Source organism: Delftia sp. WSY_12 (assembly GCF_043104645.1).
GTDB lineage: Bacteria > Pseudomonadota > Gammaproteobacteria > Burkholderiales > Burkholderiaceae_C > Comamonas > Comamonas tsuruhatensis.
The window spans coordinates 109,654-219,602 of the sequence record NZ_JBICKW010000009.1 but is presented as its reverse complement, the minus strand read 5'-3'; the positions used below and the strand labels follow the sequence as shown (position 1 = coordinate 219,602).

Below are 109,949 nucleotides of genomic sequence, written 5' to 3'. Positions count from 1 at the left end.
ACGCAGGCCAGGTGCGCGAAAGCGCTATCGAAACCCTGGCCGAGAACCTCAGCGACTCCGTGCTGGCGCCGCTGTTCTGGTTTGCCGTGGCCGGCCTGCCGGGCGCGGCCCTCTACCGTTTTGCCAACACGGCCGATGCCATGTGGGGCTATCCGGGCTGGCGCGGGCAGGGCGATGACCGGCGCCACTGGCAATGGGCCGGCAAATGGACGGCGCGTGCCGATGACCTGCTCAACTGGATACCGGCGCGCCTGACCGCCTTGCTGCTGGCCTTGTCCGGCCTGGCCGCTGGCCGACGTCCGGGCTGGGGTGCGCTGCGCCAGGACGCGCGCATCACCCCGTCGCCCAACGGCGGCTGGCCCATGGGCGCCATGGCAAGGCTGCTGGGTGTGCGCCTGGGCAAGCCCGGCGTCTACGTGCTCAACCCCGCAGGCTGCGTGCCGCAGGCGGCCGAGCTGCAGCAGGCCGTGGCGCATGCGGGCCGCGTGGTCGCCATGCTGGTGGCTGCAGGAATGGCCGCCGCCCTGGTCATTGCATGGGCGATGGCAGGAAAGACACCATGAAACCGATCCCAGTCACCCATGGCGGCACGGATGCGCTGGGCGTGCCCGCGCACGATTTCTCCACCAACCGCAATGCCTGCGGACCTTGCCCGCAGGCGCTGGATGCGCTGTCCCAGGCACATGCAGCCCAGTACCCGGACCCGCACTACACGGCGTTGCGCACACGGCTGGCGGATTTTCATGGTGTGCCGGCCGAGCGCATCGTCATCGCGGCCAGTGCCAGCGACTTCATCCACCGAATCACCATGCATGCGGTGCGAGAGGGCGCGGCCGTCGCCAGCCTGCCGGCACACCACTATGGCGACTACGCCCACGCGGCCCAGGTCTGGCGCCTGCCCCTGGCCGCGCGCGACGGCATCACCGAGGCCGGCCCCGGCCTGCACTGGGCCTGCGCGCCATCGAGCCCGCTGGGCCAGCCCGAAGATGTCTGGCCCCTGTGGAGCGAGCCCGCACCGCCCGGCACCTGGCGCGTGATCGACTGCGCCTATGCGCCCCTCAGACTGGAGCCGGGCATGGAACCCGCCGTGCCCTCCCTGGTGCGCGATGCCTGGCAGATGTGGACTCCCAACAAGGCCCTTGGCATGACCGGCGTGCGCGCGGCCTACGCCATTGCGCCCGAAGCCGTGCCGCACGACGAGATCGATGCCTTGCGTGCCCTGTCACCCTCCTGGCCCGTGGGCGCCCATGGCGAGGCCATGCTCACGGCCTGGACCGCACCGGCCACCCGGCAATGGCTGGCGCAAAGCCTGCAACGGCTGCGCGATTGGAAGGCGCAACAGATCGATCTGGTGCAGCGCCTGGGCTGGCAGGTGCTGCCCGGCTCGCAGGCCAATTACTTTGTGGCGCGCTGGCCGCAGGCACGGCAGGGCGACGCCATGCAGACGCGTCTGGCCCAACTGCGCGCGCAGGGCATCAAGCTGCGCGACTGCGACAGCTTCGGCTTGCCCGGCTGCGTGCGCATGGGCGTGCTGGCGCCTGCATCCCAGAACGCCTTGCTGGCTGCCTGGCAGCCAATGGAGAAACACCATGCAATCGAGTGAACCCGCCGCCGTGAACCTGCCCTTGCCCGAGCCCGGCCAGCGCCCCGCGCTGTGCGTGATGGTGCTGGGCACCAGCAGCGGTGCCGGCAAGAGCTGGGTGGCCACCGCGCTGTGCGCCTGGTACCGCGCCCAGGGCTACAAGGTGGCGCCCTTCAAGGCGCAGAACATGAGCAACAACGCGCGCGTGGTCTGCGCGCCGGGCGGTGCCTGGGGCGAGATCGGCACGGCACAGTACCTGCAGGCCCTGGCCGCAGGCTGCGCGCCCGATGTGCGCATGAACCCGCTGCTGCTCAAGCCCGAGGCCGACATGCGCAGCCAGGTCGTGCTGCTGGGCCGGGTCAGCGAGGAACTCTCGGCCTTGCCCTGGCGCGGCCGCAGCGCCCGCGTGTGGCCGCAGATCGCCGAGGCGCTGGACAGCCTGCGTGCCGACAACGACGTGGTCGTCATCGAAGGCGCAGGCTCGCCGGCCGAGATCAACCTGCATGCCAGCGACGTCGTCAACATGCGCGTGGCGCGCCACTGCGGCGCGCATTGCCTGCTGGTATCCGACATCGACCGCGGCGGCGCCTTCGCCCACCTCTACGGCACCTGGGCGCTGCTGCCGCCTGACGAACAGGCGCTGATCCGCGGCTTCGTGCTCAACAAATTCCGGGGCGACGCCAGCCTGCTGGCGCCCGCCCCGCAGATGCTGCAGGAGCGCACCGGCGTGCCCACCGTGGCCACCATCCCCATGCAGTTCCAGCATGGCCTGCCGGAGGAGGATGGCGTCTTTGACGACCGTGGCTCTGGAGGAGGCGTGGGGCGCGCCGTGCACACCACCATCGCCATCGTCGCCTACCCGCGCATCAGCAACCTCGACGAATTCCAGCCCCTGCTGCAGGTGCCGGGCCTGCGCGTGGTCTGGGCGCGCACGCCGGCCCAGCTGGCAGGCGCGGACTGGATCATCCTGCCGGGCTCCAAGGCCACGGCTGCCGATCTGGCCTGGATGCGGTCCCAGGGCCTGGATGCTGCCGTCGCCGCCCATGCGGCGGCAGGCCGGCAGGTGCTGGGCATCTGCGGCGGCCTGCAAATGCTGGGCGAGGCGCTGATCGACCTGCACGGCGTGGACGGCAACGCAGCCGGCCTGGGCCTTCTGCCGCTGACGACCCTGTTCGCGCCCGACAAGACTGTGCTGCCCGCCAGCGTGCAGCTGCCGCCGCTGCCAGGGGCTTTGGCGGCGCTGTCCGGCGTACAGGCCCGGGTCTATGAAATCCACCATGGCCAGACCAGCGTGCGCCCCGACATGGTGGCTGCCGGCAGCGCCGTGGCCGAGCCTGTGCCGGGCCTGCTGTGGCACAGCCCTGACGGCCGCATCGCCGGCTGCTATTGGCACGGCCTGTTCGAGAACGCGGACGTGCTGCGCGCCCTGTGGGGTGCCGAGGTTCCCACGCTGGACAGCGTCTTCGCGCGCATGGCCGACGGCGTTCAGCGCTGGTTTGCCACCCAGGCTTGACCCAGGTCGGCCACCGCTTGCGCGTTGCGCGGCAACATGTAGGCCATGGACTGCATGCGCAGCCGTGCTGTACCGATAAATGGGGAGCTGGAAAACACGCATGCTTGGGCCTTGACTTTTTCACGAGGAATGGAGTGAAGCTATGAAGAATCCATGGATCCGTCCCCTGCAGCTGTGTATTGGCGCTGCCGTCCTGGGCATGGCCGGCCTGGCCACCGCCCAGCCCGGCCCCGGGCCTGATGGCACGCCGCCTCCGCCCCCCGCCGCGGAAAAGGCCAAGCCCCATCACCACCACAAGAAGCACGCCGAGCACAAGGGGCCCGCCAAGCGCGGCTATGACCGCCGCGACCCTGCCCAGCACGAGGCCGCCGCCGTCCAGGAGCAATCGCGCCGAGGCGGCGTCCAGTCGGGCGACAACTTCCAGCGCAATGCCGTGGCCCGCTGCGATGTCTTCAAGAACGAAGGCGACCGCCGCTCCTGCGTGGAGCGCGTCAAGGACGGCCAGGTCAGCGGCTCCGTCGAAGGCGGCGGCGTGCTGCGCGAGTACACGGAACAGGTTCCTGTAAGGCAATAACAGCGTCTGCTGTTATTCACCTGAGAAAACCCGCCGGGCCACGAAGCCGGCGGGTTTTTTTTTGGGCGAATGCAGGCGGCAGCGGAAGCGGCATTCAGGTCAGAAGCACCACGTTCAGGCCATGCACGCTCTGGAATGCAGGCTCCCGCGTCAGCAGCCTGTAGTGTGATTCCTGCTGAGACCTGGCCCGCCACCACGCCCCTGTCCACCGGATTTGACCTGGGTCATACAAACCCATTCCACCCGCCCCGGACCGGCGCGCACCGGCAAGGCATTTCTATGATGGCGCCGTACTTCCCATATGGAAAAGGATTCAACCCATGCAAGCCTTCCGGATCGTGGTCATTGGTGCGGGGCAGACCGGCACTCCCTTGCTGCAGCAATTGCTGGACGCGCCCTTCGTGCAGTTGCTCGGGGTGGCCGACCTGGACCTGGACCAGCCCGGCATCGCACTGGCGCGCGCGCGTGGCGTGCCGGTCACCACACGGTTCATGGATCTGGTGGATGCAGCGGTCGACATCATCATCGACGTGACCGGCTCCCCCCAGGTGCGCGAGTCGTTGCGCAGCAAGATGGTGGAGACCGGCAACACGCACACGCTGATCATGCATGAGGCGATTGCGCTGCTGATGATGTCGCTGTCGGCCGGCCGGCTGGTGACCAGCAAGCACAGCGATCTGGAGTATTCCTGAATGCAGGCGGCGGATAGGCAGGACAGCTATCCGCCCCGTCCTCCCGTGCCTGGCGGATGACGGGCTGCCGCAGCAGGCGCTACAGCTACAGCCACTCCTTCATCCACCCCAGCCCCTCGCTGGTAGCGTGCGCGGCCGCGCCGCGCGCGGGGCGGTATTCGCAGCCTATCCAGCCGTCGTAGCCCAACTGGTCCAGCAGGCGGAACAGGTAGGGGTAGTTGACCTCTCCCACGTCGGGTTCGTGGCGTTCGGGCACGCCTGCGATCTGCAGGTGGCCCACGCGGCCCGTGGGCAGGTACTGGCGGATCTTCATGGCGAGGTCTCCCTCGACGATCTGGCAGTGGTAGAGGTCCATCTGGACCTGGACATTGGGCTCGGCAATGTCGGTCAGCAGGGCGTGGGCCTGGTCCTGGCGGCTCAGGAAGAAGCCGGGCATGTCGCGGCCATTGATGGGCTCCAGCAGGATGGCGATGCCGTGGGGTGCGGCCAGCCGTGCGGCGTGGCGCACGTTGGCGATGTAGGTGGCGCGCAGGGCATCGTCGCTGGCGCCTTCCGGCTTGAGGCCGGCCATGACGTGGATGCGCGGGCAGCCCAGCGCGCGGGCATAGGCAATGGCGCGTTCCATGCCCTGGGCGAATTCCGCCTCGCGCCCGGGGATGCAGGCCAGGCCGCGCTCGCCCGCGTTCCAGTCGCCGGGCGGGGCGTTGAACAGTACCTGCCGCAGGCCGTGGTCCTGCAGGCGGCGGGCCAGTTGCTCGGGCGCGAAGTCGTAGGGAAACAGGTATTCGACAGCCTGGAAGCCGTCGCGCGCGGCGGCCTCGAAGCGGTCAAGAAAATCCAGGTCGTTGTAGAGCATGGACAGGTTGGCGGCGAAACGGGGCATGAAAGCTTTCCTGAAAACGGATGCTGAGTGTGGCATCAGGCGCGCTGCAACGCGCCGAAGGCCTTGGTGAAGAAGTCCGTGGTGCCGAAGTTGCCGGACTTGAGCGTGAGGTGCAGCCCCTGCGGCGCCAGGGGCGAGGCGGCATGGCACCAGGGCACGCCAGGGTCGATCTGCGGCCCTATGCGCATTTGCTCGATGCCCAGCGCCTGCACGCAGGCGCCCGAGGTTTCGCCACCGGCCACGACGAGCTGGCGCACGCCCATCTCGACCAGTCCCCGGGCGATGGCGGCGATGGTCTGTTCGACCAGTGCGCCGGCCTGCTCCACGCCCAGGCGGCCCTGCACGGCCTTGACGGCGGCGGATTCTGCGGTGGAGTAGATCAGCACGGGGCCGCTGGCGATGTGCTGGCGGGCCCAGGCCAGGGCCTTGCCGGCTTCGTCCTCGCCGGCGGCGATGCGCAGCGGCTCCAGCGCCAGGGCAGGGCGCCCCGAGGCGATGAAGTGCGCCACCTGCGCATTGGTGGCCACCGAGCAACTGCCCGAGACGACCGCCTGCAGGCCGGTGGCGGTGGGCAGGGCAGCGGCCTGGGCCGAGGGCTGTATGCCGAAGTTCGCGGGCAGGCCGATGGCCACGCCCGAGCCGGCCGTGACCAGGGGCATGCCGGCCAGCGCCGGGCCCAGGCGCAGCAGGTCGTCGTTGGAGACGGCATCGACCACGGCCATGCCCACGCCCTCGGCCTGGAGTGCGGCGATGCGCGCGCGGATGGCGGCTTCGCCCTGCGCGACGGCCACATGGTCGATCAGCCCCACCTTGCGCCGTGTCTGCGCCTGCAGCACGCGCACCAAGTTGGCATCGGTCATGGGCGTGAGAGGGTGGTTGCGCATGCCGCTGTCGCTGAGCAGCACATCGCCCACGAACAGGTGGCCCTTGAAGACGGTGCGCTGGTTGTCGGGGAAGGCCGGCGTGGCAATGGTGAATTCGCAACCCAGCGCGTCCATCAGCGCATCGGCCACGGGGCCGATATTGCCCTGCGGCGTGCTGTCGAAGGTGGAGCAGTACTTGAAGTAGATCTGCGGCGCGCGGCCATTGGCGCCCTGAGCCTGCAGCCATTCGAGGGCCTGCAGCGATTGCGCAATGGCATCGGCCGGCGCGATGGTGCGCGACTTGAGCGCGACCACGACGGCGTCCACGCCCTCGTCCACCGGGCCGGCGGGTACGCCAATGCTTTGCACCACGCGCATGCCTGCGCGCACCAGGTTGTTCGCCAGGTCGGTGGCGCCCGTGAAGTCGTCGGCTATGCAGCCCAGAAGAAGGGTCATGGGGATTCCGATGGAGCCTGGGGCAGGGTGATGCCCGGGAATATCTTGATGACGGCGCTGTCGTCCTCGCGGCCATGGCCGGCGGTGGATGCCTGCATGAACATCTGGTGGGCCGTGGAGGCCAGGGGCAGCGGGAATTTGCTGTGGCGCGCGGTGTCCAGCACCAGGCCCAGGTCCTTGACGAAGATGTCCACGGCCGACAGCGGGGTGTAGTCGCCGGCCAGCACGTGGGCCATGCGGTTCTCGAACATCCAGCTGTTGCCGGCGCTGTGGGTGATGACCTCGTAGAGCGCGGCGGCATCGACGCCTTCGCGCAGGCCCAGGGCCATGGCCTCGGCCGCTGCGGCAATGTGCACGCCGGCCAGCAGCTGGTTGATGATCTTGACCTTGCTGCCCGCGCCCGCGCTGTGGCCCAGGCGGTAGACCTTGGCGGCCATGGCGTCGAGCACGTTTTCGCAGGCGGCATAGGCCTCGGGGCGGCCTGCCGTCATCATGGTCATCTGGCCCGACGCAGCCTTGGCCGCGCCGCCGGAGATGGGCGCGTCGATGTAGTGCACGCCCTGTGCCTGCAGCCTGGCCTCCAGCGCCACGGACCAGTTGGGGTCCACGGTGGAGCACATGACGAAGACGGAGCCGGGCTGCAGCGCAGGGGCGATGCCGCCTTCGCCGAACAGCACGGCCTCGGTCTGCTGGGCGTTGACCACCACGCTGACGACGATGCGGCAGGCGGCGGCCATGTCGGCCAGCGTGGCGCAGGCCGTGCCACCTTCGGCGGCGAAGGCGGCTGCGGCCTCGGGGCGGATGTCGTGGACGTGAACGTGGTGGCCGGCGCGGCGCAGGCTTTGCGCCATGCCGGCGCCCATGGCGCCCAGGCCGATCACGCCGACGGCGCGTGCTGCGGGCTGTGGTGTGGAGGTGTCGTTGCTCATGGCTTGGCCGGTGTCAGGTCATCGGCGATGTAGGCGCGCACGATGGCCGCAAAGTCCTCGTCGCCGCGCAGGCCCAGCTGGTTGGCGCGCGCGGTATCCCAGCGGCCGGGCCAACTGCCGACGATGCGCTCGACCTTGTCGTCGGGCTGCCAGCTCACGCGGTTGGCCACTTCGTCGCCCGCCACTTCGCGCAGCGCGCGCACCATGTCGCCTGCGCTGACGGACACGCCGGGCAGGTTGATGGGGCGGCGGTCGGCGACGGCGCTGGCATCGAGTTCGCAGCCTGCGACCAGGGCCTCGACGGCGCGGCGCGGCGACAGCAGCCACAGGCGCGTGGTGGCACCCACGGGGCAGTTGGCCGCTTCGCCGTTGAGGGGCTCGCGGATGATGCCGCTGGCAAACGACGAGGCGGCCGCATTGGGCCGGCCCGGGCGCACGCTGATCGTGGGCAGGCGCAGCACGCGGCCGTCGACAAAGCCGCGCCGCGTGTAGTCGGCCAGCAGCAGCTCGGCAATGGCTTTTTGCGTGCCGTAGGAGGACTGCGGGTTCAGGGCCGTGCCGTCCAGCACGGTGTCGGGCAGGTCGCCCCCGTAGACGGCCACCGAGCTGGTGAAGACCACGCGCGGCATGTGGCCCACGGCGCGGCAGGTCTCCAGCAGGGCGCGCGAGGCATCGAGGTTGATGCGCATGCCCAGGTCGAAGTCGGCCTCGGCCTGGCCGCTGACCACGGCGGCCAGATGGAAGATCACGGCCGTGTCCTGGTCTATGGCGCCGCGCAGCATCTGCGGGTCGGCAATGTCGCCCACCAGGGAGCGCACGCGCGTGTCGTCAATGGCCTGGGTGGCCACCACGTCGAGCAGGTCGATCTGGTGGATGGGCCAGCGAATGCCGGCCAGCGTCAGCGCACCCTGTTCGAGCAGCTTGCGGGCCAGGCGCTGGCCCAGGAATCCGGCGCCGCCGGTGATCAGTACTTTCATGTGTCTTGGGGCTTGGAGCTTGAAGGATGGGAAGAAGGGCCGGTCAGCGGTTGACCATCTTTGCGGGGGTGAGCCAGACCGCGATGGCGCCCACCACGAGCACCCCCGCCAGCACGAACATGCCGGCCTGCGTGGACTGGGTCAGGTCCTTGAGGTAGCCGATCATGTAAGGGCTGGCGAAGCCCGCGAGGTTGCCGACCGAGTTGACGATGGCAATGCCCGCCGCCGCCGCCGTACCCGACAGGAAGGCCGTGGGCAGCGACCAGAACAGCGGCGCGCAGGTCAGCACGCCGGCTGCGGCCAGCGACAGGAAGATCAGGGAAAGAACGGTGTTGTCGGCAAAGAAGGCCGTCATCGCAAAGCCCACGGCGCCCATCAGCGCGGGCACGATCAGGTGCCAGCGGCGCTCGCGGCGTCTGTCGGCGCTGTGGCCCATCAGGTTCATCACCACGATGGCGCACAGGAAGGGGATGGCACTGAGCAGGCCGATGTTCAGCGCGCCCGTGACGCCCGTGGACTTGATCAGCGTGGGCATCCAGAAGGTCAGCCCGTACTGGCCGGCGACGAAGGCGAAGTAGATCAGGCACATCCACCAGACGCGGCGGTCGGCGAAAACGGCCTTGAGCGAATGCTTCTGGGCACCTGAGTGCCGCTGGTCCAGCTCGATCTCGCGCGCCAGCAGCTGCTTTTCGGAGGCCGTCAGCCACTTGGCGCTGGAGATGCCGTTGTCCAGATAGAAGATGGTCACCACGCCGATCACCAGGGCGGGGATGGCCTCGATCAGGAACATCCACTGCCAGCCGTGCAGGCCATGGTCGCCGTGGAAGGCCTGCATGATCCAGCCCGACAGCGGGTTGCCGAAGATGCCGGCCACGGGGATGGCCGACATGAACAGCGCCACGATCTTGGCGCGCCGGTGGGCCGGGTACCAGTAGGTCAGGTACAGGATCACGCCGGGGTAGAAGCCCGCCTCGGCCAGGCCCAGCAGAAAGCGCAGGATGTAGAAGCCCGTGGGCGTTTCCACATACATGAACATGGCCGACAGAATGCCCCAGGTGATCATGATGCGGGCGATCCAGACGCGCGCGCCCAGGCGATGCATGAGCAGGTTGCTGGGCACCTCGAAGAGGAAGTAGCCGATGAAGAACACGCCTGCGCCCAGGCCGAACACGGTCTCGCTGAAGCCCAGGTCCTGGGACATCTGCAGCTTGGCAAAGCCCACGTTCACGCGGTCCAGGTAGGCGATCACATAGCACAGCATCAGGAACGGCACGAGGCGCCAGAACACCTTGGCGTAGGCGCGCGCCGTCTCTGCAGAGTCGGCCTGGGCAGGGTGGGCCCCGGCCTGGCCGGATGCGATATCCGTTGTCGTCATTTCAAGTCTCCCTTGGGTTCGCCGCTTGATTCGCCGCTTGGTGCGCCGCCTGGCGGCTGCGCGGCTGTGGATGGGCTGGGTGGTGGAATGCGGCCGTGGGCGCCGCTGTGCAAATCAGTAGCGCGCCCCGAAGGTGGTGCGCAGCTCGTCGATGGCGGCCGCGTCCAGGGGCTGCGGCCGGGGATGGGTCATGAGCCAGAGCCTTGCGGTCTCCTCCAGCTCTTCCAGCACATGGCTGGCCTGCTCCACCGAGCGTTCCCAGACCACGGGGCCCAGGCGCTCGAACAAGGCGCCGCGCACCTGGCCGGCCAGCGCGGCCACCTCGGCGGCGGCCTGCGGATCGCCGGGCCGGCGGTAGCGGATCAACGGGATGCGGCCCACCTTCATGACCTGGTAGGGGGTGATGGGCGGCAGCACCTCGTCCTCGCGCCAGACGCCGGACAGCGTCAGCGCCACGAGATGGGTGGAATGCGTGTGGATGACGGCGCGCGCCTCGCCGTCATTGGCGTAGATGCCCCGATGCAGGACCAGGGTCTTGGAAGGCTTGGCGCCGCTGACCCAATGCCCGCCGGCATCGACCTTGGACAGCTCTGCCGGGTCGAGCCGGCCCAGGCAGGCGTCGGTGGGGGTGATCAGCCAGCCGTCATGCAGGCGCGCGCTGATGTTGCCGGCAGCGCCGACGGTGTAGCCGCGCTGGTAGAGGCTGGCGCCGGTGGCGCAGATCTGCTCGCGGATGCGGGATTCGTCGCTCATGGGTGAACGCCCAGGCAAAGACCGGGTGTGCCTGGTGCAAAAAGAGATGTCACTGATATTGTCATCAGGTCATCATACAAATTTTGCGCAAAAACCCAAACAAGGTGAAAACCCTTGGCCATGCGCCAAGGGGTGGTTCCGGAGGTTCAGGGCTTGGCGGCCAGGATGTCGCGGGCCAGGCGTTCGCCGTCCTGCTGCCAGAAGCTGGCGTCGGCGCGGTGGATGCGGTCTATGGCGTTGCCCATGTGCGTGGCGGCGGCCTTGCGCGCGGCCTTGGGGTCGCCGGCCTCGATGGCCAGCACGATGCTGTGGTGCTCGCGTTCCACGGCCTTGCCGAAGTCCTCGCGCCGCGCCTCGTTGGCGCGCGTGATGCGCATGGCGCCGCGCAGGAACTGCGACAGGTAGTCCAGCGTGCTGATCAGGAAGGGATTGCCCGAAGCCTGGGCGATGGCGCGGTGAAACGCCATGTCTTCCTCCACGCCGTCACGGCCCAGCCGCACGGCCTCGGCCAGGGCGCTCTCCGCATCGTGGATGCGCTGCATATCCTCTTCGCTGCGCCGCCGCGCCGCGAGTTCGGCCACCTCGGTCTCCAGTGCGCGGCGCACCTCGGTGATCTGGATCAGCGCATTCCTGCCAGCCGCCGGCAGGCCTTCGAAGTCCAGTGGCTCTATGCCTGCCGCCTTCACGAACACGCCGCTGCCCTGGCGCGATTCCACCAGGTTGCGCGACTTGAGCTGGGACACCGCCTCGCGCACGACGGTGCGGCTGACCTCGAGCTGCTGCACGAGCTCGGCCTCGGTCGGCAGCTTCTGCCCCGGCTGCAGGTTGCCGGCGCGGATGCGCGCCTCCAGCTGCCGGGCAACCTGGTCCGCGAGCTTGAGACCGGGCTGGATGGCAGAGAAGGAAACCGTCATGGAGGTGGGGGCTGGGGAGACACGTGTGGCAGTGATTGTCTCAGAACGGTGCGGCCTGTACGGCCTGCTGCGGCAATCGACGCCCAGACCGTCCATGGCGGCAGGAAAGAGACCGATGGTTCTGCCGGAGTTGCGCGGCGCGCCATACTTGCGCCTTTGCAATCCGCCCGCCACGCCCGCCCCGGGCCAAGGCCGCTTCGCCATGTCAACGCCCACCCCGCATTCCGCTGCACCCACAGAACACTCGCACGATGGCGCCATTGCCGCTATGGCCGTTATTCCCGCCATCGCCTCGCTGGCCGATGCCGCCTTCACCCAGCGCGTGCAGCACGCCATAGACCACAAGACCAAGCCTTTGGGCGCGCTGGGGCGGCTGGAGCAGCTGGCGCTGCGCATTGCCTGCATCCTGGGTCAGGACAGGCCGGTGCTGCAGCAGCCGCAGATGCTGGTGTTTGCGGCCGACCACGGGCTGGCGGCGCGCGGCGTGTCGGCCTATCCGGTGGATGTGACCTGGCAGATGGTCGAGAACTTCATGGCCGGCGGCGCCGCCGTCAGCGTGCTGGCGCGCCAGCATGGGCTGGCGCTGAACGTGGTGGACTGCGGCGTGGCACGCGACTTTCCCGCGCGCGAGCAGGACCCTGACGACAAGCTTCCCCAGCCCGGCCAGCCGCGCCTGTGGCGCCGCAAGCTGGGCTACGGCACGCGCGACTGCAGCCAGGGCCCGGCCATGACGGCCACCGAATGCGCCATGGCCCTGCGCAACGGCGCGGCCCTGGTGCGCCAGTTGCCGGGCAATGCGCTGCTGCTGGGCGAGATGGGCATTGGCAATACCTCCAGCGCATCCTTGCTGCTGGCGCGGCTGTGCGGCGAACCGCTGGCCGAGGTCACGGGTGCGGGCACGGGCCTGGATGCGGCCGGGCTGGCGCGCAAGATCGGGGTGCTGCAGGAGGTGCTGCAGCTGCACGCGCAGGCCACCGAACCGCTGGACGCGCTGGCGGCCATGGGCGGCTTCGAGGTTGCCACCATGGTGGGCGCCGTGCTGCAGGCCGCCGCCGAGCGGCGCGTCATCGTGGTCGATGGCTTCATCACCACGGCCGCCGTGCTGGTGGCCAGCCGCCTGCAGCCGGCCGTGCTGGAGCGCTGCGTTTTCTCGCACCGCTCGGGCGAGCCCGGCCATGTGCGCATGCTGGCCCACCTGGGTGCCGAGCCGCTGCTGGACTGGCAGCTGCGCCTGGGCGAAGGCTCGGGCGCGGCCCTGGCCTGGCCGCTGCTGTTGTCGGCCTGCGCCATGCTGGGCGAGATGGCCAGCTTTGCGCAGGCCGGGGTGAGCACGCGCTCGGAACAGGCATAGCCGCTGGGGCTGCGCTGCGGCTAGCGCTGCAATGCAGCCGCTGCCAGCTTGCCCAGCCGCCTGACCAGCGCGCCGAAGCGCGCGGCATCGGTGTTGCCATAGCCGATCACCAGGCCGTTGTCCTGGGGCAGCGGTGCCAGGGCGAAGGACGACAGGGCGCCCGGGTTCATGCCGGCGCGGCGCGCCTGCTCCACGATGGCGCGGTCGGACAGGTCCGGCGGCAGCCGCACGGTCAGATGCAGGCCGCCGTGGCCACCCAGTACCTCATGCTCCACGCCCAGTTGCGTGGCCAGCGCCTCGCGCAGGGCTGCCTGGCGCTCGCGGTACAGGCGCCGCATGCGGCCCAGGTGGCGCGAGAACTGGCCGCTTTCCATGAAGTCCGCTATGGCCAGCTGCTCCAGTCGATGGCCGCCGCGCAGCATCTCCTGCACGGCGGATGCCGCGCTGGTGGCCAGGGCCTGCGGAAGCACCACAAAGCCCAGGCGCAGTGCCGGGAACATGGTCTTGCTGAAGGTGCCCACGTAGAGCACGGGCGCGTCCGGCACCTGGCCCTGCATGGCGGCGATGGGCGTGCCCTGGTGGCGGAATTCGCTATCGTAGTCGTCCTCGATGATCCAGGCCCCCGCGCGGCGCGCGCGCTCCAGCAGGTCCAGCCGGCGCGCCACCGACAGCACGGCGCCCGTGGGATATTGGTGCGAGGGCGTGATCTGGATCAGCCGTGGAGGATGGCTGTCCCACAGGCCGGGGGCGATGGCTGCGCCATCGGCATCCACGCGCAGTGTGCTGACGCACAGGTCTCCCCCCGCAAAGGCCGACTTGGCGCCCCGGTAGCCGGGCTCCTCCAGCCAGGCATGGTCGCCCGGGTTGGTGAGCAGTTGCACGCACAGGTCCAGCGCACCCTGGGCGCCTTCGGTGACGATGATGCGCGAGGCATCGCAGCGCACGCCGCGCGAGATGCGCAGGTGCTGCGCAATCGCCTGGCGCAGTGCGGGCTCGCCCGCAGGGTCGCCATAGTCCAGCGTGGCGCTGGCGGGAAGGCGCAATGCGCGGTCCTGCGAACGGCGCCAGGCGGGCAGGGGAAACCTGTCCAGGGCGGGCGTGCCCGGTGTCAGGGGCAGGCTGCGGTCGATGGCATGGCGCGTGGGCGCGATGCGGTCCAGGCGCCGGGCCGTGTGGGGTGCGCAGGGGGGCGGGGCGGCGGCCTCGGCGGCTGCCGTGGAATGGGTGGACACAGCCGCCACGCGCGTGCCCTGCCGGTCGGCGACCACATAGCCTTCGGCCGCCAGTTGCTCGTAGGCGATGAGCACGGTGTTGCGCGAGACTCCCAGATCCTCCGACAGGGCGCGCGAGGCCGGCAGGCGGTCACCGGCCGGCAGCCGGCCCGCCAGGATGGCCTGCTTCAGGCGCTGGATCAGCTGGCGCTGGCGGGGAGCCGCTCCAGGGCCGGATTGCAAGGGACTGGTCAGCAGGTCGGAAGCGTGCATGCAATGGACGGCGTGGCACCATGAAATAAGAGGGATATGGCACTTTCAATGATGCCACGCCAGCGCTATCGTGGCCCTGCCAAATGACCTGACCAGGAATCTCCGATGCCCCCCGCACTCAACGCCCACTCCCAACCCGTAGGCCACGACCTTCCCAACTGGACCCCGCGCCAGCGCCCGCCGCGCACGCCCATGCAAGGCCGCTACTGCCGGCTGGAGCCGCTGTCCGCCGCGCGCCATGCAGCCGATCTGTTCGATGCCTTCAGCCAGGCGCCGGACGCCAGCGACTGGACATACATGTCGGTAGGCCCCTTCGCGGATGCCCAGGCCTATCTGCGCTTTGCCGAGGCCGCCCAGGCCAGCGATGACCCGCTGCACCACGCCGTCATCGACCTGGCCACGGGCCGTGCCATCGGCTCGCTGGCGCTGATGCGCGTGGACACGGCCAGCGGCGTGGTGGAGGTGGGCTTTGTCTGCTACTCGCGCCAGCTCAAGCGCACGCGTGCGGCCACCGAGGCGCAGTTCCTGCTGATGCAGCGCGCCTTCGACGAGCTGGGCTACCGCCGCTACGAGTGGAAGTGCGACAGCCTGAATGCGCCGTCGCGTGCCGCGGCGGCGCGCCTGGGCTTCCGGTTCGAGGGGGTGTTCCGCCAGGCCGTGGTCTACAAGGGCCGCAGCCGCGACACGGCCTGGTTCTCCATCATCGACAGCGAATGGCCGGCGCTGCGCGCGGCCTACCAGCGCTGGCTGGAGCCGGGCAACTTCGATGCGGGCGGCGGGCAGGTTCTTTCGCTGTCCAGCCTGATGGAGCCGGGAGCGCAGCCGGCTCAGGAGCCTGCCGGCGTGGCGTAGTAGGCCTGCAGCACCTCGATCAGGGCCTGCGCATGGCGCGGCAGCCGGCCCTGGTCGCGCACGAGGATGCGGCGCTCGCGCACGCTCCATGCGTCGGTCAGATCGATCAGCGCCAGCCGCATGCTGTCGCTGTTGCGCCGCGCGGCGCTCTCGGGAACGATGCCGATTCCCACGCCGGCGCCGATCATGCGGCACATGGCGTCGAAGCTGGACAGCTGTATGCGCAGCTTCATGGGCTTGCCCAGGCGCTCGGTCACACCTGCCAGAAATGTCTGCAGCGTGCTGCCCTGCTGCATGCCGATGGCGTCCTCGTCCAGCGTCTCGGCAAACGCAATGCGCTTGCGCCGCGCAAAGCGGTGGCCGCGCGGCGTGGCCAGCACCAGCCGGTCGGTGCTGAAGTGGATGGTCTGCAGGCCCAGCGTGTCCACCTGGCCGGCCACGATGCCCAGGTCGGCCCGGCCGTCGAGCACGCCGCGCGCGATCTCGGCGTTGGGCCGCTCCTGCAGGTCCACGTTCACGCGCGGGTGGTCGGCAAGAAAGGCCGGCAGTATCTCGGGCAGGAAATCGGTCACGGCCGTGGTGTTGGCAAACACCCGCACATGGCCGCGCAGGCCGGCGCCGTACTCCTGCAGGTCGTGGCGCAGCTGCTCGGACTGCAGCAGCATGCCGCGCGCGTGGTGCAGGAAGGCTTCGCCGGCCGGCGTGGGCCGCACGCCTCGCGCCTCGCGGTACAGCAGGGGCATGCCCGCCTGCTCCTCCAGCGCCTTGATGCGCAGGCTGGCTGCGGCCAGGGACAGGTGCTGCCTTTGCGAGGCGCGCGTGAGGCTGCCCAGTTCGGCGGCATGCACGAACAGGCGCAGGTCCGTCAGGTCGAAGTGCATGAGGGGCATGAAGGGCGAAGAGGGCATGGGCGGGGTCAAGGCTTTGTCAATTCCGAAGGCCGGGTCAGGAAATGCGCGATTGTGCGCTGGCCCGGCACGGGCAACCATGCGGGCTTGCGACAAGAACAAATGGAGACATGACCATGCCGGATTCTTCCTTTCCCCTGCCGTCGAGCCTTTTGCACCGCCGAAGCCTGCTGGCCGCCGCACTCGCCTTGCCCCTGCTGGGCCATGCCCAGGCCTGGCCCGCGCGGCCCATCGTGATGATCGTCCCGCAGGCGCCGGGCGGCACCAACGACATCGTGGGCCGGCTGGTCAGCCAGAAGCTGGCCGAGGTGCTGGGCGCCAGCGTGGTGGTCGAGAACCGGCCCGGTGCGGGCGGCAACATCGGCACCCAGGCCGTGGCCAAGGCGCCGCGCGACGGACATACCCTGCTGATGACCATCAGCAGCAGCCAGGCCATCAACCCCGCGCTGTACCGCAAGCCGGGCTTCGATCCGGTGAAGGACTTCCGGCCCATCGGCCTGATCGGCTCCGTGCCCAATGTGTTGCTGGCCCATCCCGGCTTTGCGGCCAAATCCGTGCCCGAGCTGATCGCCATGGCCCGGGGCCGGCCCGACGAGTTCCGCTATGCCTCGGCCGGCAACGGCACGCTCAACCATCTGCTGGGCGAGATGCTCAACAGCATGGCGGGCATGCAGCTGCAGCACGTGCCCTACAAGGGCGTGGCGCCCGCGCTCAACGATGTGCTGGGCGGGCAGGTACCGCTGCTGTTCGGCAGCCTGCCGTCAACGCTGCCCCATATCCAGGCCGGCCGGCTGCGCGCGCTGGCCGTGAGCGGCGCGGCGCGATCGCCGCTGCTGCCTGATGTACCCACCATTGGCGAAACGGTGCCCGGCTACAACGGCACGCTGTGGGTGGGGCTGTTTGCGCCTGAAGGCGTGCCCGCGCCGGTGCTGGCGCAGTTGCAGAACGGCATGGCCCGCGCGCTGGCGGCCGGCGATCTGCGCGGCAAGCTCGAAGCCTCGGGCGTGGAGCTGGCCGGGCCGGCGGACAGGCCCGTGCCGCCCGCCCAGATGGCGGCCCTGCTGCGCGAGGACATCGCCAAGTGGGCGCGCATCGTCAAGGCGTCCGGCGCATCGCTGGATTGACGCAAGGCCTCAGCCCTGCGGCTCCATGGCCAGCGCGAACAGCTCGCTGCGAAAGTGGATGCCCAGCCGCGCAAAGGCGCGGTTGCGGTAGGTCTTGACGGTGGGCAGGCTCAGGCACAGGTCGCAGGCAATGCCCTCATGCGTCATGCCCTGCAGCAGCCGGGCGCAGACATCGAGTTCGCGCGGCGTCAGGTCGGGCTGTGCCTGCAGCAGGCGCATGCGCAGGGCCGGCAGTGTCTGCCGCTGCCGGGGCTGGCTGGGTGGGGTGGCCGGGGCCGAAGCCAAGGCCGTTACCACGGCGGGCTGCGCCTGCGCCTGCGTCAGCGCGATGTGCTTGTGCGCCAGGGCCAGCAGCACGGGCGCCATGTTCCCGAAGCAGTCGATCTGCGCATCGCCCAGTGCCCTCTGGTGCTGGTGGCGGTAGAAATTGACGGCAAACACACCGCCGTCGTCCTGGTGCTCGACGATGGACACGCGCTCGGCCATGCCGTGCGCGTCGTAGACCAGGGCGCGGTGCTCGCCTTCCTCCTCCTGGGCCGTGATGTGGCACAGCGCCGTGCTGCGTGCCGGGCCGGCGTCGCCGTGGTTCCAGGTGCTGTCGCGCAGATAAGGACCCGAGAGATAGGCCCACCAGCAGTCGCGCGTGGTGTCGCGCGCCTCGCTGCTGGCCGACAGGAACAGCTGCGGCCGGCTGCGCGGGCCCGTGCGGTAGACCGACCAGGAGGCGGCGGGCAGCAGCGGGTTCATGGCCTCCAGCACCTGCCGGGCGAAGCCGGGCTCGCCCAGGCTGGCGACCATGTGGCCGATGGCGTGGCTGGGCGCGTGGCCGGACGCATGGGCGCCCAGGGCGCTGGCGTCAGGGGTGTCGGAGGGGGCGGTCCAGTGTCTCAAGGGATGGCAGGGGCGGGCAGGGCGTTGTCATCTTCCGGGATGACGGCCGGCCCGGGCAATGGTGCTTATGCTAGGTCCCGATTCCATCCACCGGAGCCCCAGAACCATGCCAGATGACGTGCCGCAGCTTGCGGCCCTGCCCGATCCGCGCTTTCGCTTCTTCGCCGACCTGAGCGTGCAGGTGGGCCCGCCGCAGGAGGTCGGTGCCACCGCGCACGGCGGGCGCCGGCTGATCCCCATCCTGGGCGGCACGGCCCGGGGCGACGGCTGGAGCGCGCGCGTGCTGCCCGGAGGCGCGGACTTCCAGCGCATCGTGCACGGCGGGCTGGCCGAGCTCGATGCGCGCTATGTACTGGAGACCGATGCCGGCGACCTGATCTATGTCTGCAACCAGGCGCTGCGCAGCGGCGACCCGGCGCACATGGCAAAGCTGGCGCGCGGCGAGCCCGTGGACCCCGCGCACATCTATTTCCGCTGCGCGCCCCGCATGGAGACGGCCAGCCGTGCGCTGGCCTGGATCAACGAGCGTCTGTTCTTCGGCACCGGCGCGCGCCATCCCGACCGCGTGCAGATGCGCTTTCACGAGCTGCTCTGAGGGGGCCTTCCCCGCTTCGATACCTACAACACAGGAGACACAACACATGAACAACCCTGCATCCAAGGCGCGCCGCGCCGCCGTGGCCTGCACTCTTGCCGCCGTGCTGGCCACCGGCCTGGCTCCCTGGGCCGCGGCCAGCGCCCAGCCTGCTTTTCCGAGCAAGCCAGTGCGCCTGCTCGTCGGCTTTCCTGCGGGAACGGGGCCGGACATCGTGGCACGCCTGCTTGCGCAAAAGCTGTCCGAGCAATGGGGCAACCTGGGCGTGGTCGTGGACAACAAGCCGGGCGCTGGCGGCCTCATCGCCGCCAGCGAGGCGGCACGCGCCGTGCCTGACGGCTACACGCTGATGCTGGGCGAGACCGGCCAGCTCAGCATTGCGCCCAACACCTACCAGCGCCTGCCCTACGACCCGCAAAAGGACTTTGTGCCCGTCAGCCAGGTCGTCACCTCCGACTTCGTGCTGCTGGTCAATCCGCAGAAAGTGCCGGCCCGCAACGTGCCCGATTTCGTGGCCTGGGCGCGCCAGCGCAAGGAGCTGTTCATCGCCACCTTCGGCGCCGGCACGCCCGGCCACTTCGGCGCCTTCATGTTCGGCAGCGCCGTGCAGCTCAAGCCCGAGCCCGTGCACTACAAGAACACCAACGATGCCCTGGGCGGCCTGTTCAGCGGCGATGTGCAGGCCGTCTTTGCCACGGCAGCCCTGGCCGCGCCCCAGGTCAAGGCCGGCAAGCTCGCAGCCCTGGGCAGCACGGGCGCCACGCGCACCCCGTCCATGCCCGAGCTGCCCACCATCCGGGAGCAGGGCTATCCGTCGCTGGAGTTCAATTCCTGGTTCGGCGTGGTCGCGCCCGCCAAGACACCGCCCGAGATCGTGGCCAGGCTGCAGGCCGACATCGTGCGCGCCCTGCAGCAGCCCGACAGCCGCAGCCGGCTGGAAGAGGCCGGTTTCCGCGTGACGGGCACCACGGGCGACGAACTCGCCCGCATCATGCGCGCCGACACGGTCACCTGGGGCAAGGCCGTGGCGGCCACGGGCTTCAAGGCCGATTGAAGCTCAGCGCTTGCCCGCAGCCGGCGCAGGCGTCTTGGGCGAGTAGTCGCAGTACGGCGCCACCAGGCACTCCCAGCAGCGTGGCTTGCGGGCCTGGCAGACGTAGCGGCCCAGCAGGATGAGCCAGTGGTGCGAGTCCACGGCATAGGCCGGCGGCACGCGCTTCATGAGCTGCATTTCCACCGCCAGCGGCGTCTTGCCCGGCGCCAGGCCCGTGCGGTTGCCCACGCGGAAGATGTGCGTGTCCACGGCCATGGTGGGCTGGCCAAAGGCGACGTTCAGCACCACGTTGGCCGTCTTGCGGCCCACCCCGGGCAGGGCTTCCAGTTCCTCGCGCGTGCGCGGCACCTGGCCGCCGTGGCGCTCGACCAGGATCTGGCAGGTCTGCATCAGGTGTTTGGCCTTGCTGCGGTACAGGCCGATGGTCTTGATGTAGCCCTCCAGCCCTTCAAGTCCCAGGTCCAGGATGGCCTGGGGCGTATTGGCCACGGGAAACAGCTTGCGCGTGGCCTTGTTCACGCCCACGTCCGTGGCCTGGGCCGAGAGCAGCACGGCAGACAGCAGCTCGAACACGTTGGTGTATTCCAGCTCGGTCTGGGGCGAGGGGTTGGCGGCCTTGAGTGTGGCGAAGAAGGGTTCGATGCTGGTGGTTTTCATTGTGGGAAGCGCGTGTCCATCGATGTGGCGAGCATTGTCGTGCAAGTGTGATTTCTAGGACTGTTCTGGTTTTTGATGTCTGCGAGGGCCAGATAGTCTGGTTATGCCGTTGCGGCGTTGACGTGCTGGGGCCGCATGGCAATAGTGGGCCGGATCGATTCCGCCGACACCACACATACAGACAACACGCCACCAGGAGGGGGCGACCGCATGGCCACTCGCAAGATATCCGTTTCTCCCGCGATCGCGGCGGCGCAGACCCTGCTGGGTGATGTCCGCGACCTGATCGAGGCCGCGCGGCTTCGGGTGGCTTCCACCATCAACAGCGAAATGACCCTGCTGTACTGGCATATCGGCCAGCACATCCATGACTGCGAATCCGAGGTGCGGCAGGCCGGCTGCAGCGACAAGGTCCTGCCCTCCCTGGCCGGGCATCTGGTCCAGGGCTATGGCGGCAGTTTCTCGGAAAAGAACCTGTGGCGCATGGTGCAGTTCTCCACCACCTTTCCTGATGAGCCCCTGGTCATCTCGCCCACGCGGCAGTTGAGCTGGGCGCATTTCATCGCGCTGATTCCGCTCAAGGACGCCCTGCAGCGCGAGTACTACGCCAGCATGGCGAGCATTGAGCGCTGGAGCGCCCGCACGCTGCGCAGCCGCATCGATTCCCGGCTGTACGAGCGCACCGTGCTGTCCTTCGATGCGGACACGCTGGTCGCGCAGGAGCCCACGCAGCGAGCCACCGAGCGCATGTCGCCAGCGCTGTTCATGCGAGACCCCTACATCCTCGACTTCCTGGGGCTGCACGATGCCTGGCAGGAGGGCGACCTGCAGGCGGCCGTCATCCGCGAGATGGAAGCCTTTTTCCTGAAGTCGGGCATGGGCTTCAGCCTGGTGGCGCGGCAAAGGCACATGCAGATGGATGACCAGGATTTCCAGCTTGACCTGCTGTTCTACCACCGCAGGCTGCGGCGGCTGGTGGCGGTGGAGCTGAAGGTGGGCGAATTCGCGGCTGAGGACAAGGATCGGATGGAGCACTACCTGCGCTGGCTGGATCGGCATGAGCATGAGCCGGGCGAGGATGCGCCGCTGGGCATCATGCTGTGCTCGGGCAACAGCTCGGAGCAGATCGAACTGCTGGAGCTGGGCCGCGGCGGCGTCCAGATGGCCGAGTATCTGCCCGGCCTGCCTGCTCGCCATGTGCTGGCCCAGCGGCTGCGGGAGGCCACGCGCCGGGCGCAGTGGCACTGGGCACAGTGCCACCTGGAAGTCGGGCAGGGCTGAGCACGGGCGCCGGCCTGCAGTCCATCCCTTCCGTCTTTCTCTGCTTCTTCTACTTCGTCTTCTTACCCGGGAGGCAGCAGCTCCCGCAGATGCTCCACGAAGGCCCGCACTCCCTTGGACAGCGTGCGGCCTGCCAGCGTCTGCAGCTCGATGGCGCGTGCATTCATGCCGCGTTCGCGTATGGGCACCGCATGCAGTTCGCCACGGCGCACACGCTCGCGCATGGTGACCTCACCACCCAATGACAGGCCGCCGCCATGCAGCACGAAGTGCACCAGGGTCTCGAACTGGCCGCTGACCAGGGCAGGCTCGAACACCAGGCGCCGGTGGCTGCAGGCAATGTCGAACAGCTGGCGCGCGGTGTTGGCGTCCTCGGGCAGGGCAATGGCATGGGGATGCATCTGGGCCAGGGTGATGCTGGCATGCCGGGCCAGTGCGTGGTCGGGCCGCATGATGGCGACCACGGGCGAGACCTGGCGGTGCCAGACCTCGATATCGCGTGCCGCCGCACGGCTGTAGGTCAGGCCGACATCGGCCTCGCCGCCCAGCACGGCCTGGGTCACGGCGGCAGGTGCTTCCACGCGCAGGTGGAACTGCATGCCCGGGTACTGTTCACGAAACAGCGCCATGGCGCGCGGCAGGAATTCGATGGCAAAGCCGCCCGAGCTGCACACGCGCACCACGCCCCGGCGCAGGCCCTGCAGGGCCTCGATATCCGAGACCACGCGGTCAGCCTCCAGCGCACCGCGGCGCGCGTGGGCGGCCAGCAGCTCGCCTGCCGGGCTGGGCGCCATGCCGCGCGGGCGGCGCTCGAACAGCGGCACGCCCAGCATCTCTTCCAGACCGGCGACCTGGCGGCTCACGGCCGAGGGCGAGACGTTGAGCCGCGCGGCGGCATCGCTGACCGAGCCGCTGCGCACCACTTCGAGAAAGTAGCGCAGGGCCGTGTCCTGAAGGCGGTTGGAAAGCATATGGCTCCCATTTATGGTTTGCGGAAAACGCAACGATAAGCCGAGAAAATGGCGATTGTCGAAATATTTGCGCCTGCTTATGCTGACTTCGTTCTGTCACGAAAACGAGGAAATCCATGGAGTCAAGCACAAGCGCCGCTGCGCAGCAGCCGGATCTGGCCACCGGGGGTGGTGGCGTGGTGGAGATGTCGGCCGTCGCGCTGTCCAAGGCCATCCACGGCCGCGAGCTGTCCTGCCTGGAAGTGCTGGATGCCTACTGCGCCCAGATCGACCGGCTCAACCCCGTGGTCAATGCGCTGGTGGCTCCGCTGGACCGGGACTGGCTGCGCGGCCGCTCCCGCGAGCTGGATACGCTGCTGGCGCGCGGCCAGAGCCTGGGGCCGCTGCACGGCTTTCCGCAGGCGCCCAAGGACATCATGCCGGCCGCAGGCATGGTCACGACCAAGGGATCGCCGATCTTCGCGAACCAGCTGTCGCAGGCCGATTGCGTGGTGTTCGAGCGCATGCGCGCAGGCGGTGCGCTCTTCGTGGCACGCAGCAATTCGCCCGAGTTCGGCCTGGGCGGCCATACCTACAACCCGATCTACGGGACCACGCGCAATGCCTTCGATCCTTCGCGATCGGCAGGCGGCAGCAGCGGCGGGGCGGGCGTGGCCGTGGCGCTGCGCATGCTGCCCGTGGCCGATGGCTCGGACATGATGGGCTCGCTGCGCACGCCGGCCGCCTTCAACCATGTCTACGGACTGCGCACCTCGGTGGGCTGCGTGCCGCATGGCCCTTCGGAAGAGGTGTTCTTCCAGCAGTTCAGCGTGGCCGGTCCCATGGCGCGGGACATTCCAGACCTGGCCCTGCTGCTGTCCGTGCAGGCAGGCTTTGATGCGCGCCTGCCGCTGACCCGCCGCAGCGAGCCGCCCCAGGACTGGACCGCGCAGCTGCAGCGCGACTGCAAGGGCCTGCGCATCGGCTGGCTGGGGGACCTGGGCGGGCACCTGCCCACCGAGCCTGGCCTGCTGCAGACCTGCCGGGCGGCGCTGCAGCATTTCACGGCCGCAGGCTGCACGGTGGAGGAGGCCGTGCCGCAGTTCGATTTCGAGCGGCTGTGGCGCGCCTGGATCGACCTGCGCAGCTTCAGCGTGGCCGGCGCCAACGCCGCCTTGTACAACGATCCGGCCAAACGCGCCCTGCTCAAGCCCGAGGCCGTCTGGGAAATCGAGCGCGGTCTGGCGCTGCCGGCCATGGCCGTCTATGACGCGGCGCGCGTGCGCTCGGCCTGGTATGAAACATTGCGCCGCCTGTTCGACAGCTACGACTTTCTGGTGCTGCCCTCCGCCCAGGTCTTTCCCTTCGACGCAGCGCTGGACTGGCCTCACGCCGTGGACGGCCGCGAGATGGACACCTACCACCGCTGGATGCAGACCGTGGTGCCTGCCACCATGGCCGGCCTTCCGGCCCTGGCCGCGCCTGCGGGCTTCGGGCCGCAGGGCTTGCCTGCCGGGCTGCAGATCATCGGCCCGGCGCAGGCCGACCTAGCCGTGCTGCAGATCGGCCATGCCTATGACCAGGCCAGCGGCTTGTCGCGCGTGCGCAGCCCGCTGCTCGACTGAAGACTGACGACTGAATTGCCGCATTGAGCTGTTCCCAGGTTCCCGTTCCCTCGTTCCCCAGGAGATCCGTGCCATGGCCTTGTCCCGTTCCCGTTTTCTGTCGTGCCTGATGGCCGGCGCCGCTGTGCTTGCCTTGCCCTTGGCGCATGCCCAGGCCCAGTCCTACCCGGATCACCCGATCAAGCTGGTCGTGCCCTTTGCGCCCGGCGGCGCCACCGACATCCTGGGCCGCCTGCTGGCCACATCGCTGGGAGAGCGTCTGGGCCAGCCCGTGGTGGTGGAAAACCGTCCCGGCGCGGGCACCGTGGTGGCGGGCGCGCTGGTGGCCAAGGCGCCGCCCGATGGCTACACGCTGCTGCTGGGCGCCAGCACCACGCTGACGCTGAACCCCGTGATCCGCAACCCGCTGCCCTACGATCCGCTGCGCAGCTTCACGCCGCTGGGCCTGGTGGCCGACATGGGGCTGGTGCTGGTGGCGCACAACGAAACGCCTGCACGCACCCTGCCTGAACTCGTGGCCCTGGCCAAGGCCGATCCGGACAAGCTGTCCTACGGCTCCTTCGGCACGGGGTCGTCGGTGCACTTCGGTGGCGAAATGCTCAAGACCGCCACGGGCATGCGCATGGTGCATGTGCCCTTCAACGGCAGCTCGCCCAGCCTGACCGCGCTGATGGGCGGCCAGGTGCAGGTGGCCGTGGACACGGTGGTGGCTACCACGCCGCTGATCAAGGCCGGCAAGATCCGCCCCATCGCGGCCCTGGGCCCGCAGCGCCTGGCCCTGCTGCCCCAGGTGCCCACCGTGGCCGAAAGCGGCTACCCCGGCTTTGCCATGGACACCTGGTTTGCCTTCCTCGCACCGGCCGGCCTGCCCGCTCCCATCCAGAAGAAGCTGGAAAAGGCGCTGGCTGACACCATGGCCGAGCCGGCCATGAAGAAGAAGCTGGTGGACATCGGCCTGTCGCCCGCATGGGGTCCGGGCAGCGCGCTGCAGGAGCGCATCGAGCGCGAACTGCCGCAGATGCGCGCCGTGGCCGCCAGGGCCGACATCAAGGTGGATTGAACGCAGCTGCCTTCCGGGAGAGAGGGGGCAGAGATGGCGTCGTCCCCCTTGGGGGGCGCCGTGCAACGGGAAGGCGCGAAGCGACTCAGGGGACTTCTAATCGTGCAGGAAAGCTGCGGCAGGATTGGCGACAATGCAGGCTTCGCCTTTTCATCGCATCGACAACGAGAATCCTGCCCATGCAATTCGCCGACCGTCTGAACAACGTAGAAACCTCCGCCATCCGCGAGCTGTTCAAGCTGCTGGGCAAGCCCGGCATCATCAGCTTCGCGGGTGGTTTTCCGGACAGCGCCATGTTCGACGTGGCCGGCATCAGCGCCGCCTCCCAGGCAGCGCTGCAGCAGGAGCCGGGCGCCGCGCTGCAGTACGGCGCCACCGAGGGCTACCAGCCGCTGCGCGAGCAGATCGCCGCCTTCATGGCGGGCAAGGGCGTGCGTGAGCTGGCCCCCGAGCAACTGGTGGTCACCACGGGCAGCCAGCAGGCGCTGGACCTGCTGGGCAAGACCATGATCAACCCCGGCGACAAGGTCATCGTGGAAGGCCCGACCTTCCTGGCCACCATCCAGTGCTTTCGCCTGTACGGCGCGCAAGTCATCAGCGCGCCCATCGATGCCGAAGGCGCCCAGGTCGATGCGCTGGAAAAGCTCATTGCCGAGCACCGCCCCAAGCTGGTCTACCTGATTCCCACCTTCGGCAATCCCAGCGGCGCCATGCTGAGCCTGGAGCGCCGCAAGAAGGTGCTGGAGCTGGCCGTCAAGTACCAGACCCTGGTGGTGGAAGACGATCCCTACGGCGACCTGTATTTTGGCGAGGCGCCACCTCCCAGCCTGCTGGCCCTGTCCAGCCAGGTGCCCGGCAGCCGCGATTGGCTGGCGCACTGCGGCTCGCTGAGCAAGGTGCTCAGCCCCGGCCTGCGCATCGGCTGGCTGGTGGCCCCGCCCGAGCTGCTGGCCCGCGCCGTGATGTGCAAGCAGTTCAGCGACGCCCACACCAGCACCTTTGCCCAGGCCACGGCCGCGCAGTACCTGAAGTCCGGCGCCATGCCCGCCACGCTGGCCCATGTGCGCGAGGTCTATGCGCGCCGCGCCAAGGCCATGGGCGATGCGCTGCGCGAGCACCTCGGCGATGCCGTGGAATTCCTGCAGCCCCAGGGCGGCCTGTTCCTGTGGGTGCGCCTGACCGGCAAGGGCGGCGCGCTGGCCGATGCCGGCGAGCTGGCCAAGCGGGCCATCGCCCAGGGCGTGGCCTTTGTGCCGGGCGCGCCGTTCTTCGCGCAAAACCCCGATGCCACCAGCTTCCGCCTTTCGTTCGCCACGGCCGACGAGGACAAGATCCGCGAAGGCATCGCCCGCCTGGCCCAGGCGCTCAAGGCGTGAGCGTGGCAGGGGACAACGAGCGCAGGGGCGAACGCGACGAGGCCCAGGCCCTGCAGGCGCGCGTGATGGAGCTGGAGATCAAGGCCAGCTACACCGACGACCTGCTGGAGCAACTGAACCTGACCATCTACCGCCAGCAGCAGCAGATCGACCGGCTCCTGGACGAACTGCGCGACCTGCGCCGACGGGTGCCGGAGGGCGGGCCCGCCGGCGGTGCGACCCATCTGCGCGACGAGCTGCCCCCGCACTATTGAGTGCGCAGGGCTGCATGCGAATGCCCAGGCCAGGCCCTGCCTGGGCATCTTTTCATTCAAGCGGCTTGTTGGCCACGTGCTTCATCTTGCCCAGGAACAGGCGCAGGAAAAAGCCCGCCATGATCAGGATGAAGACGATGACGCCCAGGCTCATCAGCCCGTAGTCGGTGGAAAAGAGATCGATCATCAGCTTCACAAGTCCTCCTGTGGTTTGTAGGTATCGGTGGGGTCCCGATCCGACTATCGCCGTGGCATGGCGTGGAGGGCTTGTGATGGGTCAACGCGGCGGCGGGGCGGGTTTGCGGCAGCGCAAAGGCCGGGTGCCCGGCTACCGCGGGCCAGCGTGCCAATGTTCCGTGCTGGCCGCTTTCAGATCTTCCCAATCGTCGGGCGGATGGCCGCGTCCGAGCATTTTTTCGAAAACTGCATAGGGGTCGGATGCGCTGCCCGACGAGCGAAGGGTCTGCTCGTCGTTGACCCATGCGAAGACGATCACCCTGGAGCGGGAGTCGTACCGGAAGAACAGCCTGAACCTTCTGCCGATCTTGGCCCGCCGCCAGTGGCGGTGGCTGGCTCCCAGCGTATTGCCCTGGCGGTATTCGTCGCGTGAGGGATCGCCGGGAATCACTTCCAGCATCAACTGGCTCAGAGCCCTGAACAGTTTGACGTTGGCATTGGAGCCGAAGTCTTGCGGACTGTTGTGCTCTGCGCGTCGGGCGGCCTGGTGCAATTTGCGCAACTGTTCCACCACGCAGTCATGGAACAGCAGGGTCCAGCCGTGGCGCTGCATCAGATCACCACATCGCCCTGGATATCGTCATCCAGGTCCACCGTACGACCTGCGAGCGCAAGCATGTCGCGGGCCAGGTCGTCGGGCAGGCTCTGGAGCCTTTGGCCGGACTGGATATCGGCAGCCAGCAGATCGAGGAAGGCCGCTATGGCGGGGTCCTGATGCCCTTCTTCGGCGCGGCTGACAACGACCAGGCCATCCTCGCGCAGTCGGAATGCAATCTTGCCGCCCGCATCGACGCCCAAGGCCTGGCGTATGGGCTTGGGCAGCGTGACCTGGCCCTTGGAGGTGAGGGTGGCCAGTTCATGGATGTCGGGCATGGCGCAATCCTTCACAAATGACTTGGGAGATGAGTGTAAGGAATTTTCCTTGCATTCGTCGATGCCAAGGACATCACCCTCGCATGAACGGCAAGGGCACCTCCGCAGGAATCGGGCAGGCATAGGGCCTGCCGCCGCGGCGCTCGAGCAGCTCCGCCTTGGCCTCGGCCATGCGCTCGGGCCGCTGCAGCAGGGCGATGGCGGTGGCGGCCATCACCTGGGCGGCGCGCACCATGCCGGCGTGGGCCAGGCCGGACTGGCCCTGCGAGACCATCTGCCAGGAATGCAGCGGCGTGCCGAAGGCGTAGCAGGCCACCCAGGCCTGGACGGTGGGCGTGATCCAGCTCACATCGGCCACGTCGGTGGAGCCGAACAGGGTGTCCTCCACAGCGGGATCGTAGGGCGCCAGGCCCTCGAACACGGCCGGCACCTTGCCGCGCAGCACGCTGGCCAGCGGGCGGCTGACCTGGTCTACGTCATTGCTGTCCAGCGTGGCCTGGAAGTCGCCGGCCAGGCTGTGCAGTCCGGGGTCCACGCGCAGCGGGCCCAGGGCCTGCATCTGTTCGTACATGACCTGGTTCAGCGTGCGGTTCTGCAGCAGGTTGGAGCAGGCCTTGTCGAAGACGATCTCCAGCCGGCAATCCGTCATCAGCGCGGCGCCGCGCGCCACGTTCTGCACGCGCTCGTAGAGTGCGGCCGCGTCGTGGTTGCGCGCGGCCCTCACCAGGTACAGCACCTCGGCGCGCGCCTGCACCACGTTGGGCGACAGGCCGCCCGAGTCGGTGATGGCGTAGTGCACGCGCGCATCGGTGGGCATGTGCTCGCGCAGGTAGTTCACGCCCACGTTCATCAGCTCCACGGCGTCGAGCGCGCTGCGGCCCAGGTGGGGGGAGTGCGCGGCATGCGAGGCCTTGCCGTGGAAGACGAACTTCGCCTGGATATTGGCCAGCGTGCTCTGGCTGAACACGCCGGAGAAGCTGGCCGGGTGCCAGGTCAGCGCCGTGTCCACATCGTCGAAGACCCCGGCGCGCGCCATGAAGGTCTTGCCCGATCCGCCTTCTTCGGCAGGGCAGCCGTAGTAGCGCACGCGCGCCTTGGCGCCGCTGCGGCGCAGGTGCTCCTGCAGCGCGATGGCCGCGAAATGCGCCGAGGTGCCCAGCAGGTGGTGGCCGCAGCCGTGGCCGGCCAGGCCCGGGCTGTCGGTGGACGGCGTGCAGACCAGGGCGCCGCTTTGCTGGTTCAGGCCCGACAGTGCGTCGTACTCGCCCAGGAACGCCAGCACCGGGCCCTCGTCGCCCCATTCGGCCAGAAAGGCGGTGGGAATGCCGGCCAGGGCGCGTGTGATGCGAAACCCGGCCTGCTCCAGCGCATCGATGTGCAGCTGGGCCGAAGCCGTCTCGGCATAGCGCAGCTCGGCCAGCGACCAGATGCTGTCGGCCAGGGCCGCCATGCGCGCGGACTGCTGCTGGAAGAAATCCTGGAGATGATCGACCGCGCTCATTCCGGCTTCACTCCTGCCTTGTCCAGCAGCGCCTTGTTGCGCTGCAGTTCGCTGGCGATCTGGGCAGGGAAGCGGCCCTGGTCCATCTCGGTGACCGATGCGCCCAGCAGCTTCAGGTGCTTTTGCACCTCGGGCAGGCGCACGGCCTTCGTGGACGCTTCCTGCAACTGCCGGACGATGGCGGGCGGCGTGCCGGCCGGCACGACCAGGCCGAACCAGCTGATGCCCAGCTCGTTGAGCTGCGCATAGCCCAGCTCCTTGAAGGTGGGTACATCGGGCAGATCGGGCGAGCGGCTGTCGCCCGACAGTGCCACGGGGATGAGCTTGCCACCCTTGATCTGGGGCATGGCCGAAGGCAGCTGATCGGTCATCACCTGCACCATGCCCGCCAGGGCGTCGTTGAGGGCCGGGCCGTTGCCGCGATAGGGCACGATCTGGATCTGGGTCTTCATGGTCTCGTTGAAGGACGCCACCATCAGATGGCCCAGCGTGCCCAGGCCCGGCACGCCCGCACTGTAGGCGCCGGGCTGGGCGCGCAGCCTGGCCAGGAACCCCGCGAAATCCTTGACGCCCATCTTGGGATGGACCATGTAGACCGATGGCATGGTCACCAGGTTGGCCACGGGCAGGAGCCTGCCTTCCAGCCTGGCGGCGCGCTTATACAGCGAGGGGTTGATGGTGGCCGTGCTCACCGTGGCCATGCCGATGGTGTATCCGTCTGGCGCCGCCTGGGCAATGCTTTCGGTACCGATCAGGCCACCCGCGCCGGCCTTGTTGTCCACCACCACGGGCTGGCCCAGCGTGCTGCGCAGGCCTTCGGCGATCACGCGCGCGACGATGTCGGTGGAGCCGCCGGCCGCAAAGGGCACGATGAGCTTGACGGGCTTGCTCGGATAGGCGTCGGCCGCATGGGCCGTGCGGGCCAGGGTGAGGCCGCACAGCGCGGCGCAAAGGCCCGCGCCCAGGGAAAGCAGGGTGCGGCGCGGCAGGTGAGAGAGAGGCTGTAAGAGGGGCTTGGCTTGCATGGCATGGACTCCATCGACGGGGAGGGAGCCGCAGCCTGGGCCGTGCCGGCTCCCGATGCAGGCGACTATAGAAATCCTGCCGCCCGCGTGGGCCACGGTATTTGTGCCAAGCTATAAGCCGTTCCGATAGCTTGCCCTTCGCCGCCTGTGGCGCGCCAGGGCCTGCCTGGGGAAAACACCAAGATTCCCATGAGCCACGATTTTGACGACCGCGAAGGCCTGGACGATGCGGCCACGCCCCAGGGCCGGCTGCTGTTCTCGCGCCTGACCAAGCATGTGCGCCTGCGCCAGCTGCAGCTGCTGGTGGCGCTGCAGCAATGCGGCTCGGTGGTGCAGGCCGCCGCCACGCTGCACATGAGCCAGTCGGCCGCCACCCAGGCGCTGGCCGAGATGGAGCGCGTGCTGGACATCCGCCTGTTCGAGCGCCATGCGCGCGGCATACGCCCCACGCTGGCCGGCCAGACCCTGGTGGACACGGTGCGCGGCGTGCTGGCCGCGCTGGAGGAGGTGGCGGAATCGCTGGCCGCCATTCGCCGGGGCGCCGCGGCCGCGCTGCGCCTGGGCGCCATTCCGGCGGCAGCCCTGGCCATTCTTTCGCCCCTGCTGGCGCGGTTCTATGCCGAACACCCCGAGGTGCATGTCGATGTGCACGAAGACGCCAGCACCCGGCTGCTGTCCCAGCTGCTGGGCGGCGGGCTGGACGCGGTGTTCTGCCGCGAGCCGGCGCTGCTGCCCGGCCCCTTCGTCTTCGAGCCGCTGCTGGCCGACACGGCCGTGGTGGTGGCCGCACGCTCGCATGCACTGGCCGGGCGCCGTGGCGTGCCGCTGCAGGCCTTGACCGGCGCGCGCTGGGTACTGCCCACGGCCAACATCGCCGTGCGCGGGATTTTCGAGGCCGAGGTGCTCCAGGCGCTGCCCGATGCGCCCTGGTTTCCCGTCTCCACCGTTTCCCTGCCGATACTGGAGGGCCTGTTGAGCCAGCCCGGCGCCGTGGCCCTGGTGCCGTTGAGCATTGCGCCGGGCCTGCAGACCCATGCGCGCGTGTGCCGGCTCGACGTGCAGCTGACGGGCCGGCTGGCGCCGCTGGGCGTGGTCCGCCGCCGCGACCGGGCGCCCGCCCTGCTGGACCAGATGCTTTCGCTGTGCGCGCAGGTTCTGCCGGCACCCCCGGCGCGCTGAAAGCGGGCGGCATGGCTTCTTGCGGCCCCCGGTTGCGGCCACAATACTGTCCGCGCGAAAACACGGCAGCACGGCCGGACCAGACAACAGAAAGCACGCAGAGGACCGCATGATCAATTGGTCGCTAGACGCCGATACCGTCACCCACAGCATCCAGCTGGCGCTGGCGCCGGTGTTCTTCCTGACGGCCGTGGCCGGCATGATAGGCGCCGTTGCCGGGCGGCTGGCCCGCATCATCGACCGCGCGCGCAAGCTGGAGGAACTGCTGCGCACGCCGCAGGAGGAGGAATTCATCGCGCGCAGCCTGACCGAGCTGCACTTTCTGCGCAAGCGCGGCCGGCTGGCCAATGTCTGCATAGGGCTGCTGACCGTCTGCGGCTTTTGCATCGGCCTGACCATTGCCCTGCTGTTCCTGGGCGAGGCCTACGGCATCAACGGCCATGGCTATGCGGTGCTGGGCTTTCTGTTCGGCGTGCTGATGTTTCTCTCGGCCCTGGCCTGCTTTCTCTGGGAAACCATCATGGCCACCAGCCTGCTGGACTTCCACACCCTGACCCGCGTGCGCGCGGCTGTGCGCACCATACAGCGGCCGGAACGCAACGACCAGGCCCAGGCTGAGCCGTCCACCCCGGCAGACGACACCGGCCGCCAGCCCTGAGCCGGGCGCGGACGGCGCCGCCGCCCCCTCACTCCATCGGGTCAAGACAGGCGGCTGCCGCCTGGATCACGCAGTCCGTCAGCCGCTGCAGGCTGGCCTGCGCATTGCGCGCATGGGCCCAGTACATGGGAATGTCCAGATCGTTGCCGGGCAGCAGCTCCACCAGGCTGCCTTCGGCCAGTTGCGCGCCGATCATCAGCGGCGGGTGCATGCCCCAGCCCATGCCCAGCTCGCAGGCCCGCGTATAGCCCTGGTTGGACGGCAGAAAGTGGCGCGGCGTGCTGCGCCGGCCTTCCGCGCCCAGGCGCTGCAGCCACTGGTCCTGCAGGCTGTCCTTGCGGCCGTAGCTCATCATGGGCGTGCGCGCCATGGCCTCGGGCGTGATGCCGTCCTTGAGGTAGCGGCGGATGAAATCGGGACTGGCGGCCGCCACGTAGCGCATGCGTCCCAGCGGCCAGGTGTTGCAGCCCGGAATGGCCGAGGACGTGGCCGTGACGGCCGCCAGCACCTCGCCCTCGCGGATGCGCTTGGCCGTGTGGTCCTGGTCGTCGATGCTGATGTCCAGCAGCTCGTTGCCGTCGCGCGTGAAGGCGGACATGGCGTCCATGAACCAGGTGGACAGCGAGTCGGCATTGACGGCCAGCTTGAGCGTGGGCAGGGCCGTCTGGCCCTCGGGCACCAGTTCGGGGTTCTTGCGGCGCAGGTCGTTTTCCAGCAGGGCGACCTGCTCCACATGCAGGCACAGGCGGCGGCCTGCCTCCGTGCCTGAACAGGGCTGGCCGCGCAGCACCAGCACCTGGCCCACGCGCTCTTCCAGCAGCTTGATGCGCTGGGAGACGGCCGAGGGCGTGACGTGCAGCTTGCGCGCCGCGCGTTCGAAGCTGCCTTCGCGCACCACGGCTGCCAGGGCTTCGAGTCCGGCGTAGTCGAGCATTTAGATATTCTTCATTTGATTGAGTAAATGTAATTTTACTTAACCATTTGCGAGCCAGACAATCCCTGCCCATGTGGACTGCAAATGTTTCTTCTTCCTGGCTGGCGGGCTTCACGGTCTGCCTGTCGCTCATCGTCTCCATCGGAGCCCAGAACCTGTATGTGCTGCGCCAGGCCGTGCACGGCCAGCATGTACGCGCCTGCGTGGCATGGTGCGTGGTCAGCGACGTGGTGCTCATCGGCCTGGGCGTGGCGGGCATGGCCCGGCTGCTGGGCGACAACCCCGATCTGGCCCGCTACCTGACCCTGGGCGGCGCCCTGTTCCTGCTGGCCTACGGCCTGATGGCGCTGTGGCGCATGGCCATGGCGCCCGATGCGCAGCTGGCCGCCTCGGGCGGGCAGCTGGCGCCGCGCGGCCTGCTGGGCGTGGTCTCCACGCTGGCCGTGATCACCTTGTTCAACCCCCATGTCTATCTGGACACGGTGCTGCTGATGGGCTCCATCGGCGCGCGCCAGGAAGGCGCGCTCAAATGGGTGTATGTGATTGGCGCCGCTTCGGCCAGCCTGTCATGGTTCGTGCTGCTAGCCTTTGCAGGCCGCCGCCTCAGGCGCCTGTTCGAGAAGCCGCGTGCCTGGCGGATTCTCGATGGCCTGACGGGGGTGATGATGCTGGCGCTGGCCTGGTGGGTGGCCGGCAGCGTCTGGGCGCCGGCCGGGGCCTGAGCCGGCCTGGGCCGGCCTGGGCCGGCCAGAAGCGGCAGGCTCAGCCCGCCGCCTGCTCCGGCTCCGGTGCCCAGGTGCCCACGGCCTCGATGAGGTTCCAGCTGTTGCACTCGATGCAGTAGTGGCCGGTGGTGCCGGTCTTCTGGCTCTCGGCCTCGATCACCACGCGGTGACCATGGCGCTGGGCCGGCGACAGCGGACGGATCTTGTCGTACTTGAACTGCTCTGCCAGATCGCCGCGAAAGGCGATGGTGATGCGGTCGCGCTTGGGGAAATAGTCGTTCTCGTACTTGTCGAGGGTGCGGATGGCCACCAGATTGGCCATGCTGTCCGGATGCGGTGCGCTCATTGAAGTCTCCCTGCCTGTGATGGCGTTCTATGTTCAAAACGATCTGATGACGGTGGTCAGGCATCCGTGGCTTGCGGCTGCAGCGGTAGCTGCAGCCCGGTCTTGACGCGTTCCAGCGCTATCGAGGTGGTGTAGCGCCGGATGTTGTCGTCCCCCGCAAACAGCCGAGCCGCCAGCGCCTGGTACTCCTCCATATCGGCAGCCGTGACGATCAATGAATAGTCGGCTTCACCGGTCACGTAATAACACTGCTGTACCGCGTCCTCCCGATCCACGCGTGCGCGAAAGGCCTGCGACAGATCGGGGCGCTCGTTGACCAGCTGCACGTTGATGAGCACGGTCAGCGGCCGGCCTATGCGCGCCGGATCGACCACGGCCACGTTGGCCGCGATCACGCCCAGCTCCTGCAGCCGCTTGATGCGCCGCTGCACGGCCGGCGCGGAAAGGTGCACGCGCTCGGCGATGAGGCGCTGTGGCGTGAGGTTGTCGCGCTGCATCACGTCGAGAATGGCGCGGTCGAAGGAGTCCAGGGCGATGGCGGGCATGGGCGGCTGGCGGCGAGAAGAGGAAAAGAGCGAATATTGCGTGAAGCGGCTCAAAAACGAGCTGTTTGCGCGGTGCGCTTGCAATATCGTACGCGCCATGACAACAAACATCACATGGAACCGCGCCTGGCCGCTGCTGGCCGTGCTGGGCTCGGTGACGGCGCTGGGCGTGGGAACGTCACTGGCCAAGCAGCTTTTTCCGGTGCTGGGTGCCCAAGGCACCTCGGCATTGCGCGTGGGCTTTGCCGCGCTGATCCTGGTGGCCATCTGGCGGCCCTGGCGCTGGACGCTGGCGCGGCCTCAGGCCTGGGCGCTTCTGCGTTTCGGCGTGGCGCTGGGCGCCATGAACCTGCTGTTCTACATGGCGCTGCGCACCATTCCCTTCGGCCTGGCCGTGGCCATCGAGTTCTCGGGGCCGCTGGCCGTGGCCATCTACCACTCGCGCCGGCCCGTGGATTTTGTCTGGCTTGCGCTGGCGGTGGCGGGGCTGGCCCTGATCCTGCCCATAGGCGGTGCCAGCGCCGGCGCCCTGGTGCTGGAGCCCGTGGGCATTGCCTGCGCCGTGGGCGCCGCCATCTGCTGGGCGCTGTACATCCTGCTGGGCCAGCGGCTGGGCAGCATTCCCAGCGGCCAGGCCGTGTCGCTGGGCCTGGTGTTCGCCGCCATGGTGGTGGTGCCCTTCGGCGTGGCCGAGGCGGGGGCCAAGCTGCTGCAGCCATCCATACTTCTTTTCGGGTTGATGGTTGCGGCCATCTCCAGCGCCTTGCCCTACACGCTGGAGATGATGGCGCTGCGCCGCCTGCCGCCCGCCACCTTCGGCATCGCGCTGGCAACGGAGCCCGCGATAGCCGCCCTCATGGGCATGCTGCTGCTGCATGAGCAACTGGTGGGAACGCAGTGGCTGGCCATTGCCTGCATCATGGGCGCGGCCATGGGCAGCGCCATCACGCGGCCGGCTGCTGCGGCCAAGGCGCCGGCGGAGGTGGCCTCCGCAGGCTGAGGCAGGGAATGCCAGCCACAAAAAAAGCGCTGCCCCGGCAGCGCTTTTTTTCGCAACGGTCGCAGCCGGAAAGGCTGCGGCCACTTCGCATTCAGAACGCGGGAACGACGGCGCCCTTGTACTTCTCGACGATGAACTTCTTCACATCAGGCGTGTGCAGTGCGTTCATCAGCTTGGCGATGTTGGGATCGTTGGCGCGGTCCTGGCGCGACACCACGATGTTGGTGTAGGGCGAGTCGGCACCTTCGATGAACAGCGCATCCTTGGTGGGATTGAGCTTGGCCTCGATGGCGTAGTTGGTGTTGATCAGCGCCAGGTCCACATCGCCCAGTGCGCGCGGCAGCAGCGGGGCTTCGAGTTCCTTGAACTTGAGCTTCTTGGGGTTCTTGGCCACATCCAGCGGCGTGGGCGTCAGGCTCTTGGGGTCCTTGAGCTCGATCAGGCCCTGCTTGGCCAGCAGGATCAGGGCGCGGCCGCCGTTGGAGGGGTCGTTGGGGATGGCAATGGTGGCGCCGTCCTTCAGGTCCTTGACGTTCTTGATCTTCTGCGAGTAGCCGCCGAAGGGCTCCACATGGACCTTGCCATTGGGCACGGCCACCAGCGAGGTCTTGCGGTCCTTGTTGTAGCTGTCCAGGTAGGGCTGGTGCTGGAAGAAGTTCACGTCCAGCTGCTTGTCCTCGACTGCCGCATTGGGCTGCACGTAGTCGCTGAATTCCTTGATCTGCAGATCGATGCCCTGGGCCTTCAGCGCGGGCTTGATGTGATTGAGGATTTCTGCATGCGGCACGGCCGTGGCACCGACCTTGAGCACGTCGGCGGCCTGGGCTGTCAGTGCCAGCGTGGCAATCGCGATTGCGGAGAGGGCTTTCTTCAACATGACCGGAGGACTTTCTTCAACGGGTTGCGATAAAACGCCGCCGGCCCGGGAGAACGGCTCCGCGTCGGGCTTGGCGGCAGGCAGGCGCATAGTCTAGTGCTGCGCCAGGGGCCGCGTTGAACATTTTTGATATTTGGTTATAAGGCTGTGGTTTTTTATGCGGATTCTTGCGATGGCGCAGCGCGTACCATCGCCGCCATGGACTCCGAAATGCTGCAAAAGCTGGTGCTGGTACCAATGCCTTATGGCAAGTACAAGGGCCGGCTGATCGCCGATCTTCCCGGCAACTATCTGAACTGGTTCGCACGCGAGGGCTTTCCCAAGGGAGAGCTGGGCCAACTGCTGGCGCTGATGCAGGAGCTGGACCACAACGGCCTTTCGCACCTGCTGCAGCCGCTGCGCGACGGGCGGCGCTGAAGCGCAAGGCCCCTGAACCGGGCCCTGGCCCGGCACAGGCTCAGGGCGGAAAGCCTTCCACGGTATCCCGCAACTGAACGAGTACGGCCTCCAGTTGCGGCAGAGGCACTGAACCCAGTCCCAGGCGCAGCGCATGCGGGGCATGGGGTGTCGTTGCGTAGGCGTGGGCCTGCGATACGGCGATGCCGCACTGGGCCAGCGCCGTGGCCGCCCGGTCCATCCGCAGCTCCCCGGGCAGGCGCAGCCAGAGGAAGAGCGAGCAGGGGTGGGCCAGCATCTGCATTCCTGCCAGCGCCTTGCGCGCAATCGCCTGCCGGCGCCGTGCCTCCTGCCGCATGCGTTGTTCCTGCTGCCGCACGGAGCCGCTGGCCATCCAGCGCGTGGCCATGGCCGTGACCAGGCCCGGCATGCTCCAGTGGCTGGCGCGCACCACGGCCTTGACGCGGCCTGCCCATGCCTGGGGCACCACCATGAAGCCGAAGCGCAACCCGCTGGCCACGCTTTTCGAGAGGCTGGAGACGTGAATGCAGCGCTCTGGCGCCAGCGTTGCGAGGGCTGCGGGCGCCTTGCCTGCCAGAAAGGCATAGGCAGCATCCTCGATCAGCAGGCAATCGTGGCGCCTTGCGATCTCCACCAGGCGCTGGCGCTGCGCCAGCGGCATCACCCATCCCAGGGGGTTGTGCAGCGTGGGCATGGCATGGATGGCGCGTATGCGCCGGCGTGCGCACAGCCGCTCCAATGCATCGAGGTCGGGACCCTCGTCAAGGGCAGGGACCGGCTGTAGGTCCAGGTCCTGGAGCTCGGCCAGCATCCTGAAGCCCGGGTAGGTCAGCGCGTCCACGGCCACCGCATCGCCGGGCCGCAGCAGCGCACGCACGGCAATGTCCAGTCCTTGCTGCGCGCCGTTGACCAGGAAGATGCGTTCCGGCTCGGCAGCCAGGCCGCGTTCGCGGGCAAGGAAGTCGGCCACGATGCGCCGCTCGTGCAGCCGGCCGCCGGGCGGCTGCTGGTGCATGAGCGCAGCCAGGTCGCCCGAAGCAGCCAGCTCGCGCAGCATGGAGCGCAACAGCCCGGCCTGCCCCGGCCAGGTGGGATGGTTGAAGGACAGGTCGGCCGTGTCCGAACTCAGGCGGGATTCGTCGCTGCCATCCCATTCGCGCTGCTGCGGCCGATCCCGCACAAAGGTGCCGCGCCCGGTTTCGCCGATGACCAGGCCGAGGGAGGCCAGCCGCGCATACACCTTGCTGGCGGACGCCACGGCCATGCCATGGCGGGCCGCGAGGTCGCGGTGCGTGGGCATCAGCGTGCCGGGGGCGAGCCGGCCGGCGCGGATGTCTTCGGCCAGCCGTTCAGTCAGCAGAGCAACGCGAGAGGCAGCCATGGAGTGTAGTTAGGACAATTTTTTGATTGTTCCAGTCTAGGTCATCACACTGGCGAGACGGGCATTCCCGGGCCTTGCCCTCCCGCTCCAGACAGGAAATCCATGCATCTTCCCCGCACTTATCTCCCCGTGCTCGACTATCTGCAGCGGCAGATCGAAGGGCGGCTTGCCGCAGACGAGGCCACGCACATGCGCTATCCGACCGCGATCTCGCAGATGCTGGGGTTTCGCATAGTGGCCGTCGGCGAAGCCATGGCCGTCGTGGAGTTCGACGCCGATGCGCAGCGCCATGGCAACCAGCAGGGCACGGTCCATGGCGGGATGCTGTGCGAACTGGCCGATGCTGCCATAGGCACGGCGCATTCCACTTTGATGGAGCCAGGCCAGAGTTTCACCAGCATCGACCTGAAGGCGGCCTTCCTGCGCCCGGTCTGGCGCTCCAGGCTGTGCGCGCGGGCGTGGGCCGAGCACCGTGGGCGCACGATCAGCCACTACCGCTGTGAAATCGAGCGTGATGATGGCAAGGCCGTTGCGAGCATCGCCAGCGCCGTGATGACGCTGCGTGGAGAGCATGCGCAAGGCCGTTGAAGCAGCCGCTGGACAAAACAGAAAGGCCGCGACAGGCGCGGCCTTTTGCAAGGAGCAGGCGGTTTACTTGGCGGCAGCGCGGGCGGCTTCTGCCTTGGCCTTGGCTTCATCGGCCTTGCGCTGCAGCTCGGCTGCCTCGGTTTCGGCGGCCTTGGCCTTGGCTTCGGCCTCCTTGGCGGCAGCGTCCTTTTCAGGGGTCATGGCACCGGCCAGCGCATTGCCGGCCATGGAGCCGGCAACGGCGCCCACGGCGGCGGCGCCCAGCGTGCCCATCATGCCCGGGCCTGCAGCACCTGCACCTGCAGTGGCAGGTGCCGCTGCCGGAGCGGCGGCTGCGGCGGGCGCGGCCGGCGTTGCTGGCGTGGCAGGAGCTGCTGGGCTGGCAGGCGTTGCCGCCTTGCTGGCGGTGGGCGCCGCAGGCGCTGCGGGCTGGGCAGGGGCCTTGCCGATCGACGCCGGGCGCACGGACTTGCCGCCGCTGCCCATGCGCTTGGCCTGGGCCAGCGTGGGCACGGTCAGCGATGCAATGGCCAGGGCGATCACGGAGGCAGTGGTGCGGAACGAAGTCTTCACGAAGGTTTTTCCAATCATGGTGGTCATGTGCACGGTCGGCGCAGGCGGGCCTGCGCCGGTCGGAGCGCCACAGGCCGCCCGTCTGCGGGCAGGCCTGCGGCCTTGGGTGTCACATGGGGATGGGGCAGGAGATTCCAAGCACCGGCATGCGGATACGCCGGTGTGCAGCCTGCTGTTGTAGGAGAGCCACCGGCGCTGAGGCGGTGGCCTATGGGGCTGCGTCAAGCATTGTAGAAAAGACCGGGGCCTGCCGGAAAAGCAAGCCCACAAAACATTCTCAGCTATTGATTGCGGAGCAGTGCAGCGGCCTGCGCCAGCCCCCGCCGCCGGTTTTCAGCGCAGCACTTCCAGCAGGCGGTCCAGGCCGCCTTCGGTGATGGAGACCTTGGCCTCGTTGCGCACGCGCGGCTTGGCGTGGTAGGCCACGGACAGGCCTGCGACCTGCATCATGGGAATGTCGTTGCTGCCGTCGCCCACGGCGATGCACTGGTCGGGGCGAATGCCCAGCAGCGAGGCGACTTCCAGCAGCGTGCGGCGCTTTTCGGCGCCGTCGCAGATGTCGCCCCAGGGCTGCTCGATCAGGCCGCCGGTCAGCGCGCCATCGCGCATCTCCAGCACGTTGGCACGCACGAAGTCGATGCCCAGCATGCCGCGCACATGTTCGGCAAAGTAGGTGAAGCCGCCCGAGACCAGCAGCACCTTCAGGCCCGCAGCCTGGGCTGCGCGCACCAGGGTTTCGGCGCCCGGGGAGAGCTTCAGGCGCTCGGCCAGCACGCGGGCCATGTCGGCCTCGGTCACGCCGACGAGCTTGCCCACGCGCTGGCGCAGGCTGTCCTTGAAGTCGGTGATCTCGCCGCGCATGGTGGCTTCGGTGATGGCCGAGACCTCGGCCTTCTTGCCGGTGGCGTCGGCGATCTCGTCGATGCACTCGATGGTGATCAGCGTCGAGTCCATGTCGAACGCGATGAGCTTGTAGTCGGCCAGCTTCAGTGGCGGCTGGATGCCGCGGATCAGCAGTCCGGGCGCGAATTCGGTGACATCGGTCATGGGTGGGGCAGCAAAAAGGGACGGGCCGCCGGGCTGGCGGGTATCAGGCGCGAATCATATCCAGAGCCAGGGCCGCGCGGCGCAGTCACTGGCCTTGGCACTGCGGCGCGCCACGGCTTGTGCCTGGATGCGCCCTCAGGGCGCGGGCGGGCGGCGCAGGTAGATGGCGTCCGACCAGGTGGCCAGCCATTGGGGGCGAAACACCACGAAGATGGCCGTCACCATGCCGGTGACCACGGCATCGCCCCAGGCCATGAGCCAGCGCGCAATGCGCGACAGGTCCTCGTTGACACCGGGAAGCGAGTGGCCTGCGGCCTGCGCCAGCAGGGCCGAGATGAAGACGCACAGCACCGTGCCCGCAAAGCCGCGCGCGAGAATGAAGACAAAGATCTGGTGCGGCAGCCAGCGCCGCAGCGCCGCACCCCAGAGCATGGCCAGCGTGGCGGGCACGATGCCCTGCCAGACCGAGATGCCCAGCGCATCTCCCCAGCCCAGGGCCGGCGACAGCAGGGCGGCCAGCCCGCCCACGATGAGCAGCAGCGGCACGGCCAGAGGCCAGCCCAGCATGAGCACCACCAGCGGCGCCGAGGACCACTGCAGTTGCAGCGGCATGCGGTGCAGCGTGGGCAGGGCCCAGATCCAGGGCAGCAGCACGAGCACGCCCAGCAGCGGCGTGACCAGGGGCGAGGTCATGCGGTCCTGCGGGCCGCCCGGACCCGGGCGGCCGGCCAGCATGCGCCAGGGGCGCAGCCACAGCGCGGTGGCCAGGGCCAGCAGGGCGATGCTCGCTTCGAGGAACATGGCTGGAACGACGCGTTCTATGCGGGCTGGGCCGCCTTCGCTTCCACCAGCGGCTGGCCCAGGCTGCGCAGCACGTCGCGCACCATCTGGGCACGGTCCTTGGGGTTGTCCAGGGCACGCTCGATGCGCAGCTTCTCGTTGCCGGCCAGCTTGATGTGCTTGTTCTTCTGGATGAGGTGGATGATGGCCATCGGGTCCACGGGCGGCTGGGGCTTGAAGGTGATGTTGATGACGCCGGGCGCCGCATCCACCTTGACCACGCCGTAGGGCTGGGACAGCACGCGCAGGCGGTGCACGTCGATCAGCGTCTGCGCCTGGGGCGGCAGCTTTCCGAAGCGGTCCACAATTTCTTCGAGCAGGGTGTCGATCTGGTCGCTGGTGCGGGCCGTGGCCAGTTTCTTGTAGAAGGACAGGCGCAGGTGCACGTCGCCGCAGTAGTCGTTGGGCAGCAGTGCCGGCGCGTGCAGGTTGATGTCGGTGGAGGCCGACAGCGGGCTGAGCAGGTCGGGCTCCTTGCCGGCCTTGAGGCTGCGCACGGCCTCGGACAGCATCTCGTTGTAGAGCTGGAAGCCCACCTCCATCATGTTGCCGCTCTGGTTCTCGCCCAGCACCTCGCCGGCGCCGCGGATCTCCAGGTCGTGCATGGCCAGGTAGAAGCCCGAGCCCAGTTCCTCCATCTGCTGGATGGCCTCCAGCCGCTGCTGGGCCTGCTTGGTCAGGCTGTCCAGGTCGGGCACCATCAGGTAGGCATAGGCTTGGTGGTGGCTGCGGCCCACGCGGCCGCGCAGCTGGTGCAGCTGGGCCAGGCCGAACTTGTCGGCGCGGCTGATGAGGATGGTGTTGGCGCTGGGCACGTCGATGCCCGTCTCGATGATGGTCGAGCACAGCAATATGTTGTAGCGCTGGGCCACGAAGTCGCGCATGACGCGCTCGAGCTCGCGCTCGGGCATCTGGCCGTGGGCCACGGCGATGCGGGCCTCGGGCAGGATTTCCTCGAGCTTTTGCTTGCGGTTCTCGATGGTCTCGACCTCGTTGTGCAGGAAGTAGCACTGGCCGCCGCGCTTGAGCTCGCGCAGCACGGCCTCGCGGATCACGCCCGTGCCCTCGTTGCGCACAAAGGTCTTGATGGCCAGGCGCCGCTGGGGCGCGGTGGCGATGACGGACAGGTCGCGCAGGCCTTCCAGCGCCATGCCCATGGTGCGCGGGATGGGCGTGGCCGTCAGCGTGAGCACGTCCACCTCGGCGCGCATGGCCTTCATGGCTTCCTTGTGGCGCACGCCGAAGCGGTGCTCCTCGTCGATGATCAGCAGGCCCAGGTTCTTGAACTGCGTGGACTCGGACAGCAGCTTGTGCGTGCCCACGACGATGTCCACCGAGCCGTCGGCAATGCCCTTGACGGCCGCCGTGATCTCCTTGCCCGAGCGAAAGCGCGAGACTTCGGCCACCTTGATCGGCCACTTGGAGAAGCGGTCCACCAGGGTCTGGTAATGCTGCTCGGCCAGCAGCGTGGTGGGCGCGAGAAAGGCCACCTGCTTGCCGCCCGTGATGGCCACGAAGGCCGCGCGAAGCGCCACCTCGGTCTTGCCGAAGCCCACGTCGCCGCAGACCAGGCGGTCCATGGGCTGGGGGCTGATCATGTCCTGGATCACGGCGTGGATGGCGGCGCGCTGGTCCGCCGTTTCCTCGAAGCCGAAGTCGTTGGCGAATTGCTCGTAGTCCTGGGGCGAGTAGCGGAAGGCATGGCCCTGGCGTGCGGCGCGGCGTGCGTAGATGTTCAGCAGCTCGGCCGCGGAGTCGCGCACCTGCTCGGCCGCCTTGCGCTTGGCCTTTTCCCACTGCGTGCCGCCGAGCTTGTGCAGCGGCGCGTCCTCGGGTGAGACGCCCGTGTAGCGGCTGATCAGCTGCAACTGGCTGACGGGCACGTAGAGCACGGCGTTGCCAGCGTACTCCAGGTGCAGGAATTCCTGCACGGCCGGCGTGCCGTCGGGGTTCTTCTGGCCCATGTCCATGTGGACCAGGCCCTGGTAGCGGCCGATGCCGTGGTCCGAGTGCACCACGGGGTCGCCCACCTTGAGTTCGGACAGGTCCTTGATCAGTGCCTCGACATCGCTGACCTGCTCCTGCCGGCGGCGCCTGCGGCCCGTGGGGCTGGTGGCGAACAGCTCGGTCTCGGTGACGAAGTCCAGGCCTTCCTCCACCCAGGCAAAGCCGTTCATCAGCCCGGCAGTGGCAATGCCCACCTTCTCGCCCGCATCGCCCTGGAACTCGGCCAGCGAGTCGAAGACCGGCGGGTTCACGCCCGAGGCGCGGAAGAAGTCCAGCAGGCTTTCGCGCCGGCCATCGGACTCGGCCAGCAGCAGGATGCGGTGGGCGCTGGCGGCAATGTGCCTTTGCAGGCGCGCCAGACGGTCTTCCGCGCCGCGCACCACGGACAGGTCCTCCAGCTTCTGGAAGATGGCGCTGTCGGCCACGTCCTCGGTGCCTGGGCGCAGCGCGAGCTGGGCGTGCTCCTTGGCGCGCGTGTAGAACTGGTCGGCGGACAGGAACAGCACCTCGGGCGGCAGGGCCGGGCGCTCGGGGTCGCCCTGCACCAGTCGGAAGCGCTCCTTGGTGTCCTGCCAAAAGCGCTGGAAGGCCGGCTCCAGGTCGCCATGCATGACCACGGTGGCATCGGCGCCCAGGTAGTCGAAGACGGTGGCCGTTTCGTCGAAGAACAGCGGCAGGTAGTACTCGATGCCGGCCGTGGCAATGCCCTGGCCCATGTCCTTGTAGATGCGGCTGCGCGTGGGATCGCCCTCCAGCAGCTCGCGCCAGCGCTGGCGGAACTTGGCGCGCGCGTCCTCGTCCATGGGGAACTCGCGGCCGGGCAGCAGGCGCACCTCGGGCACGGGGTAGAGGCTGCGCTGGGTGTCGGGGTCGAAGGTGCGGATGGAGTCGATCTCGTCGTCGAACAGGTCCACGCGGTAGGGCTGCAGCGAGCCCATCGGGAACAGGTCGATCAGGCCGCCGCGCACCGCGTACTCGCCGTGGCTGACCACCTGGGAGACATGCTGGTAGCCGGCCAGCGTCAGCTGGGCCTTGAGTTTGGCCTCGTCCAGCTTCTGGCCGCTCTTGAACTCGAAGGTGTAGCCGGCCAGGAAGGAGGGCGGCGCCAGTCGGTACAGCGCGGTGGTGGCGGGCACCAGCACCACGTCGGCGCCATGCTCCTTGTCGCGCTGGTTGATGCGCCACAGCGTGGCCAGGCGCTCGCTGATCAGGTCCTGGTGGGGAGAGAAGCTGTCGTAGGGCAGGGTCTCCCAGTCGGGGAACAGCGCGCAGCGCAGGCCCGGGGCGAAGAAGGCCATCTCGTCGATCAGCCGCTGGGCATCCGAGGCGTCGGCCGTGACGATGGCTGTCACCCGGCCTGCCGCCTTCTCGCGCTCGCCCAGGCGGGCCAGCAGCAGGGCGTCGGCGCTGCCCACGGGGCGGGGCAGGGTGAAGCGTTTTCCGGGAGTGAGCTTGGGCAGTTCCATGGTGCTTGGACGTGGGCGCCGCAGCGCCTGGGCGAAGTAACGACAAAACCCCTCGGCACGCGCAGAGGGGTATCGAAGCATTTTAGCCAGCACGCATGGCGGCCATGCAGGCATGCCCGCATGGCCATGGCGGCACATGGCCGTCACTACAATGCGCCACCATGACAGATCTGCTTGCGGCGGCTGCGCCCGCATCCCTGGAGCCGGCCCGCCTGTGGGCCTTGATCCCCTGCGCTGGCACGGGCTCGCGCGCCATCGCGCCCGATGCGCCTGCGCCTGAACTGCCCAAGCAATACCACCTGGTGGCCGGTGCGCCCATGGTGGCGCACACGCTGGCCGCCTTTGCGGGTGCAACGCGCGTACACCACACGCTGGTGGTGATCGCGCCCGGCGACGATTTCTGGCGCCAGGGCCTGCCGGGCCCGTCGCCCACGCGCTACTCCACGGCGGCATGCGGAGGCGCCACGCGGGCCGAATCCGTGACCAACGGCCTGAAGGAGCTGCTGGCGCGCGGTGCGAGCGCGCATGACTGGGTGCTGGTGCACGACGCCGCGCGCTGCCTGGTGACGCCCGCGCTCATCGATGCCCTGATCGACGCCTGCGAGCACGATGCCGTGGGCGGCCTGCTGGCGCACAAGCTGCCCGACACGCTCAAGACGGCCGTGGCCGGGCCCAGCGGGGTGCGCGTGGCGGGCACGGTGGACCGCAGCGACAAATGGCTGGCGCAGACGCCGCAGATGTTCCGCATCGCGCCGCTGCTCGATGCGCTGCAGCACGCCGGCTCGGCCGTGACCGACGAGGCCAGCGCCATGGAGGCCGTGGGCCAGCGCCCGCGCCTGGTGCCCGGCGGCGCGCAGAACTTCAAGGTCACCTATCCGGACGATTTCGCGCTGGCCGCCGCCGTGCTGTCGCAGCGCGAGCGCAGCACCACGCTGGAGCGATACCGGGGCCAGCGCGACCATCCGCAGGCGTCGGGCAATCCATTTTTCTGAACCTGGAATGTTTCACATGAATTTTCGTATTGGCGAGGGCTGGGACGTGCATGCCCTGGTGCCCGGGCGCAAGCTGATCCTGGGCGGCATCGAGGTGCCGCACGAACTGGGGCTGCTGGGCCATTCCGATGCCGACGTGCTGCTGCACGCCATCACTGACGCGCTGCTGGGCGGCGCGGCGCTGGGCGACATCGGCCGGCATTTCCCCGACACCGACCCCGAATTCCGTGGCGCCGATTCGCTGGTGCTGCTGGTGGAAGCGGCGCGCCGCGTGCGCGCCACGGGGCTGGAGATCGGCAACATCGACAGCACCATCATTGCCCAGGCCCCCAAGCTGGCGCCGCACATTCCTGCCATGCGCGAGCGCATCGCCACGGCGCTGGGGCTGGCGCTGGACCAGGTCAACGTCAAGGCCAAGACGGCCGAAAAGCTTGGCCCCGTGGGCCAGCAGCAGGCCATGGAGGCGCGCGCCGCCGCCTTGCTGTTCCGCGCCTGACCGGAGGTGGCCATCCCCATGGCAAAAGGCCCCGGCGATCGGTCAACGATCGCCGGGGCCTTTGTATCTGCCGAACGTATCTGACGAACGCGCGCTGCGGGCTCAGTCCTCGCCGTCCAGGGCGCCGTCCTGCGCACGCGGGGGCAGCTGGCGCTTGATCTGCGGGCGCTGCAGACGCTGCTCGGGCTCGGCGCCCTTGGCCACGCCCGAGGCACGCTGCAACTGCACATGGGCAACCAGCCCGCCCGTGGAGGAGTTGGACAGCGCAAACACGCCGCCCATGCGCTGCACCGTCTTGTCCACGATGGACAGGCCCAGGCCCGCGCCCGCTGCGGCCGTGCGCGCGGAGTCGCCACGGAAGAAGGGCTGGGTCAGGCTGGCCAGCTGCTCGGGCGGCACGCCACGGCCATGGTCGCGGATGCGGATCACCACCCAGCTTTCGCGTTCCGATGCCGTCACATCCACGTGGGTGGTTTCGGTCTCGGGCGTCTTGCCGTAGCGGCGTGCGTTCTCGAACAGGTTGGAGATCACGCGCGCCAGTTCCACCTCGTCGGCCAGCACATAGACGCCTTCGGGCACGGCCATGCTGATCTGCAGCTCGCGGTGGTCCTGCACCGCATAGACGCAGGAGGACACCACGGCATGCAGGTTCACTGGGTTGAGGGTCACATGGTCGGGGCGGGCGTAGTCCAGGAATTTGTCGATGGTGGCGTCCAGCTGCACGATGTCGGCCACCATGTGCTCGCGCGCCACGTCGTCCACCACGCTCATCTCGGTCTCCAGCCGCAGGCGGGCGAGCGGCGTGCGCAGGTCGTGGGAGATGCCAGCCAGCATCACCGCACGGTCCTGCTCCAGCTGGGCCAGTTTCTGCGCCATGCGGTTGAAGCCGATGTTGACCTCGCGGATCTCGCTGGTGACGGCTTCCTCGTCCAGCTGGCTGGCGTCGAAGTCGCCATCTCGCACGCGGTTGGCCGCATAGCTCAACTGCTTGAGCGGCCGGTTGATCAGGCGCGCGATGGCTGCCGCCCCCGCCAGGGACAGCAGGCCGGCCGTGATCAGCCAGATCAGCCAGGTGCGCCCGCTGGCCGGCGTGAAGCGCGAGCGGTCCATCAGCAGCCAGGTGCGGTCGCCATTGATGGTGAAGCCCACCCACAGGCCGGGCTCGCCATTGACGCTGCGCGCCACGATGGTGCCGTAGCCCAGGCGGCGCGTGAGCTCCTCGGTCAGGCGCTTGCCCAGCGTGCTCTGGTCCAGCAGCTCGAAGCTGTCGCCAGGCTCGCGCGGCAGAATGCGCACGCCTTCCTGGTCGGCCATGGTCTTGATCAGCGAGACGCGGTTGATGGCATCCGAATGCACCAGGGCCGCGCGGCTGAGGTTGACCAGCGAGGCGATCTGCTGGGCGGTGTGCAGCGTGCGCGGCTCGAACTCGAAGGCGCGCAGCGTCTGCAGCCACGCCAGGATGCTGCCCACCAGCAGCAGGGCCAGCAGGCAGAAGGTACGCCAGAAAAGATTGAGTCCCAGCGGAGAGCGCGCAGTCATGCGCCGCTCGTAGTCGAGCGGCGCAGGGCTGGTGGCGTCATGGGGCGGGACGGTGAAGGAACTCATGGAAGCGGTTCGTCATTCTAGGGGCCGGCTGCGAGATTACGCCTGTGCCGGCCAGCCTGCGTTACCGGTTGTCTCGGGCGACAGGGTGAGGTTTTGGCGCTGCGCATTGTCAACGGCACATAAAACGTTACGGCCCCAACCCAGGGACGCCGAGCAAGAGCCGCCTCGCGGCGTGGGCGTCGTCCCCCTCTCGCGGAGCGAGAGAGGGGGAAGGCGCGCAGCGCCTCAGGGGGTGATGCATTTCAGTTCGCGCCGTCCGGTACGAACACATAGCCGACGCCCCAGACCGTCTGGATATAGCGCGGAGCGGCGGCATCTTCCTCGATCAGCTTGCGCAGGCGCGAGACCTGCACGTCCAGGCTGCGGTCGAAGGGCTCGAATTCGCGGCCACGCGCCAGCAGGGCCAGCTTCTCGCGCGACAGCGGCTGGCGCGGGTGGCGCACCAGGGCCTTGAGCATGGCGAATTCGCCCGTGGTCAGCGGCAGTTCCTCGCCGTTCTTTTGCAGCACGCGCGTGCCCAGGTCGAAGGTGAAGGGGCCGAAGCTCACCACCTCGTTGTCGCCGGAAGGCGCGCCCGGCGCTTCCTGCGGCGGGCGGCGGCGCAGCACGGCATGGATGCGGGCCAGCAGTTCGCGCGGGTTGAAGGGCTTGCCCAGGTAGTCGTCGGCGCCCACTTCCAGGCCCACGATGCGGTCCACATCCTCGCCCTTGGCGGTCAGCATGATGATGGGCGTGCGGTCGTTGGCCGAGCGCAGGCGGCGGCAGATGGACAGGCCATCTTCGCCGGGCATCATCAGGTCAAGCACGATCAGGTCCACCGTTTCGCGCAGCAGGATGCGGTTCAGCGCCTTGCCATCTTCGGCAATCATGATCTCGAAGCCTTCCTGCGTCAGGTAGCGGCGCAGCAGGTCGCGGATGCGCGCATCGTCATCCACCACCAGGATCTTGTCGGTGCGGTTGGTCGTAGTGGCCATGTTCATCCTCGGTCGGTCATTTGTAACAGCCGCCATTGTTACCAGCTTGCGCCGAAAAGTCTGGACAAACCCCCGAAATATTGCCGTGTGTTACAGATGTTGCGTTTAAATTTAGAACGGAAAATGTGTCTTTAGAATATTTAACTATGGATTTTCCATGTTGATGCATTTATCGTTGCAATAATGTTGTCAATGGAGGAGCCGGCAGGCCTGCTTGGCTCCACACCTGTCACCATCTGGCGGCATGCCGTAGCGAAAGGGCGGCATGCAGTTGTATCCCTGAACTACCTTTCATTTCAAAGGGTGAACGCATGAGCAAGCTTTCCAAACAGCTGTCCCGCCCCTGGGTCAAGTCCGTGGTCGCGGCCACTGCGCTGGCCTGTGCCAGCGGTGCCTGGGCGCAGAACGCCGCCACGGCGCCGGCACAGCCTGCCAATGTGGTGCAGTTGTCTGCAGAAGGCTCGGTGGACGTGGTGCAGGACCTGCTGACCGCCACCTTGTCGGCCACGCGCGAAGGGCGTGATGCCGCCACGGTCCAGTCCCAGCTGCAGAAGGTGGTCGAGGCCGCCATGGCCGTGACCAAGCGCAGCGCCCAGCCGGGCCAGATGGATGTGAGCACCGGCAGCTTCGGCATCTATCCGCGCTATGGCAAGGACAACAAGGTGGAAGGCTGGCAGGGCCGCGCCGAGATTCTTTTGCAGGGCCGCGACTTCGCGCGCATCACGCAGACGGCGGCCCAGGTGCAGGACATGACGCTGTCGCAGGTGGGCTTCGGCCTGTCGCGCGAGGCCCGTGAAAAGGTCGAAGGCGAGGCCCAGGCCAAGGCCATCGAGCAGTTCAAACAGCGTGCCACCACGCTGTCCAAGAGCTTCGGCTTTGCCAACTACAGCCTGCGCGAGGTCAATGTCAGCAGCAGCGACACCTCCGTGCCCATGCCGCGTCCGCGCATGATGGCCATGTCCGCCAAGGCCGCCGGCGCGGAAATGGATGCCGTGTCCGTGGAAGCGGGCAAGGCGCAGGTGATGGTCCACGTGTCGGGCTCGGTGCAGATGTATTGAGCAGGCGTGGGCCGCCCATGAATAAAGGAGCGCCGTGGCGCTCCTTTTTTGACGTGAACCGGTGCTGGCGCGCTTACTGCGCCGCCCAGCCGCCATCCATGTTCCAGGCCACGCCGCGCACGTTGGCTGCGGCGGGCGAGCAGAAGAACACCGCCAGTTCGCCCAGTTCCTCGGGCGTGGTGAACTGCATGGAGGGCTCTTTCTCGCCCAGCAGCAGCTTCTTGGCTTCTTCGTTGCTGATGCCGTGCTGCTCGGCCTTGGCGTCCACCTGCTTTTGCACCAGTGGCGTCAGCACCCAGCCGGGGCAGATGGCGTTGCAGGTGATGCCGGAGGTGGCGTTCTCCAGCGCCGTGACCTTGGTCAGCCCGACAATGCCGTGCTTGGCCGCCACGTAGGCAGACTTCTGCGCCGAACCCACCAGGCCGTGCACCGAGGCCACGTTGATGATCCGGCCCCAGCCCTTGCCGCCATCGGCCGCCTGCATCATGGGCAGGACCAGGCGCGAGGTGTGGAAGGCGCTGGACAGGTTGATGGCGATGATGGCGTCCCAGCGCTCGGGCGGGAAGTCTTCCACGCGCGCCACGTGCTGGATGCCGGCATTGTTCACGAGGATGTCGATCTGGCCGAAATTGCGCACGCTGTACTGGACCATGTCCTCGATGTCCGCCACGCGGCTCATGTCGGCGCCGTGATAGGCGACCTGGGCGCCGGCGGCCTGGCCTGCGGCCAGCACTTCGGCACGGGGGCCGTCCACATCGCCGAAACCATTGAGCACGATATTGGCGCCCTGGCGGGCCAGCGCCTTCGCGATCCCGAGGCCGATGCCGCTGGTCGAGCCGGTCACGAGGGCGGTCTTGCCTTTCAACATAGAGAGTCTCCGAATGAATGTACGATGCAACACAGCCATTATCGGCGCCGGCTCCGCGAATGCGTTTCCATGAATCATCCTACGCTGAACTACGTATCCTGCCCGGGGGTTGCCGGGCGTGCCTCACCCTGGAGCCGTACTGCCAGCCCGGCTGCTCAAGAGAATGCTTCGCACCGCATGGCTTATTGGGAATGGAATCGCACCGGCGATCCGCACCATCCCCATGTCGTGGTCTGCGTGCACGGCCTTTCGCGCCAGGGGCGTGACTTCGACGCGTTGGCCGAGCGGCTCAGCGAACGTGCCCGCGTGATCTGCCCCGATGTGGTCGGGCGTGGCGAAAGCGACTGGCTGCAGGATCCGACCGCCTACCAGGTGCCTCTTTACGCAGCCGACATGCTGGCCTTGCTGGCCCAGGTGCATGCGCAGGCGCCTGTCGAACAATTGGATTGGGTGGGCACCAGCATGGGCGGGCTGATCGGCATAGCGCTTGCGGGCCAGCCGGGGCTGCCGCTGCCGGCGCCCATTCGCAGGCTGGCGCTCAACGATGTGGGGCCTGTCATCGAGTGGTCTGCCCTGGAGCGCATAGGGCAGTACCTGGGCAAGGGCGCGCATTTTGAAAATCTTGAGCAGGCAGCCCATGCGCTGCTCTTGATTTCCGAAGGCTTCGGCCCACATAGCGAAGGGCAATGGTTGCGATTGACGCGACCTATGATGCGGCCGGCCGCCGATGGCGGCCTTGTCCTGCACTATGACCCTCAGATTGCGGTGCCCCTGCAGCACATGACGCGCGAGATGGCCCAGGCCGGCGAAGCGCTGCTGTGGCAGCTGTATGACCAGATCAAGGCACGCGTCTTGCTAGTTCGTGGTGCGCAGTCCGACCTGCTGACGGCGGCCACGGCACAGGCCATGGCGCAGCGAGGGCCGAAGGCGCATTGCGTGGAATTTGAAGGGGTGGGACATGCGCCCACCTTCGTCGCGGCAGGGCAGGTGGCCTTGCTGTGCCGGTTCTTATGGGGAGAAGAGCGCTTGCCAAGCACCATGAATCTTGCCGAGCAGGCCAGGGAGAGTGACGAATGAAGACTGCCAGCAGCGAGGCCGCCGTGCAGGCGCCTTCGCCCGGCGCAGCCGCGCCGGGCCAGGTGCCGTCGGTGCTGCCGCACCTGATCACGGCCACGTCGCAGACCCTGCCCGAACAGGTCAACGCGCTGGCGCGCGCGCGCAGCTTTGCCGAGCCGCTGATCGCCACCGAGACCATGGAGTCCGGTGAGAACACCATGGCCCATGCCGATGCGGTGGCTGCCATCCTCAAGACCATCGGCGGCTCCGAAACCATGCAGGCGGCGATCTATCTGGTGCATGCCAGCGTGCACCTCAATCGCCCGCAGGAAGTGATCGCCAAGGCCTTTGGCGAGAATTTCGCCACCCTGGCCGTGGAAACCAACAAGCTCATGCGCGTGCAGGAGCAGGCACGTGGCGCCGAGCTGGGCGGCCAGTACCTGGACGATGAGGCCACGCAGACCGAGAACGTGCGCAAGATGCTGCTGGGTTTCTCGCGCGACCTGCGCGTGGTGCTGCTGCGGCTGGCGTCGCGCCTGCAGACGCTGCGCTACTACGCAGCCAGCAAGCGCCCGGTCTCGCCCGGCATTGCGCGCGAGGCGCTGACGGTGTTTGCGCCGCTGGCCAACCGGCTGGGCATCTGGCAGATCAAGTGGGAGCTGGAGGATCTGTCCCTGCGCTTCCTGGAGCCCGAGACCTACCGCGAAGTGGCCCGCCTGCTCGATGAAAAGCGTGTGGAGCGTGAAGCCTATATGGAGCAGATGCGCGCACGGCTGGAGGCCGACCTGCGCGCGCACAGCATCAGCGCCACCGTGCAAGGCAGGCCCAAGCACATCTACAGCATCGTCAAGAAGATGCGAGGCAAGTCGCTGAACTTCGACCAGGTCTTCGACATCCGCGCCATGCGTGTCGTCGTGCCCACGATCAAGGACTGCTACGCCACCCTGTCCTGGGTGCATGAGCAGTTCACGCCCATCGAGGCGGAATTCGACGACTACATCGCCAAGCCCAAGCCCAACGGCTACCAGTCGCTGCACACCGTGGTGCGCGACGAGACGGGCCGCGCCATCGAGATCCAGATCCGCACCCAGGCCATGCACGACCATGCCGAGCACGGCGTGGCCGCCCACTGGGCCTACAAGGAGGCGGGCACCAAGGGATACGCGGGTGTCACGGCCAGCAGCGAGTACGACGCCAAGATCGCCGTGCTGCGCCAGTTGCTGGCCTGGGGCAGCGACCTGGCGGGCGCCCACCATCGGGGCCTGTTCGAGGACCGCATCTACGTGCTCACTCCCGATGCGGCCGTCATCGAGCTGCCGCAGGGCGCGACGCCCGTGGATTTCGCCTATTCGGTGCACACCAGCCTGGGGCACCGCTGCCGCGGCGCGCGCGTGGACGGCGCCATGGTGCCGCTGAACACGCCGCTGCAAAACGGCCAGACCGTGGAGATCACCACGGTCAAGGAGGGGCGCCCCTCGCGCGACTGGCTCAACGCCGACCTCGGCTACCTGACCAGCAACCGTGCCAAGGCCAAGGTGCGTGCCTGGTTCAATGCCCAGGCCACGCACGAGACCGTGGCGCGCGGCCGCGAGGCGGTCGAGAAACTGCTGCAGCGCGAGGGCAAGACGGCCGTCAAGCTGGAGGAGCTGGCCGTTCAGCTCGGCTTCAAATCGGCCGATGCCTTGTTCGAAGTCGTCGGCAAGGATGAATACTCGCTGCGCAACATCGAGACCGTGCTGCGACCGGCCGAGGCGGAGGAGGAAGTCGAGGAATTCTCCCCGGTGCGCAAGGCACGCGGCACGGACTCGCCCAAGGGCGGCGTGCTGGTCGTGGGCGTGGACTCGCTGATGACGCAGCTGGCCAAGTGCTGCAAGCCTGCGCCGCCGGACGACATCCGGGGCTTTGTCACGCGCGGCAAGGGCGTGAGCGTGCACCGCTGCGACTGCTCCAACTTCCGTGAAATGGCAGCGCGCAATTCCGAGCGCGTGATTGACGTGGCCTGGGGCCAGCCCAAGGCGGCGGCCGTGGCCTCGGCCGTCTACCCGGTCGATGTGTCCGTGGAAGCGGCCGACCGGCAGGGCCTGCTGCGCGATATCTCCGAAGTCTTTGCGCGGGAGAAGACCAATGTCATCGGCGTGCAGACCCAATCCGTCAAGGGAACGGCCTGGATGACCTTCACCGTGGAAGTGGCCGATTCCGGTCGCCTCAACAAGGTGCTGGGCATTGTGGCCGCCGTGGCGGGCGTGCGTTCGGCACGGCGGCGCTGAGCCTGTTCGGGTATTTTTGCCGGAGCCCTGGAAAACCCGTGCTAGAATCGCTTTCTCGAACAAACACAGGCGCGTAGCTCAGCTGGTTAGAGCACCACCTTGACATGGTGGGGGTCGTTGGTTCGAGTCCAATCGCGCCTACCAATTTTCCATTGCCAGATGGAATGCAAAAAGCCTTCTGATCACTCAGAAGGCTTTTTTGTTTGGTTTTTTTTGTTTGTGCGCCCGCCCACGATGGGGAGACTTGCCGGTCAAGGAGGCGGGCAGGGCCCGCGCTCCTCTGTCAGGAGGTCAGGTGCCGACTCCGGCCTGTGCCTGCAGGTAGTCGTTTTGCAGCAGGTACATGCGGATGGCGTTGCGGTACTGGCCGTTGGCGAAGAACTCGTCGATCAGCACGCCTTCCTGCACGAAGCCTATGCGCGCGTAGATGTGGATGGCCTTCTCGTTCTCCTGGTCCACATGGAGAAAGATCTTGTGCAGGTTGAGCGTCTTGAAGCCATAGTCCAGCGCCAGCCGCGTTGCCTGGGCTGCGATGCCCTGGCCCTGCTGCTCGGGGGCGATGATGATCTGGAACTCGGCGCGCCGGTGGATCAGGTCGATCTCCACCAGCTCGACGAGACCGGCGCGATCGCCCTGGTGCTCGACGATGAAGCGGCGCTCGGTCTGATCGTGCACGTGCGCGTCGTAGAGCGCGGAAAGCTCGTCGAAGGTCTCGTAAGGCTCCTCGAACCAGTAGCGCATGATGGCGGCATTGTTGTTGAGCAGATGCACTGAGCGCAGATCTTCGCGCTCCAGGGGTCTCAGGCGGATGCTGTGATTCATGCGCTCATTGTGCGAGAGCCGCGGTATCCGGCTGCAGGCCACGGATTACCAGCCGGTAGATCAGATCGGCCGCCGTGTCGTAGTCGTCGGCGGTCAGTTCCGGCCGGCCCAGCAGCAGCGCGAACTGGGCCTGCTGGTCGGCGTAGGCCTGGGTCACGGACCAGAGGATGAACATCAGGTGGGTGAAATCCACGCGGGCAATCTTGCCCTGCGCCACCCAGCGCTCGAAGGCCTGCACGTCGGCTGCCAGCGCCGGGCCTACCTGGCTCGATATGGCCTGCCCGAAGCGGGGCGCGCCGGCCATCACCTCGCGCGTGAAGACACGGGAGCCATGGGGCCGCTCGCGCGAGGACCGCAGCTTGGCCCGGATGTAGATGCGCAAGGCCTCCGCCGGGTCGTCGCCGCGCAGCAGGTCGGACATGCCGGCGAGCCACTGCGTCAGCACATCGCCCAGCACGCGCAGATACAGGTCCTCCTTGCTGGCGAAGTAGTACAGCAGGTTGTGGCGGCTGAGGCCGGCGTCGTGCGCGATCAGTTCCAGCGATGCGCCTTCGAAGCCGTATTGCGCAAAGTGAAGCTCGGCCGTCTGCAGGATGTTCAGTTCCTTGCGCAGGCGTGCGGCCGTGGGTTTGCGCGTGGCCGATCGCGCCAGGGAAGGGGGCGCATTGTCAGAAAGGGTTGCCATTGCGCAGATGGTAAGTGGAGATAAGTGGCGCCATTTTGGTGCGATTGTCTGGCATCTTTCTTGCTGACGACTTTCTGGGTGATTTTACTGATTGGTAAATTTTTTCACCCGCGTAAATTCCGTTCCACCCCCAGTGCGCCCGACAAGAGGCGTCACTTGCACATGCGAGGACCACGATGAAACCTCCGAAGACTGTGTTGCTGGATCCGGGGCCTTGCAGGAGTTCATCCTGCGGGCCGCCTTGCGTTGTCCGAGATGGCCCGGCATGGCCCTGCATGCCGTGTCCCCCTTCACGCCCTCAATCCTGACTCTGGAGGATGCACCATGGATAGCCCCTCGCACCGCGCCTGCGGCATTGCCGCCGGCCGCCTGAACCTGGCCGACTACGCGGCCAATTTCTCCGACGCCCACCCCCCGCTGAACCGCGCCCAGGCCCTGATCGAGGCCGAGCGCTGCTACTACTGCTATGACGCGCCGTGCACCACGGCCTGCCCCACCAGCATCGATGTGCCGGCCTTCATCGCCCGCATCGCCCAGGACAACGTCCGTGGCGCGGCGCGCGAAATCCTCACGGCCAACCCGCTGGGCGGCATGTGCTCCCGCGTCTGTCCCACGGAGCAGTTGTGCGAGCAGGCCTGCGTGCGCAACACCCAGGAAGACAAGCCGGTCGAAATTGGTGCACTGCAACGCTATGCGACCGATGCCTTCATGGCCTCCGGTGGTGCACCGCTGTTCCAGCGTGCCGCCGCCACGGGCAGGAAGGTGGCCGTGGTCGGAGCTGGCCCTGCCGGCCTGACCTGCGCGCACCAATTGGCGCTGCAGGGCCATGAGGTGGTGCTGTTCGATGCCCGGCCCAAGCTGGGCGGGCTCAATGAATACGGCCTGGCCAGCTACAAGACCCCCGGTGATTTTGCGCAAAAGGAAATCGACTGGCTGCTGTCCGTGGGCGGGATCACGCCGCGCAACAACCAGCGGCTGGGGCGAGATTTCACGCTGGATTCGCTGCTGGCAGAGCATGACGCCGTATTCCTCGGCCTGGGCCTGGCGGGCGTCAATGCGCTGGGCGCGGCCGAGCCGCAGGCCGAAGGCTTGCGCAATGCGGTGGACTTCATTGCCGACATCCGCCAGGCGGCCGACAAATCCATGGTGCCGGTGGGCCGGCGCGTGGTGGTGATCGGCGGCGGCATGACGGCGGTGGATGCGTCCGTGCAGGCCCGGCTGCTGGGCGCCGACGAGGTCACCATGTTCTACCGCCGGGGCAAGGATGCGCTGTCCGCCTCCTGGGTGGAGCAGGAATGGGCGCAGACCCATGGCGTCAACCTGCGGCTGTGGGCCGCGCCCCAGGAGATCCTGGTGCAGGACGGCAAGGTCTGCGGCGTGCGCATGGCCTGCACCCGCATGGAGGGCGACAGGCTGCAGGTGACGCAGGAAGTGTTCGACGTGCCGGCCGACATGGTGCTCAAGGCCATTGGCCAGACCTATGTCGCCACGCCGGCGGGCGCGGCCATTGCCTTGCGTGACGGCCGTATCGACACCGACGACGAAGGCCGCACCAGCGTGCCGCGCGTGTGGGCCGGCGGCGACTGCCGCGCCGGTGGCCAGGACCTGACCGTGCAGGCGGTGGAGCACGGCAAGGTCGCCGCGCGGGCCATGAACCAGGCGCTGACCAGCGCCGTGGCGGCCGGGGTTTGAGCGGCTGTGCCCGCGCTTTTCAAGGAGCATCGACATGGCAGACATCAGCAGCCGCTTTCTGGGCATTTCCAGCCCCAATCCGTTCTGGCTGGCCTCGGCACCGCCCACGGACAAGGAGATCAACGTCACCCGCGCATTCGAGGCCGGCTGGGGCGGCGTGGTGTGGAAGACGCTGGGCGAGGACCCGCATGTGGTCAACGTGAACGGGCCGCGCTACTCCACCCTCATGGCGCAGGACCGGCGCGTGATGGGCCTGAACAACATCGAGCTGATCACCGACCGGCCGCTGCGCACCAACCTGGAGGAAATGACCCGCGTGAAAAAGGCCTGGCCTGACCGCGCGCTGATCGCCTCGCTGATGGTGCCCTGCGTGGAGGAAAGCTGGAAGCGCATCCTGCCCATGGTGGAGGACACCGGCGCCGACGGGCTGGAGCTGAACTTCGGCTGCCCGCACGGCATGAGCGAGCGCGGCATGGGCGCGGCCGTGGGCCAGGTGCCCGAGTACATCCAGATGGTCACGCAGTGGTGCAAGCAGTACAGCCGGCTGCCGGTGATCGTGAAGCTCACGCCCAACATCACCGACGTGCGCTTTCCCGCGCGGGCGGCCAAGGCCGGCGGGGCGGATGCGGTGTCCCTGATCAACACCATCAACTCGCTGATGGGCGTGAACCTGGACACCCTGGTCATGCACCCCAGCACCGACGGCCAGGGCTCGCACGGCGGCTACTGCGGCCCGGCCGTGAAGCCCATCGCCCAGAACATGGTGGCCGAGATCGCGCGCGACCCGCAGACAGCGGGCCTGCCCATCTCGGGGATCGGCGGCATCACCACCTGGAAGGACGCGGCCGAATACATCGCGCTGGGATGCGGCAATGTCCAGGTGTGCACGGCGGCCATGGTCTACGGCTTTCGCATCGTGCAGGACATGTGCGACGGGCTGTCCAACTACATGGACGCGCACGGCTTTGCGCGCATCGAGGACTTCCAGGGCCGGGCCGTGCCCACGGTCAGGGACTGGAAGGACCTCAACCTCAACCACATCGACAAGGCCGTCATCAACCAGGACAGCTGCATCCAGTGCGGGCGCTGCCACGTGGCCTGCGAGGACACCTCCCACCAGGCCATCACCTTCAGCAAGGAGGGCGGTGTGCGCCGCTTCGAGGTGGATGACACCGAATGCGTGGGCTGCAACCTGTGCGTGTCCATCTGCCCCGTGCCCGAGTGCATCACCATGCGCAGCCTGCAGCCGGGCGAGGTGGACCCCCGCACCGGCCAGACGGTCACCGGGGAGTATGCGAACTGGACCACGCACCCGAACAACCCCATGCGCCAGGCCGTGACGGCGCAGGGCTAGAGGGGGCATTGCGGCAGGTCGGCGCACGGCCCGGATCCGGGCCGACCTGGCACGAAATGCGCTTGATGGAAAAAGTCAGACCCTGGATCAGCAATGGATTGGTGATTTCTCTCTTCGAGAAGGAGCTTCGCAATGTCGCATGCCCCGCATTCCGGTGAGTCCGCAGGCAGCCTGTGGAACCACGACCTCGCACCCACGCTGCCGAGCCAGCGCACCTGGACCTGGTACCACTTCGCCGCCCTGTGGATAGGCATGGTGATGTGCATCCCGGCATACACGCTGGCCGCCAGCATGATCACGAACGGCATGTCGTGGTCGCAGGCGGTGATGACGGTGTTCCTGGGCAATCTCATCGTGCTGATTCCCATGCTGCTCATCGGCCATGCCGGGGCCAGGTACGGCATTCCCTTTGCCGTGCTGGCCCGTGCCTCGTTCGGCACCCACGGCGCCAAGCTGCCGGCCATGCTGCGGGCCCTGGTGGCCTGTGGCTGGTACGGCATCCAGACCTGGTTCGGCGGCATGATGATCTACACCCTGCTGGGCGTGCTGCTGGGCCATCCGCTGGAAGGCGAGAAGATCGCTGGCCTGGGCATCAATGTGGGGCAGCTGGTGTGCTTTCTGGTGTTCTGGGCGATCCAGTTCTACTTCGTGGTGCATGGCATCGAGTCCATCCGCAAGCTGGAGACCTGGACAGCGCCGCTCAAGATCCTGATCTGCTTCGTGCTGCTGGGATGGGTCTACCAGAAGGCCGGCGGCTTCGGCCCCATCATGGAGCAGCCTTCGCAGTACGCGCCGGGTGGCCCCAAGGCGGGCCAGTTCATGTCGGTGTTCTGGCCGTCGCTGACGGCCATGGTGGGCTTCTGGGCCACGCTGGCCTTGAACATTCCGGACTTCACGCGCTTTGCCAAGTCGCAGAAGGACCAGGTGGTGGGCCAGGCCATCGGCCTGCCCGTGCCCATGGGGCTGCTGGCCATGCTGGCGGTGGTGGTGACATCGGGCACCGTGGTGATCTACGGCAAGGCCCTGTGGGACCCCGTGGATGTCGCCAGCCGCATGACGGGCGCGGCCGTGCTGATCGCGCTGATCGTGCTGCTGATCGACACCGTGAGTGTGAACCTGGCGGCCAACCTGGTGGGGCCGGCCTATGACTTCTCCGCCCTGGCGCCCAGGAAGATCAGCTACCGCGTGGGCGGCTACATGACGGTGGCCATTGCCATCGTGATGATGCCCTGGAAGATCCTGGAATCGACCGAGGGCTACATCTTCACCTGGCTGATCGGCTACTCGGCACTGCTGGGGCCGATCGCGGGCATTCTGATGGTGGACTACTTCCTGGTGCGCAAAAAGCAGCTGGTGGTGGAAGACCTGTACAGGGAAGAGGGCGTCTACCGCTACTCCAACGGCTGGAACTGGGTGGCCGTGGCCGCCTTCGCCCTGGGCGTGGCGCCCAACCTGCCCGGCTTCCTGCACGCGGCGTTTCCCGCTGCATTCCCGAACGTGGGTGATTTCTTCAAGCATGCCTATGACTACGCATGGTTCATCGGCCTGTTCATTGCCGGCGTGGTCTACCGCATCGGCATGGCAGGCCAGGTGACCAAGGGCGCTCCCGCGCTGAGCAAGGCATAGGCCGGACCAACCAACAGGAGGCATGACGCTATGGGTCAATCACAGGGTTCGGTATGGGTGCGTGGCGGCACGGTGGTGAATGCAGACCGGCAGGAGAAGGCCGACGTGCTGTGCGTGGATGGGGCGATTGCGGCCGTGGGGCCGGATGTGGCGGCCCTGGTGCCGGCCGGGGCGCAGGTGATCGATGCCTCGGGGCAGTTCGTCATGCCCGGCGGCATCGATCCGCACACCCACATGCAACTGCCCTTCATGGGCACGGTCACGGCCGATGACTTCTACACCGGCACGGCGGCGGCGCTGGCCGGTGGCACCACCAGCATCATCGACTTCGTCATTCCCGATCCGCAGGAGCCGCTGCTGGACGCCTACCGCAAATGGCGCGGCTGGGCCGAGAAGGCTGCGGCCGACTACTCCTTCCATGTGGCCGTCACTTGGTGGAGCGACAGCGTCCATGCCGACATGGGCACGCTGGTGCGCGAGGAGGGCATCAACAGCTTCAAGCACTTCATGGCCTACAAGAACGCCATCATGTGCGACGACGAAACGCTGGTGAACAGCTTCAAGCGCGCGCTGGAGCTGGGCGCCATGCCCACGGTGCATGCCGAAAACGGCGAGCTGGTCTACCTGCTGCAGCAGGAAGTGGCCAAGATGGGCATCACCGGGCCCGAGGGCCATCCGCTGGCCCGCCCGCCCATGGTGGAGGCCGAGGCGGCCAACCGCGCCATCGCCATCGCCGGCGTGCTGGGCGTGCCCATCTACGTGGTGCATGTCAGCTGCACCGAGGCGGCGCAGGCCATTGCCGCGGCCCGTGCACGCGGCCAGCGCGTGTATGGCGAAGTGCTGGCCGGCCATCTGGTGATCGACGAAAGCGTGTACCGCGACCCCGACTTCGCCAAGGCGGCCGCCCACGTGATGAGCCCGCCCTTCCGGGCCAAGGGCCATCAGGAGGCCTTGTGGCAGGGCCTGCAGTCGGGCCAGCTGCACACCACGGCCACCGACCATTGCACCTTCTGCGCCGCGCAGAAAGCCATGGGCCGGGACAACTTCGCCAAGATCCCCAACGGCACCGGCGGCGTGGAGGAGCGTCTGGCCGTGATCTGGGATGCGGGCGTGAACACCGGCCGGCTGACGCCCAGCGAATTCGTGGCCATCACCTCGGCCAACACGGCCAAGCTTTTCAACATCTATCCGCGCAAGGGCCTGGTCGGCGTGGGCGCCGATGCCGATCTGGTCGTATGGGACCCTGCTGCCACGCACACCCTGTCGGTCAAGACCCAGCATTCCAAGGGTGACTACAACATCTTCGAGGGGCGCACCGTACAAGGCATGCCCAGCCACACCATCAGCCAGGGCGTGGTGGCCTATGCGCAGGGCGATCTGCGTGCCGAGAAGGGCAAGGGGCGCTATATCAAGCGCCCGGCCTTCGGCCCCAACTTCGACGCGGTGCAGCGCCGCGCCGCCACGCTGCAGCCCACGGCCGTGGCGCGCTGAAGCCCGCATGACAAGGAGACCGCAATGGATACAGATACCCAAGTGAAGCAGGACATCGCGCAGCTGCGCGTCAACGGAAGCCGGTTGTGGGACTCACTCATGGAGCTGGCCCGGATCGGCGCCACGCCCAAGGGCGGCGTCTGCCGCCTGACGCTGACCGACCTGGACCGCCAGGGCCGTGATCTGGTGACCCGCTGGGCGCGCGAGGCGGGCATGACGGTGACCATCGACAAGATCGGCAACGGCTTCATGCGCCGGCCCGGGCGCGACAACAGCCTGCCGCCCATCATGACGGGCAGCCACATCGACACCCAGCCCACGGGCGGCAAGTTCGACGGCAACTACGGCGTGCTGGCGGGGCTGGAGGTGGTGCGCACGCTCAACGACCACGGCATCGAGACCGAAGCGCCCATCGAGGTGGCCTTCTGGACGAACGAGGAAGGCTCGCGCTTCGTGCCGGTGATGATGGGCTCGGGCGTGTTCGCCAAGGCCTTCACGCTGGAGCATGCCTATGCAGCCACCGACTCCGAAGGCAAGACCGTCAAGGGCGAGCTAGAGCGCATCGGCTATGTGGGCAGCCAGGAACCGGGAGACCACCCGATCGGCGCCTACTTCGAGTCCCACATCGAACAGGGCCCGGTGCTGGAGGACAACGCCAGGACCATTGGCGTGGTCACCGGCGTGCTGGGCATCCGCTGGTATGACTGCGTGGTCACGGGCATGGAGGCCCATGCCGGCCCCACGCCCATGGCCCTGCGCAAGGATGCGCTGCAGGCGGCCGCGCAGCTCATGCAGGAAGTGGTGGCCTGCGCCCACCGCCATCCGCCCCACGGGCGCGGCACCGTGGGCATGGTGCAGGTCCATCCCAACAGCCGCAACGTGATCCCGGGGCAGGTCAAATTCAGCATCGACCTGCGCAACGCCACCGATGCCGACTGCGAAGCCATGGACGCCGACATCCGCGCCGTGGCCGACCGCATCAGCCGGGAGACGGGCCTACCCATAGCGATCAACCTGGTGTCCAGCTACCCCGCCCAACCCTTCCATGCCGACTGCGTGGATGCGGTGGCGCGCGCCGCCAAGGCCCTGGGCTACTCGCACATGCCCGTCGTCTCGGGCGCCGGGCATGATGCGGTCTACATGGCGCGGCTGGCGCCGGCCGGCATGGTCTTCATCCCCTGCAAGGACGGCATCAGCCACAACGAGATCGAGGACGCCACGCCGGCCGACATCACCGCAGGCTGCAATGTGCTGATGCACGCCATGCTGGAACGCGCCAGGGTGGCGGGTTGATCCAAAAAACTGCGCAACTTGCCCGGAAGCCCTGTTTTGCACTGCTATACTTGCGGCTTCAACAAACGACAGGCGCGTAGCTCAGCTGGTTAGAGCACCACCTTGACATGGTGGGGGTCGTTGGTTCGAGTCCAATCGCGCCTACCAAACACAGCAGTCTCACCAGGGGCTGCAAAAAAGAAATCCCGCTTCAAGCGGGATTTTTTTTGCCCCAACGGTTGCATGGCGGCCATTTGCCGTGTCGCATGCGTTGATCCCCATCAGGGTTACTGCTGCGCCGGGTGCTGCAGGTGCTGCCTAGAATCTGTTGCAGTGCAATAGCCGATTGCCCGCACGAGCCGGTGCAAGCAGGCGCAAACAGGTACAGCAGGTACAAGAGGAGAAGCATTGCAATGCAAGAGACGACAACAGCCGCCGCCCCCAGCGCCCAGCGCGTGATCAAGAAATACCCCAACCGCCGTCTCTACGACACCAACACGTCCTCCTACATCACGCTGACGGAAGTCAAGCAGCTCGTGATGGGCAACGAGCCCGTGGTGGTCAAGGACGCCAAGACGGGCGAAGACCTCACGCGCAGCATCCTGCTGCAGATCATTCTGGAAGAAGAGGCGGGCGGCGCCCCCATGTTCTCCGAGACCGTGCTGGCCAACATCATCCGTTTCTACGGCCACGCCATGCAGGGCTACATGGGCTCCTACCTGGAAAAGAACGTGCAGATGTTCACCGACTTCCAGAACAAGCTGGCCGAGCAGGCCCAGGGTACGTCGCCCGAGGCCTGGAGCCAGTTCATGCGCATGCAGCCGCCCGCCATGCAGAACATGATGAGCAGCTACATGGAGCAGTCGCAGAACATGTTCGCCCAGATGCAGGAGCAGATGCAAAAGCAGACCGAGCAGATGCTGGGCGCGCTCGGGATCAAGCGCAATAGCTGAGCTTGCAGGGATAAGTTCGGGGGCGGTTTACCAAGTTCGCGCAGAACTGGGACAATATCGCCCCTATGACCCCCACGAGCGACGCAACAACCATGACAACCCCTGCCGGCGCGGCCGCTCCGCGCGTGGGATTCGTCTCCCTCGGGTGCCCAAAGGCACTCACGGACTCCGAACTCATCCTTACCCAGCTCAGCGCCGAGGGCTACCAGACCTCCAAGACCTTCGAGGGCGCTGACCTGGTGATCGTCAACACCTGCGGCTTCATCGATGACGCCGTGCGCGAGAGCCTGGACACCATTGGCGAGGCGCTGGCCGAGAACGGCAAGGTCATCGTCACGGGCTGCCTGGGTGCCAAGGCGGGCAAGGATGGCGGCAACCTGATCCAGGAAGTGCATCCCAGCGTGCTGGCCGTGACCGGTCCGCACGCCACGCAGGAGGTGATGAATGCCGTCCACACCCATCTGCCCAAGCCGCACGATCCCTTCATCGACCTGGTGCCGGGCGCCTTTGGCGAGGCGGGCATCAAGCTCACGCCCAGGCACTACGCCTACCTGAAGATTTCCGAGGGCTGCAACCACCGCTGCACCTTCTGCATCATTCCCTCCATGCGCGGCGATCTGGTTTCGCGTCCGGTGGGCGATGTGCTCAAGGAGGCGCGTGCGCTGTTCGAGGGCGGCGTCAAGGAACTGCTGGTGATCAGCCAGGACACCTCGGCCTATGGCGTGGACGTGAAGTACCGCACGGGCTTCTGGGACGGCAAGCCGGTCAAGACGCGCATGCTCGAACTGGTGCAGACGCTGGCCGAGATCGCCGAGCCCTATGGCGCCTGGGTGCGCCTGCACTATGTCTACCCGTACCCCAGCGTGGACGAGATCATTCCGTTCATGGCCACGGGCCGCGTGCTGCCCTATCTGGACGTGCCTTTCCAGCACAGCCATCCCGATGTCTTGAAGCGCATGAAGCGCCCCGCCAACGGTGAAAAGAACCTGGAGCGCCTGCAGCGCTGGCGCGAGATCTGTCCCGACCTGGTGATCCGCTCCACCTTCATCGCCGGCTTCCCCGGCGAGACGGAGCAGGAGTTCGAGCACCTGCTGCAGTTCCTGCGCGAGGCGCAGATCGACCGTGCGGGCTGCTTTGCCTACAGCCCCGTCGAAGGCGCCGCCGCCAATGAGATCCCCGGCATGCTGCCCCTGGAAGTGCGTGAGGAGCGCCGCGCGCGCTTCATGGCCGTGGCCGAAGAGGTTTCCACTGCGCGCCTGCAAAAGCGCGTGGGCCAGACGATGCAGGTGCTGGTGGACAAGTCCGTGGGCCTGGGCAAGAAGGGTGGCGTGGGCCGCAGCTATGCCGATGCCCCCGAGATCGACGGCTTGGTGCACCTGCTGCCGCCCGAGAAGGCCAGCAAGACCTACAAGGTGGGCGACTTCGTGAAGGCGCGCATCGTGGGCACGCAGGGTCACGACCTGGTGGGCCAGCCCGTGTAAGGCCTGCATTCGCATCCCTGAAAAGCGGGCAAGGTTTTCCTTGCCCGCTTTTTTTGTCCTTGATGGTCCAAGGCCTGATTTTGATCAAGGCGTTCAGGTCGCTTCGCTGAAATGCTGTACCTACTTTGACGCAAAGAAAGGATGGCGCGAATGAACAGGACCATGAAGGCCGCCGTGGTGCGGGAGTTTGGCAAGCCGCTCACCATCGAGGAAGTCCCGGTGCCCAGGCCCGATCCCGGCCATGTGCTGGTGAAGATCGAGGCCTGCGGCGTCTGCCATACCGATTTGCACGCGGCGCAGGGTGACTGGCCCGTCAAGCCCAATCCGCCTTTCATTCCCGGCCACGAAGGCGTGGGCTATGTGGCCGCCGTGGGCGCGGGCGTCACCCATGTGAAGGAGGGCGACCGCGTCGGCATTCCCTGGCTGTACACGGCCTGCGGCCATTGCGAGCATTGCCTGGGCGGCTGGGAGACGCTGTGCGAGCAGCAAAAGAACACCGGCTACTCCGTCAACGGCGGCTTTGCGCAGTACGCGCTGGCCGATGCCAACTTCGTGGGCCTGCTGCCCGGCAGCGTGGACCTGATCGAGATCGCACCCGTGCTGTGCGCGGGTGTCACCGTCTACAAGGGCCTGAAGGTCACGGACACCAGGCCCGGCAACTGGGTGGTGATCTCGGGCATCGGCGGCCTGGGCCACATGGCCGTGCAATATGCCAAGGCCATGGGCCTGAACGTGGCGGCGGTGGACGTGGATGACGACAAGCTGGCGCTGGCCCGGCGCCTGGGCGCCCAGGTCACGGTCAATGCCATGACCACGGACCCTGCGGCCTATCTGAAAAAAGAGATCGGCGGCGCGCACGGCGCCCTGGTCACGGCGGTCTCGCCCAAGGCCTTCGAGCAGGCGCTGGGCATGGTGCGGCGCGGCGGCACGGTATCGCTCAATGGCCTGCCGCCCGGCAGCTTCCCGCTGCCCATCTTCAACATGGTGCTCAGCGGCGTGACGGTGCGTGGCTCCATCGTGGGCACGCGGCTGGACCTGCAGGAGTCGCTGGATTTCGCGGCCATGGGCAAGGTCAAGGCCACCGTGTCCACCGACCGGCTGGAGAACATCAACGACATCTTCGCGCGCATGCATGAAGGCAAGATCGAAGGGCGCGTGGTGCTGGACCTGAACGCCTGACGCTTTGCCCACCCCCAAAAAAACAGGCTTCCCTCGGGAAGCCTGTTTTGCATGGCGCACGCCTTACACCATGCGGCGGATCGGGCGCTTCTTCCACACCAGCTTGTAGTAGGCGGTCTGCAGGCACAGCGTCAGGGTGTAGGACAGCGGAAAGGCCATCCAGATTCCCATCAGCCCGAAGCTGCGGCTCAGCCACCATGCCATGGGCAGCTCCAGCACGGCGAGCACCGTGATGGTGATGGCCGTGGGAATGACCACATCGCCGCTGGCACGCATGATGGACGACAGGGCAATGAAGCAGCCCAGCAGCAGGCCGCTCCACAGCACGATGTACAGCAGCTCGATGGCCAGCACCAGCACCTGCTCGTCGGTGATGAACATGCCCAGCAGCGGCCGCGCGAACAGGCTGCCGATCAGGGCCAGGGCGGCACCCAGCACCAGGTTCATGCGTATGGCCGTGGCCGTGATGGCGCCCAGGCGCTCGCTGCGGCCAGCGCCGATGGCCTGGGCGCCGAGGATGGAGGCCGTGATGGCCACCGAAATGACCGGGAACTGCGCAAACGAGTTGATCTGGTTGACCGCACCATAGGCTGCCGTGGCGCTGGAGCCGAAGCCGTTGACCAGCGAAACGACGACCAGCCCGGCCATGGACGAGGCGATCATCTGCACGCCCGTGGGAATGCCCACGCGCAGGATGCTCTTGAGCAGGGTCCGGTCAATGCGCATGGCCTTCCACAGCGCGGCATTGGGCGCCAGCGGGCTGGCTATGCGGCGCAGCCGCCAGCCCAGCCAGGCCAGCGCCAGGGTGAAGCCCAGGATCATGGACACGCCCGCGCTGGCCACGCCCAGGCGCGGCAGGCCGGCCCAGCCCGCGATCAGCGCCGGCGTGCAGACCAGGCCCGTGCCGGTGGAGATCAGCAGGGCCAGCATGGGCGAGACCGTGTCGCCCACGCCGCGCAGCAGCGAGGTGGCCAGCAGGAACACGAACAGCCCCGGCATGCCCAGCAGCACGATGCGCGAATACAGCGTGGCCTGCTCCATGATGTCGGGCGGCGTGCCCAGCAGACGCATCAGCGGCTCGGTGAACAGTCCGCCGAACAGGGCCACGACGGCGCCGAACAGCAGCCCTATGCACATGGCCGTGCCTGCGATGGCGCGCAGCTTGTCGTGCATGCGCGCACCGTAGGCCTGGCCTATCAGCACCGAGGAGCCTGCGCCCAGGCCGATCACGAAGGCGATGAAGAGAAACATCACCGGAAAAAAGGCCGCGACGGCCGCCAGGGCCTGCACGCCCAGCATCTGGCCGATGAAGACGCTGTTGATGGTGCCCGACAGCGACTGCAGGATATTGGCCAGGACCATGGGGCCCAGGAACACCAGGAAGGTGCGCCACAGCGGCTGGGTGCCGTGGGCGATGGGCGGCCCGGCGGGGCTGGATGCGGCAGGCGCAGCAGCCTGGGGCAGAGGTTCGTTAGGTTTCGTCATGTTGTGTCTGTTAATGCGACGAGAAAATGCAATGGAAGGCGGGGGCTTCAGTCCTGCGCTGGCGATGGCGGCGATGGCGGCGAGGACCAGGCAGCGCTGCTCAGTTGCTGCAGATAGCTTCGCACATCCTCGGGCCAGGTGGCGGTGTGCCTTGCAAAGGCGTCGGCCTGGTGTGCAAAGAGGGCGCGGCTGGCGTCCTCGAAATGGGGCAGGTCGCCCGCCATCTCGCTCATGAATCGGTAGGCGGCCTCGGTGGCGGCGCGCACGGCATCCTGTGCGGCATGCTTGCCACGCGCCTCGTCCACCAGTCTGCGCAGTGCGCCGGAGGCGCCGCCGGGCTGGCGGTTCAGCCATTCCCAGTGCCGTGGCAGCAATGTGACTTCGCGTGCCACCACGCCCAGCTTGGGGCGGCCCACGCTGCGCGGTGCGGCGGCTTGTCCGGGTGCGGGCGATGCGGCCAGTTCGCTGCGCCAGTCCAGGTCCAGCCGCATGCCGCTGTGGTCGTCGAAAACCCACAGCGGCGGCGCCGATCCGCTGCCTTGCGGCTGCTGTTCATGGCTTTGCAGGAACTGCAGGACGGCAGGCCTGTCCCCCTGCAGCAGGCGGCCATGGCCCTGGAAGATGGTGTAGCTGGGTGCGGGCTCGGCGCCCGCCATGCAAGAGTCGGTAGTCATGTGCTAGATATTAGCCGGGTAAAATATGCAAGTCAATTAAACCCGGGTAAATATCTGCATGGATGCCGCGCGCCCAAAGAAAAAGCCCCTGGCAGAGACTGCCAGGGGCTTCGCAGAGGGAACTGCAAGCGTTGTTTAGACGCGCTTGCGGTACTCGCCCGTGCGGGTATCGATTTCGATCTTGTCGCCCTGGCTCACGAACAGGGGCACGGGCACTTCGAAGCCGGTGGCGATCTTGGCGGGCTTGAGCACCTTGCCCGATGTGTCGCCCTTGACGGCGGGTTCGGTCCAGGTGATTTCGCGTTCCACGGACGTGGGCAGTTCGCAGGAGATGGCCTTGCCGTCGTAGAACACGACTTCGGCCTGCATGCCGTCTTCCAGGTAGTTGATGGCGTCGCCCATGTTGGCGGCTTCCACTTCGTACTGGTTGTATTCGGCATCCATCCAGACGTACATCGGATCGGCGAAGTAGGAGTAGGTGCACTCCTTCTTGTCCAGGATCACGTTGTCGATCTTGTCGTCGGCCTTGAACACGACTTCGGTGCCCATGTTCGACAGCAGGGCCTTGAGCTTCATGCGCACGGTGGCGGCGCCGCGGCCACCGCGAGCGTATTCGGTCTTCAGGACGATCATCGGGTCCTTGCCGTGCATGATCACGTTGCCGGCGCGGATTTCTTGAGCGATTTTCATAGCTTGCTTGGCTGAGGTTGAAGCCGCTCAACAGGGCAGGCAAGCGAAGTCGCTGGGACGGTGCGCCTGCCGCAGTTCCGCGGCGGGTGCAACCCTGGTTGGTCGATGGCGGCCGGCTGGCGGTCGCCCGCAACGGCGCCTCCAGGGAGGCAAAACGTGCATTCTAGCTTTTTTCGGTCACGAAAGCTTGCAGCTGCTCAATCAATGGGGTCTGTTGCAGCAGCCGCAGGCGCGCCGCCTGCACGCATTCCTGCCATTGCTGCAGCAGCGCAGGCGTGATTGCGGGCAGGGTGCTTGCCGGTGCCATGCCGTTCCAGGCATGGTGGAAGGCGCGCAGGCTGGCCGGCGCCTGCAGCCAGTCCAGGAAGGCGTGTAGCTTGTCGTGGTGGGCGTCGTCGTGCTGGGGATAGATGTGCCAGACCAGGGGCTGGCCGGCCCACAGCGCGCGTATCAGCGAATCCTCGCCGCGCACCAGGTTCAGGTCGCAGGCCCAGAGCATCTCGTCGAACTGCGGCTGGGGGCAGGGCTGCAGCGCATGCCGGGTCACCGAACCGTGGTCTGCGGCGGTCACGCCGGCCATGGCCTGCTGCACCGCGGCTGCCGCGCGCCCGGGAGTCACCAGCAGATGCGTGGCCTGTGGTGCGGGCGGCGCAGCATGCAGCTGGCACAGCCAGTGCGGCAGGGCAGGCGGTTCGTAGCAGAACAGCGAGATGGCGCAATCGCCGGTGCCTAGGCCGTGGCGTGTGCGCCAGGCCTGCCGGCCCCCGGAAGCAAAGGCTGCCTGGCGCGCGGCCAGGTCCGGCTCGCGCAGCAGGCCGCCCGTGGCGGCCGTGAAGCCCGGGTAGAAGAACCAGCGCGTCAACCCCGCAGCCGGCCCCGACATCAGCGGCGAGGGCAGCCGGTGGCAGCGCTCCACATAGTCCTCGGCCGACAGGTACTCCAGGTTGATCCACAGCGGTGCGCGGCGCGCGATGGCCGCCAGAAAGGGCGGCGGAATCTCGCAGCCGAAGGCCTCGATGACCACATCGCCCACGGCCTGCGGAATGTCCTGCGCCTGCGTGGGCCAGCCGTGCATGCTGAGCCCGGCCGGGTGGGGCCGGGGCGCCATCCAGGCCAGGGCGCTGGCGTCGTCCATCCACAGCCGCACGCGCTGGCCGCGTGAGGCCAGGTCGGCCGCCGCGCGCCAGCACACGCCGATGTCGCCGAAGTTGTCTATGACCTGGCAGAAGATGTCCCAGGTCCGTGCAGCGGCCTGTTCTGGCAGAGGGGCCGGGGGGATGGGGTTGAAGGCAAGCATGGGAGTCAGGGCTCGCACAGGTGTTCGACCAGCAACTGCGCCACGGGCGGCAGGGCCTCCTGCGAGCGCACGCACAGCATCAGCTGGCGCTCGGCCCAGGGCTCGTCCAGCGCAATGCAGCGCAGCGGCAGGGCGCCCAGGTACAGGCGGGCACTGCCTTCGGGCAGGATGCCGACGCCCAGGCCCGAGGCCACCATCAGGCACAGCGCGTCATAGCCCGTGACCTTCATGCGCAGCCGGGGCTGCAGACCCAGGTCGGCCGCGGCGCGCGTGATCTGGTGGTTGAGCGCGCTGCCCGCGTGCATGCCCACCAGGTCATGGTCCAGCACCTGGGCCAGCCGCAGCGAGCGCCTGCGTACCAGCGCATGGCCTTGGGGCACGATGACGATGAGGCGGTCGCGCCGGTAGGGGCGCAGGCGGATCTTCTCGCCGTAGCTGCCCTGGTTGAGGATGCCGATATCGGCCTCGTTGTCGGCCACGGCGCGCGCGATGTCGCTGCTCACCCGCTCCTGCAGGCGCACGTCCACATGCGGATGCTGGTCCAGGAAGCGCTGCAGCTGGGAGGGCAGGAACTGCGTGATGGCCGAGATGTTGGCCATCACGCGCACATGGCCGCGCAGGCCGCTGCCGTACTCGCGCATCTGCTCGCCGATGCCGTCCAGGTCATTGAGCACGCCGCGCGCCATGTTCAGCAGTGCATAGGCGGCGGCCGTGGGTACGCTGCCGCGGTTGCTGCGGGTGAACAGCTCCACCTGCAGCTGGCTCTCCAGCTCGGCCAGCCGCCGGCTGGCGGCCGAGGGGGCGATGTGTTCGCGTGCGGCGGCGCGGGCGATGGCGCTTTCCTCCATCACGGCCACGAACAGGCGCAGCGAGATCGGGTCGAGTTTCATGGGGTGGCGATTATCGCCCGGCCCCGCCCGACCGGGTTCTGCCATGCCGGTTTGCGATGGCAGCGTCGCGCTTGAGCGTTTTGCGGCTGGCGCGGACGGCGGCAAGATCGGCGCCGCGGCAATGCCATCGGAGGCCGGCCGCAGGAGACAAAGAGGAAGCGCTAACCCATGACACAACAGACAAGGCAGGCCCCCACACCCGGCGCGCTCAGCGGCGTGCGCGTGGTCGAGATGGGGCAATTGATCGCCGGGCCGTTCTGCGGCAAGACGCTGGGCGAATTCGGCGCCGACGTGGTCAAGATCGAGGCGCCGGGCGCGGGCGATCCGCTGCGCAACTGGCGCCTGATCAAGAACGGCACCTCGGTCTGGTGGCAGGTGCAGTCGCGCAACAAGCGTTCGGTGGCGCTGGACCTGCGCCAGCAGGAGGGCCAGGACATCGCGCGGCGCCTGATCGCCGAGGCCGATGTGCTGGTGGAGAACTTCCGTCCCGGCACGCTGGAGGGCTGGGGCATGTCGCCCGAGCAGCTGCATGCGCTCAACCCCGGGCTGGTCATCCTGCGCATCTCGGGCTACGGCCAGACCGGCCCCTACCGCGACCTGCCGGGCTTTGGCGTGATCGGCGAGGCCATGGGCGGCCTGCGCCACCTGACGGCCGAGCCGGGCCGGGTGCCGGTGCGCGTGGGCGTGTCCATTGGCGACACGCTGGCCGCGCTGCATGGCGTGATCGGCGTGATGATGGCCCTGTACCACCGCAAGGTGAACGGCGGTGCCGGCCAGGTCATCGACGTGGCGCTGCATGAGGCCGTGTTCAACGTCATGGAAAGCCTGCTGCCCGAATACAGCGCCTTCGGCGCCGTGCGCGAGGCGGCGGGCAGTGCGCTGCCGGGCATTGCGCCGTCCAACGCCTATCCCTGCCAGGACGGCTGGGTGCTGGTGGCCGGCAATGGCGACTCCATCTTCAAGCGCCTGATGGCCACCATCGGCCGCCAGGACCTGGCCGACGATCCGCAACTGGCCGACAACGCGGGCCGCGTGGCGCGCATTGCCGAGATCGATGCCGTCATCGGCGGCTGGACGCGCACGCAGAGCGTGCAGGCCGTCATGGACCAGCTGGCCGCCGCACGCGTGCCGGCCGGCAAGGTCTACACCGCCAAGGACATTGCCGAAGACCCGCACTACCGCGCCCGCGACATGATTCTCAGCCAGCACACGCGCGACGGCGACGACATCGAGGTGCCGGGCATCGTGCCCAAGCTCTCGCTCACGCCGGGCACGGTGCGCACCAGCGCCCCCCATGTGGGCGACGACACCGACGCGGTGCTGGCCGAGGCCGGCCTCACGGCCGAACAGATTGCGCTGCTGCGCAGCAAGGGAGTGATCCAATGAACGCCGTCCACACCACGGATGTCTGGCAGGGCGCGGGCCGCCGCGTTTTCTTCAACGAGGTCGGCACGCGCGACGGGCTGCAGATGGAGCAGGCCTTCGTCCCTACCGAGGACAAGATCGCCCTGGTCAATGCGCTGTCACAGGCCGGCCTGTCCAAGATCGAGGTCACGGCCTTTGTCTCGCCCACCGCCATTCCCGCGCTGCGCGACGGCGAAATCGTCATGCGTGAGATCGAACGCCGCCCCGGCACCGTCTACACCGCCCTGGTGCCCAATGCGCGGGGCGCCGAGCGCGCCATCGAGGCGCGCACGGACGAACTCAACCTCGTCATGTCGGTCAGCGAGACCCACAACCTGTGCAACCTGCGCATGCAGCGCAACCAGTCGTTCGCGGCGCTGGCCCAGGTCGTGGCCACGGCGCAGCAGGCGGGCGTGCCCGTCAACGTCTCGCTGTCATGCTGCTTTGGCTGTCCCATGGAGGGCGATGTGCCGCAGCAGGAAGTCTTCGGCTGGGTGCAGCGCTTTGCCGATCTGGGCGTGCAGGGCATCACGCTGTGCGACACCACGGGCATGGCCTTCCCGACCCAGGTGCGCGCCATGGTGGCCGCCTTCCGGCAGCGCTGGCCGCAGCTGGGCATGACCCTGCATTTCCACAACACGCGCGGCATGGCGCTGGCCAATGTGCTGGCCTCCATCGAGGCGGGCGGCGACCGCTTCGATGCCTCCATCGGCGGCCTGGGCGGCTGCCCCTATGCGCCGGGCGCCTCGGGCAATGCCTGCACGGAGGACATCGTCCACGCGCTGCAGCTCATGGGCTACGACACCGGCGTGGACCTGGCGCAGATCGTCGCGGCCGCGCGCAGCCTGCCCGCGCTGATCGGCCATGACACGGCCAGCCAGATCGCCAAGGCCGGCGCGCGGCTGGACCTGCACCAGCCACCAGCCGACTTTGCTGCCATCCGCGAACGGGCTTTGGCCAAGGGCTGAGGCCGGCGCGCATTCTCATTCACAAGAACCGAGCAAACCAAGGAGACAAAGATGAAGAAGATTCAACGCAGACAGATCGCAGCCGTGGCCATGGCCATCGCAGGACTGGGCCTGGGCGGCACGGCCGCGCTGGCGCAGGGCGGCTACCCCGCCAAGACCATCACCATGATCGTGCCGGCCGCAGCCGGCGGCACCACCGACCTGGCCGCGCGCATGGCGGCCCAGGCGCTGGCGCCGGTGATCGGCCAGTCGGTGGTGGTGGACAACAAGGGCGGTGGCAACGGCTCCATCGCGGCCAGCCTGGTCAAGCGTGCCGAGGCCGATGGCTACACCCTGCTCATGCAGTACTCGGGCTACCACGTGATCTCGCCCCACCTGACCAAGGCCCGCACCTGGGAGCAGGGCGACTTCCAGCCCGTGGCCAATGTGCTGTCGGCGCCGCAGATCATCGTGGTGCGGTCCGAGCTGCCCGTGAAGACGCTGGCCGAACTCGTGGCCTATGCCAAGGCCAACCCGGGCAAGCTGAACTACGCCTCTTCCGGCAACGGATCGCTGCAGCACGTGACCGGCGCCATGCTGGAGCAGCAGGCCGGCATCAAGATGGTCCACGTGCCCTACAAGGGCACGGGCCCCGCGCTGCAGGACCTGCTGGGTGGCCAGGTGGACCTGACCTTCGGCACGGCGCCGCCCTTCATGCCCCATGTGCAAAGCGGCAAGCTGCGCGTGCTGGCCGTCACCGGCACGCAGCGCCTGCCCAGCCTGCCGGATGCGCCCACCACGGCCGAGGCCGGCTACGCAGGCGTCAACGCCACCTCCTGGTTTGCCGTGTTCGCGCCCGCCGCCACGCCCAGGCCCGTGATCGACAAGCTCACGGCCGACCTCAAGAAGGTCGTGGAGAACCCGGCCTTCAAGCAAAAGGCGCAGGAGCAGGGCGCCACGGCCGACTACATGAACCCGCAGCAGCTCGGCGCCATGGTCAAGACCGACTGGGCCAACTGGGCCCAGGTGGTCAAGTCCTCGAAGATCGAGGCCGAGTAAGAACCCGCAGGCCCGCTGCGGCGGGCCCGGGCAGCGGCCACAATAGGCGCATGTCCGAACCCCATTCCGATGAACTGCTGGCCCAGGTGGCAGCGCTGCCGGGTCTGCCCGGCGTCTACCGCTATTTCGACGCGGCAGGCGCGCTGCTGTACGTGGGCAAGGCCATCAACCTCAAGCGCCGCGTCTCCAGCTACTTCACCAAAAACCATGGCGGCACGCGCATAGGCCACATGGTGGGCAAGATCGCCCGCATGGAGACCACGGTGGTGCGCTCCGAGGCCGAGGCCCTGCTGCTCGAAAACAATCTGATCAAGACGCAGCAACCCAAGTACAACATCCTGTTCAGGGACGACAAGAGCTATCCCTATCTGAAGATCACCGGCGTGGCCGCGCGCGACGGCCGGGATGGCGAGCCGGCCCACCAGCGCTTCGCGCGCATGGCCTACTACCGTGGTGCCGTGGACAAGCGCCACCGCTACTTCGGTCCCTATCCCAACGCCTGGGCTGTCAAGGAAAGCATCCAGCTGCTGCAGAAGGTCTTCCGGTTGCGCACCTGCGAGGACACGGTCTTTGCCAACCGCTCGCGCCCCTGCCTGCTCTACCAGATCAAGCGCTGCAGCGGCCCTTGCGTGGATCTGATCTCGCCCGAAGCCTATGCGCTGGACGTTCGCAATGCCGAGGCCATGCTGCGCGGCGAGACCCAGGAACTGCTGCGCCAGCTGGAGGCCCGCATGATGGAGCACGCCGGGCGCATGGAATACGAGCAGGCCGCCGAGGTGCGCAACCAGATGACGGCGCTGTCGCGCGTGCTGCACCAGCAGGTCATAGAAACCGCCGACGACCGCGACGTGGACATCCTCGCCGTGAAGGTGCAGGGCGGCCGCGCCTGCGTGAACCTGGCCATGGTGCGCGGCGGCCGCCACCTGGGCGACCGGCCGTACTTTCCCGCCAACCTGGGCGATGCCGCCTCGGTCTACGCCGGCGAGGAAGAGGCCAATCTTGCCGAATCCGCGCGCCCGGTTGAGGACATCGTGCTGGAGGCCTTCATCGCCCAGCACTACACCGGCGTGGCCGTGCCGCCTGTGCTCATCGTCAGCCACCCGGTGGACAAGAAACTGCTGGCGCTGCTGAGCGAGCAAGGCGGCGTGCGCATCACCGCCGTGCAGCAGCCGCGCGAGCAGCGGCGCATCTGGCTGGAGATGGCGCAAAAGAACGCCGACATCCAGATGGCCCGCCTGCTGGCCGAAGAAGGCTCGCAGCAGGCGCGCACGCGCGCGCTGGTCGAGGCGCTGGACCTGGCCTGCGAGAACCTCGATGAACTCACCATCGAATGCTTCGACATCTCGCACACGGCGGGCGAGGCCACGCAGGCTTCCTGCGTGGTCTTCCATCACCACAAGATGCAAAGCAGCGAATACCGGCGTTTCAACATCGAAGGCATCACGGGCGGCGACGACTACGCCGCCATGCGCCAGGTGCTGACGCGCCGCTACAGCCGCGTGGCCGAGGCGCAAAGAGAGGCGGGCGGTGCCGAGCTCACGGGCAAGCAGCCGCAACTGCCGGATCTGGTGCTGGTCGACGGCGGCAAGGGCCAGGTCAGCATGGCGCGCGAAGTCTTCGAGCAACTGGGCCTCGATGTCTCGCGCATCGTGGGCGTGGAAAAGGGCGAGGGGCGCAAGGTCGGCCTGGAAGAGCTGGTCTTTGCCGACGGGCGCGAGAAGATCTACCTGGGCTACGACTCGGCCGCGCTGATGCTGGTGGCCCAGATCCGCGACGAGGCCCACCGCTTTGCCATCACCGGCATGCGCGCGGCGCGTGCCAAGGTGCGCGTGAGCGGCGGCAAACTCGAGGAGATTCCGGGTGTCGGCCCCAAGAAGCGCGCGCGCCTGCTGCAGCGCTTTGGCGGCGTGCGCGGCGTGTCCGAAGCCACCGTCGAGGACCTGTGCAGCGTGGACGGCATCTCGGCCGCGCTGGCTGAAGATATCTACCGTGCATTGCATTGAAATGACCGTCCCGCAGGCTGCACCGCGGGCCTTGAAACAGAACCTCAAACACCAAGGTACGTGACACAATGGCGGCCATGTTTCTCACAATCCCCACCTTGATGACCTGTACGCGGATCGTCGCGATTCCGCTGATCGTCGGGGTGTTCTACGCGCCGTTCGATGTGGCGACCCGCAACCTGGTCGCCACGGTCATGTTCATCGTCTTCGCGGCCACCGACTGGCTCGACGGCTACCTGGCGCGCAAGCTCAACCAGACATCGGCCTTCGGCGCCTTCCTCGACCCGGTGGCTGACAAGTTCCTGGTCTGCGCGTCGCTGCTGGTGCTGGTGCATCTGCAGCGCACCGATGTGTTCGTGGCCCTGATCATCATCGGCCGCGAGATCGCCATCTCGGCCCTGCGCGAATGGATGGCCCACCTGGGCGCGGGCAAGAGCGTGGCCGTGCACATGCTGGGCAAGCTCAAGACCACGGCGCAGATGGTGGCCATCCCCTTCCTGCTGTACGACGGCCGTGTGTTCGGCATGATCGACACCGGCGTCTGGGGCCAGGTGCTGATCTGGGTGGCCGCGGTGCTCACCGTCTGGTCGATGGTGTACTACCTGCAAAAAGCCCTGCCCGAGATCCGCGCGCGGGTCACGCACTGAGGGCCTTTCCGGCCGTTCCCGGGATCCTGCGCCAGACACGTCAAACTGTCTGGCGTTGCTATTTTTTTGGAAGCATTTGAATCAGGCAGGGCAGCCGCTGCGGCGTCGTGGATGCGAAGCGGTGAGGCGCATTGCAGCACTGGCAAGGCCTGCGGCGGGCAAGTCCATTGTCAACCCTTGTCAATTCGTGAAGCCGCTAGCACCCGCTGCGCGCAAAAAACCGGCCGCAAAGCCAAAGCTGGCGCCAAAACCGCATAGAATCGTGCCCTGTCGTTGCGATGCACAGCGTGCATTGACACCTGGAAGGTCGATGGCTTTAATTCACCGATGCCTGCCCCGAGGCAAGCGTCGAACGGCAAGCCAGATTCCGTATCCGTCGCGCCGGGTTTCTGGTCGCGCCAAGTTGGTGGCCGCAGAGACATTCCATTCACTTATTTCTCCAGAGGCATCTTGTGAATAAAACCGAACTGATTGAGCACATCGCTAACAACGCCGACATCTCCAAGGCTGCGGCTGCTCGCGCACTGGATTCCACGATTGAGGCTGTGAAGAAAACCCTCAAAAAGGGTGGTACAGTGTCGCTCGTTGGTTTTGGTACATTCGCCGTTGGCAAGCGCGCCGCCCGCACGGGCCGCAACCCCCGCACCGGCGAGACCATCAAGATCAAGGCCGCCAAGGTTCCCAAGTTCCGTCCGGGCAAGGCATTGAAGGATGCCCTGAACTGACACCAGTCAAGGTGGGGTGCTTAGCTCAGTTGGTAGAGCGGCGCCCTTACAAGGCGTAGGTCGGCGGTTCGACCCCGTCAGCACCCACCAAGAACAAAAGGCGAACGAAAGTTCGCCTTTTCTATTTCTGCCACTGAAAGACAGACCATGTTCGAATCCATCCGCAAGCATTCCAAGTTCGTGATGATCTTGTTGTTCTTGCTGATCATTCCCTCGTTCATCTTCGTGGGGGTCAACCAGAACTACTTCACCGAATCCAGCGTGATCGTCGCGCGTGTGGATGGACATGAGATCAAACAGGCCGACTGGGAGAACGCGCACCGCATGGAAAGCGACCGCCTGCGCGCCGAGAACCCCAACGTCGACCCCAAGCTGCTGGATTCGCCGCAGGCGCGCTACGCCACGCTGGAGAAGATGGTGCGTGACCAGGTGCTGGCCGCTGCCGTGCAGAAGATGCACCTGGCCGCATCGGATGCACAGCTGGTGCGCACGCTGCAGGAGATTCCCGCGATTGCCGCGCTCAAGAAGCCGGATGGCTCGATGGATGCCGAAGCCTACCGCGCCCTGGTCGGATCGCAGGGCCTGACGCCTGAGGGCTTCGAGGCCAATCTGCGCCGCGAACTGTCCATGAACCAGGTGATGGGTGGCGTCACGGGCACGGCCTTTGCGACCGACGCCCAGGTCAAGCAGGCCATCGATGCGCTGTACCAGCGCCGCGAAGTGCAGGTGGCACGCTTCGAAGCCAGCGCCTACGCCAGCAAGGTCCAGCCCACCGAGGCCGACCTCAAGGCCTACTACGACGCCCACACCAGCCAGTTCCAGCAACTGGAGCAGGCCAAGGTGGAATACCTGCTGCTGGATGTGCCCAGCATCGAGGCCGGCATCACGCTGAGCGAAGACGATGTGCGTTCCTACTACAACCAGAACGCCGAGCGCCTGGCCGGTCCCGAGGAGCGCCGCGCCAGCCACATCCTGATCAACGCATCCAAGGATGCCCCCGCGGCAGAGCAGGAGAAAGCCAAGGCCAAGGCCGAGGAACTGCTGGCCGAGCTGCGCAAGGACCCCAAGCGCTTCGCCGAGCTGGCCAAGGCCAACTCGCAGGACGGCGGCTCCGCTGCATCGGGTGGCGACCTGGGCTACTTCGGCCGTGGCGCCATGGTCAAGCCGTTCGAGGATGCAGCCTTCGGCATGAAGGTCGGCGACATCAGCGACGTGGTGCACAGCGACTTCGGCTACCACATCATCTCGCTGGTGGACATCAAGAAGCCCAAGGCACCGAGCTTCGAGCAGATGCGTCCCAAGCTGGAGGCCGAACTCAAGCAGCAGCAGGCGCAGCGCAAGTTCGCCGAACTGGCGGAAGGCTTCTCCAACGCGGTCTACGAGCAGTCGGACAGCCTGCAGCCCGTGGCCGAGAAGTTCAAGCTCACCGTGCAGAAGGCAGACCATGTGACGCGCCAGCCCGGCCCCAACGTCAAGGGCCCCCTGGCCAATCCCCGTTTCCTGGAGGCGCTGTTCTCCAGCGATTCGCTCAACAACAAGCGCAACACCGATGCGGTGGAGCTGGGTTCCAACCAGTTGGTGGCCGGCCGCGTGGTGGAGTACACGCCTGCCCGCACGCTGCCCATGGCCGAGGTCGGCGACAAGCTGCGCACCCTGTATGTGGCGCAAAAATCCGCCGAACTGGCCAAGGCCGATGGCGAAGCCAAGCTCGCCGCATGGAAGGCCAAGCCTGACGCGGCGCAATTGCCCGCAGCCAAGGTGATCAGCCGTGACCAGCCCGAAGGCCAGTCGCGCGAAGTGGTGGACGCTGCCCTGCGTGCGCCCACGGCCCAGCTGCCTGCGTGGACGGGTGTTGACCTGGGCGCGCAAGGCTATGCCGTGGTCAAGATCAACCGCATCGTCGAGCGTCCGGCCGATGATGCGCAGGCGGCTGCCGCGCAGAAGCAGGACTTCCTGCGAAGCTCGGCCGTGGCGGAAGCTATGGCATACTACGAGCTTCTCAAGAAACAGCTCAAGGTGCAGATCAAGGTCCCGCGCCCCTGATGAGGGAAATTTCTAGAAAGACAGAAATTTCAGAAATCAAGCAGTTTTTTGGAATAGAATAGCGTTCTTCTACGGTGGCTGTAGCTCAGTTGGTAGAGTCCAGGATTGTGATTCCTGTTGTCGTGGGTTCGAGCCCCATCAGCCACCCCAAATAAAAAAATCCCCAGAGCAGAAATGCTCTGGGGATTTTTGCTTTGGGCGGCAGGTGGACTGCTTGTGCCCGGCAGCTTGTCCCCGGCAGCTTCAGGTGCGCCGGACAAGGTCCCTGCCGGCTGTGGCTGCATGGAGGATGGCGCCATCCTGCCCTTTGCCCGCTTCCCCCGATGCGCCGTTGTTCATGCTGCACCCGATCCGTCACGCAACACCTGTTCCAAAGCATTTGTCTGCTGGTTTTTGGCATATAATCGAATGCTTCAACGGTGGCTGTAGCTCAGTTGGTAGAGTCCAGGATTGTGATTCCTGTTGTCGTGGGTTCGAGCCCCATCAGCCACCCCAAACAAGAAAATCCCCAGTGCAGAAATGCACTGGGGATTTTTGCTTTGGGCGCAAACTTTATCTTCCTCGGGCTGGAAGCTGACGGGATATTCGCATCGCCAATTGCGCTGCGGCTGGATTGCAACCGCGCATGCTGCGGTGGATTTTCAGGCGCTTGGTGCGAGGCCTGCCTCCTGACTTCGGGACCTGCCCTATCGCCACCGTGGCCATGCCATGCCATGCCATGCCATGCCATGCCATGCCATGCCATGCCATGCCCGTTGCGCGGGCCGTCCCGCCGAGCTTGCGTGCACGGACGGCGGGCCGGGCTTGCTGGATGGGGTGTTGCGCTTTGCGCAGGTTTTTATAAGACAAGTCCTATATTTGTCCCATAACCTGTGTCAATAGGTGTTCCAAATTGCCTTTGCATTACGATTGCAAACATCAATCAAGAGCAATGGCGCAGGGCTTGCAAGCCTGTCGCATGGTTCCCCGGCAACGAGAAGCACGCTTGCATGAAAAACCCCGGTTACACGCGCAACGGCTGTCCAGGCGGCACATGGCAATGGCCCCGTGGCTTCACCCTCATCGAGATGATGGTGGTGGTGGCGCTGGTCGCGATTCTGGCCGCTCTGGCCGCTCCTTCCTTCATCGCTCAAATAGCCAACCAGCGCGTCAGCTCGGCTGCGCTCGAGTTGCAGTCGTTGCTGCAGCTGGCTCGCTCCGAAGCGGTCTACAAACGGGGGGAAAGCAGCTTCGTGGGCGCGGGGCAGACATGGTCCGCCAAGTCGGGCGGGCAACTGGTGCGCGAGGCCCGGGTGCCTGATGCCGTGACCGTCTCGCCCTCCGGTGATTCTTCCCAGGGTGTCCTGTTCGAAACCACGGGGACCGCCAGGCAGTTCTCCGGCGCCAGCACGCTGTACACGCTGACCGTCACGGCTCGCCATGCCACGCGCATGCACTGCCTGAGAGTGACTCGCGCCGGGCTTGTGCGCCAGCAGCGGCTGCCTGCCGGCGGCAGTTGCTGATGCGCGTGCAACGGGTCTGCAACATGTCCATTCCTTTTCCTTCTCGCAGGCAACGCGGCGCAGGCCTTATCGAGGTACTCGTCGCCGTGCTGCTGGTGGCCGTGGGGCTGCTGGGCGCCGTGCGCATCCATGTGCGTGCCATTGAATACACCGTGGATACCGAGCGGCGCCAGATGGCATCCATGCTGGCTTCCGAACTGCTGGAGACCCTGCGGGGGGACACCGCCACGGTCCTGGACGCGAAGGGCGTGCCCGTGGCGGAACTGGGCGGCTACCAGAAGCTGGAGGGTGCCGCGATGCCCGCGGCACCCGTGGCCTGCCAGCCTTTGCCGCAGCCGCGGGCGCAGCGCCTGGCCTGCTGGGGCGAGCGGGCCCGCAAGCTGGTGCCCGATCTCACCGAGGACCGCATCGACACCTCCTTCGCTGTGAGCGCCGATGCCGATGGCCTGGTGTCCGTGACGGTGGCCTGGCCGGTCAAGAAAGGCCAATGTCTGGATGGAAGCGACAATGAATTTTGCACATTCACGCTGCGGTCGCGGCTTTGAGCGCGGGCCGGGCGCACGGGCGTGCCGCATGCGCATGCCGTCCCAGGCGGGCCTGTCCCTGGTGGAGATTCTGGTGGCGCTGGCCATCGGCCTGTTCCTCGTGCTGATTGCCACCACCATCTACATGCAGGGGCTGTCGAGCTTCGGTTTTCGCGTGGGGCAGAGCGAGAACCTCGGCAACAGCCGGCTGGCGCTGGCCGTGCTGGACTCCGAGTTCTCCAAGGCAGGCTACAGGAGAGACCCTTCGCAGGCGATGTTCGACGCATTTCCTGCCGATTCCTCGCCCCATCCCAACGGCTGCCAGTTCGCCCAGGGACAGGCGCTCTACGCGGCTGACGCGCAGACCATCTGCCTTCGCTTCCAGCCCCGGGACGCTGCGGAAACCGATTGTGCGGGCACGCCGGCGAACCTGGGAGCCGCGGGCCCCTATGACGCTCCGGCGCCGGCGACCGGCATGTTCGCGGAGAAATACACCGTCGAAAGTGGTGTGCTGGTCTGCCGGGCCGCGCAGGAGGTTGTGCCGCTTGCCGATGGCGTGCGGGCGGTGCATTTCGAGTTCGGCATCGATCGGCAGACAGCGCCCGGCGCGATACGCAGGGTCGATGCCTTCGCGGCCACGTTGCCCGGGCAGCAGGAAGCCATCCGGTCCCTGCGCCTTGCCCTCTTGCTGGAAAGCTCCGGCAAGGTGACGCAGGGCATGACCTCCACCGTCTGCGAGCGTTGGGCGCAACTGGGCGGCGCCCTGGCCCGATGCGATGCGAATGCCGGCTCCCTGCTGCAACTGGCCACCGGCACGCTCACCCTGAGGAATCTGATGCCATGACCGCGCTGATCCGAGCCCGGAGCCGCCGCTGCATGTCCTGTGTCCTGCACGGGCGCCAGCGCGGCAATGCCTTGCTGGTGTCCATGATCATGCTGCTGCTGGTGTTGCTGCTGGCGGTGGTCGGCATGCGCGTGGCCACGCTGGAGGCACGCATCGCCGCCAACATGGTGGATAGCCAGCGGCTGTATGAAACCGCGGATGGCACGCTGCGAGAAGGCGAGCGCAAGCTGCTGGAGCATGCCGTCGCACTCAAGCCTTGCAATGGCGCCAGCACTCCGGTGGCCGAGGGCAGCGGCATTCCCTGCTCGGTGTCCGATGTGCGTACGGACTCCATCGGGCTCGGTACGGATTTCCGGACGACCAAGGCCAAGGCGGCCGGGTTTCAGCAGCCCGATGGGTACTGGTATCCCCGATACATCACGACCGCCTGTCCCAAGTCGGGTAGTGCGACGTCCGCGCTGGATGCACCCGCCACCGGCTGCACGGACTTCTATGAGGTCAATGCCCAGGCCACGGAAAAGACGCAGGCCCAGGCCTGCGGAGCGCATGCGCTGTGCCTGCGGTCCAGCGTCAACATGTTCATAAAGTAAGCAGGGGGAGGGAGCTTCAATGGCTCGCATTGCAAGTTGGAAGACCATGCATGGTCCGAGGGGGCGCCAGGGCCTGGCACGCGCGTGGCCGGCCCTGGCGCTGTGGACGTGCGCATTGGCACTGGCCAGTACGCCGGCGCATGCCCAGGGGCGCGCGGACACCGTGCTGTCCCAGATGCCGCTGTTCGTGAACCAGGCGCTGGCGCCCTTGAACATGCTGGTGATGGGGCGTGACCACAAGCTGTACTACGAGGCCTACAACGATGCCTCCGACCTCAACGGCGACGGTGTGATCGATGTCGGGTACAAGCCGGACCAGATCGACTACTACGGCTACTTCAACAACAACGTCTGCTACAGCTATTCCAAGGGTGTTTTCGTGCCCTCGCAGGCAGCGACCGGAAGCAACAGGAAAAAGTGCTCGAACCACTGGAGCGGCGACTTCCTGAACTATCTGGGCACATCGCGCATGGACGCCATACGCCGCGTGCTCTATGGCGGCATGCGTGCGGAGGACACGGCTTCGCGCACCGTTTTGCAGACCGCCTACATTCCCAGGGATGCGCACAGCTGGGGCAAGGCCTATGACCCTGCGCGGGATGCCAAGGTCTACAGCATTTCGGACTATGCGCCGCTGCGCCCGCCGGCGGTCGGCACGCGCCATCTGTTTGCCGTCACCACGCTGAAGGAGACCACTGACGCCGTCACCCAGTTGCGCGTGCTCAATGACTCCTCGTTCCAGATCTGGGACTGGGTGTCCCAGGAGGGCTTTGCAGGGCAGAGCAACTGTGCAGGCGGCAATTCGTGCGCGCGGGCCAGCAGCAGGATCACCGACTACAACCTGCTTGTGGAGGCCTGCTCCAGCAGCAATGTCCAGTTGCTCGAGGCCAGCTGCAAGGCCTATCCCAACGGCGGCAAGACCGTCTACAAGCCCACGGGGCTGCTGCACGACTTCGGGGAGAACGGGAAGATGTACTTCGGCCTGCTCACAGGCTCGTACGAGAAAAACATCGCCGGCGGCGTGCTGCGTCGCAATATCGGCAATTTCGCAGAGGAAGTCGACCCTCAGACGGGCCAGTTCAAGACGGGTGTCAATGGCGTGGTCGCCAACATAGACCGCCAGCGGCTGATCGGCTACACCGGCGGCAAATACGTGGAATGCGGCTGGATCACGTCCGGCCCCATCAGTTCGCTGGACAAGCCTTCGAAGTGCGCCATGTGGGGCAACCCCATCAGCGAAATGATGTTCGAGACCATGCGCTATTTCGGCGGCGCGTCCCAGGCCCTCGGCATCTATGACTACGCCGGCGGCTCCTCCAAGGATGCGTCCCTGGGCCTGTCCAAGCCCGCCTGGGAAACGCCCTACAGGGCCAAGGCCGAAGGCGGGGGCGGCTACCAGTACTGCTCCCGTCCCGTCATGACGGTGCTCAGCGACATCAATCCCTCCTACGACGGCAAGCTGCCCGGCAGCCGCTACGCGAGCGTCGGCGCCAGCGCCCTCAATGGCTTCAATGTCTCAGACGAGGTGGCGGCCATCGGCTCGGCCGAGCGCATAGACGGGAAGAACTTCTTCATCGGCCAGTCAACGTCGGCCAATGCCGACCAGGCTCCTTCGGTCAAGACCATTGCAGACCTGTCATGGGCGCGCGGCCTGTCTCCTGAGGAGCCCAGCAAGGAAGGCACCTACTATGCCGCAGGCGTGGCCCGTTTCGGCGCCAGGAATGCCATCTTCGGCAACAGCCAGGGCAAGAATGCGCTGAGGACCTACTCCGTGGCCATTGCGTCACCGCTGCCGGAAATACGCTTTCCGATCGGCGGCAAGCGCTTTGTGACCATTGCGCCGTTTGCCAAGACCGTCTCCGGCAGTGCCGGTGGCAGCACCGTGAACAATGCGGTCTTCACGCCGACCAACCAGATCGTCGACTACTACGTGGTCAACATTGCCAACACGGGCAAGGCGGACATCGATGCCTCGGTCAATGGCGGGCGGCCCTATGCGGAGTTCCGCATCAACTACGAGGACGTGGAGCAGGGCGCCGACCATGACATGGACGCCATCGCGCGCTACACGATCGCGCTGCAGGCCGATGGCAAGGTGAAGATCGACATGGTGTCCGAGTACGCCGCTGGCGGCCTGGGGCAGCACATGGGCTATGTGATCTCGGGCACCACCAAGGACGGCATGTACCTGGAGGTGCGTGACAAGGACACGGCCTCGGCCTACTACGCCTACAACACGCCCCCCAATCGCGATCCGGGCTACTGCCGGGGCAGCATCTCGGCCCAGCAGCGCACGGAATGCTCGAACCTGGGGCTCACGGCCACCCGCAGCTTCACTCCCGGCAATGCGACCGACGCGGGCAGCTTCCTGAAGGGACCGCTGTGGTATGCCGCCAAGTACGGCGTGCCGGACCGCGACCCCTCCAAGATCACGGGAGATCCGGACAACTATTTTCTGGTGACCAATGCCGGCACGCTCAAGGACCAATTGACCAAGGCGTTCAACGACATCCTGCAGAGCATCAGTTCCGTGACGGCGGTCAGCGTGGACATGCCCACGGCGACACTGGGCGAAGGCGCCGACCTGTATCGGACCACGTTCGAGGTCCAGTACTGGAGCGGCGATGTCATCCGCGAGAAGCTCACCACCAGCGACAGAACGCTGGTGTGGAGCGCGGCGGAACTCCTGTCGGAGCGGTCCGCCGATGACCGCAAGATCTACTACCCCAGCAGGACCGGCAGTGCCGTGTCGCTGAGCCCTTTCACGTACTCCAGCCTCAGCGGGCAGCGCTCCGATGCGTCCTGGCTGGCCGTGCTCAACACGGACCCGGCCACGAACTCCGCCGATGGCCAGGCAAAAAAGCGCATCGAGTTCCTGCGTGGCGAGGTGCGCGATGACTTGCGCGTGCGCAAGCCCCTGGCCAGCGGAAAGCCTAATGTGCTGGGCGATATCGTCAATTCCTCGCTGGTGCGGGTCAAGGGCGGCCTGTACCGCGCCTCCGCCGCGGACAAGCTGGAGGGCAGCACCACCTATGCCGCCTTTGCCGCGAAACAGGCTGCCAAGGAGATGCTGTATGTGGGCGCCAACGACGGCATGCTGCACGCCTTCGACGCGGCATCGGGCAAGGAGGAGTTCGCCTTCATTCCATCGGGGGTGAAGAATTCGCTCAATGTCCTGACGTCCCGGTATGGCGCGGGCGGCGCTCCCCACCGCTACTTCGTGGACGGGACGCCCGTGGTCTCCGATGTCTACTTCGGCAATGCCTGGCACAGGGTGCTGGTCGGTAGCCTGGGCGCGGGCGGGCGGCAGGTCTTTGCGCTGGACGTCACGGACCCCACCTCCCCCCGGTTGCTGTGGGAGTTCGGCGTTGAACAGGACGAACGCATGGGTTACTCGATGCCCACGCCCGTCGTTGCGCGGCTCAACGACGCCGGCCGGTCCAAGGGCAGGTGGGTGGTATTCCTGTCCAATGGCTACCAGGCGTCGAACAGCGCCTCCGGCGAGTCCAGCCTGTTTGTGCTGGATGTCTCCAGTGGCGAGGTCATCCGGCGCTTTGATTTCGCGGCAGGCATGACGGCCGCAGAGCTGAGCGCGCTGCCTGCGCCGAAGAACGGCCTGTCGCGCGCCGCCGTGGTGGACAACAACGGCGATGGCAAGGTGGACCTGGCCTATGCCGGTGATCTTGCGGGCAATGTATGGCGCGTGGACCTGGCCAGCGGTGCCAGCGGCTCATGGAATGCGCAACTGTTCTTTGTGGCACGCGAGTCCGAACGCAGCGGCGGCAAGCGGCTGTCCATCACCACCGCACCCTACGTGGTGCGGCACTCCAGCGGCAAGGGCGATGTGGTGGCCTTCGGCACGGGCCGCTTCATGACGGATGACGACAAGCTGGACATGCGCCGGCAATCGGTGTTCGGCGTCTGGGATCGCTACGGCACACCCGCCACGACTGCGCCGCAGCCGCTGCCTACCGCCGGCAAGGGGCGCGGGGATCTGCAGGCCCAGCAGTTCACCCAGGTGAGCGGCTTTCCGGGCAAGTTCGCCCTGTCGGCCAACCCGGTCACCTGGTACAAGGACGCCACCAGCACCGCCGACTCCAATGTGCACAGCTGGGGCTGGTACGTCGATCTGCCGCGCGACGGCGAAAGACTGGTCTACGACATGAGCCTGTACGGGCGGGGACTGGTGTTCACCTCCATCCGGCCGCCGCTGGGCGACCCCTGCTCCGCGGGCCTGGCCAGCACGATCTACGCCATCGATCCCGACACCGGGGGCAAGACCGACTATGTCGCCTTCGATGTGAACGGCGACGGCATCTTCAACGCCTCCGACAACCTGGCAGGCCAGCAGGTCAACGGCCGCGAGGTGGGGCCGGGCAGGCCCACCATCAGCGGCGCGAAGATCTTCGACTCCAGCGGAAAGCCAAGCGGGGCGGGAGATCCAGTCAAGACCGGGGGCGACGATATCAACAGCGGAGTGGACCGGGGGCGACAGAGCTGGCGCCGCCAGCCCGCGAACCCGTGACCGCCATGCCATCCACTACACACAGGGGCCTGCCGGCCCCGGCCGTCTGGCTGGCCCTGCGGGCCCCCAAGGAGAAATGCGTGCGCAGCAAGCTACATGGATTCACGCTGATCGAGCTGATGATCACGGTGGCGGTGGTCGCCATTCTTTCGGCGATCGCCTACCCCTCCTACCAGGAATACGTGCTGCGATCGCGGCGCGTGGAAGCGCAAAGCCTGCTGGGCGAGGCCGCCGCCCGGCAGGAGCGCTGGCGGGCGCAGAACGGCGGCTACACAAGCTCCGTCGCCAACCTCAGGCTGCCCTGGGGGGACAAGTCCGAGAACGGCCACTACACCCTGACGATGGCCACGGCCGCCAATGACGGCGGCTACACGCTCAAGGCCACGCGCACCGGCCGCCAGGCATCGGACAGGCGCTGCGGCGACTACACCCTGAACGCCCTGGGCGTGAAAGGCATCTCGCCCCTGGGAACGGTGGAGGACTGCTGGCGCTGAGCGCCACAGGGGCCGGGGTCTCAGTCCTGTGCCTCATCCACAAATTCCACCATGGCCGCCGACACCTTGGGCAAGCGGCCTCGTACCCGTGCCGTGCTACCGCAGTCAGGTGCGTTGCGAATCCAGCTGCTCACCGTTCCTGGCCACTTCCTGCGCCTTGGAGTAGCTTTCGATCAGCAACTGGTACGGCGGGAAGACTGCGCTGTAGGCCTGCGCCCACTGCAACGCGTCCTCACGGTTCCAGGTCTTCTGCACCTCCGAGCACACCGCCGCCGTGTCCATCGGCACGACACCAGCCTGCACGATGCGCGCCAGCGTGATCTCCTGCGCCATTTTCGAGTAGGTCCCCGAGGCGTCGATCACCGCGAAGACCTGGTAGCCCTCGTGCACCGCGGCGATGCTGGGAAAGGCCATGCAGACGCTGGTGATCGTCCCCGCGATGATGAGCTGCCTGCGCCCGGTGGCCTTGACGGCAGCGACGAACTCCGGGTTGTCCCAGGCGTTGATCTCGCCCTTGCGCGCAACGTACCGGGCATGCGGGGCGTACTGGTGGATCTCGGGGATCAAGGGGCCGTTCGGACCCTGCGGCACCGATGCGGTGGTGATGACCGGGATCTTCGCCAGTGTCGCTACCTTGGCGAGTGTGGTGGCATTGGCACGCACCTCGGTGAAGGGCATGTCCTTGATGGTCTGGAACAGGCCGCTTTGATGGTCGATCAGCAGCATCGCCACATTGTCGGGATCGATGACCGGGCGGGCGCCGTTGAAGTTGGCGATGGTTTGGGGTGTGCTCACGGTCTTCTCCTCAATTGCCCTGGGTGAATGTGGTGTGGCTCGTGATCAGGTTGCGGTAGTCGGGGATGTGGTTGGAAAACAGAGTGCCCAGCCCCTGCACATCGTTGCGCCAGTCGCGGTGCAGTTCGCAGGCAGCGCCGAACCAGCTCATCAGTTGCACGCCGGCCTGCGACATGCGATTCCACGCCGCATCGCGGGTGATGGAGTTGAAGGTGCCGGAGGCGTCAGTGATCACGAAGACGTCGAAGCCTTCCTCGATGGCCGACAGTGCCGGGAAGGCCACGCACACCTCGGTCACCACGCCGGCGATGATGAGTTGCTTCTTGCCCGTGGCCTTCACGGCCTTGACGAAGTCCTCGTTGTCCCAGGCGTTGATGTTGCCGGGCCGGGCGATGTAGGGCGCCTGGGGAAACTGGCTCTTGAGCTCCGGCACCAGCGGGCCGTTGGGGCCGTTCTCGAAGCTGGTCGTCAGAATGGTGGGCAGCTTGAAATAGCTGGCGATGTCGGCCAGCGCCAGCACGTTGTTCTTGAACTTGTCCGGGTCGATGTCGCGTACAAGGGAGAGCAGGCCGGTCTGGTGGTCTACCAGCAGCACGGCGGCGTTGTCCTTGTCCAGGCGGACGTAGGGCTTGGTCATGGTGAATCTCCTTGGGGTTGCAAAGTGCCCGGGATGGGCGGCTCAGGCGCAGCCGTGCACGACCGGGGCAGCAGGCCCCGGCTGAACAAAGCCGCGTCGGGGGAAACATGCAGGACTCCCGGCGGGAGCCCTGCGGCGCTCAGTGCGCCATCTGGCCGAAGCGTCCGCTGTTGAAGTCGGTCATGGCCTGACGGATCTCGGCCTCGCTGTTCATCACGAACGGGCCATAGCCCACCACCGGCTCATCGATGGGCTCGCCGGACAGCCACAGCACGGTGGCGTCGCTGCTGCCCTCGATCTCCACGCCGCTGCCGGCGCGCTCCAGGTGCACCAGTTGTCCTTCCCGCGCGATGGCGCCGTTGACCAGCACCGAGCCGTGGAGCACCACCAGGGCCAGCGTGTGGCCGTCCTTCGCGTCGAACCGGCCCACGCCGCCATGGCGGATGCGGATGTCCCACACGTCCATCGCCGTGAAGGTCTGCGCCGGGCCGCGGTGGCCGCCGAACTCGCCGGCAATCACCCGCACACGGCCCGCGCCTTCCGCCAGGTCCGCCCAGGGAATCTGCGCATCCAGCAGCGTCTGGTAGCCCGGCGCGGTCATTTTGTCCTTGGCGGGCAAGTTGACCCAGAGCTGCACCATCTCGATGGTTCCGCCGCGTTCGGTGAAGGCGCGCGAGTGGAATTCCTCGTGCAGGATGCCGCCGCCAGCGGTCATCCACTGCACGTCACCGGGGCCGATCAGGCCGCCGGCGCCGGTGGAGTCGCGGTGCTCCAGCTCGCCCTGGTAGACGATGGTCACGGTCTCGAAACCACGGTGCGGGTGCTGGCCGACGCCGCGCGGCCGGTCGGTCGGCCCAAAGGGCGTCGGCGCCGCGTGGTCAAGCAGCAGGAACGGGCTCAGGTGCTTGCCCAGCCCGTCGTAGCCGAACAGCGAGCGCACCGGAAAACCGTCGCCTACCCAGTGCATGCGGGGGGCGCTGTAGACACCGAGGATTTTCTTCATGCTGATCTCCTTGTGTCGCCGAGACAAAGGTCTTGGCTGACGGATAGAGAATAGGATTTGAACGATGAACGCGGTAGTCGTTAATATTTGCCATCAGAGTCCTATCTGAGGAACGATGAAGGCGGTGTGCAATGAAAGACCTGAACGACCTCTACTACTACGTGCAGGTGGTGGACCACGGCGGCTTTGCGCCCGCGGGCCGCGCGCTGGGGATGCCCAAATCCAAGCTGAGCCGGCGCATCGCGCAGCTGGAGGAGCGTCTCGGCACGCGCCTGATCCAGCGCTCCACGCGGCGATTTGCCGTCACCGAGACCGGCCAGACCTACTATGGCCACTGCAAGGCGATGCTGGTGGAGGCCGACGCCGCCGACGAGGCCATCGCGCTGACCCACGCCGAGCCGCGTGGCATCGTGCGCATGACCTGCCCGGTGGCGCTGCTCGATGCGCGCATCGCCGACATGCTGGCGGCCTTCATGGCCGCGTACCCGCGCGTGGAGATCCACCTCGAGGAAACCAACCGCCGCGTCGACGTGGTGGGCGAGGGAATCGACGTTGCCATCCGCGTGCGCCCGCCGCCGCTGGAGGACAGCGACCTGGTGATGCGCATGCTCGCCGAGCGCGGGCAATGCCTGGTGGCATGCCCGCAACTGCTGACAGGCGGCATCCCCCAGGTGCCCGCCGACCTGGCAGGCCTGCCGAGCATGGACCTGGGCCTGCCGCAGCACGAGCATGTGTGGCACCTGATCGGCCCGGACGGCACGCAGGCGGCCATCCGCCACCGGCCGCGTCTGGTCACGCGCGGCATGCTGGCGCTGCGCGCGGCGGCCTTGGCGGGGGTGGGCGTGGTGCAACTGCCCTCGATGATGGTGCGCGAGCAGATCGCGCGCGGTGAACTGGTCCACGTCATCCCGGGCTGGGCGCCACGGCGCGAGATCATCCATGCGGTGTTCGCCTCGCGGCGCGGGCTGCTGCCGGCCGTGCGGGCGCTGCTGGATTTCCTGGCAGAGCGGTTTGAGGCGCTGGACGAAGACTGAGCTGCCGGCAAGCCCCATGGTGGCGGTTGCAGCAGCTCATGGCTGCATCTCGCCTTGTGGGGCACGGCTCCTGCCGCATGTCCGTTCAATGCGGGTGTTGGTGTCCGGATGGCATGCGCTTGGGTTGCTGCACCCAGACCTTGACCTTGTACTCGCCAGCCTTTTCGAACTGCAGCGTCAGATCGAAGCGATCACCCTCGCGCAGGGGCTGCGTGAGTCCGATCAGCATGAGGTGGTGTGACTGGCCATGGCGCAACTGCACCTCCTGGCCTGCGGGCAGTTCGATGAAGGGCACTTCGCGCATGCGCATGATGTCGCCCTCCATCTTCATCTCATGCAGCTCCACGCGTGCGGCCGCTGGCGTGCTGGCCCCGATGAGCCGGTCGGCGTTCTTTCCCTTGTTCCTGATCCCCCGCAAATACGCCGCCCCGTTGCTGGAGCCGGCGATGGAGGGCGTGGCGTAGGGGTGGTCTATGACCAGGTCTCCCGCCCGGAAGTCATGGGACCGTGCCGTCAGCGGCAGTGTCAGGGCACAGCCCATGCCCAGCAGCATTCCAAGCGCCTGGCGGCGAAGCATTGTGGTCATTTCCAGTTCCTTTCAAACAGCGCATCGGGGGTCCAGATCAGCCGCAGGCCTGCCACCGTATGGCCTTTGCCAGCGATGTGCTCGCGCCCGGCTTCAAGCGCGATCAGAACGCTTTTGACGGGGCGCCAGCCGGCCATGGCCGTGAAGCGGCGCGATGGGTTGTTGGGCAGCAGGTTGGCGTCCGTGGCCACCAGCAGGGCGCCCGGCCCGCTGACGCGATTGGTGCTTCTGAGCCATTCCTGGCGGGCGCCGAATTCCCAGCGCGCGTGCGGCTGCCAGAGCACTTCCAGCCAGCCGCCCAGGGTGCGGCCCTGGTAGCGGGTGTCGCCGTTCTGGGAATAGAGGTTTCCGCTTTCGCGCCGCCAGATGCCTGCTGCGGTGAGCTGGACGCCGGGCAACGGCGTGGTCCAGGTGGCGCTGGCCCCGGCCAGGTCCACGGTGCCGTCGAAGCAGGTGATGTCGCGCAGGCTGGCGTTGCACTGTGGCGCCGTGTGAATGTGGCCGCTGTTGGAGCGCTGTACATAGGCGCCGCGCCCCTTGGGCTGCATCCGGCTGTAGAAGGCGTCAGCCTGCACCGAGGTCCAGGCGGCGCTGGCATGCACGACGGGCGCCCAGGCGGCGTTGTCGCTGCCGGGAAAGCGCCGGGCGCGCCAAAGCCCCAGGTCAATGCCCTGCAGCCAGGACATGGCGCCTTGCAGGTGGGGACGCCAGGCGGCGTTGACGCCATCCTCGATCCAGTCGCCGTTGAAGGCCGCCCGCTTGGCCAGCGGCATCTGGCCGTAGCGGTCGAAGTGCCCGGCACGCGTGAGCACCTGCCCCATGGGCACGCGGTTGCGGCCTGCGCCCAGGGTCAGCTCGGCGTCTGAGCCGCTGCGCGCTTCCATCCAGGCGGCCTCCACGTGGGCTGGGTCGCTGTCGTGCCAGCCCATCGCGATGTTGGCCCCCAGTTGGGGAGATACGCGCAGGCCGGCGCCCAGGGTGCCATGCTCCAGCCGCCAGCCGCGCTGGTCGTCAGGCGTGTCGCCCAGGCCCAGCGTGCCGGCCAGCCTGGGCGCCGGCAAGGTGGAATCGCCATGGAGATAGGCGGCCACCGCGGCCATGTCGATGCGCAGGCCGTTGGTCTGCGGTATGCCGTCATCCAGGGTGTGCGCGGCGGCGCCGCCTGCCGCCAAGGCGATGACGGCGGCGATGGCCGCTGCCAGCGGCGTGCATTGCGCGAGGAAGGTGCGTTGCATGCTATTGGCCTGCCTGCCGTGCAAAGGGATCGGCGAGCCTGGGGTTGGTGAGCAGCTCATGGTCCGTGAGGGTTTTGAGAAAGGCCAGCAGGTCGGCGCGGTCGTCGGCCGTCAGGGCGATCTGGTTGATGAAGTCGTTCTTGTTGGGGTTGGCGCGCCCGTCGCCGGCATGCGGGCCGGAGGTGATGTTGCGGCCACCGGCCGCATAGAACTGCAGCACTTCCTCCAGCGTCGCGATGCTGCCGTCATGCATGTAGGGGCCGGTGACTTCCACATTGCGCAGGCTGGGCGCGCGGAACTTGCCCATGTCCTTGAAGAGCTGGGTCAGCTCGTAGACGCCCCGGTTGGGCTCGGGGAAGGCGCCGGTGCCGCCGATGTTGTAGAGGCCCGTGTTGTGGAACGGGGTCTCGACGATGCGGCTGCCCGCGTGCACGATCTGGTCGTTGAAGTTGAAGCTGCTGTGGCAGTGGAAGCATTCGGCCTTTTCGCCGAAGAACAGGTTCATGCCGCGCTGCTCGGCCGGGTTCAGTGCCGTGCTGCCCTTGAGGTACTGGTCATATTTGCTGTTGCCCGAAAGAATGGTGCGCTGGAATGCCGAGATGGCGTGGATCACATTGCCCCAGGTGATGGGCGCTGCCTGGCCCGGGTAGGCCCTGGCGAAGCGCGGGCCGTAGCCGGTGTCGGCAGCCAGCCGCGCGAGGATTTCCTCCTTGTGCTTGTATGACGGCACTCGCCAATATGGCGGTGTGGGCGTAAGTTTTCCCTTCGATACCTGGTCCGTAGACCGCATCGAAGTGCTGCGTGGACCTGCTTCCGTGATCTATGGCGATGGCGCCATTGGCGGGGTCATCAATGTGATTCCCAAGAAGCCCACGCGCAGTCCGATACGCAACGAGGTTCAGGCCACGGTAGGCACCGACGGAAAACGCGGCCTGGCCTTTGGCAGCGGCGGCGCAATCAATGAGCACTGGTCCTACCGCCTGGATGCCAGTGGCGACCGCGCCGACGGATGGGTTGACCGGGGTGATTCCAGCAACCGCACCCTCTCCGCAGCCTTGCGATGGGATCCGGTGCAGGACTTCAGCGTGCAACTGTCCCACGCGCTGGGCAGGCAAAAGCCCATGCGCTACTTCGGCACGCCGTTGATCAATGGAGTTCAGGATCCGGCGGTACGCGAACGCAACTACAACGTGGCCGACAGCAGCATCCAGTACAAGGACCGCTGGACCGAACTGGCGGCGCAATGGACGCCCTCCAGCAACGTGATCGTGCGCAGCAAGCTCTATCACATAGCCAGCGACCGCTACTGGCGCAACGCCGAGTCCTACCTGTACAACGCCTCCACCGGCCTGATCGACCGATCCGGAAACACCGAGATCGCCCATGACCAGACGCAGACCGGCAACACCACGGATGCGACCTTCAGCGGCAGTCTCTTCGGCCGCAAGAACCAGGTGTCCCTGGGCTTCGATGTCAACCACGCGGCATTCCGGCATTCCAACAACACCTATGCGGGCAGCTCCGGTCCGGTGGACCCCTACAACCCCGATCCCGGTCAATACACCAGCTCCATTCCCTTCATTCCCCGCTATCGCAACAAGGCCGAGCAATATGCGCTGTTCGCCGAGGACCGCCTGGAGATGACGGACCGCTGGTCATTGGTGGCAGGTGCGCGGTTTGACCATGCAAATCTCTCGCGCCAGGACCTGGTGGCTGGTACGCAGGCCTTCAAGCGCAGCTACTCCAATGCGGGGTGGCGCTTGGGATCGGTCTACCAACTCCACCCCGGCCTGTCACTGTATGCCCAGGCTTCGAAAGCGGCGGATCCGGTGAGCGGCCTGCTGATGCTGTCTGCCGCCAACGCCGCTTTCGACGTGTCCACAGGGCGGCAGTTCGAAATCGGCCTCAAGCAATCGTTCTGGGAAGGCAAGGGCGACTGGACGCTGGCCATGTACTCCATCACCAAGAACAATCTGCTCACGCGTGACCCTGCCAACCCCGCGCTGCGCATCCAGGTGGGGCAGCGGTCATCCAAAGGCATGGAGAGCACCCTGTCGATGCAGGTCGCCAAGACGGTCCGGCTGGATGCCAACGTGGCCTTGCTCAAGGCGCGGTACGACGACTTCAGCGAGTCGGTTGGCGGCGTCACCGTGTCCCGCAATGGCAACGTGCCCACCGATGTGCCTGAACGTGTCGCCAATGTCTGGGTGGGCTGGAACCTCGCTTCGAACTGGACACTGTCAGGAGGGCTGCGCCATGTCGGCAAACGCTACGCCGACAACGCCAATACCTTGAAGCTGGGGGCGTACACCACCTTCGATATGGCTCTGCAATGGAAGGCCACCGCAGATACCACGCTGACGCTGCGCGGGTTCAACGTTCTGGACAAGCGCTATTTCTCCACCGCCTACTACACCACGACGCAGTGGCTGGTGGGCGAGGGGCGGCGCGCGGAGATCACGTTGCATCACCGCTTCTGAAGGCGTAGCTGGCGACGCGAACCCACCTGATACTCCTATCGCCCAGCCAGCACACCGCGCCGTGCTGAACAAGGTCGGTCTCCTTGAATGCCGCACAGGACTTCAGGAGCCGGCCGGTTGTAACGCTTCGAGCACCATCAACGCATCTCCCGCAGCCACAGCCTTTCCAGCTTGGCAATGCACGGCAGCAATCCTGCCTGCCTGACTGGCTACCACCTGGAACTCCATCTTCATCGCTGGCCGATGGACGACGTCCTAAGCTGGATGTACCTGAAGCCCGAGACCAGCGCGGGCTCTTGGACTTCTTTGGATCTATTGGGATTTCTTGGGATGCCAGGATGGCCTGCCCGGAGGGACTCGAACCCCCGACCTATTGCTTAGAAGGCAATTGCTCTATCCGGTTGAGCTACGGGCAGGTATGGCCGCTGACGGGCCAGCGCGGATCATACCCGCAATGGGCGGGCGCTCAGGGCTTGGCGGCGTGCCCTGGCGCCCTTGCCGTCATTCGGCGTCTTCTTCTTCCTCGAACACCACCGAAGGGGGGGCCATCACGCGCGCCATGTCGCTCAGCGTGGGCACCAGGCCGCGTGCGAGGTAGCTGTAGGGCGTGTCGGGCTCCAGCGCCGCAGCGGCAATATTGGCCATGGGCTGGTTCATCGACAGGTAGTAGCTGCCCACGGGTGCTTCGACGGCGCCGCGCGTGAGCGCATAGGCGCCGCTGGCGGGCGTGGCCGAGCGGGCCTCGTTGTACGAGTCGGCCAGCAGCTGGCCGGGCTCGGCCACCTTGAGCACTTGCAGGCCCAGCAGGCGCAGCCTGTCCACGGCGGTCTGGGCGCTGGCGGACAGCCAGTAGCCGCAGGAGCGCGGGCGCGACAGCGTGGTGCGGGCCTGCAGGGAGGCGTTCCAGTCCACGCGCACCTGCTGGTCGGCACCCGTGTCGGGCTGGATCATGGTGAGCGTGCGCTGCTCGGGCGTCTGCTCGGCCTGGACGGCCAGTTGCTGGTGGCAGGCGAGAGAGGCGGTCTCGCGCGCCACGAAGGCCTGCACCTGGGTGAGGTCCTTGGCGCGCTCGGCGCTCGAATGCAGCATGCGTGTGGCGGCGGTGACCAGGGTGTGCACGCGCCGCTGGATGTGGGCGCGGCCCAGGTCCGAGCCACGGCTGCTGACCAGATAGCCCACCGAGTTCTTGAGTCCGCTGATGTTGCGCAGCGAATCGGGCGCCAGGCTGCCCATGGAGATGGACTTGTCCTGCAGCTCCTGGCTGGTGGTGTAGTACCAGTCGCTGCTCAGGCCGGCCTGCGACAGCGCGGTGCGCAGCGGTGCCGTGTACCACTCGCGCGCAGCCTTGGTCACGAATTCATTCTGGTTGGCCGTGGCCGAATACTGCAGCAGGGCGTCGTAGCGCTGTATGGCCTGGTACTTCTGCAGGAAGATGCTGGCGGCCGGGAATTCCTGCAGGTCCACCACGGCGACGGGGCGGTAGTCGCGTGCCAGCGTGGCCAGGGCCTTGGCCTCCGGCGTGTTCAGGAGCAGGTGGTCATGGGCGATGTCGGTGCCATCGGCTGCATTGCGCGTGCCGGCTTCCACGGCATCGGGGTTGGCGCGCGGCACGAGGATCACGTTGATCTGCTGCAGCAGCGGCTCCAGCAGGCCGCCGGGAGCGAGTTCGCGGGCAATGATGAGCAATGCCTCGGTCCCTGCAGGCTCGTCGCCATGCTGGCCGGCCACGAGCATGACCGTGGGGCGGCGGCTGTCATAGAGCGCCGACGGCTGGATGCCGGGAGCGCGCGTGGCCACCAGGGCCTGGATGGGGCTGCCGCGCTGCGAGCTGCCGGGCTGCACGATTCCCAGGCGCGTGTCGCGGCCCAGGGATTTGCTGGCCTGGCTGTTCAGCCAGGAAGACAGTTCGCTGGCCGTGGTGAACTGGTTGCGCTGCGGCGCCAGGCCGGGCGTGTCATAGCGCGTGGCCGGGTCGGGGAAGCGCGCCGCCACGGCCGCGTTGTAGGGCAGGGGGACGAGGTTGTTGGCCGGTGCGATCGGCTGCGTTGTCGCCTGGGGCACCACGGGTATTTCCGGGGCCGGGCGGGTGGGCGTGGCCACCTGGGGCTTGGAGGACGTGGGCCAGGGCGGCAGCGGCGTGCTGGAGCAGGCGGCCAGCAGTGCGGTGCATGCCAGGGCCGACCACCGCAGCCGGCCCTGTGGCAGCTCCGGATCGGGGCGCTGGCTGGAGGGTATGGCGGGTGGAGTCAGCAGTGTCATGGCGTGGCCTTGAGGAACCAGTCGTGGGGGAATCTTGGGGAATCCGGGAAAAGGGGTGCGGCCTTCAGTCGCCGCAGGCCGCAATGCTATCGGGATGATAGCCATGCAGGCTTGCGGCGCGCTGTCGGCTGAAGGCGCAATCTGTGCAATGCAAAAGGGCTGCAGCCCCGGGGAGATGCAGCCCTTTGGGCTGGTGCAATGCCCGGCATGCCGCCTGGCACGCCGGGTATTCAGTGCAGGTCAGCGACCGTAGCCGCCGCGCGAGGAGCCGCCACGGCCACCGCCGCCGAAGCCACCACCGCCGCCGCCGCCACCGCGGTTGAAGCCACCGCCGCCGCGGCGGCCGCGTTCGGCCATGGTGTCCACGCTGGTGCGCATCGGGTCGGGTTGACCGCCACCGGCACCGCCGCGCGGTCCGCTGCTGCGTGCATGGCCGAGCTGCGTGCCCAGGTGGGCATCAGCGCGCGGGGGCTGGTCGTCGAAGCGACGGCCACCGCCGCCTTCGCCGTCAGGACGCGGGCCGCGACGGGGGGCGTTCTGGGGACCTGCCTTGGGGCGGTGAGCAGCGCCGGAGCCGTTGCCCGGACCGTCGAAGCGGTCGCGGCGCGGCTTGTTGTTGGCGCCTGCGCCGGCGTGGTTGCGGCCACGGCCCTGGCCGCCTGCGCTGCCTTCGGAGCGGCCTTCGTCCGAGCCTGCCTTGGGTGCTGCCTGGTCACGGCCGCCTGCACGACCGCCGCGGTCGGGCTGGGCAGCCTTGTTGGTGCGGATGCGGTCCATCATTTCCTGGCGCGCGGCCTTGGCGGCGGCCTGCATGACGTCACGGCTGGGCGGCTTGCCCGCGCCGCCCCAGATGGTCTGGCGGCCCATGGCGATGGGTTCGGCCACTTCGCCTTCTTCCGGGCCGAAGCCTTCGAGCACCTGCACGGGGATTTCCTGCTTGGTGAAGCGCTCGATGTCCATCATGAAGCCTTCTTCGTCCATGCACACGAGGCTGACGGCATGGCCTTCGCGCCCGGCACGGCCCGTGCGGCCGATGCGGTGCACGTAGTCTTCGGAGACGTTGGGGATTTCGTAGTTCACGACGTGCGGCAGCTCATCGATGTCGATGCCGCGTGCAGCGATGTCGGTGGCCACCAGTGCGCGCAGCTCGCCGGTCTTGAAGCCGGCCAGTGCCTGGGTGCGTGCGCTCTGGCTCTTGTTGCCGTGCAGCGCCATGGCGCTGATGTTGTTCTTGGTCAGGAATTCGGCAACGTTGTTGGCGCCGAACTTGGTGCGCGTGAACACCAGAACCTGACTCCAGTTGTTCTCGTTGATGATGTGCAGCAGCACCTGCTTTTTCTTGCCGCGGCCCACGGGGTGGATCACCTGGGTGATGCGCTGCACGGTGGTGTTGCTGGGCGTGACCTGGATGGACTGCGGATTGCGCAGCAGGCCGTTGGCCAGGTCGCGGATCTCGTCGCTGAAGGTGGCCGAGAACAGCAGGCTTTGCTTTTCCTTGGGCACCAGGGCCAGCACCTTCTTGACGTCGTGGATGAAGCCCATGTCCAGCATGCGGTCGGCTTCGTCGAGCACCAGGACTTCGACGGTGGACAGGTCCATGAAGCCTTGCTGCTGCAGATCCAGCAGGCGGCCCGGCGTGGCGACCAGGATGTCCACGCCCTTCTTGATGCGGTCGATCTGGGGCTTCATGCCCACGCCGCCGAAGATGACGGTGGAGTTGATGTCCAGGTACTTCGCGTAGCTGCGCACCGATTCCTCGACCTGCGCTGCGAGTTCACGCGTGGGCGTCAGCACCAGGGCGCGGATGCCCTTGCCGCCGAACTTGTTGCGCGGCACCTGGCCTTGCGAGAGGCGGTGCAGCATGGGCAGGGTGAAGGCCGCGGTCTTGCCGGTGCCGGTCTGGGCGCCTGCCAGCAGGTCGTGGCCGGCGAGCACCGCCGGAATGGCCTGTGCCTGGATGGGAGTCGGGTTCTCGTAACCCTCCTCAAGCACGGCCTTCAGAATGGCGGGAGCCAGATTCAGTTCTTCAAATGTCATGTGATCAAAGATGCGCCCGTCCGGGGCGCTGGGTATCAGCCTGCCGAGGCAACCAGGGCGGTTGCCGGACCAGTCGTAGGCGGATGAGGTTCAATGTCGGGAGCCTGGAAAACAGCGTCCATCGTCCCCAGCTGGAATGCTGATGTCACGGGCAACTGGAACCCGCAACGCAGGGTATTGTCGCATGCGCCGATAATCACGGCTGGCGTGCAACCGATTTGTTGCCCGGTTTTTGCAGAAATCAACGATTCAAGTACTCGGACCAGAATGGCTCAATACGTTTTTTCGATGAACCACCTCACCAAGACCGTGCCGCCCAAGCGGCAGATCTTGAAGGATATCTCTCTCAGCTTTTTCCCGGGCGCCAAGATCGGCGTGCTGGGTCTGAACGGCTCTGGCAAGTCCTCGCTGCTCAAGATCATGGCCGGGGTGGACAAGGAATTCGAAGGCGAGGCGCTGCCCATGCAGGGCCTGTCCATCGGCTATCTGCCGCAGGAGCCTCAGCTCAATCCAGAGCACACGGTGCGCCAGGCCGTGGAAGAGGCCATGGCCGAAGTCAACGCGGCCCGCGCGCGCCTCGATGAAATCTACGCCGCCTACGCCGAGCCCGACGCCGACTTCGACGCGCTGGCTGCCGAGCAAGGCGAGCTGGAAGCCAAGATCGCCGCTGCCGGCACCGACTCCGAGCACCAGCTGGAGATCGCCGCCGACGCCCTGCGCCTGCCGGCCTGGGACGCCGTGATCGGCAAGCTGTCCGGCGGCGAGAAGCGCCGCGTGGCGCTGTGCAAGCTGCTGCTGTCCAAGCCCGACATGCTGCTGCTGGACGAGCCCACCAACCACTTGGACGCCGAGTCCGTGGAATGGCTGGAGCAGTTCCTGCACCGCTTCACCGGCACCGTGGTGGCCATCACCCACGATCGCTACTTCCTGGACAACGCTGCCGAGTGGATCCTGGAACTGGACCGTGGCCACGGCATTCCCTACAAGGGCAACTACTCCGAGTGGCTGATCCAGAAGCAAAACCGCCTGGAGTCCGAGCAAAAGGGCGAGGAAGCCCGTGCCAAGGCCCTGAAGAAGGAACTGGAGTGGGTTCGCCAGAACGCCAAGGGCCGCCAGGCCAAGTCCAAGGCCCGTATCGCGCGCTTCGAGGAACTGAGCGATTTCGAATACCAAAAGCGCAATGAAACCCAGGAAATCTTCATTCCTGTGGCCGAGCGCCTGGGCACCCAGGTCATCGAGTTCAACAACGTCACCAAGAGCTTTGGCGACCGCGTGCTCATCGACAACCTGACCATGAACATCCCCGCTGGCGCCATCGTCGGCATCATCGGCCCCAACGGCGCCGGCAAGTCCACGCTGTTCAAGCTGATCGCGGGGCGCGAGCAGGCCGATTCCGGCGAAGTCATCGTGGGCCAGACGGTCAAGATGGCCTATGTGGAGCAGACGCGTGACGCGCTGGCCAACGACAAGACGGTGTGGGAAGACATCTCGGGCGGGCTGGACATCATCAACGTCGGCAAGTTCCAGATGGCCTCGCGCGCCTACGCAGGCCGCTTCAACTTCAACGGACAGGACCAGCAAAAGAAGGTCGGCAACCTCTCCGGCGGCGAGCGCGGCCGCCTGCACCTGGCCAAGACGCTGATCCAGGGCGGCAACGTGCTGCTGCTGGACGAACCCTCCAACGACCTGGACGTGGAAACCCTGCGCGCGCTGGAAGATGCGCTGCTGGAGTACGCGGGCACGGTGCTGGTGATCTCCCACGATCGCTGGTTCCTCGACCGCATCGCCACGCACATCCTGGCCGCCGAAGGCGATTCGCAGTGGGTGTATTTCGACGGCAACTACCAGGAGTACGAAGCCGATAAGAAAAAGCGTCTGGGCGAAGAAGGCGCCAAGCCCAAGCGCATGCGCTACAAGGCACTGAAGTAAGCATCAAAGGCAAGCCTCAAAGCGCCTCCGGCACGGGCTGGAGCCTGTATTCTTCGGGCCATGAATCCTCCACCCGTTTCTGTTGCCGCGTTGCAGGCCTGCCTGGTGCAGGCTGTCCGCGGCTCGGAGGCGCTGATCCTGCGGCTGCTGCAGCGCACGGCTCATGCCATGGAGCAGGCCGAGCTGCCTGGCTCCGGCCTGCCGCGCCGCGCTGAAATCCCCGAGGCGCTGGAATTGCTGGCCCGCCACCGGGCCGCCATGCTCAAGGGCTATGGGCTGGCGCTGCTGGAATGCTTTGGCCAATCCGGTGGCGCTGCCGCCTGGCCGCCGGTGCCGGGCATCTCCGGTGCGTCCGGTGTGCCCGGCACCACCGATTTCGCCTCCCTCTCCCTCCTGGATGACTCCGTGCTGCAGTCGCAGCTGGCCCACCAGCGCCTGCTGCAGCATGTGGCGCCGCAGGTGGAGATCGCACTGGCCGAGCTCGATGCCCTGGTCAGCGCCATCCAGGGCCTGGACCGTGTCCAGCCCGAACGCAACCCGCTCAGGCCCCACAACTATGTGCAGGCGCTGCAGCGCGTGATCGACGACACGGGGGTCGAGCCCGAATGCGCCGCCTGCTGGCTGGGCTTCATGCGCGAGCATCTGGGCGCATTGCTGGTATCCGAGTACGGCCATGTGGCCCAGTCCCTGCGCGACCAGGGCGTGCAGCCTGCCGCCTATGGCGTGGCACCGCCGCCCGAGCCGGGCCGGCGCCAGACCGACATGCCGGGGCCGAACCGCTGGCGTGCGCCTTCACACTATGGCGATGCCGTGGCACAGAGCCGCGCCTACGGCGCCTTCGGCCAGCAGGCGCAGGAAGATGAGTTGACGCGGCGCCTGGTGGCCGCCCTGCTGTCCGACCCCCGCTGGATGGATTCACACCGCGAGGCGCCCGCTGCGGCGCCTTCTTCCATGCTGGCGCTGGCCCAACCATCCGCCTATTCCGTGCCCGGGCAGTTTGCGCCGGCCATGGACGGCGCAAGCCGGCTGCAGACCACCGCCTGGCAGGGCAGCGAGACGGCACCCACCGTGCTGGCGGCGCTGCCCGAAGGCTGGACCTCGCTGAGCTGCATGGCGCTGGAGTCCGTGCAGCACCACTCGGCCCAGCTGGAGCAGCTGATGCAGGCCCTGCAGCCGCAGGAGCCGCAGGAGCCTCCCCCGGGCGCGCGCGCCGACGACGGCGCGGCGCTGCATACGCTGCAGCGCATGATGCGCTTCATGGCCGCCGACACGCGCCTGCTGCCTTCCGTGCAGCGCACGGTGGGCCGGCTGGAGCCGCTGCTGCAGCAGCTGGTGGTCCAGGACACGCGCTTTTTCGAGGACCGCAATCACCCTGCGCGCCAGCTGCTCGACGAGCTGACGGCGCGCAGCCTGTGGTTCGACAGTGAATCCGCACCGGGCTATGGCCAGTTCCTGCAGGTGGCCGATTCCGCTGCCATGCGGCTGGCGGCCCTGCAGCGCGCCGATGCATCGGCCTTTGCCACGGTACTGCAGCAGCTGCGTGACGGTTGGGGCGGCAGCGGCATGCAGCCCGTGGGCCCGAGCGAAGCGCCTGAAGATGGCACGGTGACCGGCCCCGTCTCGGCCGCGCTCCGGCGCGTGGAAGGGCGGCGTGCGGACCCGCGCTGGCCGGAAACCGCCATGCCCCGGGCCGAGCAGATCGCAGCCGCCATCCGGCGCCTGCCCAGTGCCCAGGGCGTACCCGATGACATCCTGGAATTCGCCACGGGGCCGTGGGCCCAGGTGATTGCCAGCGTCCAGGAGCCTGTGGACGGCAGCGAGGCCCGCGACCCCGGCGGCTACCTCGCCCTGGTGCCCAGCCTGCTGTGGAGCGTGTCCGCACACGCCGGCCGCGATACCGACCGGCTGGTGGCGCTGGCGCCGCGCCTGCAGGCCCGGCTGCGCGCCGGCCTGCGCAGCGTGGGGCGCACGGAGGAGGAAATCCAGGCCTTTGCCGCGCGCCTGGCCGGCCTGCACCAGGATGCGCTGGATGCCGGTGTGGTCCGCCAGCCCATAGAGAGCGTGGATATTTATCTGGACTCCGTGCCGCCCACCGTCTATGGGTCGGACTCGGTGCTGGCGTCCCTGCCTTCCCGGTTCGATGCTGCCGGGCCCGGCCAGGCCAGGCCCGTCCAGGCAAGGCCCGGATCCTCGGCAGCGCGCCTGCCACAGTCGTTGTTCGGCGTGGCGGCCTCCATGCCGGTGCCGCTGGATGTGCCGCAGCCCATGGCGAGCGATATGGCGCACGAGATGGCCACCCTGACCGAGCAGGACCTGGAACTGCCCGAGGCGCTGCAGGACGAGCTGCCTGCCCCCCCGGCCGTTGCGGCGTCGCCGACCAGGATGCCCGGCGAGCCTGCCGGGCCCCAGGTGACGCCGCATGCGACATCCGTGGCACCTGCACCTGAACCTGCGGCACCCGTGGCGCCCGTGGTCTCCGAGGACTGGGCGCTGGGCACCTGGGTGGAGCTGTCCAATGCCCGGCAGAGCATCCGCACCCAGCTGACCTGGGTCAGCCCGCAGCAGACGCTGTTCCTGTTCACGGCCACCGATGGCAGCACCCAGTCCATGACGCGCCGCATGCGCGACAAGCTGCTGGCGCAAGGGCAGCTGCGGCGCGTGGACTGAGGCGCCTGCCGGACATGCGCCGGCGCCGATGGGGACGAATCGTGCCCAATTCGGGCGTTGCGGAGGTTGAGGCTTGAGGCGCGTCAAAAAGACAATGTCCTGCATCGATGCGCCCCGGATCATGGGGCGCATCACCACCGAATAGACCCCACCAGCAGGAGACAGGAACCATGGCGCGTTTGAGGATAGGCATCGTCGGAGCAGGCATTGGCGGATTGGCGGCAGCCAATGCGCTGCACCAGGCAGGGCATGAAGTATTGGTGTTCGAGCAAAGCCGGCAGTTCCTGCGCGTGGGCGCGGACATCAACCTCACGCCCAATGCCGTGCGCGCCCTCGATGGCCTGGGCGCCGACATCGCCGCCGCCGTGCGTGCCAGCGCTGCACGGCCCACGCACCGCATCAGCCGCAACTGGGACACGGGCGAGGAAACCTCGCGCCTGACCATGGGTGAGGAGGCCGAGCGCAAATACGGCGCGCCCCAGCTCACCATCCACCGCGCGGACCTGCTGGCGGCCCTGGCCGATGCCTTTCCGCTGGACCAAGTGCAGTTGGGCAAGCGCGCCAGCCAGATCACGCAGACGGGGCAAGGCGTGGACATCGCCTTCACCGATGGCAGCGAAGTGGCCGGGCTGGACGCACTCATTGGCGCGGACGGCATCCACTCCGTGGTGCGTGCGGCCCTGTTCGGCGCCGAAAGCCCGCGCTTCACGGGCGTGGTGGCCTTCCGCGCGGTGGTGCCTACCGAGCGCGTGCGCCATGTGCCCGACATCCAGGCCTTCACCAAATGGTGGGGCGCCACGCCGCAAAGCCAGATCGTGACCTTTCCGCTGAACCAGGGGCGCGATACCTTCATCTTTGCCACCACGGCCCAGGAGTCGTGGCATGAGGAATCCTGGACCACGCCGGGCAGCGTCGAGGAGTTGCGCGGCTTCTATGCCGATTTCCATCCCGACGCGCGTGCGCTGCTCGACGCCTGCGACACGGTGCTCAAGACCGCGCTGTACGAGCGCGATCCCCTGCCGGCCTGGTCGCAGGACCGCGTCACGCTGCTGGGCGATGCCTGCCACCCGATGATGCCCTTCATGGCCCAGGGTGCGGGCATGGCCATCGAGGATGCCGTGGTGCTGGCGCGCAACCTGGACGCTGCCCAGGGATCGCAGCAGGTGCCCGCTGCCCTGGCGCGCTACCAGGCCATGCGCATGCAGCGCACCAGCGAGATCCAGATCGGCTCGCGCGGCAACAACTGGCTGCGCGCCGGTGGCAATGCCGATGGCGTCTACGGCTACGACGCCTGGGCGGTGGCACTGCAGGCCTGAACCCGGTCAGGGCCGGCAGGCGGCCAGCTCCCTGGCACAGGGCAGCTCCAGCCCTTCGGCCGTGGTCAGCGACTGCGCGGCCAGCACGGCGCGCACCGTGGCCAGGGCCACGGCCTCGGCGGCCATGGCGGACAGGGTCAGCATGCCCAGCGAGTGCTCGGCCAGGCCCGTGCCCAGGGCGAACAGGGTGTCGCCATCGCTCATGGTGTGCACGGGTCGTATGGCGCGTGCCAGGCCGTCATGGGCCACCACGGCCAGGCGCTGGGCCTGGGCCTTGGTGATGCGTGCATCGGTGGCAACCACGCCGATGGTGGTGTTGGTGCCTGCCAGCAGCGGCCGGGGCTCTTCGCCGCGCAGCAAGGCACGGCAGGTGTCGTGCAGCTGGCGGCCATCGGGGCTGCGCGCGCCGGCCAGCAGCACGCCGCTGTGGGGATCGACCACATCGCCCACGGCATTGCAGGCGATCAGCGCGCCCACGGTGACGCCGTGCACGGTGAGCGAGGCCGTGCCGATGCCGCCCTTCATGGCGCGATCCATGCCGAAGACCTTGCCCACGCAGGCGCCCATGCCGGCGCCCACATTGCCCTCGGCAGGCCGCGCGGCGCTGGCGGCCTGGCAGGCCGCATGGCCGGCATCGGCACCCGGGCGGATGCGGCTGTCGCCCACCGCCAGGTCGAACAGCACGGCGGCCGGCACGATGGGCACGCGGCCCACGCCCACATCCAGTCCTATGCCCTGCTCATCGAGCCAGCGCATGGCGCCGCTGGCCGCGTCCAGCCCCCATGCGCTGCCGCCCGAGAGCATGACGGCATGCACCTGCTGCACCAGGTTGGAGGGATGCAGCAGGTCGGTCTCGCGCGTGCCGGGGGCGGCGCCACGCACATCGCAGCCGCCCACGGCGCCGCCGCGCGCCAGCACGACGGTGCAGCCCGTGGGGCGGCGGGCATCGGTGTGGTGGCCCACCTCGATGCCCTGTACGCGGGTGATGGAGCCGGGGTCTGAGTCGGTGCTTGGCATGCGCTGCTCTGCTCTGTGATGGACAGGCCTTCACCTTAGCCGAAACGGCAGCCCTGCACCCGGTCTTCAGCGCAGCACTTCCAGCTGCGTGACCACGAAGGCGCCCTGGTCCTGCTCGGCGCGAAAGCGCACCTTGTCGCCCGCCTTGAGGGCGGGCTCGGGTGCTGCCACGCGCAGCTGGAAGACCATGGTCATGGGCGGCATGCCCAGGTTCTTGAGTTCGCCGTGGCGCAGCGTGACCTTGCTGGTGCGTGCATCCCAGCGCGTGACCTCGCCTTCGCTGAGGTCCTGGCTGGCGGCGGCGGGTGCGGTTTCGGCAGATTGCGCGCCATGCGCCGCATGGTCGTGGGCCGTGGCCTGGGCCCAGGCCCAGGCCGGGATCAGCGCGGCGGCAAGGGCCAGGCGCACGGCAAGGGCGGTACGGGACGTACGGGACGTACGGGAAACAAGGAGGACTGTGTTGTGCATGGTGTGCTCCGGGGGTCAGCGGTAGCTGGTGAAGGTGCGGGTGGAAACGTCGCTGTTCATGAGGTTCTTGGTGATGAGCAGCACCTCGTAGGGGTCCTTGCGGCCGCCGTACTCGGGGCCGTCCATGCCGGGGCTGCCCACGGGCATGCCGGGCACTGCAATGCCTACCGCCTTGGGCTTTTGCCTGAGCAGCTTGTGCACGTCGGCCGCAGGCACATGGCCTTCGAGCGCATAGCCTTCGACCAGGGCCGTGTGGCAGGACCCCAGGCGCGCCGGAATGCCCAGCCTGGCGCGCACGGCGCTGTTGCCGGTGTCGTGCACGGTGACGGCAAAGCCGTTGTGCTCCATGTGCACCACCCAGTCCTGGCAGCAGCCGCAGTTGGGGTCCTTCCAGACCTCGACCGGGATGCGGGCCGTGGGTGCAGTCGCCCACAGCGAAGGGGCGGCGAATGCCGTGCAGGCCAGGGCCATGCGGCGCAGCGCACTGCGGCGCGGGTGGGCGGATGCCATGCGTTCATGTTTCATCGGGTGCTCCTGAAGGGGGGAAGAAGTGGCGCGCTCATTGCGTCACGGTGATGGTTCCGCGCATGCCGGCCTGGTAGTGGCCGGGGATGAGGCAGGCAAAGTCGAAGCTGCCTTCGCGGTTGAAATTCCAGACCAGGTCGCCGGATTGGCCGGGCGAGACATGGGCCATGTAGGGCTCGCCGTGCTCCATGGTGGGGAACTTGAGCATCATCTGCGCGTGCTCGTCCAGCGAGGCCGGCGTGCCCAGCACGATCTCGTGCATGACCTGGCCCTTGTTGGCCACGCGCAGGCGCACCGTCTCGCCGCGCTTGACGCTGATGCGCTCTGGCGTGAAGCGCATGTTGTCGCTCATGTCCAGGGTGATGGTGCGCCGGGCGGCCGAGGCATCGCCGGCAATGCCCCAGGGCTTTTGCTCCTTGACCGCGGCGGCCTTGGGAGCGTCATCGTGGGTTTCGCTGCCATGGGCGAAGACGGCAGCGGGGCCGGCGAGCAGTGCCGTGGCGAGGAGGAGGGCAAAGGTGTTCATGAGGTGCTCCTTGGATGGCATCAGTGGTG

Annotated in this window: 102 protein-coding genes and 6 tRNA genes (2 of these 108 only partly in view); 57 read left to right on the top strand and 51 right to left on the bottom strand. The window is 67.3% G+C overall.

What is annotated here, in order from left to right; all coding sequences use genetic code 11:
• The 5 genes from cbiB to ACF8LI_RS05210 form a co-directional block, all read left to right on the top strand.
• Window positions 1-563, top strand: partial view of an adenosylcobinamide-phosphate synthase CbiB gene (gene cbiB / locus ACF8LI_RS05230; RefSeq protein ID WP_392412293.1) — the 3' portion only. Its footprint begins 520 nt before the window's first position; 563 of the gene's 1,083 nt are visible here — the last part of the coding sequence; its start codon lies off the left edge, out of view; the stop codon is at window positions 561-563.
• Window positions 560-1,603, top strand: a complete 1,044-nt coding sequence (locus ACF8LI_RS05225) for an aminotransferase class I/II-fold pyridoxal phosphate-dependent enzyme (RefSeq protein WP_392412290.1) — start codon at window positions 560-562, stop codon at window positions 1,601-1,603. Before cbiB ends, ACF8LI_RS05225 begins: the two co-directional genes overlap by 4 nt.
• On the top strand, window positions 1,590-3,095 hold the full coding sequence (locus tag ACF8LI_RS05220; protein WP_203399674.1) for a cobyric acid synthase: 1,506 nt from the start codon (window positions 1,590-1,592) through the stop codon (window positions 3,093-3,095). The genes ACF8LI_RS05225 and ACF8LI_RS05220 overlap by 14 nt, the downstream gene beginning before the upstream one ends.
• 142 nt (window positions 3,096-3,237) lie before the next feature.
• Window positions 3,238-3,669: a hypothetical protein gene (locus ACF8LI_RS05215; protein ID WP_016445226.1), complete on the top strand. Its 432-nt coding sequence runs from the start codon at window positions 3,238-3,240 to the stop codon at window positions 3,667-3,669.
• A gap of 320 nt (window positions 3,670-3,989) precedes the next feature.
• Window positions 3,990-4,361 (top strand): hypothetical protein, encoded by a 372-nt coding sequence (locus tag ACF8LI_RS05210; RefSeq protein ID WP_016445227.1) that lies wholly within the window; start codon window positions 3,990-3,992, stop codon window positions 4,359-4,361.
• An 85-nt stretch (window positions 4,362-4,446) separates the two neighbouring features.
• Here ACF8LI_RS05210 and otnI read toward each other — a convergent pair whose 3' ends face one another.
• The 7 genes from otnI to ACF8LI_RS05175 form a co-directional block, all read right to left on the bottom strand.
• The gene (gene otnI / locus ACF8LI_RS05205) at window positions 4,447-5,244 is read right to left on the bottom strand and encodes a 2-oxo-tetronate isomerase (RefSeq protein WP_160852559.1); all 798 of its coding nucleotides are present in this window, start codon (window positions 5,242-5,244) and stop codon (window positions 4,447-4,449) included.
• 35 nt (window positions 5,245-5,279) lie between these two features.
• The gene (otnK, locus tag ACF8LI_RS05200; RefSeq protein WP_203399672.1) at window positions 5,280-6,563 is read right to left on the bottom strand and encodes a 3-oxo-tetronate kinase; all 1,284 of its coding nucleotides are present in this window, start codon (window positions 6,561-6,563) and stop codon (window positions 5,280-5,282) included.
• A complete protein-coding gene (gene ltnD / locus ACF8LI_RS05195; RefSeq protein WP_203399671.1) occupies window positions 6,560-7,492 on the bottom strand; it encodes an L-threonate dehydrogenase in 933 nt (310 codons plus the stop codon). Before ltnD ends, otnK begins: the two co-directional genes overlap by 4 nt.
• Window positions 7,489-8,469, bottom strand: coding sequence for a D-erythronate dehydrogenase (gene denD, locus ACF8LI_RS05190; RefSeq protein ID WP_203399670.1), 981 nt, complete (start codon window positions 8,467-8,469; stop codon window positions 7,489-7,491). Before denD ends, ltnD begins: the two co-directional genes overlap by 4 nt.
• Before the next feature lie 43 nt (window positions 8,470-8,512).
• The gene (locus ACF8LI_RS05185; protein WP_392412285.1) at window positions 8,513-9,844 is read right to left on the bottom strand and encodes an MFS transporter; all 1,332 of its coding nucleotides are present in this window, start codon (window positions 9,842-9,844) and stop codon (window positions 8,513-8,515) included.
• Window positions 9,845-9,958: 114 nt separating this feature from the next.
• A complete protein-coding gene (locus tag ACF8LI_RS05180; protein ID WP_392412283.1) occupies window positions 9,959-10,597 on the bottom strand; it encodes an aldolase in 639 nt (212 codons plus the stop codon).
• Between the two features lie 146 nt (window positions 10,598-10,743).
• Window positions 10,744-11,511 (bottom strand): FadR/GntR family transcriptional regulator, encoded by a 768-nt coding sequence (locus ACF8LI_RS05175; protein ID WP_126311813.1) that lies wholly within the window; start codon window positions 11,509-11,511, stop codon window positions 10,744-10,746.
• 268 nt (window positions 11,512-11,779) lie between these two features.
• Between ACF8LI_RS05175 and cobT the strand changes: the two genes are divergently transcribed.
• Window positions 11,780-12,862, top strand: a complete 1,083-nt coding sequence (gene cobT, locus ACF8LI_RS05170) for a nicotinate-nucleotide--dimethylbenzimidazole phosphoribosyltransferase (protein WP_392412334.1) — start codon at window positions 11,780-11,782, stop codon at window positions 12,860-12,862.
• Window positions 12,863-12,882: 20 nt separating this feature from the next.
• On the opposite strand, the gene ACF8LI_RS05165 is transcribed toward cobT, so the two are convergent.
• A complete protein-coding gene (locus ACF8LI_RS05165) occupies window positions 12,883-14,346 on the bottom strand; it encodes a PLP-dependent aminotransferase family protein (RefSeq protein ID WP_392412280.1) in 1,464 nt (487 codons plus the stop codon).
• 105 nt (window positions 14,347-14,451) lie between these two features.
• On the opposite strand from ACF8LI_RS05165, the gene ACF8LI_RS05160 reads away from it, so the two are divergent.
• The gene (locus ACF8LI_RS05160) at window positions 14,452-15,198 is read left to right on the top strand and encodes a GNAT family N-acetyltransferase (RefSeq protein WP_392412278.1); all 747 of its coding nucleotides are present in this window, start codon (window positions 14,452-14,454) and stop codon (window positions 15,196-15,198) included.
• Here ACF8LI_RS05160 and ACF8LI_RS05155 read toward each other — a convergent pair.
• On the bottom strand, window positions 15,174-16,079 hold the full coding sequence (locus ACF8LI_RS05155; RefSeq protein WP_392412333.1) for a LysR family transcriptional regulator: 906 nt from the start codon (window positions 16,077-16,079) through the stop codon (window positions 15,174-15,176). The genes ACF8LI_RS05160 and ACF8LI_RS05155 overlap by 25 nt on opposite strands.
• A gap of 143 nt (window positions 16,080-16,222) precedes the next feature.
• Between ACF8LI_RS05155 and ACF8LI_RS05150 the strand changes: the two genes are divergently transcribed.
• On the top strand, window positions 16,223-17,230 hold the full coding sequence (locus ACF8LI_RS05150; protein WP_392412276.1) for a tripartite tricarboxylate transporter substrate binding protein: 1,008 nt from the start codon (window positions 16,223-16,225) through the stop codon (window positions 17,228-17,230).
• A gap of 9 nt (window positions 17,231-17,239) precedes the next feature.
• Here the strand turns inward: ACF8LI_RS05150 and ACF8LI_RS05145 are convergent, their stop codons facing one another.
• On the bottom strand, window positions 17,240-18,121 hold the full coding sequence (locus ACF8LI_RS05145; RefSeq protein ID WP_392412273.1) for a LuxR C-terminal-related transcriptional regulator: 882 nt from the start codon (window positions 18,119-18,121) through the stop codon (window positions 17,240-17,242).
• Window positions 18,122-18,227: 106 nt separating this feature from the next.
• On the opposite strand from ACF8LI_RS05145, the gene ACF8LI_RS05140 reads away from it, so the two are divergent.
• On the top strand, window positions 18,228-18,716 hold the full coding sequence (locus ACF8LI_RS05140; protein WP_016453040.1) for a DUF3237 domain-containing protein: 489 nt from the start codon (window positions 18,228-18,230) through the stop codon (window positions 18,714-18,716).
• A 46-nt stretch (window positions 18,717-18,762) separates the two neighbouring features.
• The gene (locus ACF8LI_RS05135) at window positions 18,763-19,770 is read left to right on the top strand and encodes a Bug family tripartite tricarboxylate transporter substrate binding protein (RefSeq protein WP_392412270.1); all 1,008 of its coding nucleotides are present in this window, start codon (window positions 18,763-18,765) and stop codon (window positions 19,768-19,770) included.
• A gap of 3 nt (window positions 19,771-19,773) precedes the next feature.
• Here ACF8LI_RS05135 and nth read toward each other — a convergent pair whose 3' ends face one another.
• Window positions 19,774-20,427, bottom strand: a complete 654-nt coding sequence (gene nth / locus ACF8LI_RS05130; RefSeq protein WP_046987991.1) for an endonuclease III — start codon at window positions 20,425-20,427, stop codon at window positions 19,774-19,776.
• Window positions 20,428-20,637: 210 nt separating this feature from the next.
• Here nth and ACF8LI_RS05125 point away from each other — a divergent pair, with 210 nt between their 5' ends.
• On the top strand, window positions 20,638-21,708 hold the full coding sequence (locus ACF8LI_RS05125) for a YhcG family protein (RefSeq protein ID WP_016445246.1): 1,071 nt from the start codon (window positions 20,638-20,640) through the stop codon (window positions 21,706-21,708).
• A 62-nt stretch (window positions 21,709-21,770) separates the two neighbouring features.
• Here ACF8LI_RS05125 and ACF8LI_RS05120 read toward each other — a convergent pair whose 3' ends face one another.
• Window positions 21,771-22,679: a LysR family transcriptional regulator gene (locus ACF8LI_RS05120; protein ID WP_016445247.1), complete on the bottom strand. Its 909-nt coding sequence runs from the start codon at window positions 22,677-22,679 to the stop codon at window positions 21,771-21,773.
• Between the two features lie 116 nt (window positions 22,680-22,795).
• Between ACF8LI_RS05120 and ACF8LI_RS05115 the strand changes: the two genes are divergently transcribed.
• From ACF8LI_RS05115 to ACF8LI_RS05100, 4 genes are all read left to right on the top strand, one after another.
• Entirely contained in the window at window positions 22,796-24,283 is a 1,488-nt protein-coding gene (locus ACF8LI_RS05115; RefSeq protein WP_392412267.1) for an amidase, read from the top strand.
• A 73-nt stretch (window positions 24,284-24,356) separates the two neighbouring features.
• Entirely contained in the window at window positions 24,357-25,343 is a 987-nt protein-coding gene (locus tag ACF8LI_RS05110; protein WP_392412265.1) for a Bug family tripartite tricarboxylate transporter substrate binding protein, read from the top strand.
• Between the two features lie 179 nt (window positions 25,344-25,522).
• A complete protein-coding gene (locus tag ACF8LI_RS05105) occupies window positions 25,523-26,719 on the top strand; it encodes a PLP-dependent aminotransferase family protein (RefSeq protein WP_016445250.1) in 1,197 nt (398 codons plus the stop codon).
• On the top strand, window positions 26,716-26,973 hold the full coding sequence (locus tag ACF8LI_RS05100; RefSeq protein ID WP_034363106.1) for a SlyX family protein: 258 nt from the start codon (window positions 26,716-26,718) through the stop codon (window positions 26,971-26,973). Before ACF8LI_RS05105 ends, ACF8LI_RS05100 begins: the two co-directional genes overlap by 4 nt.
• Before the next feature lie 52 nt (window positions 26,974-27,025).
• Here the strand turns inward: ACF8LI_RS05100 and ACF8LI_RS05095 are convergent, their stop codons facing one another.
• The 5 genes from ACF8LI_RS05095 to ACF8LI_RS05075 all read right to left on the bottom strand — a co-directional run bounded on the left by ACF8LI_RS05095 (window position 27,026) and on the right by ACF8LI_RS05075 (window position 30,609).
• On the bottom strand, window positions 27,026-27,160 hold the full coding sequence (locus tag ACF8LI_RS05095) for a DUF3149 domain-containing protein (RefSeq protein WP_016445252.1): 135 nt from the start codon (window positions 27,158-27,160) through the stop codon (window positions 27,026-27,028).
• Between the two features lie 141 nt (window positions 27,161-27,301).
• Entirely contained in the window at window positions 27,302-27,763 is a 462-nt protein-coding gene (locus ACF8LI_RS05090; protein WP_043789674.1) for a type II toxin-antitoxin system YhaV family toxin, read from the bottom strand.
• Entirely contained in the window at window positions 27,763-28,083 is a 321-nt protein-coding gene (locus ACF8LI_RS05085) for a type II toxin-antitoxin system PrlF family antitoxin (RefSeq protein WP_017404436.1), read from the bottom strand. Before ACF8LI_RS05085 ends, ACF8LI_RS05090 begins: the two co-directional genes overlap by 1 nt.
• A gap of 73 nt (window positions 28,084-28,156) precedes the next feature.
• Complete coding sequence (locus ACF8LI_RS05080) at window positions 28,157-29,584, bottom strand: M20 family metallopeptidase (RefSeq protein WP_392412261.1); 1,428 nt, start codon at window positions 29,582-29,584, stop codon at window positions 28,157-28,159.
• Window positions 29,581-30,609 carry a tripartite tricarboxylate transporter substrate binding protein BugE gene (locus tag ACF8LI_RS05075; RefSeq protein WP_392412259.1) on the bottom strand — a complete coding sequence of 343 codons (1,029 nt, stop codon included), beginning with the start codon at window positions 30,607-30,609 and terminating at the stop codon, window positions 29,581-29,583. The genes ACF8LI_RS05080 and ACF8LI_RS05075 overlap by 4 nt, the downstream gene beginning before the upstream one ends.
• Window positions 30,610-30,798: 189 nt before the next feature.
• Between ACF8LI_RS05075 and ACF8LI_RS05070 the strand changes: the two genes are divergently transcribed.
• Window positions 30,799-31,788, top strand: a complete 990-nt coding sequence (locus ACF8LI_RS05070) for a LysR family transcriptional regulator (protein ID WP_016453034.1) — start codon at window positions 30,799-30,801, stop codon at window positions 31,786-31,788.
• 109 nt (window positions 31,789-31,897) lie between these two features.
• A complete protein-coding gene (locus tag ACF8LI_RS05065; RefSeq protein ID WP_016445256.1) occupies window positions 31,898-32,446 on the top strand; it encodes a DUF2721 domain-containing protein in 549 nt (182 codons plus the stop codon).
• 28 nt (window positions 32,447-32,474) lie between these two features.
• On the opposite strand, the gene ACF8LI_RS05060 is transcribed toward ACF8LI_RS05065, so the two are convergent.
• On the bottom strand, window positions 32,475-33,380 hold the full coding sequence (locus ACF8LI_RS05060) for an HTH-type transcriptional regulator ArgP (RefSeq protein ID WP_017404434.1): 906 nt from the start codon (window positions 33,378-33,380) through the stop codon (window positions 32,475-32,477).
• A gap of 71 nt (window positions 33,381-33,451) precedes the next feature.
• On the opposite strand from ACF8LI_RS05060, the gene ACF8LI_RS05055 reads away from it, so the two are divergent.
• Window positions 33,452-34,102, top strand: a complete 651-nt coding sequence (locus tag ACF8LI_RS05055; protein WP_016445258.1) for a LysE/ArgO family amino acid transporter — start codon at window positions 33,452-33,454, stop codon at window positions 34,100-34,102.
• 40 nt (window positions 34,103-34,142) lie between these two features.
• On the opposite strand, the gene ACF8LI_RS05050 is transcribed toward ACF8LI_RS05055, so the two are convergent.
• Window positions 34,143-34,451, bottom strand: a complete 309-nt coding sequence (locus tag ACF8LI_RS05050; protein WP_016445259.1) for a hypothetical protein — start codon at window positions 34,449-34,451, stop codon at window positions 34,143-34,145.
• Between the two features lie 56 nt (window positions 34,452-34,507).
• Window positions 34,508-34,996 carry an Lrp/AsnC family transcriptional regulator gene (locus ACF8LI_RS05045; protein ID WP_016445260.1) on the bottom strand — a complete coding sequence of 163 codons (489 nt, stop codon included), beginning with the start codon at window positions 34,994-34,996 and terminating at the stop codon, window positions 34,508-34,510.
• A gap of 97 nt (window positions 34,997-35,093) precedes the next feature.
• Between ACF8LI_RS05045 and ACF8LI_RS05040 the strand changes: the two genes are divergently transcribed.
• Window positions 35,094-35,996, top strand: a complete 903-nt coding sequence (locus ACF8LI_RS05040) for an EamA family transporter (protein WP_016445261.1) — start codon at window positions 35,094-35,096, stop codon at window positions 35,994-35,996.
• 91 nt (window positions 35,997-36,087) lie between these two features.
• On the opposite strand, the gene ACF8LI_RS05035 is transcribed toward ACF8LI_RS05040, so the two are convergent.
• Window positions 36,088-36,873: a MetQ/NlpA family ABC transporter substrate-binding protein gene (locus tag ACF8LI_RS05035; protein ID WP_017404430.1), complete on the bottom strand. Its 786-nt coding sequence runs from the start codon at window positions 36,871-36,873 to the stop codon at window positions 36,088-36,090.
• Between the two features lie 198 nt (window positions 36,874-37,071).
• Between ACF8LI_RS05035 and ACF8LI_RS05030 the strand changes: the two genes are divergently transcribed.
• Window positions 37,072-37,290 carry a DUF3820 family protein gene (locus tag ACF8LI_RS05030; protein ID WP_034363114.1) on the top strand — a complete coding sequence of 73 codons (219 nt, stop codon included), beginning with the start codon at window positions 37,072-37,074 and terminating at the stop codon, window positions 37,288-37,290.
• Window positions 37,291-37,330: 40 nt separating this feature from the next.
• Here ACF8LI_RS05030 and ACF8LI_RS05025 read toward each other — a convergent pair whose 3' ends face one another.
• Entirely contained in the window at window positions 37,331-38,671 is a 1,341-nt protein-coding gene (locus ACF8LI_RS05025; RefSeq protein WP_016445264.1) for a PLP-dependent aminotransferase family protein, read from the bottom strand.
• Between the two features lie 102 nt (window positions 38,672-38,773).
• Between ACF8LI_RS05025 and ACF8LI_RS05020 the strand changes: the two genes are divergently transcribed.
• Window positions 38,774-39,259, top strand: a complete 486-nt coding sequence (locus ACF8LI_RS05020) for a PaaI family thioesterase (protein WP_016453030.1) — start codon at window positions 38,774-38,776, stop codon at window positions 39,257-39,259.
• 63 nt (window positions 39,260-39,322) lie between these two features.
• On the opposite strand, the gene ACF8LI_RS05015 is transcribed toward ACF8LI_RS05020, so the two are convergent.
• The 4 genes from ACF8LI_RS05015 to mfd form a co-directional block, all read right to left on the bottom strand.
• Window positions 39,323-39,859 carry a hypothetical protein gene (locus ACF8LI_RS05015; RefSeq protein ID WP_017404426.1) on the bottom strand — a complete coding sequence of 179 codons (537 nt, stop codon included), beginning with the start codon at window positions 39,857-39,859 and terminating at the stop codon, window positions 39,323-39,325.
• A gap of 306 nt (window positions 39,860-40,165) precedes the next feature.
• Window positions 40,166-40,879, bottom strand: coding sequence for a phosphoserine phosphatase SerB (gene serB / locus ACF8LI_RS05010; RefSeq protein WP_012204694.1), 714 nt, complete (start codon window positions 40,877-40,879; stop codon window positions 40,166-40,168).
• Between the two features lie 135 nt (window positions 40,880-41,014).
• Window positions 41,015-41,680: a hypothetical protein gene (locus ACF8LI_RS05005; protein WP_392412255.1), complete on the bottom strand. Its 666-nt coding sequence runs from the start codon at window positions 41,678-41,680 to the stop codon at window positions 41,015-41,017.
• Window positions 41,681-41,697: 17 nt separating this feature from the next.
• On the bottom strand, window positions 41,698-45,192 hold the full coding sequence (gene mfd / locus ACF8LI_RS05000; RefSeq protein WP_392412253.1) for a transcription-repair coupling factor: 3,495 nt from the start codon (window positions 45,190-45,192) through the stop codon (window positions 41,698-41,700).
• 161 nt (window positions 45,193-45,353) lie between these two features.
• On the opposite strand from mfd, the gene ispD reads away from it, so the two are divergent.
• A complete protein-coding gene (gene ispD, locus ACF8LI_RS04995) occupies window positions 45,354-46,184 on the top strand; it encodes a 2-C-methyl-D-erythritol 4-phosphate cytidylyltransferase (RefSeq protein ID WP_392412251.1) in 831 nt (276 codons plus the stop codon).
• A gap of 16 nt (window positions 46,185-46,200) precedes the next feature.
• Window positions 46,201-46,680: a 2-C-methyl-D-erythritol 2,4-cyclodiphosphate synthase gene (gene ispF, locus ACF8LI_RS04990; protein ID WP_013803157.1), complete on the top strand. Its 480-nt coding sequence runs from the start codon at window positions 46,201-46,203 to the stop codon at window positions 46,678-46,680.
• Window positions 46,681-46,782: 102 nt separating this feature from the next.
• Here the strand turns inward: ispF and ACF8LI_RS04985 are convergent, their stop codons facing one another.
• Both ACF8LI_RS04985 and ompR read right to left on the bottom strand, forming a co-directional pair.
• Window positions 46,783-48,285, bottom strand: a complete 1,503-nt coding sequence (locus tag ACF8LI_RS04985) for an ATP-binding protein (protein ID WP_012204699.1) — start codon at window positions 48,283-48,285, stop codon at window positions 46,783-46,785.
• A gap of 242 nt (window positions 48,286-48,527) precedes the next feature.
• Entirely contained in the window at window positions 48,528-49,265 is a 738-nt protein-coding gene (ompR, locus tag ACF8LI_RS04980) for a two-component system response regulator OmpR (RefSeq protein ID WP_017404718.1), read from the bottom strand.
• A gap of 305 nt (window positions 49,266-49,570) precedes the next feature.
• Between ompR and ACF8LI_RS04975 the strand changes: the two genes are divergently transcribed.
• Window positions 49,571-50,317, top strand: coding sequence for an SIMPL domain-containing protein (locus ACF8LI_RS04975; protein ID WP_034363125.1), 747 nt, complete (start codon window positions 49,571-49,573; stop codon window positions 50,315-50,317).
• A 73-nt stretch (window positions 50,318-50,390) separates the two neighbouring features.
• Here the strand turns inward: ACF8LI_RS04975 and ACF8LI_RS04970 are convergent, their stop codons facing one another.
• A complete protein-coding gene (locus tag ACF8LI_RS04970; RefSeq protein WP_016445272.1) occupies window positions 50,391-51,185 on the bottom strand; it encodes a 3-hydroxybutyrate dehydrogenase in 795 nt (264 codons plus the stop codon).
• Window positions 51,186-51,254: 69 nt separating this feature from the next.
• Between ACF8LI_RS04970 and ACF8LI_RS04965 the strand changes: the two genes are divergently transcribed.
• From ACF8LI_RS04965 to ACF8LI_RS04955, 3 genes are all read left to right on the top strand, one after another.
• Complete coding sequence (locus ACF8LI_RS04965) at window positions 51,255-52,262, top strand: alpha/beta fold hydrolase (protein ID WP_392412331.1); 1,008 nt, start codon at window positions 51,255-51,257, stop codon at window positions 52,260-52,262.
• Window positions 52,259-54,508: a bifunctional (p)ppGpp synthetase/guanosine-3',5'-bis(diphosphate) 3'-pyrophosphohydrolase gene (locus tag ACF8LI_RS04960; protein WP_016445274.1), complete on the top strand. Its 2,250-nt coding sequence runs from the start codon at window positions 52,259-52,261 to the stop codon at window positions 54,506-54,508. Before ACF8LI_RS04965 ends, ACF8LI_RS04960 begins: the two co-directional genes overlap by 4 nt.
• A gap of 67 nt (window positions 54,509-54,575) precedes the next feature.
• Window positions 54,576-54,652: transfer RNA gene (locus ACF8LI_RS04955), tRNA-Val, on the top strand.
• Window positions 54,653-54,799: 147 nt separating this feature from the next.
• On the opposite strand, the gene speG is transcribed toward ACF8LI_RS04955, so the two are convergent.
• Complete coding sequence (gene speG / locus ACF8LI_RS04950) at window positions 54,800-55,330, bottom strand: spermidine N1-acetyltransferase (protein ID WP_016445275.1); 531 nt, start codon at window positions 55,328-55,330, stop codon at window positions 54,800-54,802.
• 4 nt (window positions 55,331-55,334) lie between these two features.
• Complete coding sequence (locus ACF8LI_RS04945; protein ID WP_392412248.1) at window positions 55,335-56,015, bottom strand: TetR/AcrR family transcriptional regulator; 681 nt, start codon at window positions 56,013-56,015, stop codon at window positions 55,335-55,337.
• Between the two features lie 324 nt (window positions 56,016-56,339).
• Here ACF8LI_RS04945 and ACF8LI_RS04940 point away from each other — a divergent pair, with 324 nt between their 5' ends.
• The 9 genes from ACF8LI_RS04940 to adhP all read left to right on the top strand — a co-directional run bounded on the left by ACF8LI_RS04940 (window position 56,340) and on the right by adhP (window position 67,063).
• Complete coding sequence (locus ACF8LI_RS04940; protein ID WP_392412246.1) at window positions 56,340-57,707, top strand: NAD(P)-dependent oxidoreductase; 1,368 nt, start codon at window positions 56,340-56,342, stop codon at window positions 57,705-57,707.
• Window positions 57,708-57,741: 34 nt separating this feature from the next.
• Window positions 57,742-59,061 (top strand): NAD-dependent dihydropyrimidine dehydrogenase subunit PreA, encoded by a 1,320-nt coding sequence (gene preA / locus ACF8LI_RS04935; protein WP_013803150.1) that lies wholly within the window; start codon window positions 57,742-57,744, stop codon window positions 59,059-59,061.
• Between the two features lie 132 nt (window positions 59,062-59,193).
• A complete protein-coding gene (locus ACF8LI_RS04930; protein WP_016445279.1) occupies window positions 59,194-60,687 on the top strand; it encodes an NCS1 family nucleobase:cation symporter-1 in 1,494 nt (497 codons plus the stop codon).
• Window positions 60,688-60,717: 30 nt separating this feature from the next.
• Window positions 60,718-62,178, top strand: a complete 1,461-nt coding sequence (gene hydA, locus ACF8LI_RS04925; RefSeq protein ID WP_126312383.1) for a dihydropyrimidinase — start codon at window positions 60,718-60,720, stop codon at window positions 62,176-62,178.
• A 24-nt stretch (window positions 62,179-62,202) separates the two neighbouring features.
• Window positions 62,203-63,471, top strand: a complete 1,269-nt coding sequence (locus ACF8LI_RS04920) for a Zn-dependent hydrolase (RefSeq protein ID WP_279492822.1) — start codon at window positions 62,203-62,205, stop codon at window positions 63,469-63,471.
• A 70-nt stretch (window positions 63,472-63,541) separates the two neighbouring features.
• Window positions 63,542-63,618, top strand: a tRNA-Val gene (locus ACF8LI_RS04915).
• A gap of 245 nt (window positions 63,619-63,863) precedes the next feature.
• Entirely contained in the window at window positions 63,864-64,403 is a 540-nt protein-coding gene (gene phaR / locus ACF8LI_RS04910) for a polyhydroxyalkanoate synthesis repressor PhaR (RefSeq protein WP_016445296.1), read from the top strand.
• Between the two features lie 92 nt (window positions 64,404-64,495).
• The gene (gene rimO / locus ACF8LI_RS04905) at window positions 64,496-65,884 is read left to right on the top strand and encodes a 30S ribosomal protein S12 methylthiotransferase RimO (protein ID WP_047468807.1); all 1,389 of its coding nucleotides are present in this window, start codon (window positions 64,496-64,498) and stop codon (window positions 65,882-65,884) included.
• 150 nt (window positions 65,885-66,034) lie between these two features.
• A complete protein-coding gene (gene adhP, locus ACF8LI_RS04900; protein ID WP_016445343.1) occupies window positions 66,035-67,063 on the top strand; it encodes an alcohol dehydrogenase AdhP in 1,029 nt (342 codons plus the stop codon).
• Between the two features lie 63 nt (window positions 67,064-67,126).
• Here the strand turns inward: adhP and ACF8LI_RS04895 are convergent, their stop codons facing one another.
• The 5 genes from ACF8LI_RS04895 to ACF8LI_RS04875 all read right to left on the bottom strand — a co-directional run bounded on the left by ACF8LI_RS04895 (window position 67,127) and on the right by ACF8LI_RS04875 (window position 72,099).
• Window positions 67,127-68,548, bottom strand: a complete 1,422-nt coding sequence (locus tag ACF8LI_RS04895; RefSeq protein WP_016453015.1) for an MATE family efflux transporter — start codon at window positions 68,546-68,548, stop codon at window positions 67,127-67,129.
• 47 nt (window positions 68,549-68,595) lie between these two features.
• Window positions 68,596-69,204, bottom strand: coding sequence for a DUF2239 family protein (locus ACF8LI_RS04890; protein WP_016453014.1), 609 nt, complete (start codon window positions 69,202-69,204; stop codon window positions 68,596-68,598).
• Between the two features lie 153 nt (window positions 69,205-69,357).
• Entirely contained in the window at window positions 69,358-69,912 is a 555-nt protein-coding gene (gene efp / locus ACF8LI_RS04885; protein WP_016445346.1) for an elongation factor P, read from the bottom strand.
• A 163-nt stretch (window positions 69,913-70,075) separates the two neighbouring features.
• Window positions 70,076-71,209, bottom strand: coding sequence for an elongation factor P maturation arginine rhamnosyltransferase EarP (earP, locus tag ACF8LI_RS04880; protein WP_392412236.1), 1,134 nt, complete (start codon window positions 71,207-71,209; stop codon window positions 70,076-70,078).
• Window positions 71,210-71,214: 5 nt separating this feature from the next.
• On the bottom strand, window positions 71,215-72,099 hold the full coding sequence (locus ACF8LI_RS04875; RefSeq protein WP_012204721.1) for a LysR family transcriptional regulator: 885 nt from the start codon (window positions 72,097-72,099) through the stop codon (window positions 71,215-71,217).
• 168 nt (window positions 72,100-72,267) lie between these two features.
• On the opposite strand from ACF8LI_RS04875, the gene ACF8LI_RS04870 reads away from it, so the two are divergent.
• From ACF8LI_RS04870 to ACF8LI_RS04795, 16 genes are all read left to right on the top strand, one after another.
• Entirely contained in the window at window positions 72,268-73,485 is a 1,218-nt protein-coding gene (locus ACF8LI_RS04870) for a CaiB/BaiF CoA-transferase family protein (protein ID WP_016453012.1), read from the top strand.
• Window positions 73,482-74,471 (top strand): hydroxymethylglutaryl-CoA lyase, encoded by a 990-nt coding sequence (locus tag ACF8LI_RS04865; protein ID WP_016453011.1) that lies wholly within the window; start codon window positions 73,482-73,484, stop codon window positions 74,469-74,471. Before ACF8LI_RS04870 ends, ACF8LI_RS04865 begins: the two co-directional genes overlap by 4 nt.
• Before the next feature lie 51 nt (window positions 74,472-74,522).
• Window positions 74,523-75,509 (top strand): tripartite tricarboxylate transporter substrate binding protein, encoded by a 987-nt coding sequence (locus tag ACF8LI_RS04860; RefSeq protein ID WP_016445351.1) that lies wholly within the window; start codon window positions 74,523-74,525, stop codon window positions 75,507-75,509.
• Window positions 75,510-75,559: 50 nt separating this feature from the next.
• Window positions 75,560-77,512: an excinuclease ABC subunit UvrC gene (gene uvrC / locus ACF8LI_RS04855; RefSeq protein ID WP_392412233.1), complete on the top strand. Its 1,953-nt coding sequence runs from the start codon at window positions 75,560-75,562 to the stop codon at window positions 77,510-77,512.
• Between the two features lie 77 nt (window positions 77,513-77,589).
• Window positions 77,590-78,159 (top strand): CDP-diacylglycerol--glycerol-3-phosphate 3-phosphatidyltransferase, encoded by a 570-nt coding sequence (gene pgsA / locus ACF8LI_RS04850; protein ID WP_026062576.1) that lies wholly within the window; start codon window positions 77,590-77,592, stop codon window positions 78,157-78,159.
• Window positions 78,160-78,611: 452 nt separating this feature from the next.
• On the top strand, window positions 78,612-78,884 hold the full coding sequence (locus ACF8LI_RS04845) for an HU family DNA-binding protein (protein ID WP_012204727.1): 273 nt from the start codon (window positions 78,612-78,614) through the stop codon (window positions 78,882-78,884).
• 14 nt (window positions 78,885-78,898) lie between these two features.
• Window positions 78,899-78,974 (top strand) — tRNA-Val (locus ACF8LI_RS04840).
• Between the two features lie 57 nt (window positions 78,975-79,031).
• Window positions 79,032-80,927 (top strand): SurA N-terminal domain-containing protein, encoded by a 1,896-nt coding sequence (locus tag ACF8LI_RS04835; RefSeq protein WP_016445403.1) that lies wholly within the window; start codon window positions 79,032-79,034, stop codon window positions 80,925-80,927.
• Between the two features lie 74 nt (window positions 80,928-81,001).
• Window positions 81,002-81,077 (top strand) — tRNA-His (locus ACF8LI_RS04830).
• 269 nt (window positions 81,078-81,346) lie between these two features.
• Window positions 81,347-81,422 (top strand) — tRNA-His (locus ACF8LI_RS04825).
• Window positions 81,423-81,916: 494 nt separating this feature from the next.
• Window positions 81,917-82,429, top strand: a complete 513-nt coding sequence (locus tag ACF8LI_RS04820; RefSeq protein ID WP_392412231.1) for a GspH/FimT family pseudopilin — start codon at window positions 81,917-81,919, stop codon at window positions 82,427-82,429.
• Window positions 82,430-82,452: 23 nt separating this feature from the next.
• Complete coding sequence (gene pilV, locus ACF8LI_RS04815; protein WP_310038709.1) at window positions 82,453-82,974, top strand: type IV pilus modification protein PilV; 522 nt, start codon at window positions 82,453-82,455, stop codon at window positions 82,972-82,974.
• 28 nt (window positions 82,975-83,002) lie between these two features.
• Window positions 83,003-83,797, top strand: coding sequence for a prepilin-type N-terminal cleavage/methylation domain-containing protein (locus tag ACF8LI_RS04810; RefSeq protein ID WP_392412230.1), 795 nt, complete (start codon window positions 83,003-83,005; stop codon window positions 83,795-83,797).
• Window positions 83,794-84,387, top strand: a complete 594-nt coding sequence (locus ACF8LI_RS04805; protein ID WP_392429741.1) for a PilX N-terminal domain-containing pilus assembly protein — start codon at window positions 83,794-83,796, stop codon at window positions 84,385-84,387. Before ACF8LI_RS04810 ends, ACF8LI_RS04805 begins: the two co-directional genes overlap by 4 nt.
• Window positions 84,388-84,406: 19 nt before the next feature.
• Entirely contained in the window at window positions 84,407-88,912 is a 4,506-nt protein-coding gene (locus ACF8LI_RS04800) for a pilus assembly protein (protein ID WP_392429739.1), read from the top strand.
• A gap of 5 nt (window positions 88,913-88,917) precedes the next feature.
• A complete protein-coding gene (locus tag ACF8LI_RS04795; protein WP_392429737.1) occupies window positions 88,918-89,406 on the top strand; it encodes a type IV pilin protein in 489 nt (162 codons plus the stop codon).
• Between the two features lie 105 nt (window positions 89,407-89,511).
• Here the strand turns inward: ACF8LI_RS04795 and ACF8LI_RS04790 are convergent, their stop codons facing one another.
• The 3 genes from ACF8LI_RS04790 to ACF8LI_RS04780 all read right to left on the bottom strand — a co-directional run bounded on the left by ACF8LI_RS04790 (window position 89,512) and on the right by ACF8LI_RS04780 (window position 91,841).
• Window positions 89,512-90,201, bottom strand: coding sequence for a hydrolase (locus ACF8LI_RS04790; RefSeq protein WP_013803115.1), 690 nt, complete (start codon window positions 90,199-90,201; stop codon window positions 89,512-89,514).
• A gap of 10 nt (window positions 90,202-90,211) precedes the next feature.
• Window positions 90,212-90,838 (bottom strand): isochorismate family cysteine hydrolase YcaC, encoded by a 627-nt coding sequence (ycaC, locus tag ACF8LI_RS04785; protein ID WP_016445411.1) that lies wholly within the window; start codon window positions 90,836-90,838, stop codon window positions 90,212-90,214.
• A gap of 139 nt (window positions 90,839-90,977) precedes the next feature.
• Window positions 90,978-91,841: a pirin family protein gene (locus ACF8LI_RS04780; protein ID WP_017404961.1), complete on the bottom strand. Its 864-nt coding sequence runs from the start codon at window positions 91,839-91,841 to the stop codon at window positions 90,978-90,980.
• A gap of 131 nt (window positions 91,842-91,972) precedes the next feature.
• Here ACF8LI_RS04780 and ACF8LI_RS04775 point away from each other — a divergent pair, with 131 nt between their 5' ends.
• Entirely contained in the window at window positions 91,973-92,875 is a 903-nt protein-coding gene (locus tag ACF8LI_RS04775) for a LysR family transcriptional regulator (RefSeq protein WP_016445413.1), read from the top strand.
• Between the two features lie 85 nt (window positions 92,876-92,960).
• On the opposite strand, the gene ACF8LI_RS04770 is transcribed toward ACF8LI_RS04775, so the two are convergent.
• From ACF8LI_RS04770 to ACF8LI_RS04760, 3 genes are read right to left on the bottom strand one after another with little or no spacing between them, the layout of a single operon-like run.
• Window positions 92,961-93,461 carry a copper chaperone PCu(A)C gene (locus ACF8LI_RS04770; protein WP_392412225.1) on the bottom strand — a complete coding sequence of 167 codons (501 nt, stop codon included), beginning with the start codon at window positions 93,459-93,461 and terminating at the stop codon, window positions 92,961-92,963.
• Window positions 93,458-94,696 (bottom strand): hypothetical protein, encoded by a 1,239-nt coding sequence (locus ACF8LI_RS04765; protein WP_392412223.1) that lies wholly within the window; start codon window positions 94,694-94,696, stop codon window positions 93,458-93,460. Before ACF8LI_RS04765 ends, ACF8LI_RS04770 begins: the two co-directional genes overlap by 4 nt.
• A 1-nt stretch (window position 94,697) precedes the next feature.
• Window positions 94,698-95,426 carry a cytochrome c peroxidase gene (locus ACF8LI_RS04760; RefSeq protein WP_392412221.1) on the bottom strand — a complete coding sequence of 243 codons (729 nt, stop codon included), beginning with the start codon at window positions 95,424-95,426 and terminating at the stop codon, window positions 94,698-94,700.
• On the opposite strand from ACF8LI_RS04760, the gene ACF8LI_RS04755 reads away from it, so the two are divergent.
• Window positions 95,374-97,176, top strand: coding sequence for a TonB-dependent receptor (locus ACF8LI_RS04755; protein ID WP_392412220.1), 1,803 nt, complete (start codon window positions 95,374-95,376; stop codon window positions 97,174-97,176). The genes ACF8LI_RS04760 and ACF8LI_RS04755 overlap by 53 nt on opposite strands.
• Before the next feature lie 102 nt (window positions 97,177-97,278).
• Here the strand turns inward: ACF8LI_RS04755 and ACF8LI_RS04750 are convergent, their stop codons facing one another.
• The 4 genes from ACF8LI_RS04750 to ACF8LI_RS04735 all read right to left on the bottom strand — a co-directional run bounded on the left by ACF8LI_RS04750 (window position 97,279) and on the right by ACF8LI_RS04735 (window position 101,472).
• Entirely contained in the window at window positions 97,279-97,404 is a 126-nt protein-coding gene (locus ACF8LI_RS04750) for a biotin/lipoyl-binding protein (RefSeq protein ID WP_392412329.1), read from the bottom strand.
• 111 nt (window positions 97,405-97,515) lie between these two features.
• Window positions 97,516-97,592, bottom strand: a tRNA-Arg gene (locus ACF8LI_RS04745).
• Between the two features lie 85 nt (window positions 97,593-97,677).
• The gene (locus ACF8LI_RS04740) at window positions 97,678-99,435 is read right to left on the bottom strand and encodes a M14 family metallocarboxypeptidase (RefSeq protein ID WP_017404579.1); all 1,758 of its coding nucleotides are present in this window, start codon (window positions 99,433-99,435) and stop codon (window positions 97,678-97,680) included.
• A 240-nt stretch (window positions 99,436-99,675) separates the two neighbouring features.
• Window positions 99,676-101,472: a DEAD/DEAH box helicase gene (locus ACF8LI_RS04735; protein WP_392412219.1), complete on the bottom strand. Its 1,797-nt coding sequence runs from the start codon at window positions 101,470-101,472 to the stop codon at window positions 99,676-99,678.
• A gap of 267 nt (window positions 101,473-101,739) precedes the next feature.
• Here ACF8LI_RS04735 and ettA point away from each other — a divergent pair, with 267 nt between their 5' ends.
• The 3 genes from ettA to ACF8LI_RS04720 all read left to right on the top strand — a co-directional run bounded on the left by ettA (window position 101,740) and on the right by ACF8LI_RS04720 (window position 107,384).
• Entirely contained in the window at window positions 101,740-103,401 is a 1,662-nt protein-coding gene (gene ettA / locus ACF8LI_RS04730; protein ID WP_016449924.1) for an energy-dependent translational throttle protein EttA, read from the top strand.
• A gap of 60 nt (window positions 103,402-103,461) precedes the next feature.
• The gene (locus ACF8LI_RS04725; protein ID WP_392412218.1) at window positions 103,462-106,068 is read left to right on the top strand and encodes a DUF1631 family protein; all 2,607 of its coding nucleotides are present in this window, start codon (window positions 103,462-103,464) and stop codon (window positions 106,066-106,068) included.
• Window positions 106,069-106,238: 170 nt separating this feature from the next.
• Entirely contained in the window at window positions 106,239-107,384 is a 1,146-nt protein-coding gene (locus ACF8LI_RS04720; RefSeq protein ID WP_047327176.1) for an FAD-dependent monooxygenase, read from the top strand.
• Between the two features lie 6 nt (window positions 107,385-107,390).
• Here the strand turns inward: ACF8LI_RS04720 and ACF8LI_RS04715 are convergent, their stop codons facing one another.
• The 5 genes from ACF8LI_RS04715 to ACF8LI_RS04695 all read right to left on the bottom strand — a co-directional run.
• Window positions 107,391-108,401, bottom strand: coding sequence for a P1 family peptidase (locus ACF8LI_RS04715; RefSeq protein WP_016449921.1), 1,011 nt, complete (start codon window positions 108,399-108,401; stop codon window positions 107,391-107,393).
• A gap of 66 nt (window positions 108,402-108,467) precedes the next feature.
• Window positions 108,468-108,869 (bottom strand): copper-binding protein, encoded by a 402-nt coding sequence (locus ACF8LI_RS04710; RefSeq protein WP_392412209.1) that lies wholly within the window; start codon window positions 108,867-108,869, stop codon window positions 108,468-108,470.
• Window positions 108,870-108,884: 15 nt separating this feature from the next.
• Window positions 108,885-109,394 (bottom strand): DUF411 domain-containing protein, encoded by a 510-nt coding sequence (locus ACF8LI_RS04705; RefSeq protein ID WP_310038632.1) that lies wholly within the window; start codon window positions 109,392-109,394, stop codon window positions 108,885-108,887.
• Window positions 109,395-109,428: 34 nt separating this feature from the next.
• Entirely contained in the window at window positions 109,429-109,920 is a 492-nt protein-coding gene (locus ACF8LI_RS04700; RefSeq protein WP_133074156.1) for a plastocyanin/azurin family copper-binding protein, read from the bottom strand.
• Between the two features lie 20 nt (window positions 109,921-109,940).
• A protein-coding gene (locus ACF8LI_RS04695; protein WP_016452435.1) for a multicopper oxidase family protein crosses the window boundary here: on the bottom strand, window positions 109,941-109,949 show its end. The gene runs 1,374 nt beyond the window's last position; the window shows 9 of its 1,383 coding nt (coding positions 1,375-1,383); its start codon lies beyond the right edge, outside the window; it ends in the stop codon at window positions 109,941-109,943.

Excerpts from the sequence above, each read along its gene's own strand:
- ltnD (WP_203399671.1), bottom strand. The coding sequence starts at position 7,492 with ATGAGCAACGACACCTCCACACCACAGCCCGCAGCACGCGCCGTCGGC.
- ACF8LI_RS05085 (WP_017404436.1), bottom strand. The coding sequence starts at position 28,083 with ATGCCCGACATCCATGAACTGGCCACCCTCACCTCCAAGGGCCAGGTC.
- uvrC (WP_392412233.1), top strand. The coding sequence starts at position 75,560 with ATGTCCGAACCCCATTCCGATGAACTGCTGGCCCAGGTGGCAGCGCTG.
- efp (WP_016445346.1), bottom strand. The coding sequence starts at position 69,912 with ATGAAAATCGCTCAAGAAATCCGCGCCGGCAACGTGATCATGCACGGC.
- ACF8LI_RS05095 (WP_016445252.1), bottom strand. The coding sequence starts at position 27,160 with ATGATCGATCTCTTTTCCACCGACTACGGGCTGATGAGCCTGGGCGTC.
- ACF8LI_RS04875 (WP_012204721.1), bottom strand. The coding sequence starts at position 72,099 with ATGAAACTCGACCCGATCTCGCTGCGCCTGTTCGTGGCCGTGATGGAG.
- ACF8LI_RS04985 (WP_012204699.1), bottom strand. The coding sequence starts at position 48,285 with ATGAGTTCCTTCACCGTCCCGCCCCATGACGCCACCAGCCCTGCGCCG.
- ispD (WP_392412251.1), top strand. The coding sequence starts at position 45,354 with ATGACAGATCTGCTTGCGGCGGCTGCGCCCGCATCCCTGGAGCCGGCC.
- ACF8LI_RS04975 (WP_034363125.1), top strand. The coding sequence starts at position 49,571 with ATGAGCAAGCTTTCCAAACAGCTGTCCCGCCCCTGGGTCAAGTCCGTG.
- ACF8LI_RS05155 (WP_392412333.1), bottom strand. The coding sequence starts at position 16,079 with ATGCACTTCGACCTGACGGACCTGCGCCTGTTCGTGCATGCCGCCGAA.
- ACF8LI_RS04940 (WP_392412246.1), top strand. The coding sequence starts at position 56,340 with ATGGATAGCCCCTCGCACCGCGCCTGCGGCATTGCCGCCGGCCGCCTG.
- ACF8LI_RS04750 (WP_392412329.1), bottom strand. The coding sequence starts at position 97,404 with ATGGAGTTCCAGGTGGTAGCCAGTCAGGCAGGCAGGATTGCTGCCGTG.
- speG (WP_016445275.1), bottom strand. The coding sequence starts at position 55,330 with ATGAATCACAGCATCCGCCTGAGACCCCTGGAGCGCGAAGATCTGCGC.
- ACF8LI_RS04865 (WP_016453011.1), top strand. The coding sequence starts at position 73,482 with ATGAACGCCGTCCACACCACGGATGTCTGGCAGGGCGCGGGCCGCCGC.
- phaR (WP_016445296.1), top strand. The coding sequence starts at position 63,864 with ATGCAAGAGACGACAACAGCCGCCGCCCCCAGCGCCCAGCGCGTGATC.
- ACF8LI_RS05220 (WP_203399674.1), top strand. The coding sequence starts at position 1,590 with ATGCAATCGAGTGAACCCGCCGCCGTGAACCTGCCCTTGCCCGAGCCC.
- ACF8LI_RS04890 (WP_016453014.1), bottom strand. The coding sequence starts at position 69,204 with ATGGCGGGCGCCGAGCCCGCACCCAGCTACACCATCTTCCAGGGCCAT.
- ACF8LI_RS04810 (WP_392412230.1), top strand. The coding sequence starts at position 83,003 with ATGCGCATGCCGTCCCAGGCGGGCCTGTCCCTGGTGGAGATTCTGGTG.
- ACF8LI_RS05040 (WP_016445261.1), top strand. The coding sequence starts at position 35,094 with ATGACAACAAACATCACATGGAACCGCGCCTGGCCGCTGCTGGCCGTG.
- ACF8LI_RS05215 (WP_016445226.1), top strand. The coding sequence starts at position 3,238 with ATGAAGAATCCATGGATCCGTCCCCTGCAGCTGTGTATTGGCGCTGCC.
- ACF8LI_RS05025 (WP_016445264.1), bottom strand. The coding sequence starts at position 38,671 with ATGGCTGCCTCTCGCGTTGCTCTGCTGACTGAACGGCTGGCCGAAGAC.
- ACF8LI_RS05165 (WP_392412280.1), bottom strand. The coding sequence starts at position 14,346 with ATGCACGCTTCCGACCTGCTGACCAGTCCCTTGCAATCCGGCCCTGGA.
- ACF8LI_RS05015 (WP_017404426.1), bottom strand. The coding sequence starts at position 39,859 with ATGACCACCATGATTGGAAAAACCTTCGTGAAGACTTCGTTCCGCACC.
- ACF8LI_RS04805 (WP_392429741.1), top strand. The coding sequence starts at position 83,794 with ATGACCGCGCTGATCCGAGCCCGGAGCCGCCGCTGCATGTCCTGTGTC.
- ACF8LI_RS05090 (WP_043789674.1), bottom strand. The coding sequence starts at position 27,763 with ATGCAGCGCCACGGCTGGACCCTGCTGTTCCATGACTGCGTGGTGGAA.
- ACF8LI_RS04970 (WP_016445272.1), bottom strand. The coding sequence starts at position 51,185 with ATGTTGAAAGGCAAGACCGCCCTCGTGACCGGCTCGACCAGCGGCATC.
- ACF8LI_RS04795 (WP_392429737.1), top strand. The coding sequence starts at position 88,918 with ATGCCATCCACTACACACAGGGGCCTGCCGGCCCCGGCCGTCTGGCTG.
- ACF8LI_RS04770 (WP_392412225.1), bottom strand. The coding sequence starts at position 93,461 with ATGACCACAATGCTTCGCCGCCAGGCGCTTGGAATGCTGCTGGGCATG.
- ACF8LI_RS05030 (WP_034363114.1), top strand. The coding sequence starts at position 37,072 with ATGGACTCCGAAATGCTGCAAAAGCTGGTGCTGGTACCAATGCCTTAT.
- otnK (WP_203399672.1), bottom strand. The coding sequence starts at position 6,563 with ATGACCCTTCTTCTGGGCTGCATAGCCGACGACTTCACGGGCGCCACC.
- cobT (WP_392412334.1), top strand. The coding sequence starts at position 11,780 with ATGGCCGTTATTCCCGCCATCGCCTCGCTGGCCGATGCCGCCTTCACC.
- ACF8LI_RS04735 (WP_392412219.1), bottom strand. The coding sequence starts at position 101,472 with ATGACATTTGAAGAACTGAATCTGGCTCCCGCCATTCTGAAGGCCGTG.
- rimO (WP_047468807.1), top strand. The coding sequence starts at position 64,496 with ATGACAACCCCTGCCGGCGCGGCCGCTCCGCGCGTGGGATTCGTCTCC.
- ACF8LI_RS04710 (WP_392412209.1), bottom strand. The coding sequence starts at position 108,869 with ATGCACAACACAGTCCTCCTTGTTTCCCGTACGTCCCGTACGTCCCGT.
- ACF8LI_RS04780 (WP_017404961.1), bottom strand. The coding sequence starts at position 91,841 with ATGAAGAAAATCCTCGGTGTCTACAGCGCCCCCCGCATGCACTGGGTA.
- ACF8LI_RS04720 (WP_047327176.1), top strand. The coding sequence starts at position 106,239 with ATGGCGCGTTTGAGGATAGGCATCGTCGGAGCAGGCATTGGCGGATTG.
- ACF8LI_RS05080 (WP_392412261.1), bottom strand. The coding sequence starts at position 29,584 with ATGAGCGCGGTCGATCATCTCCAGGATTTCTTCCAGCAGCAGTCCGCG.
- ACF8LI_RS04765 (WP_392412223.1), bottom strand. The coding sequence starts at position 94,696 with ATGCAACGCACCTTCCTCGCGCAATGCACGCCGCTGGCAGCGGCCATC.
- ACF8LI_RS04895 (WP_016453015.1), bottom strand. The coding sequence starts at position 68,548 with ATGACGAAACCTAACGAACCTCTGCCCCAGGCTGCTGCGCCTGCCGCA.
- ACF8LI_RS05135 (WP_392412270.1), top strand. The coding sequence starts at position 18,763 with ATGAACAACCCTGCATCCAAGGCGCGCCGCGCCGCCGTGGCCTGCACT.
- ACF8LI_RS04725 (WP_392412218.1), top strand. The coding sequence starts at position 103,462 with ATGAATCCTCCACCCGTTTCTGTTGCCGCGTTGCAGGCCTGCCTGGTG.
- ACF8LI_RS05055 (WP_016445258.1), top strand. The coding sequence starts at position 33,452 with ATGTGGACTGCAAATGTTTCTTCTTCCTGGCTGGCGGGCTTCACGGTC.
- ACF8LI_RS04965 (WP_392412331.1), top strand. The coding sequence starts at position 51,255 with ATGAATCATCCTACGCTGAACTACGTATCCTGCCCGGGGGTTGCCGGG.
- ompR (WP_017404718.1), bottom strand. The coding sequence starts at position 49,265 with ATGAACATGGCCACTACGACCAACCGCACCGACAAGATCCTGGTGGTG.
- ACF8LI_RS05225 (WP_392412290.1), top strand. The coding sequence starts at position 560 with ATGAAACCGATCCCAGTCACCCATGGCGGCACGGATGCGCTGGGCGTG.
- ACF8LI_RS04945 (WP_392412248.1), bottom strand. The coding sequence starts at position 56,015 with ATGGCAACCCTTTCTGACAATGCGCCCCCTTCCCTGGCGCGATCGGCC.
- pilV (WP_310038709.1), top strand. The coding sequence starts at position 82,453 with ATGTCCATTCCTTTTCCTTCTCGCAGGCAACGCGGCGCAGGCCTTATC.
- ACF8LI_RS04775 (WP_016445413.1), top strand. The coding sequence starts at position 91,973 with ATGAAAGACCTGAACGACCTCTACTACTACGTGCAGGTGGTGGACCAC.
- ACF8LI_RS05150 (WP_392412276.1), top strand. The coding sequence starts at position 16,223 with ATGCCGGATTCTTCCTTTCCCCTGCCGTCGAGCCTTTTGCACCGCCGA.
- ACF8LI_RS05060 (WP_017404434.1), bottom strand. The coding sequence starts at position 33,380 with ATGCTCGACTACGCCGGACTCGAAGCCCTGGCAGCCGTGGTGCGCGAA.
- ACF8LI_RS05175 (WP_126311813.1), bottom strand. The coding sequence starts at position 11,511 with ATGACGGTTTCCTTCTCTGCCATCCAGCCCGGTCTCAAGCTCGCGGAC.
- serB (WP_012204694.1), bottom strand. The coding sequence starts at position 40,879 with ATGACCGATGTCACCGAATTCGCGCCCGGACTGCTGATCCGCGGCATC.
- pgsA (WP_026062576.1), top strand. The coding sequence starts at position 77,590 with ATGTTTCTCACAATCCCCACCTTGATGACCTGTACGCGGATCGTCGCG.
- otnI (WP_160852559.1), bottom strand. The coding sequence starts at position 5,244 with ATGCCCCGTTTCGCCGCCAACCTGTCCATGCTCTACAACGACCTGGAT.
- ispF (WP_013803157.1), top strand. The coding sequence starts at position 46,201 with ATGAATTTTCGTATTGGCGAGGGCTGGGACGTGCATGCCCTGGTGCCC.
- ACF8LI_RS04705 (WP_310038632.1), bottom strand. The coding sequence starts at position 109,394 with ATGAAACATGAACGCATGGCATCCGCCCACCCGCGCCGCAGTGCGCTG.
- ACF8LI_RS05020 (WP_016453030.1), top strand. The coding sequence starts at position 38,774 with ATGCATCTTCCCCGCACTTATCTCCCCGTGCTCGACTATCTGCAGCGG.
- ACF8LI_RS04870 (WP_016453012.1), top strand. The coding sequence starts at position 72,268 with ATGACACAACAGACAAGGCAGGCCCCCACACCCGGCGCGCTCAGCGGC.
- ACF8LI_RS04835 (WP_016445403.1), top strand. The coding sequence starts at position 79,032 with ATGTTCGAATCCATCCGCAAGCATTCCAAGTTCGTGATGATCTTGTTG.
- ACF8LI_RS05125 (WP_016445246.1), top strand. The coding sequence starts at position 20,638 with ATGGCCACTCGCAAGATATCCGTTTCTCCCGCGATCGCGGCGGCGCAG.
- ACF8LI_RS05070 (WP_016453034.1), top strand. The coding sequence starts at position 30,799 with ATGAGCCACGATTTTGACGACCGCGAAGGCCTGGACGATGCGGCCACG.
- ACF8LI_RS04860 (WP_016445351.1), top strand. The coding sequence starts at position 74,523 with ATGAAGAAGATTCAACGCAGACAGATCGCAGCCGTGGCCATGGCCATC.
- ACF8LI_RS05140 (WP_016453040.1), top strand. The coding sequence starts at position 18,228 with ATGCCAGATGACGTGCCGCAGCTTGCGGCCCTGCCCGATCCGCGCTTT.
- ACF8LI_RS05005 (WP_392412255.1), bottom strand. The coding sequence starts at position 41,680 with ATGTTCCTCGAAGCGAGCATCGCCCTGCTGGCCCTGGCCACCGCGCTG.
- mfd (WP_392412253.1), bottom strand. The coding sequence starts at position 45,192 with ATGGAACTGCCCAAGCTCACTCCCGGAAAACGCTTCACCCTGCCCCGC.
- ACF8LI_RS05065 (WP_016445256.1), top strand. The coding sequence starts at position 31,898 with ATGATCAATTGGTCGCTAGACGCCGATACCGTCACCCACAGCATCCAG.
- ACF8LI_RS04700 (WP_133074156.1), bottom strand. The coding sequence starts at position 109,920 with ATGAACACCTTTGCCCTCCTCCTCGCCACGGCACTGCTCGCCGGCCCC.
- adhP (WP_016445343.1), top strand. The coding sequence starts at position 66,035 with ATGAACAGGACCATGAAGGCCGCCGTGGTGCGGGAGTTTGGCAAGCCG.
- ACF8LI_RS05180 (WP_392412283.1), bottom strand. The coding sequence starts at position 10,597 with ATGAGCGACGAATCCCGCATCCGCGAGCAGATCTGCGCCACCGGCGCC.
- ACF8LI_RS05075 (WP_392412259.1), bottom strand. The coding sequence starts at position 30,609 with ATGCAAGCCAAGCCCCTCTTACAGCCTCTCTCTCACCTGCCGCGCCGC.
- ACF8LI_RS04740 (WP_017404579.1), bottom strand. The coding sequence starts at position 99,435 with ATGACACTGCTGACTCCACCCGCCATACCCTCCAGCCAGCGCCCCGAT.
- ACF8LI_RS04800 (WP_392429739.1), top strand. The coding sequence starts at position 84,407 with ATGGCTCGCATTGCAAGTTGGAAGACCATGCATGGTCCGAGGGGGCGC.
- ACF8LI_RS05110 (WP_392412265.1), top strand. The coding sequence starts at position 24,357 with ATGGCCTTGTCCCGTTCCCGTTTTCTGTCGTGCCTGATGGCCGGCGCC.
- ycaC (WP_016445411.1), bottom strand. The coding sequence starts at position 90,838 with ATGACCAAGCCCTACGTCCGCCTGGACAAGGACAACGCCGCCGTGCTG.
- ACF8LI_RS05185 (WP_392412285.1), bottom strand. The coding sequence starts at position 9,844 with ATGACGACAACGGATATCGCATCCGGCCAGGCCGGGGCCCACCCTGCC.
- preA (WP_013803150.1), top strand. The coding sequence starts at position 57,742 with ATGGCAGACATCAGCAGCCGCTTTCTGGGCATTTCCAGCCCCAATCCG.
- ACF8LI_RS04715 (WP_016449921.1), bottom strand. The coding sequence starts at position 108,401 with ATGCCAAGCACCGACTCAGACCCCGGCTCCATCACCCGCGTACAGGGC.
- ACF8LI_RS05120 (WP_016445247.1), bottom strand. The coding sequence starts at position 22,679 with ATGCTTTCCAACCGCCTTCAGGACACGGCCCTGCGCTACTTTCTCGAA.
- ACF8LI_RS05035 (WP_017404430.1), bottom strand. The coding sequence starts at position 36,873 with ATGTTGAAGAAAGCCCTCTCCGCAATCGCGATTGCCACGCTGGCACTG.
- ACF8LI_RS05105 (WP_016445250.1), top strand. The coding sequence starts at position 25,523 with ATGCAATTCGCCGACCGTCTGAACAACGTAGAAACCTCCGCCATCCGC.
- hydA (WP_126312383.1), top strand. The coding sequence starts at position 60,718 with ATGGGTCAATCACAGGGTTCGGTATGGGTGCGTGGCGGCACGGTGGTG.
- ACF8LI_RS04930 (WP_016445279.1), top strand. The coding sequence starts at position 59,194 with ATGTCGCATGCCCCGCATTCCGGTGAGTCCGCAGGCAGCCTGTGGAAC.
- ACF8LI_RS05045 (WP_016445260.1), bottom strand. The coding sequence starts at position 34,996 with ATGCCCGCCATCGCCCTGGACTCCTTCGACCGCGCCATTCTCGACGTG.
- ettA (WP_016449924.1), top strand. The coding sequence starts at position 101,740 with ATGGCTCAATACGTTTTTTCGATGAACCACCTCACCAAGACCGTGCCG.
- ACF8LI_RS05050 (WP_016445259.1), bottom strand. The coding sequence starts at position 34,451 with ATGAGCGCACCGCATCCGGACAGCATGGCCAATCTGGTGGCCATCCGC.
- nth (WP_046987991.1), bottom strand. The coding sequence starts at position 20,427 with ATGAAAACCACCAGCATCGAACCCTTCTTCGCCACACTCAAGGCCGCC.
- denD (WP_203399670.1), bottom strand. The coding sequence starts at position 8,469 with ATGAAAGTACTGATCACCGGCGGCGCCGGATTCCTGGGCCAGCGCCTG.
- ACF8LI_RS04920 (WP_279492822.1), top strand. The coding sequence starts at position 62,203 with ATGGATACAGATACCCAAGTGAAGCAGGACATCGCGCAGCTGCGCGTC.
- ACF8LI_RS04960 (WP_016445274.1), top strand. The coding sequence starts at position 52,259 with ATGAAGACTGCCAGCAGCGAGGCCGCCGTGCAGGCGCCTTCGCCCGGC.
- ACF8LI_RS05160 (WP_392412278.1), top strand. The coding sequence starts at position 14,452 with ATGCCCCCCGCACTCAACGCCCACTCCCAACCCGTAGGCCACGACCTT.
- earP (WP_392412236.1), bottom strand. The coding sequence starts at position 71,209 with ATGCTTGCCTTCAACCCCATCCCCCCGGCCCCTCTGCCAGAACAGGCC.
- ACF8LI_RS05210 (WP_016445227.1), top strand. The coding sequence starts at position 3,990 with ATGCAAGCCTTCCGGATCGTGGTCATTGGTGCGGGGCAGACCGGCACT.
- ACF8LI_RS04820 (WP_392412231.1), top strand. The coding sequence starts at position 81,917 with ATGAAAAACCCCGGTTACACGCGCAACGGCTGTCCAGGCGGCACATGG.
- ACF8LI_RS05115 (WP_392412267.1), top strand. The coding sequence starts at position 22,796 with ATGGAGTCAAGCACAAGCGCCGCTGCGCAGCAGCCGGATCTGGCCACC.